Origin of the sequence: Nonlabens agnitus (genome assembly GCF_002994045.1) — a bacterium.
Classification (GTDB): Bacteria; Bacteroidota; Bacteroidia; order Flavobacteriales; family Flavobacteriaceae; genus Nonlabens; species Nonlabens agnitus.
This window is the reverse complement of record NZ_MQUC01000003.1, coordinates 587,844-703,186: the sequence shown is the minus strand read 5'-3', so window position 1 is coordinate 703,186 and position 115,343 is coordinate 587,844. Positions and strand designations below refer to the sequence as shown.

General features: G+C 40.5%; 105 protein-coding genes and 1 other RNA gene (2 of these 106 cut by a window edge). 54 read left to right on the top strand and 52 right to left on the bottom strand.

Annotated elements, in window-relative coordinates:
* The 3 genes from gltB to nhaD form a co-directional block, all read left to right on the top strand.
* Positions 1-3,577 carry the 3' portion of a glutamate synthase large subunit gene (gene gltB / locus BST86_RS03435; protein WP_105982037.1) on the top strand. Its footprint begins 926 nt before the window's first position, so 3,577 of the gene's 4,503 nt are visible here — the last part of the coding sequence; the start codon falls outside the window, past its left edge; its stop codon occupies positions 3,575-3,577.
* A gap of 9 nt (positions 3,578-3,586) precedes the next feature.
* Positions 3,587-5,053, top strand: a complete 1,467-nt coding sequence (locus tag BST86_RS03430; protein ID WP_055412465.1) for a glutamate synthase subunit beta — start codon at positions 3,587-3,589, stop codon at positions 5,051-5,053.
* 102 nt (positions 5,054-5,155) lie between these two features.
* Complete coding sequence (gene nhaD / locus BST86_RS03425) at positions 5,156-6,451, top strand: sodium:proton antiporter NhaD (protein WP_105982036.1); 1,296 nt, start codon at positions 5,156-5,158, stop codon at positions 6,449-6,451.
* Positions 6,452-6,519: 68 nt separating this feature from the next.
* Here nhaD and BST86_RS03420 read toward each other — a convergent pair whose 3' ends face one another.
* Both BST86_RS03420 and BST86_RS03415 read right to left on the bottom strand, forming a co-directional pair.
* Positions 6,520-7,476 carry a YihY/virulence factor BrkB family protein gene (locus tag BST86_RS03420; RefSeq protein WP_105982035.1) on the bottom strand — a complete coding sequence of 319 codons (957 nt, stop codon included), beginning with the start codon at positions 7,474-7,476 and terminating at the stop codon, positions 6,520-6,522.
* Between the two features lie 93 nt (positions 7,477-7,569).
* The gene (locus tag BST86_RS03415; RefSeq protein ID WP_105982034.1) at positions 7,570-7,998 is read right to left on the bottom strand and encodes a hypothetical protein; all 429 of its coding nucleotides are present in this window, start codon (positions 7,996-7,998) and stop codon (positions 7,570-7,572) included.
* Positions 7,999-8,170: 172 nt separating this feature from the next.
* Between BST86_RS03415 and BST86_RS03410 the strand changes: the two genes are divergently transcribed.
* The 6 genes from BST86_RS03410 (at position 8,171) to BST86_RS03385 (ending at position 16,318) form a co-directional block, all read left to right on the top strand.
* Positions 8,171-9,733 carry a protein adenylyltransferase SelO gene (locus tag BST86_RS03410; RefSeq protein ID WP_105982033.1) on the top strand — a complete coding sequence of 521 codons (1,563 nt, stop codon included), beginning with the start codon at positions 8,171-8,173 and terminating at the stop codon, positions 9,731-9,733.
* A 122-nt stretch (positions 9,734-9,855) separates the two neighbouring features.
* Positions 9,856-12,180, top strand: a complete 2,325-nt coding sequence (locus BST86_RS03405) for a polysaccharide lyase 6 family protein (RefSeq protein WP_105982032.1) — start codon at positions 9,856-9,858, stop codon at positions 12,178-12,180.
* Positions 12,181-12,259: 79 nt separating this feature from the next.
* Complete coding sequence (locus tag BST86_RS03400; RefSeq protein WP_105982031.1) at positions 12,260-14,461, top strand: alginate lyase family protein; 2,202 nt, start codon at positions 12,260-12,262, stop codon at positions 14,459-14,461.
* Positions 14,462-14,468: 7 nt separating this feature from the next.
* Complete coding sequence (locus BST86_RS03395; protein ID WP_105982030.1) at positions 14,469-14,816, top strand: cupin domain-containing protein; 348 nt, start codon at positions 14,469-14,471, stop codon at positions 14,814-14,816.
* Between the two features lie 10 nt (positions 14,817-14,826).
* Entirely contained in the window at positions 14,827-15,543 is a 717-nt protein-coding gene (locus BST86_RS03390) for a FadR/GntR family transcriptional regulator (RefSeq protein ID WP_242446449.1), read from the top strand.
* A 10-nt stretch (positions 15,544-15,553) separates the two neighbouring features.
* Positions 15,554-16,318, top strand: coding sequence for an SDR family NAD(P)-dependent oxidoreductase (locus tag BST86_RS03385; RefSeq protein WP_105982028.1), 765 nt, complete (start codon positions 15,554-15,556; stop codon positions 16,316-16,318).
* 91 nt (positions 16,319-16,409) lie between these two features.
* Here the strand turns inward: BST86_RS03385 and BST86_RS03380 are convergent, their stop codons facing one another.
* The 3 genes from BST86_RS03380 to BST86_RS03370 form a co-directional block, all read right to left on the bottom strand.
* The gene (locus BST86_RS03380; RefSeq protein WP_105982027.1) at positions 16,410-16,748 is read right to left on the bottom strand and encodes a DUF3140 domain-containing protein; all 339 of its coding nucleotides are present in this window, start codon (positions 16,746-16,748) and stop codon (positions 16,410-16,412) included.
* 61 nt (positions 16,749-16,809) lie between these two features.
* Entirely contained in the window at positions 16,810-17,313 is a 504-nt protein-coding gene (locus BST86_RS03375) for a pyridoxamine 5'-phosphate oxidase family protein (protein WP_105982026.1), read from the bottom strand.
* A gap of 150 nt (positions 17,314-17,463) precedes the next feature.
* Positions 17,464-19,134, bottom strand: coding sequence for an alpha-amylase family glycosyl hydrolase (locus BST86_RS03370; RefSeq protein ID WP_105982025.1), 1,671 nt, complete (start codon positions 19,132-19,134; stop codon positions 17,464-17,466).
* 96 nt (positions 19,135-19,230) lie between these two features.
* On the opposite strand from BST86_RS03370, the gene BST86_RS03365 reads away from it, so the two are divergent.
* Positions 19,231-20,103 (top strand): sterol desaturase family protein, encoded by an 873-nt coding sequence (locus tag BST86_RS03365; RefSeq protein WP_105982024.1) that lies wholly within the window; start codon positions 19,231-19,233, stop codon positions 20,101-20,103.
* Between the two features lie 248 nt (positions 20,104-20,351).
* Here BST86_RS03365 and BST86_RS03360 read toward each other — a convergent pair whose 3' ends face one another.
* The 3 genes from BST86_RS03360 to ffs form a co-directional block, all read right to left on the bottom strand.
* Positions 20,352-21,662 (bottom strand): LuxR C-terminal-related transcriptional regulator, encoded by a 1,311-nt coding sequence (locus tag BST86_RS03360; RefSeq protein ID WP_105982023.1) that lies wholly within the window; start codon positions 21,660-21,662, stop codon positions 20,352-20,354.
* A gap of 66 nt (positions 21,663-21,728) precedes the next feature.
* The gene (locus tag BST86_RS03355) at positions 21,729-22,532 is read right to left on the bottom strand and encodes an SDR family oxidoreductase (RefSeq protein WP_105982022.1); all 804 of its coding nucleotides are present in this window, start codon (positions 22,530-22,532) and stop codon (positions 21,729-21,731) included.
* Between the two features lie 45 nt (positions 22,533-22,577).
* Positions 22,578-22,677, bottom strand: an RNA gene (gene ffs, locus BST86_RS03350) — signal recognition particle sRNA small type.
* 85 nt (positions 22,678-22,762) lie between these two features.
* Here ffs and BST86_RS03345 point away from each other — a divergent pair.
* The 3 genes from BST86_RS03345 to BST86_RS03335 are packed head-to-tail and all read left to right on the top strand — an operon-like array spanning position 22,763 to position 25,756.
* Entirely contained in the window at positions 22,763-23,815 is a 1,053-nt protein-coding gene (locus BST86_RS03345; RefSeq protein ID WP_242446448.1) for a glutaminyl-peptide cyclotransferase, read from the top strand.
* A gap of 1 nt (position 23,816) precedes the next feature.
* A complete protein-coding gene (locus BST86_RS03340) occupies positions 23,817-24,224 on the top strand; it encodes an acyl-CoA thioesterase (protein WP_105982021.1) in 408 nt (135 codons plus the stop codon).
* A complete protein-coding gene (locus tag BST86_RS03335; protein ID WP_105982020.1) occupies positions 24,221-25,756 on the top strand; it encodes a right-handed parallel beta-helix repeat-containing protein in 1,536 nt (511 codons plus the stop codon). Before BST86_RS03340 ends, BST86_RS03335 begins: the two co-directional genes overlap by 4 nt.
* A 388-nt stretch (positions 25,757-26,144) precedes the next feature.
* Here the strand turns inward: BST86_RS03335 and BST86_RS03330 are convergent, their stop codons facing one another.
* From BST86_RS03330 to BST86_RS03280, 11 genes are all read right to left on the bottom strand, one after another.
* Positions 26,145-27,626, bottom strand: a complete 1,482-nt coding sequence (locus BST86_RS03330) for a carboxypeptidase-like regulatory domain-containing protein (protein WP_105982019.1) — start codon at positions 27,624-27,626, stop codon at positions 26,145-26,147.
* Complete coding sequence (locus tag BST86_RS03325) at positions 27,623-29,137, bottom strand: CsgG/HfaB family protein (RefSeq protein ID WP_105982018.1); 1,515 nt, start codon at positions 29,135-29,137, stop codon at positions 27,623-27,625. Before BST86_RS03325 ends, BST86_RS03330 begins: the two co-directional genes overlap by 4 nt.
* Positions 29,138-29,147: 10 nt before the next feature.
* Entirely contained in the window at positions 29,148-29,573 is a 426-nt protein-coding gene (locus BST86_RS03320; RefSeq protein WP_105982017.1) for a curli assembly protein CsgF, read from the bottom strand.
* Between the two features lie 2 nt (positions 29,574-29,575).
* Positions 29,576-30,301 carry a CsgE family curli-type amyloid fiber assembly protein gene (locus BST86_RS03315; RefSeq protein ID WP_105982016.1) on the bottom strand — a complete coding sequence of 242 codons (726 nt, stop codon included), beginning with the start codon at positions 30,299-30,301 and terminating at the stop codon, positions 29,576-29,578.
* Positions 30,302-30,817, bottom strand: coding sequence for a hypothetical protein (locus tag BST86_RS03310; protein WP_105982015.1), 516 nt, complete (start codon positions 30,815-30,817; stop codon positions 30,302-30,304).
* A 152-nt stretch (positions 30,818-30,969) separates the two neighbouring features.
* Entirely contained in the window at positions 30,970-32,160 is a 1,191-nt protein-coding gene (locus tag BST86_RS03305) for a hypothetical protein (protein WP_105982014.1), read from the bottom strand.
* 727 nt (positions 32,161-32,887) lie between these two features.
* Complete coding sequence (locus BST86_RS03300) at positions 32,888-34,030, bottom strand: hypothetical protein (RefSeq protein ID WP_105982013.1); 1,143 nt, start codon at positions 34,028-34,030, stop codon at positions 32,888-32,890.
* Positions 34,031-35,253: 1,223 nt separating this feature from the next.
* Entirely contained in the window at positions 35,254-36,336 is a 1,083-nt protein-coding gene (locus tag BST86_RS03295; RefSeq protein ID WP_105982012.1) for a hypothetical protein, read from the bottom strand.
* A 9-nt stretch (positions 36,337-36,345) separates the two neighbouring features.
* Positions 36,346-37,383, bottom strand: coding sequence for a hypothetical protein (locus tag BST86_RS03290; RefSeq protein WP_105982011.1), 1,038 nt, complete (start codon positions 37,381-37,383; stop codon positions 36,346-36,348).
* Positions 37,384-37,856: 473 nt separating this feature from the next.
* Positions 37,857-39,746: a molecular chaperone HtpG gene (gene htpG / locus BST86_RS03285; protein WP_105982010.1), complete on the bottom strand. Its 1,890-nt coding sequence runs from the start codon at positions 39,744-39,746 to the stop codon at positions 37,857-37,859.
* A 152-nt stretch (positions 39,747-39,898) separates the two neighbouring features.
* Positions 39,899-40,543, bottom strand: coding sequence for a DNA-3-methyladenine glycosylase (locus BST86_RS03280; RefSeq protein ID WP_105982009.1), 645 nt, complete (start codon positions 40,541-40,543; stop codon positions 39,899-39,901).
* A gap of 103 nt (positions 40,544-40,646) precedes the next feature.
* On the opposite strand from BST86_RS03280, the gene BST86_RS03275 reads away from it, so the two are divergent.
* Positions 40,647-41,783, top strand: coding sequence for a DEAD/DEAH box helicase (locus BST86_RS03275; RefSeq protein ID WP_105982008.1), 1,137 nt, complete (start codon positions 40,647-40,649; stop codon positions 41,781-41,783).
* A gap of 174 nt (positions 41,784-41,957) precedes the next feature.
* Entirely contained in the window at positions 41,958-42,467 is a 510-nt protein-coding gene (locus BST86_RS03270) for a hypothetical protein (protein WP_105982007.1), read from the top strand.
* A 222-nt stretch (positions 42,468-42,689) separates the two neighbouring features.
* On the opposite strand, the gene msrB (BST86_RS03265) is transcribed toward BST86_RS03270, so the two are convergent.
* Both msrB (BST86_RS03265) and msrB (BST86_RS03260) read right to left on the bottom strand, forming a co-directional pair.
* On the bottom strand, positions 42,690-43,064 hold the full coding sequence (msrB, locus tag BST86_RS03265) for a peptide-methionine (R)-S-oxide reductase MsrB (protein ID WP_105982006.1): 375 nt from the start codon (positions 43,062-43,064) through the stop codon (positions 42,690-42,692).
* Positions 43,065-43,073: 9 nt separating this feature from the next.
* Positions 43,074-43,604 (bottom strand): peptide-methionine (R)-S-oxide reductase MsrB, encoded by a 531-nt coding sequence (gene msrB, locus BST86_RS03260; RefSeq protein WP_105982005.1) that lies wholly within the window; start codon positions 43,602-43,604, stop codon positions 43,074-43,076.
* A 128-nt stretch (positions 43,605-43,732) separates the two neighbouring features.
* On the opposite strand from msrB (BST86_RS03260), the gene purE reads away from it, so the two are divergent.
* The 4 genes from purE to BST86_RS03240 all read left to right on the top strand — a co-directional run bounded on the left by purE (position 43,733) and on the right by BST86_RS03240 (position 47,336).
* Positions 43,733-44,227: a 5-(carboxyamino)imidazole ribonucleotide mutase gene (gene purE / locus BST86_RS03255; RefSeq protein ID WP_105982004.1), complete on the top strand. Its 495-nt coding sequence runs from the start codon at positions 43,733-43,735 to the stop codon at positions 44,225-44,227.
* Positions 44,220-44,459: a hypothetical protein gene (locus tag BST86_RS03250; RefSeq protein WP_146126700.1), complete on the top strand. Its 240-nt coding sequence runs from the start codon at positions 44,220-44,222 to the stop codon at positions 44,457-44,459. Before purE ends, BST86_RS03250 begins: the two co-directional genes overlap by 8 nt.
* A gap of 74 nt (positions 44,460-44,533) precedes the next feature.
* On the top strand, positions 44,534-46,591 hold the full coding sequence (locus BST86_RS03245) for a M3 family metallopeptidase (RefSeq protein WP_105982002.1): 2,058 nt from the start codon (positions 44,534-44,536) through the stop codon (positions 46,589-46,591).
* 178 nt (positions 46,592-46,769) lie between these two features.
* On the top strand, positions 46,770-47,336 hold the full coding sequence (locus tag BST86_RS03240) for a sigma-70 family RNA polymerase sigma factor (RefSeq protein WP_055412435.1): 567 nt from the start codon (positions 46,770-46,772) through the stop codon (positions 47,334-47,336).
* A gap of 245 nt (positions 47,337-47,581) precedes the next feature.
* On the opposite strand, the gene BST86_RS03230 is transcribed toward BST86_RS03240, so the two are convergent.
* Positions 47,582-48,409 (bottom strand): UbiA prenyltransferase family protein, encoded by an 828-nt coding sequence (locus BST86_RS03230; protein ID WP_105982000.1) that lies wholly within the window; start codon positions 48,407-48,409, stop codon positions 47,582-47,584.
* Positions 48,410-48,548: 139 nt separating this feature from the next.
* On the opposite strand from BST86_RS03230, the gene gcvP reads away from it, so the two are divergent.
* Complete coding sequence (gene gcvP / locus BST86_RS03225) at positions 48,549-51,386, top strand: aminomethyl-transferring glycine dehydrogenase (protein ID WP_105981999.1); 2,838 nt, start codon at positions 48,549-48,551, stop codon at positions 51,384-51,386.
* Between the two features lie 121 nt (positions 51,387-51,507).
* Complete coding sequence (locus BST86_RS03220; RefSeq protein WP_105981998.1) at positions 51,508-52,566, top strand: 3-oxoacyl-ACP synthase III family protein; 1,059 nt, start codon at positions 51,508-51,510, stop codon at positions 52,564-52,566.
* 57 nt (positions 52,567-52,623) lie between these two features.
* Here BST86_RS03220 and BST86_RS03215 read toward each other — a convergent pair whose 3' ends face one another.
* The gene (locus tag BST86_RS03215; RefSeq protein WP_105981997.1) at positions 52,624-53,346 is read right to left on the bottom strand and encodes a peptidylprolyl isomerase; all 723 of its coding nucleotides are present in this window, start codon (positions 53,344-53,346) and stop codon (positions 52,624-52,626) included.
* A 38-nt stretch (positions 53,347-53,384) separates the two neighbouring features.
* On the opposite strand from BST86_RS03215, the gene BST86_RS03210 reads away from it, so the two are divergent.
* The 6 genes from BST86_RS03210 (at position 53,385) to BST86_RS03185 (ending at position 58,744) form a co-directional block, all read left to right on the top strand.
* Complete coding sequence (locus BST86_RS03210) at positions 53,385-53,984, top strand: NUDIX hydrolase (protein WP_105981996.1); 600 nt, start codon at positions 53,385-53,387, stop codon at positions 53,982-53,984.
* 86 nt (positions 53,985-54,070) lie between these two features.
* On the top strand, positions 54,071-54,874 hold the full coding sequence (locus tag BST86_RS03205; protein ID WP_055412429.1) for a lysophospholipid acyltransferase family protein: 804 nt from the start codon (positions 54,071-54,073) through the stop codon (positions 54,872-54,874).
* Positions 54,875-54,987: 113 nt separating this feature from the next.
* Positions 54,988-57,411: a phenylalanine--tRNA ligase subunit beta gene (gene pheT, locus BST86_RS03200; RefSeq protein ID WP_105981995.1), complete on the top strand. Its 2,424-nt coding sequence runs from the start codon at positions 54,988-54,990 to the stop codon at positions 57,409-57,411.
* A 121-nt stretch (positions 57,412-57,532) separates the two neighbouring features.
* A complete protein-coding gene (locus BST86_RS03195; protein WP_105981994.1) occupies positions 57,533-58,252 on the top strand; it encodes a hypothetical protein in 720 nt (239 codons plus the stop codon).
* An 85-nt stretch (positions 58,253-58,337) separates the two neighbouring features.
* Positions 58,338-58,544 (top strand): hypothetical protein, encoded by a 207-nt coding sequence (locus tag BST86_RS03190; RefSeq protein ID WP_105981993.1) that lies wholly within the window; start codon positions 58,338-58,340, stop codon positions 58,542-58,544.
* Positions 58,544-58,744, top strand: coding sequence for a hypothetical protein (locus BST86_RS03185; protein ID WP_105981992.1), 201 nt, complete (start codon positions 58,544-58,546; stop codon positions 58,742-58,744). Before BST86_RS03190 ends, BST86_RS03185 begins: the two co-directional genes overlap by 1 nt.
* Positions 58,745-58,768: 24 nt before the next feature.
* On the opposite strand, the gene ribH is transcribed toward BST86_RS03185, so the two are convergent.
* Positions 58,769-59,287, bottom strand: a complete 519-nt coding sequence (gene ribH, locus BST86_RS03180; protein ID WP_105981991.1) for a 6,7-dimethyl-8-ribityllumazine synthase — start codon at positions 59,285-59,287, stop codon at positions 58,769-58,771.
* A gap of 3 nt (positions 59,288-59,290) precedes the next feature.
* On the bottom strand, positions 59,291-60,070 hold the full coding sequence (locus BST86_RS03175) for a tetratricopeptide repeat protein (protein WP_105981990.1): 780 nt from the start codon (positions 60,068-60,070) through the stop codon (positions 59,291-59,293).
* Positions 60,071-60,255: 185 nt separating this feature from the next.
* On the opposite strand from BST86_RS03175, the gene recF reads away from it, so the two are divergent.
* From recF to BST86_RS03160, 3 genes are read left to right on the top strand one after another with little or no spacing between them, the layout of a single operon-like run.
* Positions 60,256-61,338 carry a DNA replication/repair protein RecF gene (gene recF / locus BST86_RS03170; protein ID WP_105981989.1) on the top strand — a complete coding sequence of 361 codons (1,083 nt, stop codon included), beginning with the start codon at positions 60,256-60,258 and terminating at the stop codon, positions 61,336-61,338.
* Positions 61,335-61,751: a lipocalin-like domain-containing protein gene (locus BST86_RS03165; protein WP_105981988.1), complete on the top strand. Its 417-nt coding sequence runs from the start codon at positions 61,335-61,337 to the stop codon at positions 61,749-61,751. The genes recF and BST86_RS03165 overlap by 4 nt, the downstream gene beginning before the upstream one ends.
* Entirely contained in the window at positions 61,738-62,037 is a 300-nt protein-coding gene (locus BST86_RS03160; protein ID WP_105981987.1) for a DciA family protein, read from the top strand. Before BST86_RS03165 ends, BST86_RS03160 begins: the two co-directional genes overlap by 14 nt.
* A 6-nt stretch (positions 62,038-62,043) precedes the next feature.
* Here BST86_RS03160 and BST86_RS03155 read toward each other — a convergent pair whose 3' ends face one another.
* Entirely contained in the window at positions 62,044-66,426 is a 4,383-nt protein-coding gene (locus BST86_RS03155; protein WP_242446447.1) for a translocation/assembly module TamB domain-containing protein, read from the bottom strand.
* A 103-nt stretch (positions 66,427-66,529) separates the two neighbouring features.
* Here BST86_RS03155 and tsaD point away from each other — a divergent pair, with 103 nt between their 5' ends.
* Both tsaD and BST86_RS03145 read left to right on the top strand, forming a co-directional pair.
* Positions 66,530-67,561, top strand: coding sequence for a tRNA (adenosine(37)-N6)-threonylcarbamoyltransferase complex transferase subunit TsaD (tsaD, locus tag BST86_RS03150; protein ID WP_105981985.1), 1,032 nt, complete (start codon positions 66,530-66,532; stop codon positions 67,559-67,561).
* Between the two features lie 2 nt (positions 67,562-67,563).
* Positions 67,564-68,268, top strand: coding sequence for a 16S rRNA (uracil(1498)-N(3))-methyltransferase (locus tag BST86_RS03145; protein WP_105981984.1), 705 nt, complete (start codon positions 67,564-67,566; stop codon positions 68,266-68,268).
* On the opposite strand, the gene BST86_RS03140 is transcribed toward BST86_RS03145, so the two are convergent.
* Positions 68,258-68,950 (bottom strand): DUF1223 domain-containing protein, encoded by a 693-nt coding sequence (locus tag BST86_RS03140; RefSeq protein ID WP_172443305.1) that lies wholly within the window; start codon positions 68,948-68,950, stop codon positions 68,258-68,260. The genes BST86_RS03145 and BST86_RS03140 overlap by 11 nt on opposite strands.
* A 164-nt stretch (positions 68,951-69,114) precedes the next feature.
* Between BST86_RS03140 and BST86_RS03135 the strand changes: the two genes are divergently transcribed.
* From BST86_RS03135 to BST86_RS03105, 7 genes are all read left to right on the top strand, one after another.
* Positions 69,115-69,762 (top strand): DUF4159 domain-containing protein, encoded by a 648-nt coding sequence (locus tag BST86_RS03135; protein WP_105981982.1) that lies wholly within the window; start codon positions 69,115-69,117, stop codon positions 69,760-69,762.
* Positions 69,763-69,768: 6 nt separating this feature from the next.
* Positions 69,769-70,872 carry an AI-2E family transporter gene (locus tag BST86_RS03130; protein ID WP_105981981.1) on the top strand — a complete coding sequence of 368 codons (1,104 nt, stop codon included), beginning with the start codon at positions 69,769-69,771 and terminating at the stop codon, positions 70,870-70,872.
* Positions 70,873-70,878: 6 nt separating this feature from the next.
* Positions 70,879-72,042 carry a THUMP-like domain-containing protein gene (locus BST86_RS03125; RefSeq protein ID WP_105981980.1) on the top strand — a complete coding sequence of 388 codons (1,164 nt, stop codon included), beginning with the start codon at positions 70,879-70,881 and terminating at the stop codon, positions 72,040-72,042.
* A 2-nt stretch (positions 72,043-72,044) separates the two neighbouring features.
* On the top strand, positions 72,045-72,737 hold the full coding sequence (locus BST86_RS03120) for an SIR2 family NAD-dependent protein deacylase (protein ID WP_105981979.1): 693 nt from the start codon (positions 72,045-72,047) through the stop codon (positions 72,735-72,737).
* Positions 72,734-73,318, top strand: coding sequence for an adenylosuccinate lyase (locus BST86_RS03115; RefSeq protein WP_105981978.1), 585 nt, complete (start codon positions 72,734-72,736; stop codon positions 73,316-73,318). Before BST86_RS03120 ends, BST86_RS03115 begins: the two co-directional genes overlap by 4 nt.
* Before the next feature lie 64 nt (positions 73,319-73,382).
* Positions 73,383-74,723 (top strand): adenylosuccinate lyase, encoded by a 1,341-nt coding sequence (purB, locus tag BST86_RS03110; protein WP_105981977.1) that lies wholly within the window; start codon positions 73,383-73,385, stop codon positions 74,721-74,723.
* 92 nt (positions 74,724-74,815) lie between these two features.
* Positions 74,816-74,971 (top strand): YqaE/Pmp3 family membrane protein, encoded by a 156-nt coding sequence (locus tag BST86_RS03105; protein WP_055412409.1) that lies wholly within the window; start codon positions 74,816-74,818, stop codon positions 74,969-74,971.
* Positions 74,972-75,025: 54 nt separating this feature from the next.
* Here BST86_RS03105 and mazG read toward each other — a convergent pair whose 3' ends face one another.
* On the bottom strand, positions 75,026-75,802 hold the full coding sequence (gene mazG / locus BST86_RS03100) for a nucleoside triphosphate pyrophosphohydrolase (RefSeq protein WP_105981976.1): 777 nt from the start codon (positions 75,800-75,802) through the stop codon (positions 75,026-75,028).
* A gap of 136 nt (positions 75,803-75,938) precedes the next feature.
* Here mazG and BST86_RS03095 point away from each other — a divergent pair, with 136 nt between their 5' ends.
* Positions 75,939-76,688 (top strand): thioredoxin family protein, encoded by a 750-nt coding sequence (locus BST86_RS03095; protein ID WP_105981975.1) that lies wholly within the window; start codon positions 75,939-75,941, stop codon positions 76,686-76,688.
* Here BST86_RS03095 and BST86_RS03090 read toward each other — a convergent pair.
* The 3 genes from BST86_RS03090 to BST86_RS03080 form a co-directional block, all read right to left on the bottom strand.
* Positions 76,685-77,566 (bottom strand): hypothetical protein, encoded by an 882-nt coding sequence (locus tag BST86_RS03090; RefSeq protein ID WP_146126699.1) that lies wholly within the window; start codon positions 77,564-77,566, stop codon positions 76,685-76,687. The genes BST86_RS03095 and BST86_RS03090 overlap by 4 nt on opposite strands.
* Before the next feature lie 65 nt (positions 77,567-77,631).
* Positions 77,632-79,095: a magnesium chelatase gene (locus BST86_RS03085; RefSeq protein ID WP_105981973.1), complete on the bottom strand. Its 1,464-nt coding sequence runs from the start codon at positions 79,093-79,095 to the stop codon at positions 77,632-77,634.
* A gap of 122 nt (positions 79,096-79,217) precedes the next feature.
* On the bottom strand, positions 79,218-80,372 hold the full coding sequence (locus tag BST86_RS03080; RefSeq protein WP_105981972.1) for a vWA domain-containing protein: 1,155 nt from the start codon (positions 80,370-80,372) through the stop codon (positions 79,218-79,220).
* Between the two features lie 185 nt (positions 80,373-80,557).
* Between BST86_RS03080 and BST86_RS03075 the strand changes: the two genes are divergently transcribed.
* Together BST86_RS03075 and BST86_RS03070 are read left to right on the top strand one after the other, a co-directional pair.
* Positions 80,558-81,094 (top strand): inorganic diphosphatase, encoded by a 537-nt coding sequence (locus BST86_RS03075; RefSeq protein WP_197275400.1) that lies wholly within the window; start codon positions 80,558-80,560, stop codon positions 81,092-81,094.
* An 86-nt stretch (positions 81,095-81,180) separates the two neighbouring features.
* Positions 81,181-81,885, top strand: coding sequence for a hypothetical protein (locus tag BST86_RS03070; protein ID WP_172443304.1), 705 nt, complete (start codon positions 81,181-81,183; stop codon positions 81,883-81,885).
* Here BST86_RS03070 and BST86_RS03065 read toward each other — a convergent pair.
* Positions 81,863-82,318, bottom strand: coding sequence for a hypothetical protein (locus BST86_RS03065; protein WP_105981971.1), 456 nt, complete (start codon positions 82,316-82,318; stop codon positions 81,863-81,865). The genes BST86_RS03070 and BST86_RS03065 overlap by 23 nt on opposite strands.
* Before the next feature lie 240 nt (positions 82,319-82,558).
* Between BST86_RS03065 and uvrA the strand changes: the two genes are divergently transcribed.
* The 6 genes from uvrA (at position 82,559) to miaA (ending at position 93,250) form a co-directional block, all read left to right on the top strand.
* A complete protein-coding gene (uvrA, locus tag BST86_RS03060) occupies positions 82,559-85,390 on the top strand; it encodes an excinuclease ABC subunit UvrA (protein WP_105983927.1) in 2,832 nt (943 codons plus the stop codon).
* Positions 85,391-85,394: 4 nt separating this feature from the next.
* Positions 85,395-86,084, top strand: a complete 690-nt coding sequence (locus BST86_RS03055; RefSeq protein WP_105981970.1) for an LOG family protein — start codon at positions 85,395-85,397, stop codon at positions 86,082-86,084.
* A gap of 105 nt (positions 86,085-86,189) precedes the next feature.
* Positions 86,190-88,997, top strand: a complete 2,808-nt coding sequence (locus tag BST86_RS03050; protein ID WP_242446446.1) for a gluzincin family metallopeptidase — start codon at positions 86,190-86,192, stop codon at positions 88,995-88,997.
* A 57-nt stretch (positions 88,998-89,054) separates the two neighbouring features.
* On the top strand, positions 89,055-91,466 hold the full coding sequence (locus BST86_RS03045) for an alpha-ketoacid dehydrogenase subunit alpha/beta (protein ID WP_105981968.1): 2,412 nt from the start codon (positions 89,055-89,057) through the stop codon (positions 91,464-91,466).
* A 2-nt stretch (positions 91,467-91,468) separates the two neighbouring features.
* Entirely contained in the window at positions 91,469-92,332 is an 864-nt protein-coding gene (locus BST86_RS03040; RefSeq protein ID WP_105981967.1) for an ion transporter, read from the top strand.
* Positions 92,333-93,250 (top strand): tRNA (adenosine(37)-N6)-dimethylallyltransferase MiaA, encoded by a 918-nt coding sequence (gene miaA, locus BST86_RS03035; protein ID WP_105981966.1) that lies wholly within the window; start codon positions 92,333-92,335, stop codon positions 93,248-93,250.
* A gap of 5 nt (positions 93,251-93,255) precedes the next feature.
* On the opposite strand, the gene BST86_RS03030 is transcribed toward miaA, so the two are convergent.
* From BST86_RS03030 to BST86_RS02970, 13 genes are all read right to left on the bottom strand, one after another.
* Positions 93,256-93,972, bottom strand: a complete 717-nt coding sequence (locus BST86_RS03030) for a response regulator transcription factor (RefSeq protein ID WP_041496414.1) — start codon at positions 93,970-93,972, stop codon at positions 93,256-93,258.
* 22 nt (positions 93,973-93,994) lie between these two features.
* A complete protein-coding gene (locus tag BST86_RS03025; RefSeq protein ID WP_105981965.1) occupies positions 93,995-95,521 on the bottom strand; it encodes a sensor histidine kinase in 1,527 nt (508 codons plus the stop codon).
* A 116-nt stretch (positions 95,522-95,637) separates the two neighbouring features.
* A complete protein-coding gene (coaE, locus tag BST86_RS03020; RefSeq protein WP_105981964.1) occupies positions 95,638-96,231 on the bottom strand; it encodes a dephospho-CoA kinase in 594 nt (197 codons plus the stop codon).
* Positions 96,228-97,163, bottom strand: a complete 936-nt coding sequence (locus BST86_RS03015) for a YbbR-like domain-containing protein (RefSeq protein WP_105981963.1) — start codon at positions 97,161-97,163, stop codon at positions 96,228-96,230. Before BST86_RS03015 ends, coaE begins: the two co-directional genes overlap by 4 nt.
* Positions 97,163-98,164 carry a glycosyltransferase family 2 protein gene (locus tag BST86_RS03010; RefSeq protein ID WP_105981962.1) on the bottom strand — a complete coding sequence of 334 codons (1,002 nt, stop codon included), beginning with the start codon at positions 98,162-98,164 and terminating at the stop codon, positions 97,163-97,165. Before BST86_RS03010 ends, BST86_RS03015 begins: the two co-directional genes overlap by 1 nt.
* Positions 98,165-98,220: 56 nt before the next feature.
* Positions 98,221-99,027 carry an enoyl-ACP reductase FabI gene (locus tag BST86_RS03005; protein ID WP_055412389.1) on the bottom strand — a complete coding sequence of 269 codons (807 nt, stop codon included), beginning with the start codon at positions 99,025-99,027 and terminating at the stop codon, positions 98,221-98,223.
* 32 nt (positions 99,028-99,059) lie between these two features.
* Positions 99,060-100,739 (bottom strand): DNA repair protein RecN, encoded by a 1,680-nt coding sequence (recN, locus tag BST86_RS03000; RefSeq protein WP_105981961.1) that lies wholly within the window; start codon positions 100,737-100,739, stop codon positions 99,060-99,062.
* A gap of 85 nt (positions 100,740-100,824) precedes the next feature.
* On the bottom strand, positions 100,825-101,736 hold the full coding sequence (porD, locus tag BST86_RS02995) for a type IX secretion system protein PorD (RefSeq protein ID WP_105981960.1): 912 nt from the start codon (positions 101,734-101,736) through the stop codon (positions 100,825-100,827).
* On the bottom strand, positions 101,711-102,919 hold the full coding sequence (gene coaBC, locus BST86_RS02990; protein ID WP_105981959.1) for a bifunctional phosphopantothenoylcysteine decarboxylase/phosphopantothenate--cysteine ligase CoaBC: 1,209 nt from the start codon (positions 102,917-102,919) through the stop codon (positions 101,711-101,713). The genes porD and coaBC overlap by 26 nt, the downstream gene beginning before the upstream one ends.
* Positions 102,920-102,924: 5 nt before the next feature.
* Positions 102,925-103,248: a DNA-directed RNA polymerase subunit omega gene (locus tag BST86_RS02985; RefSeq protein WP_055412385.1), complete on the bottom strand. Its 324-nt coding sequence runs from the start codon at positions 103,246-103,248 to the stop codon at positions 102,925-102,927.
* Positions 103,249-103,262: 14 nt separating this feature from the next.
* Positions 103,263-104,060, bottom strand: coding sequence for an outer membrane protein assembly factor BamD (locus BST86_RS02980; RefSeq protein WP_105981958.1), 798 nt, complete (start codon positions 104,058-104,060; stop codon positions 103,263-103,265).
* A gap of 64 nt (positions 104,061-104,124) precedes the next feature.
* On the bottom strand, positions 104,125-105,009 hold the full coding sequence (gene dapA, locus BST86_RS02975; protein WP_105981957.1) for a 4-hydroxy-tetrahydrodipicolinate synthase: 885 nt from the start codon (positions 105,007-105,009) through the stop codon (positions 104,125-104,127).
* Position 105,010: 1 nt separating this feature from the next.
* Positions 105,011-105,517, bottom strand: a complete 507-nt coding sequence (locus BST86_RS02970; protein ID WP_105981956.1) for a DUF6913 domain-containing protein — start codon at positions 105,515-105,517, stop codon at positions 105,011-105,013.
* Between the two features lie 37 nt (positions 105,518-105,554).
* Between BST86_RS02970 and BST86_RS02965 the strand changes: the two genes are divergently transcribed.
* The 3 genes from BST86_RS02965 to BST86_RS02955 are packed head-to-tail and all read left to right on the top strand — an operon-like array spanning position 105,555 to position 107,706.
* The gene (locus BST86_RS02965) at positions 105,555-106,337 is read left to right on the top strand and encodes a 5'-nucleotidase C-terminal domain-containing protein (protein WP_105981955.1); all 783 of its coding nucleotides are present in this window, start codon (positions 105,555-105,557) and stop codon (positions 106,335-106,337) included.
* A 2-nt stretch (positions 106,338-106,339) separates the two neighbouring features.
* The gene (locus BST86_RS02960) at positions 106,340-107,269 is read left to right on the top strand and encodes a bifunctional metallophosphatase/5'-nucleotidase (RefSeq protein WP_105981954.1); all 930 of its coding nucleotides are present in this window, start codon (positions 106,340-106,342) and stop codon (positions 107,267-107,269) included.
* Positions 107,270-107,292: 23 nt separating this feature from the next.
* Positions 107,293-107,706: a hypothetical protein gene (locus BST86_RS02955; RefSeq protein WP_105981953.1), complete on the top strand. Its 414-nt coding sequence runs from the start codon at positions 107,293-107,295 to the stop codon at positions 107,704-107,706.
* Here the strand turns inward: BST86_RS02955 and ligA are convergent.
* From ligA to BST86_RS02935, 5 genes are read right to left on the bottom strand one after another with little or no spacing between them, the layout of a single operon-like run.
* Entirely contained in the window at positions 107,675-109,786 is a 2,112-nt protein-coding gene (gene ligA / locus BST86_RS02950; protein ID WP_105981952.1) for an NAD-dependent DNA ligase LigA, read from the bottom strand. The genes BST86_RS02955 and ligA overlap by 32 nt on opposite strands.
* The gene (locus BST86_RS02945) at positions 109,787-110,203 is read right to left on the bottom strand and encodes a PIN domain-containing protein (RefSeq protein ID WP_242446553.1); all 417 of its coding nucleotides are present in this window, start codon (positions 110,201-110,203) and stop codon (positions 109,787-109,789) included.
* The gene (locus BST86_RS14735) at positions 110,193-110,432 is read right to left on the bottom strand and encodes a DUF6364 family protein (RefSeq protein WP_146126698.1); all 240 of its coding nucleotides are present in this window, start codon (positions 110,430-110,432) and stop codon (positions 110,193-110,195) included. Before BST86_RS14735 ends, BST86_RS02945 begins: the two co-directional genes overlap by 11 nt.
* Positions 110,433-110,487: 55 nt before the next feature.
* Entirely contained in the window at positions 110,488-111,348 is an 861-nt protein-coding gene (gene prmC / locus BST86_RS02940) for a peptide chain release factor N(5)-glutamine methyltransferase (RefSeq protein ID WP_105981950.1), read from the bottom strand.
* A gap of 1 nt (position 111,349) precedes the next feature.
* Complete coding sequence (locus BST86_RS02935; RefSeq protein WP_105981949.1) at positions 111,350-111,829, bottom strand: GNAT family N-acetyltransferase; 480 nt, start codon at positions 111,827-111,829, stop codon at positions 111,350-111,352.
* A gap of 101 nt (positions 111,830-111,930) precedes the next feature.
* Here BST86_RS02935 and ribD point away from each other — a divergent pair, with 101 nt between their 5' ends.
* From ribD to BST86_RS02920, 3 genes are read left to right on the top strand one after another with little or no spacing between them, the layout of a single operon-like run.
* Positions 111,931-112,944 (top strand): bifunctional diaminohydroxyphosphoribosylaminopyrimidine deaminase/5-amino-6-(5-phosphoribosylamino)uracil reductase RibD, encoded by a 1,014-nt coding sequence (gene ribD, locus BST86_RS02930; RefSeq protein ID WP_105981948.1) that lies wholly within the window; start codon positions 111,931-111,933, stop codon positions 112,942-112,944.
* A complete protein-coding gene (locus BST86_RS02925; RefSeq protein ID WP_105981947.1) occupies positions 112,941-113,807 on the top strand; it encodes an EamA family transporter in 867 nt (288 codons plus the stop codon). The genes ribD and BST86_RS02925 overlap by 4 nt, the downstream gene beginning before the upstream one ends.
* 5 nt (positions 113,808-113,812) lie before the next feature.
* On the top strand, positions 113,813-114,412 hold the full coding sequence (locus BST86_RS02920) for an IMPACT family protein (RefSeq protein WP_105981946.1): 600 nt from the start codon (positions 113,813-113,815) through the stop codon (positions 114,410-114,412).
* Here the strand turns inward: BST86_RS02920 and BST86_RS02915 are convergent.
* Together BST86_RS02915 and BST86_RS02910 are read right to left on the bottom strand one after the other, a co-directional pair.
* A complete protein-coding gene (locus BST86_RS02915) occupies positions 114,409-114,957 on the bottom strand; it encodes a pyridoxamine 5'-phosphate oxidase family protein (RefSeq protein WP_105981945.1) in 549 nt (182 codons plus the stop codon). The genes BST86_RS02920 and BST86_RS02915 overlap by 4 nt on opposite strands.
* Before the next feature lie 29 nt (positions 114,958-114,986).
* On the bottom strand, positions 114,987-115,343 hold the 3' portion of the coding sequence (locus tag BST86_RS02910; protein WP_105981944.1) for an acyl-CoA thioesterase. The gene runs 48 nt beyond the window's last position; the window shows 357 of its 405 coding nt (coding positions 49-405); its start codon lies off the right edge, out of view — the gene reads right to left on this strand; its stop codon occupies positions 114,987-114,989.

Genomic DNA, 115,343 nt, shown 5'->3' with positions numbered 1-115,343 from the left:
TGAAGTAATGATGATGCTGGTTCCAGAAGCTTGGGAGAAAAACCCATATATGCCAGATGAGAAACGAGCATTCTATGAATTCAATTCTTGTTTGATGGAGCCTTGGGATGGTCCAGCCTCCATTCCATTTACTGATGGGACTTACATAGGCGCCGTACTTGATAGAAATGGTTTACGCCCATCTAGATATAGCGTGACTAAAGATGGTTATGTGATAATGTCCTCAGAAACTGGCGTGGTAGAAATCGAGCCTAGCAACCTACAGTTTCACGGTAGATTGGAACCTGGGAAAATGTTCTTGGTAAACATGAAAGAAGGTCGCATCGTCAACGATGACGAAATCAAAAATGCCGTAGCAGCTAAACATCCGTACCGCAAATGGCTCAATGAGAACCTCGTTCATTTAAAGGATATACCTTATAACGATTGCCCGGTTTTTCTTAATGAGGAGACCTTAGAAAAACGCAAAGTAGTTTTTGGTTACACACAGGAAGATGTGGACACCATCATATTGCCTATGGCCAAAAACAGCAAGGAGCCCATCGGTTCCATGGGAAGCGACACACCAATTGCCGTGCTTTCACAGCGATCACAACTCATCTATAATTATTTCAAGCAGCTGTTCGCACAGGTGACAAATCCGCCATTGGATGGTATTAGAGAGCAACTCATTACAGATATAAGTTTGACTCTAGGTAAGGACGCCAATATTTTTGAAGTTAGCGATGCACACTGTAAAAAATTAAAGATCCAGAATCCCGTAATTTCTAAGCAGGATCTGGACAAAATAAAAAGTTACCAAAATCCAGATATCAAGATCACAGAGATCCCAATGTTGTACGACATCAAGCGTGGCCACAATGGATTAGAAGATGCTCTTGAAGAGATGTTGCAGACCGCTTCCGCGAAAGCGAAAAAAGGATACAACATTATCATTTTATCAGACCGTAATACGAGCAAAGAACTTGCGCCTATTCCTGCTTTACTTGCTTGTTCCCATATTAACAGTGGATTACAACGATTGGGTCTTAGGTCAAAGATCAGCATCATCATCGAATCTGCAGAACCTCGAGAAGTACACCATTTTGCTCTATTGTTTGGCTACGGTGCCAGCGCTGTCAATCCTTATATGGTCAATGAAATTATTGAAGAGCAGCTTGAGGAACTAAATGACACTTCCATCACACCTCTTGAGGCGATAGAAAATTACAATAAAGCCGTTGGTAAAGGAATCTTGAAGGTGATGAACAAGATTGGGATTTCCACACTTAATTCTTATCGTGGTGCGCAATTGTTTGAATGTATAGGTATTAACACTGAAGTTGTGAATGCTTATTTCCCTAAAACGACCACTAGAATTCAAGGTGTAGGACTGCACCAGCTGGAAAAGGAGATCAACAAACGCTATAAACAAGCTTATGAGCGTCAAGAAATCGATGGCAGCCTAGACCTTGAAATGGGCGGCGAGTATCGCTGGAGACGCAATGGCGAGCACCACATGTTCAATCCATTGTCTGTAGCTAAACTGCAGGAAGCCGTTCGTACGAACAAGGCAACTACCTACAAGGAATATTCTGAAATTATCAATGACCAATCCAGACGGTTGATGACGATACGTGGTCTTTTTGAATTTACAAATTATGATCCCATACCATTAGAAGAAGTAGAGCCTTGGACCAATATTGTAAAGCGATTCAAAACAGGCGCAATGTCTTATGGATCTATTAGTGCAGAGGCTCATGAAAATCTAGCCGTAGCCATGAACCGTATAGGTGGTAAAAGTAATAGCGGTGAAGGTGGTGAAGATGAATCACGCTTCTATAAAGATGCTACTGGTGACTGGAAAAACAGTGCGATCAAGCAAGTGGCTTCTGGTAGATTTGGAGTAACCTCTAACTACTTGACCAATGCCTCAGAGATTCAAATCAAAATGGCGCAAGGTGCAAAACCTGGAGAAGGTGGCCAGTTGCCTGGACCTAAAGTAAATCCACAAATTGCCAAAACTAGGAATTCAACACCATACGTTGGCTTGATATCTCCACCACCACACCACGATATTTACTCGATTGAAGATTTATCGCAATTGATTTACGATTTGAAATCGGCTAACCGTGAAGCTCGTATTAATGTGAAGTTGGTAAGCGAGGTTGGTGTAGGAACTGTTGCAGCTGGTGTGGCAAAAGCTAAGGCCGATGTGGTTTTGATCTCTGGTTTTGATGGTGGTACCGGTGCATCGCCGCTTACGTCACTCAAACACTGTGGTCTGCCTTGGGAACTAGGACTAGCTGAAGCTCAACAGACCCTAGTCATGAACGACTTACGCAACCGCATCGTTGTAGAATGCGATGGTCAAATGAAAACTGGACGTGATGTTGCTGTCGCTTGTTTACTGGGCGCCGAAGAGTTTGGGTTTGCTACCGCACCGCTGGTAGCTTCGGGCTGTATCATGATGCGTGTTTGTCACTTAAATACTTGTCCTGTTGGTATCGCCACACAGAATCCAGAATTGCGTAAAAAATTCAAAGGAAAACCAGAGCACGTGGTGAACTACATGTATTTCATCGCACAGGAATTGCGTGAGATCATGGCGCAACTAGGATTTAGAACAGTAGATGAAATGGTGGGTCAGGTAGGAAAACTAGATCGAAACAAAGCCATAGATTTTTATAAAACTCGAGGTATTGACCTCTCGCCTATTCTACACAAAATTGATGTTCCAGCTGGAACCAAACTTTACAATACAGAAAAGCAAGATCACCAGATGGAGGATGCGTTGGATTTAGAAATCATAAGTAAAGCGCACCCAGCATTGTTTAGAAAAGAGAAAACCATTTTAGATTTTAAGATAACGAACGAAGACCGTGCAGTTGGAGCAATCCTTAGCAACGAGATCTCTAAGATCTACGGCTCTCAAGGATTACCAGAAAACACCTTGAAAATCAATTTTTCAGGATCTGCAGGACAAAGTTTTGGAGCATTTGCGACGCATGGCCTTACCTTATCAGTTACTGGAAACACAAATGATTATATAGGTAAAGGATTGTCAGGTGCAAAACTGATTGTGAAGGTACATGAGGAAGCCACCATCAAGCCAGAAGAAAATGTCATTATTGGAAATGTGGCATTATATGGCGCGACAGCTGGTGAAGCCTACATCAATGGTAAGGCCGGCGAGCGATTCTGTGTACGTAATTCAGGTGCTACAGCGGTTGTAGAAGGAATAGGTGATCATGGTTGTGAATACATGACTGGTGGAGTCGCCGTTGTTTTGGGACCTGTAGATAGAAACTTTGGAGCAGGAATGAGCGGCGGTATTGCTTTCATATACGACAAGGAGAAAACCTTTGAGCGTCAAGTGAATGCCGAAGGATTAAATATCGATCCAGTAACTGATGCTGAAGATATCAATAAGTTAAGGGACTTGATAGAACAGCATTACAATGCTACATTCAGTCCGCTAGCTCAACGATTACTTGAAAACTGGAAGCAGGAACTACCACATTTCCTTAAAGTATTGCCAGAAGAATATCGACAAGCCTTGCTAAGGTTGGAAGAAGAAAATTTAATAACTACGTAGAAGGAGAACATGGGAAAGATCACAGGATTTTTAGAGTACGAACGTATTGATGAGCCAGCGGTGCAACCGGATGAGCGTGTCAAAAATTATAAGGAATTTAAAATACCACTTGAAGAAGAAAAATTAAAGAGCCAAGGAGCTCGCTGTATGGATTGTGGGATACCATTTTGCCATAGTGGTTGCCCCTTAGGAAACCTCATTCCAGATTTTAACGATGCCGTATATAAGGGTAAATGGAAAGAGGCATCGCGCATATTACATTCCACAAACAATTTTCCAGAATTTACGGGACGACTTTGCCCTGCACCTTGTGAGGAAGCTTGCGTATTAGGTATCAATGAAGACCCTGTAAGTATTGAAAATATTGAGAAAAATATTGTTGAAACAGCCTTTAAGGAAGGTTGGATTGAAGCCCATCCACCAAAAAACAGAACCGACAAAAAAGTGGCTGTCATAGGTTCTGGTCCTGCAGGACTTGCTGCTGCACAGCAATTAAATCGTGCTGGTCATGATGTCACCGTTTATGAGCGTGATGCTAAAGTAGGTGGTCTATTGAGGTACGGTATTCCAGATTTTAAAATGGAAAAGCACGTGATCGACAGACGTATTGCGGTGATGAAGGATGAAGGCATCAAATTTAAAGTCAATGCGCATGTTGGTGACAACGTTAGTGTAGAAACTTTAAAAGCAGATTACGACTCCATCGTTCTTTGTGGTGGGGCCACAGTAAGAAGAAATATTCCCATTCCCGGTAGCCACCTTAAAGGTGTGGTACAGGCTATGGACTTCTTAAAAGCTAATAATCAATATGTGGACAACTTGTGCGACTTTGAAGGCATCATTCAAGCGACAGGTAAAAATGTCATCGTTATAGGTGGTGGTGATACAGGATCTGATTGTATAGGTACCAGTAACCGCCATGGTGCTAAAAGCGTGACCAACTTTGAAATTCTAGACAAGCCTACTGAAGGTCGTCCTGCAAACCAACCGTGGCCCTATTGGCCCATGCGCCTGCGCACTTCATCTTCTCATAAAGAAGGTGTAGAACGTGTTTTTAGTGTTTCTACAAAAGAATTTATAGGTAACAAGGATGGAGAGCTTACGGGATTAAAAACGGTTGAGGTCGAATGGATTTTCAAAGATGGTGAACGACCTGAATTGAAAGAATTGCCAGGAACCGAAAAACTATGGGATTGTGATCTTGCTTTATTGGCTTTAGGTTTCACAGGCTCAGAAAAAACACTGGCAGATCAATTTGGTCTAGAGATGGATTTTAGAACCAACATCAAGGCTACCGTCAAAGATTATGCGACTAATGTTCCTGGGATATTTACCGCTGGAGATATGCGTAGAGGTCAATCATTGATTGTATGGGCCATCTCTGAAGGCCGTCAGGCGGCACATCACGTAGATAAGTATTTGATGGGAAGTTCTAGCTTACCGCTTAAAGATGACAACGACTTACCACGGGTTTAGACGAGACCAAAAACGTAAGTTTTGATCTCTTAGAATTTTTATAACGGCGATCACACGTATTTAAATTTGATGCATATTTGATTCTTAATTCAACAGGTTTCGATGTACATCGCAATTATTATCGTTTTTGTTTTAGGCTATTTGGGAATTGCCATGGAGCATTCCCTTAAAATTGATAAAGCCGCCATTGCACTGCTTACAGGCACCCTTTGTTGGGTGCTTTTCGTTTATGGGTCAGATTCCCTAATTCCTCAAATAGAAGCTTCAGAATCTACCAGCTGGATCGATGAGCAACTAAAAGAGCATCTGGGAGAAATAGGTGAAATACTCTTCTTCCTGATGGGTGCGATGACTATTGTAGAGATCATCGATGCTCATGAAGGTTTCTCCATTATCACAGATAGAATCACAACCACGCACAGGGTGAAGCTATTGTGGATATTGGGAATACTCACATTTTTCCTTTCGGCAGCATTGGACAATTTGACAACAGCCATTGTCATGGCCGCCTTACTGCGCAAAATGATCAAAGACAAAAAAGATCTTTGGATGTTTGCTGGAATACTCATCATCGCCGCTAATGCTGGTGGCGCCTGGTCACCTATTGGTGATGTCACCACGATCATGTTATGGATAGGTGGTCAAGTAACAGCTTCTAACATCATAACCCAAATCTTTATACCTAGTCTGGTTTGTTTACTGGTTCCATTATTGATCATGTCCTTTAGATTTAAAGGGAACATTGAATCTGCTCACAAAACCTCCCATGAGGTCGTGCCAGTGACCAATTATGAAAAGAAAGTGGTTTTCTTCGTTGGAATAGGTGTTCTCTTATTTGTTCCCGTTTTTAAAAGTCTAACAGGACTTCCACCGTTTTTGGGAATATTATTCGGTTTAGGGATTGTGTGGATTCTAACGGAGCTTATTCATAAATCCAAAGCAGCAAAACACAAACATTCTTTAACCATTGCTGGCGTCTTGCGCAGAATCGATACGCCTAGCATCCTGTTTTTCCTAGGGATTTTGATCGCGGTAGGCAGTTTACAGTCTGCTGGACATCTGGTAGATCTGGCTACGGTTCTGGATGAGAATTTCAACAATATTTTTGCGGTGAACGCATCTATAGGTGTGCTGTCCTCCATTGTCGACAACGTCCCATTAGTTGCGGCAGCCATGGGAATGTATTCTCTAGAGACCTATCCTGTGGACAACACCTTCTGGGAACTTCTTGCCTATTGTGCCGGTACCGGTGGCAGTATTTTGATCATAGGGTCTGCGGCTGGCGTGGCGATTATGGGAATTCTCAAGATCGATTTTATGTGGTATCTCAAGAATATCAGCTTATTGGCTTTGGTTGGTTATATTGCTGGTATCCTTGCTTTTATGCTTTTGAATTAGAGAGAAGCTGGAAGAGGTTTCGCTTTCGCGAAAGCGAACTCCCAACAACATTCAAGATCTACATCGATCTAAGTCGTCTCAGAATTTTTGGGCTGATGAACCTCGATCTCGACCACTTCCTCGCGATATTTTAGGGCTTTGCTGTTCGGAAAAATGCCCTGATCGTAGCGCTGTGCGTAGATTTTGACAAACTCTGCGCCAAAGAAAAGTATAAGCGCACTATAGGAAACCCAAAGCAATAGTAGAACAATAATACCTGCGGCTCCATATACACTAGCTGGTGAAGAATTGGTGAAATACAATTCTAACATGAATTTACCCAACTCAAAAAGCAAACCTGTGATAATGGCTCCAGGCCAGATCATCTTCCACTTGACATTGGCATCTGGCAGGTATCTAAACATCAACCCAAAGAGTACAGAAATGATACCCAGCGCAATAAAAAAGTTAAGTATGTAAGCGACATACAAGAGGTAATCTGCAAAGTTATCTTGGATCACATCCTGCAGCACTCCTATCATCGCAGAAAGTATGAAGCTTATCAAAATAAGGAATCCCACGACGAGTATGAATCCAAAACTTTTGGCACGGTCTGTCAAGATCTTCCACCATGGCGTTTTGGGATTGATCTTAAGTCTCCAGATCTTGTTGAGTGACATTTGCAATTGATAAAAAAGACCTGTGGCACCAAAAAGTAAGGTCGCTAGACCAACAAGTGACGCGACCAGTCCATTATCTTTTTCCGTTGCCTTGAGCATCTCGTTGATATACTCGGCAGCATCCCAACCTATAAGTGCAGAAAGGTCACTGGTCAATCTACCGGTAGCTATATCTTGATCCCAGATCAAACCAACCAGACTGATCAATATGATAAGCAATCCCGGCAAGGAAAGAATGGCATAATAAGCAATACTGGCAGAAAGTTGCCACACATCATCTTGATTCCATTGTTTGGCACTTTCCCAAAGCAATTTAGGCAAATGCTTAAAGGAGAATTTTTCTTTTGAAACGGTCTCGGTCTTCATGTGGGCTAAGAAAATGAAAACCTAAAGATTGACCACCACAATTGAATCAATATTAACGATAGAAGGTCGTTTGCTAGTTGTCTAACTCGCGTGCTACTCTTGGTCACGAAATAATTCAGGCTTGATGCCGTCCTTTATTTTTGCAGCAAGAATGGCTTCTTCTAGGTTTTGATATTTGATAATAGGCTTATTGAGAAACATGCGTTCAAAATCAAGATTTGTTTTACCGCTCTGTCCATAAAGAATTACAGAGTAACTTTTGAATAGATCAATGCGCGGTTTCAATTCTTTGAGCTCAACGGGTTTCAAAGAGTAAGCTTCCGTACGATTGGAGACATAATGAATGTTGCTTAGGTCTTTGTATTGGTCTTCAATAGCATCCAAAATGGGCGACATCACCGTTTTTCCCAAAATCGTATGCTGCATAATTTCTACAATAGCAATATTGTCAATGAAGTAAATACTAGCAGAATCAGTGTGGCGTTCGTTTGCTATCTTTAGACCTGACTGTGGTGTTTTCATAGGGCAATTTGTGCGAAATAATATCACTTGAAACCATGGCCTTACGGCACAGATTTCAACAATACAATTTCAAATTTTAGGGCGCACAAATATATAATTAATTAACAAATGTGAAGGTTTAAGTGTGCTAAATTTTAGACTTTAAACCTTTAATGGAAAAAGAAGTTCTTTTATGAAGTCATTACAGCCATCATCCTTTTCAAACGAACTCACTGCAGACCCGTCTAGAGTTTTAGAACCTAGAAAAGTTTCCCAATCGCACTATAGCCTTGTCGATTGCCAGCAATTCAAAAATGCTGAATTGATTCATGTGAGTAAAGAATTATCCCAAAAATTAGGTTTCAATAACAATGATCTGGAAACCGAAAAGTTTGAGGATTTGGTGGTTGGTAAAGGCGACTACCATGACAAGTCCTTTGCCATGAATTATGGTGGTCATCAATTTGGGAATTGGGCTGGACAATTGGGTGACGGTAGAGCCATCAACATAGGCGAGATAGAAAACGACCAAAAAATATGGCAATTGCAGCTCAAAGGCGCTGGACCTACACCTTATTCCAGGCGTGGTGATGGTTATGCCGTTCTTAGATCCAGCATACGTGAGCATTTGTGTAGCGAGGCCATGCACCATCTAGGTATTCCTACCACGAGATCTCTTTCTCTTGCCGTTACCGGCGAGCAGGTATATAGAGACATGTTTTATGATGGCAATGCCGCCTATGAGAAAGGTGCTGTAGTCTGTCGTGTGGCTCCATCATTTATACGTTTTGGAAATTTTCAGATTTTTGCTGCAAATGGTGAGATCAAAGAACTGCAGCAGCTGGTGGATTATACGATCCGTCAACATTTCCCTCATATTGATGCTAACGATCCCGATAAATACATCACATTTTTTCAGGAAGTTGCTACATCCACATTGACCACCATCATGCACTGGCAACGCGCAGGTTTTGTGCATGGAGTAATGAATACGGACAATCTATCCATTCTGGGATTGACGATTGATTATGGACCATACGGCTGGCTGGATGATTATGATCCCAACTGGACGCCCAACACTACAGACAATCAGCATAAACGGTATCGATATGGCGCACAGCCAGAAATCGGTTTATGGAATCTATGGCAGTTGGCTAATGCTTTATTTCCGCTTATTGAAGATGCAAAAGCGCTGGAGCGTGTGCTGGATTCCTATAAAGTGTCATATCCCATTCAACGCAGGCAAATGATGCAGGCAAAACTTGGTTTGCAAACCTATGAGCCACAAGATGAGAGCCTTTTTGAGGATTTACTGGAACTGCTCGTGGCATACGAGACTGACATGACCCTTTTCTATAGAGAACTCATCACAGTAAATCATACCACAAACGCTGAAGACGCGTGGCAAACCATTTCCAAAAGCTATTACGACGTTGAGGATATGCCTGCACCTATCCAAAACCGTTGGATGGAATGGTTGACTTTGTATGTAAAACGTCTTGAAAAAGAGTCCGCTTTCGCGAAAGCGAGAACAAAACAAATGCAGCAAACGAATCCCAAGTATGTGCTGCGCAACTACATCGCGCAAATGGTCATCGATCAAGCCGAAGCTGGGAATTACAAAATGTTGAAAGAAGTTCATGAGATGCTCAAAAACCCATATGACGACCAGCCTTCAATGGATCACTGGTATGTGAAACGACCCGATTGGGCAAGAAACAAACCAGGATCATCGCAATTGAGTTGCAGTAGTTAGCAGACTGCAACAGTTCTTTTCATAGAAATTTTAAAAGTAATGAAGACCATTTTTTATTACCATGATTAATGCATACATTTGGTTTTGCAGATTGGTTAACCAGTTTGTCATGACCAAAATTTATGAGATCCTACTTTGCTCCTAGCCTTATTCTATTTCTAATCCTTTGTTTTCCATCCTGCGAATCTGTTACAGATTCACCAGTGGTGTATACTATGGAAGAATTTGAAAAAAGGCTGTCTATCGTCAAGCCTGGCGATTCCATTATACTTGCTAATGGTGAATGGAACAATACGGAATTACTTTTCAAAGCCTATGGAACTGCTGATAAGCCCATAAAACTCGTAGCAGAAACTATGGGTAAAGTCATCTTCACAGGCTCGTCCAATTTGAGGATTGCTGGAGAGTTTCTAGAAGTGCGAGGTTTAGTCTTCAAAAACGGATTTACAGAAACTGGCGAGGTAATTAGTTTTAGGGAAAATGGTGAGAATCTGGCCTACAATTCTCGTGTAACGCAGTGCGTGATTGACAACTTTAGCAATCCAGAACGTCAGGAGCCTGACAACTGGGTCGTATTGTATGGAAAAAATAACCGCGTGGACCATTCCCATTTTGCGAATAAGAAAAATAAAGGCGTCACGCTGGTCGTGCGTCTTAACTCTGAAGAGAGTCAGGAAAACAACCACCAGATCGATCACAATTATTTTGGTAAACGACAAACATTGGGCTCTAACGGTGGCGAAAGCATGCGCATAGGTACAAGTCATTACAGTTTAACCAGTAGCAATAGCGTCGTTTCTCATAACTATTTTGACCACTGCTCAGGTGAACTTGAAATCGTTTCCAATAAATCAGGTAGCAATACTTATAAAAACAATGTCTTTGATGAATGTCAAGGCACACTAACCATGCGTCATGGTAATGGTACTTTGGTTGAAAATAATGTATTTCTTGGGAACAACAAACCCAGTACTGGCGGTATTAGAGTCATCAATGGCGACCAGACGGTGCGTCACAATTATATGAGTGGTTTGAAAGGATACCGCTTTAGAGGTGCGCTAGTGGTGATGAACGGTATCTATAATGCACCCATCAATAGATACGGTCAAGTTGTAAATGCCAACATCACTAAAAATCTACTAATCGATTCTGATCACGTGCAGTTGGGTGCTGGTAGCGATGAGGAGCGTACCGCACCACCAGTAGATAGCAAAATGACCCACAATATTTTTTACAATACAAAGGTTGATTCACTGTTCACGGTTTGGGATGATATTTCCGGGATCACTTTTAAAAATAATATTATTAGTCCTAATGTTATTCCTATAGTAGAAACAGGTTTAGTGAGTCAAAAAATAGAATTCGCAAAAAATGATCGCGGATGGTTGATTCCTACCACAGATGAATTGGACATAAATTTCAAGTATGGCGTTCCTACAAAAGAAGAAACTGGAGTAAGCTGGTATCCTAAAAGCTCCAAAGAAAATGCATTCAAAGTAGGGAAAACACATCAAGTTTCCAATGCGCTCAACAGCTTATACGATGCTGCGATGGCTAGTGAAACTGGAGATATTATCGAACTTGTGGATGAAGGACCTTATGAGTTGAGCAAAAAAATCCCAGTAAATCATGCGCTCACTTTTACTTCCAATTTATCAGAAAAGCCATTAATCACCTACCAACAAACAGCTCTTTTTGAGATCAACAATGGCGGTTCTCTAGAATTGAATAACCTTAAGATAAGCGGTGCAGAAACTTCAGATAACTCTGGCAATGCAGTAATCTCCACCAGTAAATATTCAATGAATAACAACTACAAGCTCTTTATTGAGAACTGTGATTTTATGGACTTGGACATCAATCACAGCTTTGATGTATTGAGAGTCGCCAAAAATACTTTTGCAGATTCTGTTAGTATTACCAACTCTCGCTTTGAAAAGGTTACCGGTCATATCATGGCGATGGATAAAGAAACAGATGACGCTGGAATATATAATGGTGAATATATTATTATTAAAAACAACATTTTTAAGGATGTTGAAGGCAGCATCGCAACTCTCTATAGAGGTGGAAACGATGAAAGCACCTTTGGTCCATTTCTGGAAATGAATAATAATGTTCTTAATCATGTGGGCTATGGTAAGCGCAATAAGTCTAACGGCAGTATTAGTTTACATGGTGTTCAGGTTCAGGATATTCATTCCAACTTATGGATTCAAAGTGCATCTATTGCAACACATTTGGTGGTTGGAGATCCTATTGTTAATATCACCAACAATAATTTTTATCAAACACCAACACCGGTAATCACAGGTGATCAACGCTTCGTTCTAAAAAACAATACGAGTATCGATCCGCAATTAAATGCAAACTATCAACTTCCTGATACTTCTCCATTGAGAACCACCGGAAAAAACGGATCTATCATAGGCCTTCAAGAAAATTAAATCTGTGCAGAAATCCATTCTACTTTTTTTAATTATTCATATCATCTGCACTTCTTGTGATGAGAAAACGTCCGTGATAATGGCGGACGCTGCTTACAACGATAAGTATCCATCCTTGATGATTGCTCATGACGCGTTAGAAGGCCTTCAAAATAGCATGGATAAATATCCACTATGGGATGCAACGGTAAAAGCGAACATTAAAGAAATCAGCGATGTAATTAAAGATAGCATAGAAGTACCTATTCCCAAGGATATGGCTGGTGGCTATACGCATACACGCCACAAGAACAATTATTTGAATGCTCAAAAAGCAGCGGTGTTGTATCAAATTACTCAAGAAGAACCGTACGCGATCTATGTAAGAGATATGCTGCTGGAATATGCCAAAATCTATAAAGACCTGCCCCTACATCCTGAACCTAGATCCTATGCTAGAGGGAAACTATTCTGGCAATGCCTCAATGATGCTAATTGGTTGGTCTACATGAGTCAAGCATATGATGCTATCCATTCATATTTGACTCCGCAAGAAATAAGCATATTGGAAAAACATCTTTTTGTTCCCATGGCAGATTTTCTTTCGCTGGAAACGCCACAATTTTTCAATCGCATTCACAATCATAGCACTTGGGGCAATGTAGCTGTAGGCATGATAGGGTTAGCTATGGATAATCAAGAATTGATTGATAGAGCTTTGTACGGTATGGAAATCGATAGCACTACCATAGGGCAAAAAGATAATGATGGCGGCTTTATTCGCACGGCAGATCAAAAAGCTGGTTTTTTGGCAAATCTGGAAGAGCCTTTTTCACCTGACGGTTATTATACAGAAGGTCCATATTATCAACGCTATGCCATGTATCCATTTTTAGTATTTGCCCAAGGCCTGCAAAACAAACGACCAGATCTCAAGATTTTTGAATACAAAGACAGTGTGTTGCTTAAAGCGGTAGATGCCTTACTCCAACTCACAGATTCTGACGGTGATTTCTTTCCCATCAACGATGGTCAAAAAGGGATGTCCTACTATTCCCGCGAGTTGGTAAGCGCTGTAAATATTGCGTATTACTACGGTTCCAGAAATCCTTCTTTAGTAGATCTAGCCATAAAACAAGGCCAGGTGCAGCTGGATCAAACAGGACTTGCCGTGGCACAGGCAGCTGCAAATGGGAACGTAAAGCCATTTGAGAAAAGGTCCTTAATGTTGCGTGATGGTTCTCAAGGCGATGAAGGTGGCCTAGCAGTCATACGCAGCGATAGACAGGATCTTGAACTGCTGTTTAAATTCACTGGCCAAGGACTAAGTCACGGTCATTACGACAAGCTTTCCTACTCGCTATATCAGGATGGTCATGAAGTAATTCCAGATTATGGACTGGCTCGTTTTGTGAACGTAGAACAAAAAAATGGTGGTGGCTATCTCAAGGAAAACAAGACCTGGGCAAAACAAACCGTTGCTCACAATACGTTGGTACAGGATGAGAAGTCCCATTTTGATGGTGATTATGAAACCGGCGCAGCACATCACTCGCAATTGGAGTTTTATGATTTCGCTTTCGCGAAAGCGAAAATAGTTCAAGCCACAGAACAAAATGCCTATCCTGGAACCTCCATGAATCGCACGATAGCGATGCTGCAGGTGCCTGGCGTGGACCACGATGTAGTTGTTGATATTTTAAAAATCAATTCCAACGAGTCCCATCAATATGATTTACCCTTATACTATCAAGGCCAGATTTTGCAAGTCAATCAGAAAGTAAAGAAAGGCAATGAGCTAAAACCATTAGGCACTCAAAACGGATATCAACATCTATGGAAAAGTGGTGTTGCGACGGCAAATTCCGACAATACCACATTGAACTGGCTGGATGCCTATAAACGTTTTTATACGGCGACCATGGCTACAAGTCAAGGAGACCAGTTGATATTTGTGGATTTGGGAGCAAACGATCCTTTCAACAATCTAAAAACACAGCCAGGTGTTATACAGCGTAAATCAACTACCAAAGAAGCCGTTTTTGCCATGGCGATTGAAGCTCACGGCAGTTATGATCCCGTATCAGAATTGAGCAGTGGTGCTTATGGTAGTTTAAGTAACTTAGAGATCGTGTCCAGCAATGAGGATTATATTGGTTTGGTGTTAACCACTAAAAAAGGTATCATGCAAATGCTCATCGTGACATTGAGAGATCACGAAAAGGACACCGATCACGATATGACAATCAATAACAAAAATTATAAATGGACCGGACCCTATTGGTACGGTCAAATCAATTAATAAACAGATGAAATCATTCGGAACAAGTAAAGAGTTTCTTTTTGACGCAGATCAAGAATGGGAAACCGTAGGCGAAGGCGTGAAACGTAAAATAATGGGTTATGACGACAAGATCATGCTTGTCAAAGTGCACTTTGAAAAAGGCGGTGTAGGTGCGATGCACCAGCATCATCATTCTCAAGTGACCTATGTCGAGAGTGGCGCATTTGAAATGACCATAGATGGCGAGACTAAAACATTGAAAACTGGCGACAGTTTTTACATTCCTACTAACGTCATGCATGGCGCTTTATGCCTTGAGGCCGGTATGTTGATCGATGTATTCTCGCCCATACGAGAAGATTTTATGGAATAAAACCAATATTGTGAGAGTAGACAAATTCATTATCAATGAGAAGGCCAGCATCCAGAAGTTGATCATTGCAGATATCAAGCAATTGATCAACAATAAAAATCTAGAGCCTGGAGATAAATTGCCGTCTGAAAGAGTACTTGCAGACAAGTTTCGAGTACCCAGAAATATTGTTAGGGAAGCCATTCAAAAATTGGAATTCTATGGACTTGTCTATAGCGTCCCTCAAAGCGGAACCTTTGTAGCAAACATAGGCGTGACCGCGATGAATGGAATGATCGATGATATCATGGATCTGGAAACACCTGATTTCAAATCGCTGGTGGAAACGAGAATTCTGTTGGAGCTTAAAACGGTCTGTCTTGCAGCTAAAAATAGATCACAAGAAGAATTGAAGAACATCAAAGCAGCGATGGAAGCCTATCAAGAAAAGGTACTCAACGGTGAGAGCGCCGTACAAGAAGACCTGCTTTTCCATTTGGCGATTGCGAGAGCTAGTGGCAACACGACCTTGAGAACCTTGATGTTAATCATAACTCCAGGAATCATCACAAACTTTGAGAAACACCACGTTTGTGGCAAAGACCTAGCGATCAAAGGTATAAGCCAGCATGAAGCGATTTATAAGACCATCAAAGAAAAAGATGAGGTTGCGGCAAAAGCAATGATGAAAACACACTTTTCAGAACTTTATAAATACTGCAACCAGAACGAAAATAACCAAAACTAAAAACGAGAACATGAAAGAATCAAACGGAAAAATAGCCGTCATAACCGGAGCTACTGGCGGTATAGGATTTGCCGTAGCAAAAAGGTTAGGTAATGATGGTTATACTGTAGTATTGAACGGTATCGATGATCAAGCTGGAGCAGATCGCGTGGCCGAATTAAAAGCTGAAGGAATTACAGCAGAGTATGTAGGCTTTGACGTTACTAAAGATGAACTGGTAACGGCCCACATTAAAAAAATAGGTGAGAAATACGGTAAGATAGATGTGCTGGTCAACAATGCTGGTGGTCTAGGTGGCCGTTCAAGATTTGAAGAAATGACAACGGAATTCTATCGGTCTGTGATGGCTTTGAATCTGGACTCTGTGTTTTTTGCCTCTAGAGCTGCGATTCCGTTTCTAAAAAAAGGTGAAGATCCTACTATTATCAACTATACCTCTAATGCTGGATGGAATGCCGGTGGACCTGGAGCTGGTATTTATGGAACTTCTAAGGCTGGAGTTCACGCGATTACCAGAGCTCTAGCAAAAGATCTTGCAGAATATGGCATACGCGTCAATGCGGTATCGCCGGGAACCATAGACACGCCTTTCCACGCGCAGATAAAATCAACTAAACCTGAAGTCTTTGCATCCTGGGCCAATAACATCATGCTAGGTAGGCTTGGTCAACCTGAAGATGTGGCTGGAGTGGTGTCGTTTCTAGCCAGCAAAGATGCCGCTTTCCTCACTGCAGAGACCATTCAAGTAGGTGGTGGTCAAGCCTTAGGGATCTAATGAAAGCTTGATAAGGCATCTTAGCCTTGGAAAAGCATTGGATAAAAAAAGCCCGATCTTTCGATCGGGCTTTTCTAATTCTTTTTTTCAATTATTTTAAAGCGTCATGTCCCCAATTTTTAAGGGCATAGTACCATGGGCTGGTTTCCACATCACTGCTTGGCTTTTGGGATTCATGCAGGTTTTGATGATAGTAACCTACAGTTTCATTGATCTTATCCCAGTTCGCCTTAGTCAGGTCAGATTTGTTTTTACTCTTAATTTTCAAGATACTACGACCACTGGAGTGACCTATGGTCTCGCCATTGTCCATTTCCTTTCCAGCGTTTTTAGACTCGTCAGTTTCTAACCAGTCTTCCAACTCTTTACTCGTCATATTTTGTTTGGTTTGAAATTCTTCCCAGACTTCTTCTTTATCGTAATCTGCCATTTGTACTCGTTACTCTTTATTAGCAATTGAAAACACTTAATATTTTAGGTCACTTGATCTACTAGATGTTATCTAGACTACCAGATTCACCTACATCCATTTTTTCACCAGTGATGGCGCCATAGCCCATTTTAAACAAGCTCACCAATGCATTGGATTTAGAATCCCAGTAGTGTCCTTCTTCTGGGTGGAACGTAATCACCGTAATATTAGGATCATCCTTACCATCAAACCAGTTGTCATCACTTGAAGAATATAAATCATGAATCAACGCCTTATCACGTGTTATCACGGCCTTTCCATAGACACTTAAAAATTCCATGGAGTGCTTTTCAGAATACAACAATTGACATCTGGAATCGCTTTCAATATTAGCATTGTGTTCGCTGTCGGCATTACTAAGGAAATATGTAGTTCCATTGTCATCCACTCGTTTTGTACTCATAGGTATCGCGTGCAGTGGTGTCTGGTCTAAATGTGTTAGCATCATGGCAAAATCGATACTTTCTACCATTGTTTTATATTTCTGTTGTGCCTCGTCGTTGGATAAATTTTTTGTGCTCATATCTTTTTATTTTAAAGATATTGAGGTTTACAACGCACGATAGCCAACTAAATATCAATTTTATCTGGATACTGCCAAATTATGTTAACGAGCGACGATATTTATGAAGAGCTCGCTTTCGCGAAAGCGAACTCTTAAGACAACAGGGATCTATTTAAGAGCTTCCAGGAGCACGACACCATTTTGGGCCATTACTTCTATTCTACCATTTTTGATTTCGAGGGTTTGATCCGTATAAGCATTATGGAGCTGTTTTTGATCTTTGAAAACTTTGGAAACATCTACCGTTGTGTTACCATCAGGCAATCCAACACCTATGATGACATCGTCTTTGTAGTCCTTTTTTTCATAAAGCCTAGCGGTCACGTATCCAGGTCCATCATAAACTAAATCGTAGGCCTTACCAGCACCAACCGCTGGATGCTTACTGCGGAAGGTTCCCAGTTTTTGCCAATGCTTTAAAGTATTTTGATCAATGCCATCCCAGTTCATATTGGTACGCAAATTAGCGTCACCTTGTGCGTTTTCTGCAATGAGAACTCTTGCGGTTTCGTCACCATAATAGACCTGTGACATTCCAGTGGTTAGCAAAAGTTTAGTGCCAGTTTCCATTGAATTTTCTCTCATGGGATCCAATGGCTGGCCATCATCATGGGAACTGATGTAGTTCATAAATGCAACATCACCAGTGGTAGTTGAGGCATTGAGACTGTCATTGATGGACTGATATTGGGTGAACAGTGATTTATAATCTTTTTTGGCATCTTCTTTAAAGCCAAAATTGATCATCGCATCATATCCAGAATCGAAATAATTGACTGGATCGCCATTAAAATAATATTCCCGACCACCTGCAGCATAGTAGCCATAGAGTTCGCCTAGAATAAAGAACTCATCATCATGAATCATCTCATCAGGATGAAGGTCTTTCCACTCTTCATAGGCTATCCTGGATTGCTCTATAAAAGTGGTCCATACTTCTTCTTCTACATGTTTAACGGTATCAATTCTAAAACCATCCACACCGGTCTCGCGAGCATAGTCAGTGACCCATTTGATAATGTAATTTACCGGTGTTCTTGCCAGTCCAGAGTTTTTGAAGAACGTGTCCAATTCTTCCATCTCTTGATCATAACGGCCTTCCTGCTTCCATTTTTCGGCTAGTAGTTGTGGTAGCTCAACTTCGGTAGTACTATCTGTTCTTATGTCTGGTAGATTATTGGTTAGCGTACAGCTTACCGCAGTTTCTTGATCTTGATAGGTACAGGTAGGTCCAGTGCGTACCCAATCGTCAGGCCACTGTGGATCTTGCGCCGTTACAGGTCCTGTGTGATTGATTACCACGTCGAGTAAGATTCTGATGTTCTTACCATGAGCAGCTTTCACAAGTTCCTTAAATTCTTCCATGGTGCCATAGGAAGGCTCTACTGCCGTCCAGTCTTTAGCCCAATATCCATGATACGCATATGTAAAGCCCGTGCCTTCATCAACGCCACCTTTTACTTGTTCAAAAATGGGCGTGAGCCAGATGGCATTCACACCTAGATCTGTAAAGTAATCTTCTTCTATTTTTTGTTGTATTCCCGCAAAATCGCCGCCTTCAAAGCCTCTTAACACCGCAGTTTCTTCATCTCTTTTGACTATTGTATCGTTTGCAGTGTCCCCATTGTTAAATCGATCTGTCAAGAGAAAATATACATTTGCTGCATCCCAATCAAAGTAAGTCTCAGCTTGCACCGTTGGAACAGTATCTGGGTTTTTGTTAGAGTTGCAACTTGCACATAAAGCCATAAGGCATATGGATAATAAGAAGTTCTTCATTTTGTACTTTTAGATCTTCTCAAAAATAGGAAAATATAGCTTCTATACTAAGTCCCAATGGGTAAGAAATACCGTTAAAAACCGACTTAACCGTTCATGGAGATCTATCTGGATATACTGCTCAACTCATTTACTGATTATGGTAATTACCTGTGGAGCGAGATAACACAGCCCGCTTGGGATAACTATTTCTATTGGTTGGTAGGTTTGTCGCTTTTAGTGTTTGGGCTTGAAATCTGGTTGCCGTGGAGAAAAGACCAGAAGATTTTCCGAAAAGATTTTTGGTTGGATCTATTCTACCTTTTCTTCAATTTTTTTCTGTTTTCGTTAATTGGTTACAATGCTCTATCAAACGTAGGTGTTCAATTGTTCAACGACTTGCTGAATTTCGTTGGGTTGGAAAATGTGGTCGCGTTTGAAGTACGCAGCTGGCCAGCCTGGTCACAACTGCTTCTTATGTTTATAGTCGCAGATTTTATCCAGTGGAATATCCACAGATTATTACATAGAGTGCCGTGGTTGTGGGAATTTCATAAGGTGCACCACAGCGTCAAAGAGATGGGTTTTGCGGCACAATTTAGATTCCATTTTATGGAAACCATCATTTATAAGACCTTACAATACGTGCCACTGGCAATGATAGGTTTTGGGATCCAACAGTTCTTTGTGGTCCACATGTTGGGCGTATTCATTGGTCACCTAAATCACGCAAACCTCAACTGGGATTATGGACCATTCAAATACATTTTGAACAATCCCAAAATGCACCTGTGGCACCACGCCAAAGAACTACCTGAAAACCATAAATACGGGATGAATTATGGTTTGTCGCTCAGCATTTGGGACTACCTTTTTGGAACGGCGCATGTTCCCTATCACGACCCCAATCTAGAATTGGGATTTGCGGGAGACGAAGATTTTCCTGAGGATTTAGGTGGGCAAATGACCCGACCTTTTAAGAGTAAGTAAGACTGTCGTGATATCGCTTTCGCGAAAGCGAACTCAATCAAAAAAGTGGAACGATTCTCAACGTACCCTACGTTTGTTGATCATCGGTTCCACTTCGAAATAAATCCTTTTTCCTTGACTATTACTTTATAATGTAAATTTATCTTGCTAAGGGAATTTATGGAAAAAATAATAGGGTAGTAAACGGGTAGTGTGCCGCTATTACTTGATAATCATCTCATTTTCAATATCAAAAAAACATCTATTCGCTACAAGATTTCTCCATTTGAGGACTTTACGATTTGATAAGCTTCTTTGCGGTTGGAAACTTCCAGCTTTTCATAAACCTTTTTGACATGGAATTTTACCGTGTTGATGGAAATGTAAAGTTCATCTGCGATTTCCTTATTGGTTTTTCCAGCGGCAATTAGATCCAGGACTTCGCTCTCTCGCGAGGTTAGGTCAAATTTTGTGAAGATGTTGTCCTGACCCAATTGATTTTTCTCAAGCTCTTCATTCAAAAAAGATATTTGTGAGAGATAAAATTTCATTTCTTCACGCATCTGGTTTTGATTGCGTTCCATCACTCTAAGTCTATAAAGAATGGCTAGCGTGATAATGACCATTTCTACTAGAGCGCCCACTTTAAGGTAGCTTTTCTTCATCTCAAAAAACTGCAGATCAAACGCTGGACCTAAATAGAATAAGATCGCAAGGATCATCATGAAAAAATAGGCCACACAAAACACGATGGCAAAACTTTGAACCCGAATAAGTAAAAGAGATGAGATCCAAGAGCTTAAAAAAATGTACAAACACACAAAATAGATCCCAACCAAAAAGAGATAGTCCTGGGTCGAGAAATACAGAGCCAACAAAATCATGCTTAAAACGGCTAGTACCCAATAACTGTAAACCAAGAATGGGAAATAATTCTTGATCTTGACACTCTCGTTTGCAAAAACAGCGCACATCAAACCACCTATAGAAATGGAAAGTGGTTCCGTTATTTCCTTCATGGAATCTGACAAACCCAAAATTTCTACCAGACCATCCCGATGCGCAATGACTGATAGAATCAAAAACAAGAAAATGGAATAAAATAGAAATGAGAAATCCTTTGAATTATAGAACAAACCCATATTCAAAAGAAAGCAAACGGTTGCAAAACCATAAAAAAGACCCATTCCTATATGGTTGATGACCGTTGCTCGCCTAAAGTCCTCTCTACTCTTAATGGTATAAGGGAAATAGGCCTCTTTATCGATAAGCATTTTAATATAGGTAGGCGCTTCCTGATTTAAATAAAAGCTTGTAAAACCAGTAAACCTATCCAGCTTTATCGGGTTTGAATTGGAAAAGCCCTCTATCTTTTTAATGTGATTGTTTTCAAGCTGGAAAATGGTTTCCCTTGAAGGTGAGATTTTCAACCAGTAGATTCCTTGTTGCAAACCATTGGAATAACCGCTAGATATTGGCTTAAAATCTTGAACCTCCATTTGAGGTAGTGTAAGATCGCCGGTCTGATCGTAATATATACCTACCTCTTGAGCCTTGACGGTCCAAGTAAAGAGTATCAAAAAACACAGATAGAAGAAACGGAACAATCTTGAAAATTTTGAACCCAACAAATTAAGGTAAAATTCCTACAATCCGTAATGCTTTTTAAGCATGCGTTCATATCGTTTTTCTGGAAGTATCTTTTTAAGCACGATAGAAAACTTTTGTAAAAAGCTACCTACTTTATAATGAATGCCTGGATTCTTCATTTCGATGATCTCCTTGATTTTTTTGGCCACCTCAATAGGATCGCTACCATCGTCTACATGATCGTCGATCAATTTTAAGGTATGGGAATAGCCAGCAGCGTAGTCACTTCCTTCCTTAAACGGTGAATGAAACCTACCGGCAGCAATATTTGTGGCAAAATCACCTGGAGCAACGTTGCTAAAGTGAATATTAAGATGCGCACATTCCATACGGTAAGCCTCTGTAGCGATTCCCAGCGCTCCTTTACTGGCACTATAAATACCGCGATATGGTAATCCCATATAACCTGCGATACTGGTAATATTAATGACACGACCACTGCGTTGCTGACGCATGATGGGCAAGACGGCCTGTAGCACTCTTAAGGGACCGTAAAAGTTGGTTTCCATGGCATTCTTGACCTCTTCTATAGGCGTCTCTTCCATAGGTCCAGTGATTCCAACGCCAGCATTGTTGATTAGAATATCAATGGTTTTTTCTTTCTCGATTATGGTAGAAACGGCTGTAGAGATAGATGCTTCATCCTGCACATCCATGGCAACTAACGGGACTGGAGAATCTGGATATCGATCGGGATTGCGACTGGTGCCGTAGACAGTGTATCCGGCTTGTTGTAAATAAATAGCGATGGCCTTTCCTATTCCAGACGAGCCGCCGGTAATCAAAACTACTTTTTTCATAAACACTTAATATTCAGATGTTTATATTTCGGTATAAAGCACAAAAAAAGGCAAGCTACCTACATCACACCGCTACGACCGCTTACCTTTGCTGCGTTCCCGCCCTGGAGGAGTTCAGCAGGAGCTGGTTGTGTAGGACTTGCCCGGTGCAAATATAAGGTCTCCTTTGAGCTGTGCAAAGGTTTTTAAGCATCATTTTTCTCACTATATTTCGGCAACATAACAAGTCCATGATGAACTGGAAATATTGCGTTTTAGTTGCCTTTGTAGCACTCTCATTATCAAGTTGTAAAACAGAGTTGGACCGATTCAAGTCCAACTATTCTCTGGAAATAACCAATGAAAAAAATAATTGGAGTGATGATGATACCGTGCAAATTTCTTTGGTGGACGACGCTTCCATGGGTGCAGACAGTATCGTATGGTATCAAAATGCCCGTAAATTAGAGGATGCTGAGGGTAATACGCTTTCGCGAAAGCTAACTAACCAACCTCTAGGTACACTTACCTACAAGGCTGTGGTCTACCGCAATAATATGGTGGCCACCGCTGCAACGAGCATAAACCGAATGAATCCTGCAGCACCAAAGATTTATAATTACAATATTGTAAACACTTACCCTCATGATGAGTCGGCTTATACGCAAGGGCTTGAGTTCCACAATGGGAAATTATACGAAAGTACTGGGCAATATGGGGAATCTGATGTACGTATCACACAAGTGGAAACTGGAGAGGTACTGGAGAAAAAAGAACTGGGCAAAGACATATTTGCAGAAGGCCTTACCATTCTAGATGACAAGGTGTATCAATTGACCTGGAGAAGTCGTTTTGGGTATGTTTATGACCTTAACCTTAATGAAACTGATACATTTAAATACAATCAAAGTAAGGAAGGTTGGGGCTTGTGCAACGACGGTGAGTTTCTGTATAAAAGCGATGGTAGCGACAAGATCTGGAAACTGGATCCTGATACCTATGAAGAGCTGGAGTATATCCAGATAGTTTCCAATAAAAAGACGTTTGAAAAAATCAATGAACTGGAATATGTTGACGGTAAAATCTATGCAAACATCTATCAGGAAAACGCTGTTTTTATTTTAGACCCCAAAACAGGTGCGCTGGAAGGTGTCCTAAACATGACTACTTTAAAAGATCAAATCCCTAACTGGGACAAAGAAGATAATGTCCTTAATGGTATTGCTTATGACAAGTCTACCAACCGTTTATTTGTGACTGGAAAACGCTGGCATAAAATGTTTGAAATAGAAATCACAGAATAGATTGGACCACAGCCTTCCCATTTTTGAAGATCAACGCACGGTTTCTCGTGATGAAATCGATGACCTAGACCATGTCAATAATGTCGTTTATGTCCAATGGGCTAATGATATTGCCATGAAACACTGGTTGACGGTGGCACCTCAAGAAATTCTTGACAAATATGATTGGGTCATGATCAAACATTGTATCGAGTATAAAAGATCTGCAGTATTAAACGATCTTATCAAGATCAAGACTCAAGTAGGACGAGCAACAAATGTTAGGTACGAGCGTTTTATAGAGATCTACCATGCAGCGACCAATAAATTACTGGCCAAAACGGTATCTGACTGGTGCGCTATAGACAAAGAAGGAAAACCGGTGCGCATCTCTCAAGAATTGCGAGACCTTTTTGAAATAAAGGAATGAAAAAACAGCTACTTACCGGATTGATCTTGATCCTCATTATAGGACTATCGTCTTGTCGTAATGATTTTGAATTTGCCCAAAGCTCTGGTAATCTAGGATTCTCCCAAGACACTATTTTTCTGGATACTATTTTTAGCAACATAGGCAGTAGCACCAGGACTTTTAAAGTGTACAATCGTAGCGATGATGATATCGTAATTCCAAGAGTAGCGTTATCAAGAGGTAATGATTCCAGATACCGACTGGCAGTAGATGGTGTCCCTGGACAGATATTTGAAAACGTAGAATTGTTAGCTAACGATTCTCTTTATGTTTTTGTAGAAACAACGGTGGACATTGATGACTTTTCTAGTGGTAATGAATTCCTATATGAGGACGTCATTGAATTTGATATTGGTGCAAATCAGCAGAATGTTCAACTCATAACACTGGTAAAGGATGCCATATTTTTATTTCCAGAACGTGATGCGACTGGGATAGAAGAAACCCTATTGTTAGGAACAGATGATGAGAACAATGAGATTAGGATTTCAGGATTTTTCCTGGATGACGATCAACTCAACTTCACCAATGAAAAACCTTATGTAATCTATGGGTTTGCCGCTGTGCCGCCAGACAAGACGATGACCGTAGAAGCTGGAGCACGTTTATTTTTTCATAATCAAAGTGGCATTATTGCCGCAAATGAATCCAGTGTAAAAATCAATGGCGCCCTTTCCACCACAGAGGCCATGGAAAATGAAGTCATTTTTGAAGGTGATCGATTGGAGCCTTCTTTTGAAAATGTCACTGGGCAGTGGTTTGGAATCTGGTTGACGGATGGTAGCAAAAATCACGAGATATCTTATACTACCATCAAAAATGCAAGCATCGGTATTATCATGGACAACCAGAACCAGGTAGCTGACGGAGCTACTTTAAAAATTGATAATTCCAAAATTTTTAACTCTTCTAATGTTGGTTTATTGGCTACTACTGCAAACATAACGGCCGAAAATCTAATCATTCACAATGCTGGGCAATCAGCTCTTGTAGCTAGATTAGGTGGTACCTATGCGTTCAATAATTGCACGATCTCAAACTACTGGAATAAAGGTTTTAGACAAGACCCAGCACTCTTTGTTTCCAACACTATCCCAAACACTGAACTCACTGAGCCTTTGACACAATTCAGTTTTACAAACGGTATCGTTTATGGCGATCGTAATATTGAATTCATCTTAGGTGCCTTTGATGGTGTGGACTTCAATTATTCCTTTGAGAACAGCCTATTGCGTTTCAATGATTTATTTGATGACTTTGCCCAAAATGCGCTATACGATTTTAATAATCCAGCCATTTTCTCTCAAGTCATTCTAAATCAAGAGCCTCTTTTTGAAGATGTTGCTCGTAATCTACTACGAATAGACGATGAGAGCGGCGCAAATGCCATCGCAAACTCCAGTACTGCTACCACGATAGACATTAGTGGTGCTTTGCGTGGCGATGAACCAGATGCCGGTGCGTTTGAAAGTGTGGATTTAGAGTTATAAGGCTCACGATAATTTTGGCTGTAGACGTAGGAAATCTACTAATAGCTCAAAATATCAAGTTAAAATCACTCTACTTTTACCCAATTGTCGATCGATTAACTGTTTATCGACTTAATTAAACGTTATTTGAAAGAATAATTCGTTGATTAAACTTTATAGTTCTTATATTGAACGCATATTTAGAATAAATAAAAAGCCAAGTAAAAGATTCCCTAAATCTTGAACTTGGCTTTCTTTTTGTACTCATATTTGTACCAGTAAAGGAATAGCAACATAAATATTGATGCGCGTAAGTATCATATTCGGTTATCTGAAATTTATTGAATCTTGCTCAGAGATTCATACTTCTTAAGAAGAGATTACGCATCTCTTCATAGATAAAAGGATGCTATTCCCAGTCTGGCATAAAGGCATTATTAAATAAGTCGTTTCTAGGATTCACAATATTTGAGTTGATATCAATTACTTGAATGGTACCACCAGAATTACTATCGTTAGACCTATTATTCACAATGATTTGAGCATCTGTTGGTGAGAATCTTGCGTCTAAGTCATTCGTCCCAGCTATCTTGTCATCTGACTCATCAGTGGCAGTCGATGTGCTAAAGGTGTGTACAAAAACCCTCGAATTAATTTGACGATAATTAGAACTTTCAAATTCAGAAACATCATAGGTATATAATAATTTGCTATTATCAATACTTAATTCTAAACCACCAGCGGCACCCTTTACACCACTTAATACAGTGTTTAAAACCTGTCCTGCTTCTGAAATCGTAAAGATCTCGACATTGTAACCACTAAAGTTATTGGTTTTAAGGGCTATTACACCATCATTATAGTCAACCTCTGTAATCAGATTTCCATTGCTTAATTGAAATACTAACGATAAACCACTACCATCTGCGTTTATCCTATACAATTTGTCTAGCGATGGATAATAGATAACTGATCCATTATTATTCCATGAAATATCTACTTCATCCATGTTAAATCCTGCTACAGGAACCGTATTAGTCACCTGGCGCTTATTTCTTCCATCTTGATCCATCACGAATACATGCGTATTAGCACCAACGCTGCGCAAAAAGGCGATCTTTGAAACCACTCTATTAGTCCGCGGGCGGTAACTGTTATTTGAAGAAGCCGTTAGTTGGATTTCGTTCCCATCAGCATCTGCACTATAAATAATATTATTCCCAGATACTTTGCGCACATAATGAAATCTATTTGCTGGAAACGGAGCCGTCGTAAAACTATTTACTGTGCTATTCACGGATTCGTTAACACCATCATTCACTGTAACCTGCCAAAAATATGAGGTCCCAAACTCTAAAGTCACTTCCTGTTCACTCGTCTCAAGATCAGTAAATCGTTGGACAGCATCAGTCGTCGCATTACGAATTTCAAGAGTATAAGTCAAAGCATCCTCATCTGGATCTGTTGCATCCCAATTAAAAGTGACTTCAGAATTGATGTTAGTTGCATTGTCTTCAGGAAAAATGAGGTCTGGAGCCACTGGCGGCCTATTATTAGCAGTTGATAATTGAAGCTCAAAAACAACTTGTGTATCCTCATCAGTCGCCACTTCGGCAGACTCAAACTCAACTAAAAAGCCCTCTTTCTCTGCCTTCACTGCATAAGTTCCCTGTTCAGCCTCGATAGAAAATTTCCCTGAAGCATCTGTAAAGACCGTATTGGAATTAGGATTAGTTGAAATTTTCACATTGACTAGCGGTTCGAATGTGATGTCTTGGACAACCGTTCCAGTTATAGTCCCTCTACCACCATCTATAGAAAGTGTTTCTTCCGTACATCCTGCTACTAAAATCGCCAGGACAGCGATGATCAAATATTGTAACTTTCTCATTGTCCTTGATTTGAATTTTGATTAGTTCGCTTTCGCGAAAGCGAATCCACAATAATGCCTGTGCTATCATTTTCATTTTGCCGTTTGCTTAATCTTTTAAGCTCTCTGGCTTCACGACGTTGTATGTAATTAGGTGAGTTTTCTTTTGCCTGATTATTACCCAAATAAATATTGATTCCTGCGCCAAACTTATAGTACTGGTCATCACGTACTCCAGCAACCTCGTAATCCATTTGATCGCTAAACACAACGTTGTAATCACCATAAACCTTTATTCCAATGCTAGGAGAAATCAAGTACTCAAACCCTAAGCCTGCTTGCGCCTTAAAGTCGCTAATTTTAAAACTATTAGCAAAATTAATTCCTGGACCTGCATATATAAAAGGGGAGAATTTCTCATAAGGTAAAACGGTGAATTCTAAATTCAGGTCTGTACTTACAAATTGCCTATTAAGCAATCCCGTATTTTTAATACGGTAGCCGTTACCCTGGGCATTGATGCCTAAGAATGGTGAGAGGTTGTACTTTAGACCTGCAGTCAGAGAGTATTCATAGTAGGGATTTCCTAAATCGTTATTTGCGTAAGTACCACCCGCACCTGCTTCAAAGCGCCATTTACTGCGACGGTCTAGAAGCTCGCGTTGATATACGTCTGTACGTTCTGCAACTTCTTTTTCGCTTCTATAATCGGTTATCAACTTTTGCGCTACTGTATCACCTCCTTCAGGGTACCACAAGCCCACTTCGATTCCTTCTATTATCAATGCTTCAACAGCCTTTTCGATAGCTTCCTTAACAGCTAATTGGCCCGGTTCATTTCTTGTGAATCCAGTTTCGGCTTCTAGTAAGCGCCTAAAGTTTACATATCTAAACAGACTTGCGTCGACAGCCTGTGAGTAAATTGATTTAGAAACATAAACCGTTTTTGCAATTTTACCAGTTTGTGTATTCACGGCTCTCAAATAAATGGTGACACGATCTTGACGGTATTTACTGGATCCTCCCGCGCCAAAATATCGTGCGCCCACTCCACCAGTTAATACGTTAGTGTCATATGAAACAATACCACCTTCTATTAATACACCTGCATATAATAATGCTGGTAAAGGTTGTTGTTGAGTACCTGTTTGAAGAGCATAATCTTTACGTGTCGTATTAATAATCTGACGTTCATTAAGCAAATTGTCTAGATTTTCTCTTTCTATAGGTGTAAACCATCGAGAATCTTCAAGTGCCTTAATTAGAATTGTTGTTCCACCTTGAGTAACCGCATTACTAAAGGTAGAACCATTTTCGGTTTGCTTAAATTGACCTGTTTGATCTTCAAATCGATAAACTCCAACTACAGCGGGTGCTGTTGGTGGTGGCAGGTTCCTTAAGGTGTAGGTCGCATCTGTAGTTTCACCTATTCTCGCGTTCTGTATGTCTAATGGCTGGCTAAAGTAAGAACCACAGCTGGTGACTATCAACAAAAGCAATATAAGCCCAAGCGGCCTTTTGAAGTAATTCATGGACGCTCTTTTAGTTATTTGGTATAACTACCTGGGTGGTATCTCCAGTACTCGTGTCCAATATATTGACCACTAAACCGTCTAGGGATTGTAGAACCTCTACCTCTAGATTACCAAAAGAAAAAGTACCTGGCTGCAAACCCTCGTTAAAATCAAATTGAGACTGTAAAAGGGATCTCGACAACTGACTTAGAAGCTGCCTGTTGAGCCCGTCAGCGAAAGAGTCAAGATCTGATTGATCTTCTCGACCGCGACTCGCATTGGGATCAGTAAATTTATTTTGAGCCTCTGCACTTTGAAGCATCCACTGGTAGTTGAAGGTATCACCTCCAAAAGCAGGATTAATAGGTTTATAGGTGAATTGCTGTGCGCTGAGATCTGTACAAAAGCAAAACGCAAATAACAACGGGAGCAGTGTTGTAATTTTCTTGAGCATATTTAGTTATTTAATTGAGCTTGAATTAATTTATCTTTTTGAAATTTTTGATAGACCAAACGAATACAGTAATCGCCCATTTGTTCAATGAAATCCAGGTTAGGGTTTAGAAAAAATTGGTAGATTACCTCAGTTCCTACAAGCACCTCGATCCTTGTAAAGCGACCTTGACCAAACTGTTCATTTATAGTGACTACTTTACTACCATTTAAACGGTACTTCTTGTATTCCTTATAAAAGTAATCGTAAAATCTACGAGCTGGTGCCGTCCTTATATCTCTAGTGACTAAACCCGTGATTTCAATACCGTCATAAGTAGTGACTGGTTTCTTTTCCAGTTGTATGGTGTTAGGTTCTATCCTTTTTAGATCTTTGCCTATTAACTTATCATCTTCATCATAGATTAATAACATGATTGTCAATAAGTCTGGAATATTCAGGTTTACTTTAGTTGTAGATAATACACCTTGAGTTTTTGATTTTAAGACTCCTCTACCCGTTTGATTGTTTTTAGTGTTGTTATTTGTGGCGGTATCTTTTTTAATTACAGCTAATTCATAATGTATACTTTGGTCCGCATCTGTCAGGTTGGAGGCCATACCCGTAATATTTAAAAAACCTCCTTGATCCTCCATCAAAATTTCGGCTTTGACAGTTTTGTTATAAAGAGATTCTTGGGCTTCTGAAAAGCCGGTAATTAATAAAAGAAGAAATAATGCATATTTCATTTAGTTGTGTATGATGAATGCTGCTTTACCAATTCCTGTTTGTTGTAATTGTAAACGTTCAGAAATACTATTTTTCCCTACACTTATTATGGAGTTATAACTACCATTTTGCTGTACATCAACATTGTGAGTTTCTGCGCCGTGTAGGCTATAATCTAAGAATAAGTTTCTATTCCCTATTTGCTGTATGTTTTCTTGAATGTTGTCAGCCCTCAGCAAAACAAGCGCTTTGTTTTTATAACCTGATTGCAACAGTGTAACCTCGCTATTATTAGAGGTAACATCTATTAATCCAACATTACCAAAACCTACTTGTTGAATAAATACAGTGTTCCCGGTTGGAGCTGTAGTCGAAGGTTGTTGGTTAGAAAAAGATTGTTTTTGAGCAACGTTTAGTTGTTCATTTTGATTGCTTAAAGAGTTGGCGTTAATAATAGGAGCATCATTAACGTATGTCTGTGCCGACGAAACCGTTGCAATCAATAGAAATGCGAATATATTTATAACGTGTTTCATGGTCTTGTATTTTATTATTTCTAAGCGTTATCTATTATGATTTTATTGATAAACTTACTCCTTTACTTTAAGTATAATAAGTAGGATCAAGAAACAATCTTGACCCTACTGTATTAATTAATGGTCCCTAAAACCATTGTATAGGCTTAACCTTAGTTAGATTGTGTAACCGTTGCAGCGTTACCATTTCCTGTTTGAGTTACGGTACTAATCTGACCATTTCCGAACTGGTTGATAGTTCCTCTATTCATGTTACCTAATTGAATAATTGAACTATCTGAATCAAAACTTCTTGCCTGATTACCGATGCTCTGATTACCTTGATTTACAACGTTAATGTTACCATCTCCAGTACTCGTAATCGTAGACTCATTATTTCCACCAAATTGTTCTACATCTGATCTATTACCAATACCATCTTGGGTTAGATTTGATAGGTTATCATCATTTCCGAATTGTCTTACGTCTGCATTATTACCATCACCAGTTTGTGTAATGTAACCTTTATTAAATCTAGATAGTTGTCTAATTCTAGCGCCATTATCATTACCTGATTGAGAAGTCACAGCAATATCAGATTCATTTTGTATAACTGTTGATCTATTATCATTACCATTTTGATCTACGTCTGCATCATTAAAACTACTTCTTTGATCTATACTAGAAGTATTACCATCGCCTACTTGGTCAACATTAGACAAGTTAAGGTCACGATTTTGTTTAATAGTAGATGTATTCAAGCCTCCTGCTTGATTAGTAAAGGCATCGTTATCATCACCAGTCACAGTTACTGTGGAAGTATTACCACCTCCATCACCTCTTGCTGGACCGAATGTTTGAGCAGTTCTAGAAACATTTCCATTTCCATCTTGTGAAATAGTTGAAGTGTTACCGTCGCTAAACGTTACTGTTGATCTAGCCTCATTATCGTCACCTTGTTGATCAATAGTACTTGCATTACGAGATCCAATTTGCTTTACATAAGCATCATTTACAAATCCGACCTGTGTCGTTGTATTGTCATTTTCTTCTCCGTCTTGAGATCGTACAAATGAAACATTGTCATTACCAGTTTGCACAATTGTCGCCAGATTTCGTTGCACTCTATTAGGTTGGGAACCAGCTTGCTCAACCTTTGAATTATTGTTCACACCTGTTTGTGTTACAGTAGCTTCATTTTCTGAACCTCCTTGTTGAAGGACTTTAGAAACATTTATGTTACCTGCTTGAACCACTGTAGCTTCATTTGCTGTTCCAGATTGAACAACATCACTATCATTTGTTTGAGCGAAAGCTATTGTTCCGATCATTAGTGCTGCTGCACTTAAAATTACTCTTTTCATAATTATATATATTTAGAATTAATAAATACGCAACTATGAGCAATTAAATTGAAGACCTTACGCGTCTTTTATTTAATAAGGGGTTTTAAAATTTTTGTTTAGGGGAAACTATTATGGTAAAAAGGGATTTTACCTGTCTCTGAAGCTGAAGGGGAATTGCTTCTTTAAGACATTCAAATATATGTAGGAATATATGTTTTCAGAAACAAATCGATTAAAGTCAGTGTAAGAAACTATCCACATTCTTGCTCGAATACCTTGTCATTATTGACAGTCGGGTATTAGTTAATATATTGTTAATACATAATTACCAGTTGTTTTACATTACTATTGTAGGAATACTTAAACAATTGTGAATTCTATAAATGACTTTGACTACTTTACTATTTGCGATTTGGCTAACCTAATCTAATCTCTTTGTAAAATAGAGATGATTTTATGAATAGATTAGTTGTTAGAGTTTCTATTTTTAATCTCGCTTTCGCGAAAGCGATGATATTTGCATTCTTTTTCCACGATTAACGCTCTGCACTGTTTTAACTAAAATACCTATTTAGGAAGAAATCAGTAGACTGATACCAAACACGGTCTCGTCTAGATAAGGAATGGAGTACTTATTTTACAGTTACAATAACCCAATACTAAAAAATTTTTCAAAAAAAATTGCCGCTCTTTAGTAGCGGCAATTTCCAATCACACCTATTATAGGTAAAATATTAATGATTGCTTAGTTTGACTGACTTACGTTAGCCATATTACCATTACCTGTTTGAGTTATAGCACTGATTTGTGTAGTTCCCGTTTGAAGTACAGTAGCTCTATTCATGTTACCTAACTGTAATAGGTTAGATAATGAATCTAAACTTGTAGTTCCCATTACTCCTTGATCGATATTTGCTGTGTTACTATCTCCAGTTTGAGTTACTGTAGATTCATTCAAATCACCAACTTGGTCAGAAAATGATGTGTTTCCATTACCTGTTTGATAAGTATAAGTTTCGTTATCATCACCAGTAATTCTTGCAAAACCATCATTGTCATCTCCAATTTGCTCTATCATTATAATGTTGTCGCTTCCAATAATATTAGCTCCATCACCAGGTAAAAAATCATCACCAGCGTTGTTACCATTCCCTAATTGAATGACATCTACATCATTGCTTCCACCCTTTACGTCAACAAGCGCACTGTTGTCATCTCCATCTTGATCAACTAAAATATTGTTTAGATCACCGCCAGTAGATTCAATAACACTATTGTTACGATCACCTAATTGGTCAATTTTAGTAGTGTTTTCAGATCCAAAAATTCTAACAACACCTCGGTTATCACTACCTGTTTGATCTAAATCACTGTTATTATCATCTCCATTTTGACCCAATCTACTAAAGTTACGATCTCCTTGTTGTGAAACGTCACTTACATTGCGCACACCGTCCTGACTAACGCCGGAATCATTAAACTCACCGATCAAGACATTAGAATCGCGCTGGAAAACAACTGAAGTGTTACGCTCACCTACTTGGGAAACTGTACTTGTATTATCTCTACCAAGACGCGAAATATTACCGTTACTACTAATTTGACCTTGATTAACGCGTGAAGTTTGATTACTTCCAACCTGGTTTACAGTACTGGTGTTACGTTGATCAACCTGCCCTGTGGTAGAATTGTTATTTCTCCCTACAGAAGTAACATTACTTACGTTAAAATCACCTACCTGTCTTATGGTAGAATTATTTATGGAACCAGTTTGAGACACTGTCGCGCCATTATTGTTTCCTGTTGAACTTACCGAACTGTCGTTCGTTTGAGCAAACCCAATTGCTCCAATTAGTAGCGCTGCTGCGCTTAAAAGTACTCTTTTCATAATTTAAATATTTAGAATTAATAAATACACAACTATGAGCCACTAAATACAGACCTTACGCATCTGATTTAATAAATAGGGAATTTTAAAGAATTACTTAGGGGAAATATAAAAGGTAAAAAGGGACTCTACCTATCTCTGAAACTGAAGGGGAGCTTGTTTTTTGAGATATTCAAATATAAGTAGGAATGAATGTTTTAAACAAGCGATCGATAAATGGTACATAGAAAAAATTGTTTTAAAACCTAACGGATATTAGAGATAAACATAGTTGTTAATTAAAAGTTAATTATAAAATGTCGATGTATGACACTAATGTGATAATAAAAAATAAATAATTGTGAAAGAATAAGATGCTATATATGAGGTAAAAAGTTGTGATTAATCATAGTTCAGGCCAATTGCCTACGGCCGTAGCTCTCCGCTATGAAATTTTAATTTTAAGGCTTGAGCACCGATCAATTCGAATGTAAATATGGCTAAAACCACTAATCAGCCTGAAGCGCTTCAAAATTTCAAGACCTGCCTGCCGGCAGGCAGGCTCCCGATCTACTCAATTGGCCTGAACGGCAAAGGTGTGAAACGCCTTGATCAATAGAGAAGTGTATACTTGGCAAGGCTACGCTTCCTCCACCAATTAGCACGAACATAGCATAAAACGCATAAGGCATTCCAAATGCTCCAAGCGAGGCTACTATTCATCAACAATAACTATCATCCTCCATCAAAACCAATCAATGGCAAGGTAACAGCCAAACGCGAGGGAACGCCTCACACGCATTATACCTTTGCCGTTATACTATGTTCTGAATAAATTTAAGAACAATAGTATTCGTAGAATTGAGGTGCACTCATGCATAATATGCCTCCTACCCATTATATTTAAATCGAACAAAGCCTTGAACTGAGAAAAACGAGTTTTTCATCCTTTACAGTTCTATAATAATAGGCGATGGTTTGAAACGATCAGTTTTGTTTGACAACAGATGGTTAACGTGTTTTTAGAAATAAAGGTTTCTCTTTCGCGAAAGCAAAAGAATTTAAATACACTCGCAGTTGGGACATTACTACGTAGCCTCACTTCACAATGAGAAGTACATAATTCGCCACTAAAATATATCTCCCTATCACACATTCACAGGCTGTCTATATAAACGAAAAAAGCTGCTTTATAAAAAAGCAGCTTTTCGAAATATTGAATAACTTAAAATATTATGATAGCGCTAATTGGATTGTGTTACAGTTGCTATGTTGCTCACACCAGATTGAATGATGTTGCTGAGATGGCCTAAACCACTTTGGGTTGTGTAGCTTTGATTCAAATCGCCTGTTTGGGATGAAAAAGCTTGATTCATATCTCCATCCTGCAAAATATTTGCAATATTATCATTACCAACTATTACAACACCATCTTTAGTAAACCAAGAGGTACCTACTCTGTTGTTTGAACCCATTTGATTGACAATCACTCCATTATTATCTCCAGCAATACTACCAGTAGCATAATTTCTAAATCCATTTTGTGTCAGGTTCACCGTGTTATTATCCGCACTTGGAGGATAACCATCACTTACCACCCAATCAGCTCTATTATTATCTCCATCTTGGTCTGCTGTGATTGTATTTTCATCACCTCTCACGCTAAGTCTAAAGTAATTAGATTCACCATCCTGGGTAGAGGTAATATTATTGTCGTTACCTCCAGAAACTCTTGACTCTAATGTATTCCCATCTCCTGTTTGAAAGGAACTCATGACATTACGGCTAGAGAAAAAGAAAGGATTGCTTAAAGTAGCGTCTATAAGCGCACTGTTTCCGTCACCATTTTGATCGATATCCACATCGTTATCATCTCCTTGCACAAAAGATGTTGCTCCATTGTCATTACCTGATTGTATCACATCACTCATATTTCGAACTCCTAATTGAGAGATGCTTACTATGTTACGATCCCCAACAGAAGATATGTTGGCATTATTGACTTCTCCTCTTTGAAATACACTTCCAGTATTACCGTCACCTATTTGACTAATAACGGCGCCTTGAAAGGCTCCTTGTTGATCCACTGAGGTCCCATTACCGTTCCCTGTTTGAGTGATTGCTGAAGTGTTTTCCAAACCTAATTGTATGACGTTGGCACGATTCCCATCACCCATTTGATCTATATCAGAATCATTTCTGTTTTCCGTTTGTGAAACGGTAGCCGTGTTATTATTTCCTGTAGAAACGACATCACTGTTGTTCGACTGTGCGAAACCAACAGCTCCAATCATTAGTGCTGCTGCACCTACTATTATTTTTTTCATGAGATATTTTTAATTGTTTTGAGTAACTGTAGCAGTATTTCCCGCTCCATTCTGACTTACAGAGCTGATATGATTATTGCCGTATTGTCTAACATCACTTGTATTAAAATCTCCTAATTGAGAAACTGAAGATTCACTACCATCACTAAATCCTAATGGCCCAAAAGTACCTTGTCTCACTAATGAAGTATTGCCTTGACCATCTTGAAAAACTACTGAAGTATTGTCTACTCCTATCTGGTAAGAAAATGATTCATTATTAGCCCCTAACTGATCAATATCAGCAGTGTTACCACTAGCTTCTTGCTGTACAAAGGAATAATGGTCAGCTCCTGATTGATCAACAGTTGATAAATTATCCATTCCACCTATTTGATCCAATTGATATACGTCCGATGTGTTGCCGTCTCCATTTTGATTGACGTAACTTTCATTGTTTTCAACACTTCCACCAAAAAATCTTCCTTGATAAGTCAGAGCAGTGTTCAAAGTACCTACTTGATTGATTCTAGAAATATTGGTTTCACCTTGTTGATAAGTATCTGCATCGTTTGAAGTCCCATCCTGGAAAACATATGCTTCATTATTCGGCTCTATATTTCCAGCACTACCGGACTGAAAAATATAAGAATCATTGCCGGTACCATTCTGGTCTACGTCAGCATAGTTTGAAGATCCATACTGTTCCGTAGCTGACATGTTACCAGTTCCAACCTGAACTATTAACGCGATCTGATCATCACCTCTTTGAAGAACATCAGAGTCGTTACCTGACCCATCTTGGAATACAGAAGCCTCACTATTAGCGTTTTCACCTAAATCGCCATCTGCCTGGTCTACCAATGAAATGTTAGAAGCTCCTAACTGTTCTACCAGCGCTTGGTTTGAAGCACCATTTTGAACTACATCACTATCGTTAGTGGTTCCTGCTTGCGTTACAGTGGCTACATGGTCTGTACCCGTTTGAGTAACATTACTGTCATTGGTTTGACCGAGAGCTACCGCTCCAAACATTAGTGCTGCTGCACTTAGAATTATTCGTTTCATAATTAAAATATTTAGAATTAATAAATACACAACTATGAGCCACTAAATACAGACCTTACGCGTCTGATTTAATCAAGGGGAATTTCAAAAGGTTATTTAGGGGAATAATTCTGGTAAAAAGGGAATTTACCAAGCTCTAAACGAAATGGGAACTTGTTTTGTCGAGTTAGGTAAATATAAATAGGAATAAATGTTTTATAAAAGGAATCGATAAAAAGCAGCGTATGAAAGGTACTACAATTAAAACTTACAAGTACCGTAAAATCAACGCATTGTTAACAGTTGTTAATTTTATGTTAAAGCAAAATAGTCTGATAAACAACGTTGAGGCTATTGAAACTTATAAACAATTGTGAAATGAATCTGTCTTATTCTTAACCTTATAACATCTTTTATACTATATTCAATTTTAAATGAATTTCATAAAAAAGCCCTCAAAATGAGGGCTTTTCAATAAAACAAAATGAGCAGTATTACTTAATCAACTCATAGCTTCTGTTCACAAATTCTGTCAAGGCTTCACCTTTCAGTAATCCTTGGGAAAGCTTTGCAAGATCAACCGATTGTTTGATCAGTCGCTCTTTTTTCTTGGCAGTTTTTGTTGCCATGATCTCTTGAATCAATTCGTGATTTGCATTTACCACAAGATTATACATGTCTGGCATGTTACCAAAGCCCATCATACCGCCACCACCTGTAGCCTGCATCTCTTTCATACGACGCATGAATTCTGGTTGCGTAATCATGAATGGCGCACTATCACTACTCATGGCTTCAACCTGCACGTTATAGCTGGTGTCTGCTATGGTTTCTGTAATGCTCTTCTTCAAAGTTTCTTTCTCGTCGTCAGAAAGCTTAGAGATTTGCTCTTCTTCTTTCTTGATCAGATTATCAACACTATCTGCATCTACTCGGGCAAAAGTGACGTTCTCCTTAGATTGCTCCAGCTTTTGCATCAAGTGTGATACGATAGGAGAATCTAGCAATAGGACTTCATATCCTTTCGCTTTCGCGGAAGCAAGATAACTATGCTGTGCCTCTTTATTAGAAGCATATAGAACAACCGTCTTACCATCCTTGTCCGTCTGGGCTGGCTTGATTTTCTCCATCAACTCATCCCAAGTGCAGAATGAACCATCAACTGTTGGATACAATGCAAAGGCATCAGACTTTTCAAAGAACTTATCCTCGCTCAACATACCGTATTCAATAACGATCTTGATGTCGTTCCATTTCTCCTCAAATGCAGCACGGTCTTCATTAAATAAAGACTTCAACTTATCGGCTACTTTACGGGTGATGTAGCTTGATATCTTTTTCACGGCACCATCTGCCTGTAAATAGGATCTGGAAACGTTCAATGGTATGTCTGGGCTATCAATCACACCGCGCAACATGGTCAGGAATTCTGGTACGATGCCTTCCACATTATCTGTGACAAATACCTGATTTTGATATAACTGGATGCGATCCTTTTGCACGTTAAGATCTGCAGTCATCTTAGGGAAGTACAATATTCCTGTCAGGTTGAATGGATAGTCAACATTCAAGTGAATGTGGAACAACGGCTCTTCAAACTGCATAGGGTATAACTCGCGGTAGAAGTCTTTGTAGTCTTTATCTTCTAGTTCAGTAGGTTGTTTTGTCCAGGCTGGATTTGGATTGTTGATGATGTTGTCCACTTCCTTAGTAGGTGCTGGGTCATCTTTTTTGGCTCCTTCTGGCTTTTCAAGAGTTTCGGTTTTTGTACCAAACTTGATAGGCACTGGCATGAACTTGTTGTACTTGGTCAACAGCTCGCGTATCTTACTCTCCTCAAGAAACTCCTTCTCGTCATCGCTTATATGCAAGATGATCTCTGTACCAAAGTGTTCTTTCTCTGCCGGTTCAATCGTATAGTTAGGAGATCCATCACAGCTCCAGTGTACTGCTGGCTCGTCTTTATAAGACTTCGTGATGATTTCTACTTTATCAGCCACCATAAAAGCAGAATAGAATCCTAGACCAAAATGTCCTATAATCCCACTATCTTTGGCGCTGTCCTTATATTTTTCAAGGAACTCCTCGGCACCAGAGAATGCAATGTCGTTGATATACTTCTGCACCTCATCCTCAGTCATACCTAGACCTTGGTCTATAATATGTAACGTTCCATCTTCTTTGTTGATTTTCACCTCAATCTGTTGGTCGCCCAACTCTACATTAGCCTCGCCTATCATGGCCAGGTGTTTCAATTTAAGGGTCGCATCTGTGGCGTTAGAAACCAGCTCGCGCAGGAAAATCTCGTGATCGCTGTATAAGAATTTTTTGATGAGCGGGAAAATATTCTCCACCGCTACATTAATCTTTCCTTGTTGTGACATATGATGTATTGTGTTTTAAAGTTTGTGTTTAAGTACGCTTTCGCGAAAGCGGGAACGCCTTCATCCTCAATGGTCAAATCGAGTACCAAAGCAATACAAATGACAACCTGACATTTTTTTGCCGAAGATGGCAGAAGCATCCAGTAAAACGACTAGCGTTTGCTCACAAATTTTGAAGTGTTGAGATAGAATCGCCACGGCAAATCCTTGTCTTCCTCGGCATAATCAATCCCTATTCTTTTACTGGTAGTTATCTGCTCACTGCGGTAATTGAGCGGCGTCGAAGCGAGGTCACTGAGCGGAGTCGAAGTGATCGGAGTCGAAGCAATCCACACCGTATCACCGGTCAGATCTGCACCATAATGCGATCGATCCAACCCAAAAGCCTTACTGAAATTTCCAGGTCCTGAGGTCAAAGTCTTGTCCACGGTTGACTTGCCACGACGCGCCAGCATCACATCAATACCATCGACAGGTTCCACAGCGCGAATGAGAATCGCGTCTGCCTGCTCGTTCGTATTTGTAATAATGTTGAAAAGGTTGTGAATGCCATAGCATAGATAGACATATGCTACGCCGCCGGTTTCATACATGATTTTAGTGCGATCTGTAAATCTACCCAGATGGGCATGGCAAGCCTTGTCGCCTACACCTCGATAGGCTTCGGTTTCTGTAATGATGGCGCTGGTACGTTGATCGTCCACCATGGAGACGATGGTTTTGCCTATTAGATCTTTGGCAAGGAATACCACATCGTCGTGCTGGTAATAGCTGGCAGGAAGTTTTGTAGTAGACATGAATCTAAATTACAACGGATCTTCAAGCCGTCTGGCTTGAGGCTACGATCTTAATAAAGGTTTAGCATCTTAAGGCTGTACCTTTGCAGCTTTACCTTATTATATGACTTTTCAAGATCTCAAGCTTTCCAGTGCACTACTTAGCCAACTGGAGAAAAACCAATTTGCCAGTCCAACTCCTATTCAAGAACAGGTCATCGCGCCTATTCTGGAGGGAAAGGACGTTATGGGAATTGCTAAAACGGGTTCTGGAAAGACTCTAGCCTACGTGCTGCCACTACTCGACCGCTTACAGAATAAGCGATCAGAAAATAGAGAGATTCAAGCGCTGGTCATGGTACCTACCCGCGAGCTTGCCGTACAGGTAAGTGAGACAATCATTTTATTCTCAAAAGCTTTGAAAAACCCACTGATCACGATGGCGGTTTATGGTGGTGTGAGCATCAATCCGCAAATGATGAAGATGAACACCGTGGACATTCTAGTAGCTACTCCAGGACGTCTATTGGAATTGATCGAGAAGAATGCGGTAAAGATTGCCAAGACTAAAATCCTGGTATTGGATGAGGCTGATAAAATGCTATCTGCTGGATTTCAAGCAGAAATGGATCTTATTTTTAATAGGCTTCCTACTAAAAAACAAACGCTGTTATTCTCTGCAACGCTTTCTAACCAAGTCACAGAGATAAAGGAAAACTTACTCAAGGACCCAGTGGTCATTGATGTTCAAGTTCCTGAAGAGGATCTTTCCAACATCAAACAATTGGGCTACCGAGTCACCGAAGAAAAGAAAGGAGTTTTATTAAGACATCTTATTGAGAAGCACGAGATGCAGCAAGTGTTGATATTCTGCTCCTCTACCTATCAAGTGGAACATGTCAACGACAAGCTCAACACAAACGGTATTACTTCTAAAGCTATTCACGGTAAAAAAGCTCAAGGAACAAGACAATCACACCTCAACGAATTCAAAGATGCTGATAGCGAGGTGCGCTGCCTAGTCACAACTGATTTGCTTTCTCGTGGTATTGATATAGATTTCTTACGATACGTCATCAATTACGAATTGCCTAGATCACCTAAAGATTACATCCACCGCATTGGAAGAACCGGCCGCGCAGAAAATCCAGGAACGGTCATCTCGCTAGTCACTCCAGACGAAGCACTCCACATGCGAGTCATCCAGAAAAAGACCAAGATGAAAGTCTGGATGGAAGATTTACCAGAGTGGAATTCTTAAACAGTCTGCCGACGGCATCAATATTGATGATTGCTTTTTATGATTAAAACTATACTTTATTCCTTGCTATTTATGCTGTCGTTTTCTAGTTGTATACATGAAGATACTTCTACAGATTCTGGAAAAGATTCTTTTGATTATCAGTCCTATTTGTAGAAGAACCATGATAGCTTAGTGCCAACTTTTGATTTTCCTGCCACGTATAGTATAGATAAAGTATTTGAAATAATAAATGATTACACTCAACAAGACTGTTTTGATGTATTCCATTTTAATTACGACATTGGAAACATAGTAATTCAAAGTGTTGCTCTAGAATTTTGTTATGAATTTCCACCAGCAGCCCATTGGAAAACTTTACGCCTAGAAACTTTTGGCAGCGAAGTTATATTGGATCAAAGGAAAATAGATAAAACCGAAATCTTTTCAAAGAGCAAAGAGTTTTTCGAAGAAAACACAGATGTTAAAGCGCATTTTTTTATTGTCTTTAAATCTCACGATGGTATTACCGCCAATGAATTAAGAGAAATATTGTCAACCATTATTATTTGTTACACTGCATATATAGAAAATGAATTTGAAAGGAAGTTTCAATTAGCTATTTCTAAAGCTAATCAAAGTCAATTAGATGAGTTTAAATCCAATAACTCACTTCGCTTATGTTCAATGAGTTTTCTTTTATAGTTCCGCCACCGCCAGCTCCAGGTTTGAACTAAATCTTATAAACCAGTATCGAGCGGCAGTCGAGATATGGTTTGATTTACAATCATTATTTCGAACAAATTCCTTTTCTCGACTGCAGCTCGAAACAGGAATCATATAATTCGTAACATTCCCAATTGCAACAAAAAAAGCCCCAACGAATTGAGACTTTTAAATTTGATTTCAGCTTAGGCTTTAGTTAGATTACTTCTTCTCAAAGTCCAGACACAAGCTATTCACACAATGTCTGATTCCAGTATTTGTCGGTCCATCGTTAAAAACATGACCCAAATGGCTGCCACAGTTGGCGCATAAGATTTCCGTACGTATCATGCCGTGAGTAGAGTCGCGTTTGCGTTCAATGGCTCCTTCTATCTCATCATCAAATGATGGCCAGCCGCAACCGCTGTCAAACTTAGCTTCAGATTTGTATAATTCATTACCGCACGCGGCGCAACTATAAACACCGTCTTCATAATGAGTATTGTATTCTCCAGTAAAAGGACGCTCAGTACCTTTCTCACGTAAAACATGATATTGCTCTGGCGTCAATTTGCTTTTATATTCTTCTTCAGTCATCGTTATAGATTATTTTCTAAGTTCTGGTAATGGCTGTCCTTCTGGAACAAAATCCAAAGCCACACCATTGATACAATGTCTCTTTCCAGTGGTTTCTTGAGGTCCATCGTTAAAAATATGACCTAAGTGACTACCACAGGTAGCACATTTAGCTTCATCTCTTTTGTACCCTATTTTCATATCGCTGTCTAAAACGATAGCACCGTCCATCGCGCGGTCATAACTAGGCCATCCTGTACCTGATTTGAATTTATGCGCATTATCATATAGTGGAGCATAACATGCTGCGCAAATTAAGGTTCCTGGACTGGTTTCATCATTTAGCGGACTAGTGAATGGTCGTTCGGTTCCTGCTTTGCGCAAGACTTCAAACTCTTCTGGAGTTAATATAGCTTCCCATTGAGCCTCAGTTTTGGAGACTTTATAAGCTTGTTGTTCGTTGGACGCCATCGCGGTTTCTTCCGTTGGCTTGTCTTGTGCATTTGATTTACAGGAAACTGCTGCAACCGCAAGCATTCCTAAAATTACATTCTTGATCATCTTTAATATTTTTTATAAAGTTAATCCACAACTGTTCCATACACTGTTGGTACAATGTTAATCTGCCTTAACTTGGGACGAGCTCAAATCTGCTGTGGTGTAATCCAGCAAAATGCTATTTTTGTCATATGAATAAGAAAGTTGCCATCATCATGGGATCAATGAGCGACCTGCCAGTGATGCAGGACGCCATCGACGTCCTCAAAGAGTTACAGATAGAAACGGTTGTAGATGTGGTTAGTGCCCATCGTACGCCAGAAAAAATGTTTGATTTTGGTAAAAACGCCCACAATCGCGGTATTGCTGTTATCATCGCAGGTGCTGGCGGTGCAGCACACTTGCCTGGAATGGTAGCCAGCCTGTCTCCATTACCAGTTATAGGTGTTCCCGTTAAGTCTAGTAATTCCATAGATGGTTGGGATAGTGTTCTTTCCATTTTGCAAATGCCTGGTGGCGTTCCAGTTGCGACTGTGGCACTTAACGGTGCCAAAAACGCAGGTATTCTAGCTGCCCAAATCTTAGGCGCCACGCAAGAAGATATCCGCGATCGTATCGTGGACTATAAGGAAACGTTGAAGAAAAAGGTGACAGACGCTGCAGCGCATATGCGTTCTCATGAGTAAACCTTTTCTCTACAGCTCGATTATCATGATAAGTTTGACTGTGATCTGGTTGATCTATGAGTTCCAATTACATCATTTTGTAAAGTGGCATTTTTTGACGGTTGGTGCCATTCATATCATCATGTCCATCATTATCAATCGCCAGTTTACCACGAAGGATATCAATTATTTAGGTTGGATTCATGTGGTGTCAGGTGTAGTATTTTTCGCATATGGTCATTTTATCCTTTAAAATTGCCAAAAAATGTGAAAGTATTTAACAAATCCCTATAAAACCTTAGACCTCTGGCTCGTACTTTTACGACCATGAGTAAAGAAAACAATCCCCTATTACAGACGTTTGAAACGCCTTTTCAAACGGCACCGTTTGCCGTGATTGAAGAGGCTCATTTTGAGTCCGCTTTCGCGAAAGCGATCTCATTAGCACAGTCAGAAATTGACACCATCACCAGTAACAGTCAACCGGCCACCTTTGCAAATACCATTGAGGCACTGGACCGAAGCGGCGATCAACTAAGCCGCATCAGTTCTATATTTTTTAACCTCAACAGCGCAGAGACCAATGACGAAATACAGCGAATTGCCCGTGAGGTGAGCCCGCAGCTTTCAAAATTTGGTAACGACGTGACTTTAAATAAAGAATTGTTTGCCAGGGTAAAAGCCGTTTATGATCAACGCGATGAACTAGCGCTGGACCCAGAACAATTGACTTTGCTGGAAAAACAATACAAACGATTTGCTCGTAACGGCGCCAATCTTGCGGAAAACAAAAAAGAGCGGCTGCGTGAAATCGATGCAAAACTGGCGCAACTTTCTCTAGGTTTTGGAGAGAATGTACTCGCAGCAACGCAGGAATTTGAACTACACCTCACCAATAAGGACGACCTTGCAGGTATACCAGAAACAGCACTAGAAGCCGCTGCAGAAGAAGCAAAAAGCCGTGACAAGGAAGGTTATGTATTCACACTGGATTATCCCAGTTATATTCCTTTCATGACTTATGCAGATAACCGTGAACTGCGCGAAACGATGTCCAAAGCTTTTGGAGCTAGGGCTTATCAAGGTAAGCATAGCAATCAGGAGAACGTGTTGGAAATCGCCAACTTGCGATTTGAAAGAGCCAATTTGCTAGGCTATAAAACGCATGCGCACTTTGTATTGGAAGAACGCATGGCGATGACGCCCAAAAAGGTGCGCAAATTCTCAGAGGAATTACTCAAAAAAGCCAAGCCCGCAGCAAGAAAGGAATTTGATGAACTTACTGATTTTGCGGTTGAATACCTGCGTGATAACCATTTGGAACCCATTAAAGAGTTGCAAAAATGGGATGCTGCCTATTTCTCTGAAAAACTGAAGAAATCGCACTTCAATCTTGATGATGAGCTTCTCAAACCGTATTTTAAATTGGAAAATGTCATCGACGGCGCCTTTGAAGTGGCAAATCGTCTGTATGGATTGACATTTCACAAAACTGATAACATAGACACCTATCACAAAGATGTGATGACCTATGAGGTCAAAAATGAAGACGGCTCATTGAATTCTATCTTCTATGCCGATTTTTTCCCGCGTAAGGGAAAAAGAAATGGCGCATGGATGACCTCATTCAAAGATCAATACATTGAAAATGGTGTGAACAGCCGTCCACACATTTCCATCGTTTGTAATTTCACTAAGCCTACTGCTACTAAACCATCGTTACTAACCTTTAATGAGGTGACCACACTTTTTCATGAATTTGGACATGCGCTACACGGCATGCTTGCAAATACTACTTACCGTAGCCTATCAGGCACATCAGTATTTTGGGATTTTGTGGAACTGCCCAGTCAGATTCTTGAGAACTGGTGTTATGAGAAAGAAGCGCTGGAACTTTTTGCCCGTCATTATGAAACGGACGAAGTAATTCCAGCAGAGTACATTGAAAAGATTAAGAACGCGGCTAGTTTCCATCAAGGGTTGCAAACGCTGCGACAGCTATCCTTTGGAATGCTGGACATGAGTTGGCATGGTATCGATCCACGTGAGATTGATGACGTAAAACTTCATGAAATGGAAACTTTTGACCAAACAGATTTATATCCAGATGTGGAAAGTAGCTGTATGAGTACCGCTTTTGCCCATATTTTTCAAGGTGGTTACAGCGCTGGATATTACTCCTATAAATGGGCAGAAGTACTTGATGCAGATGCTTTTGAACTGTTCAAGGAGAAAGGTGTTTTCAACAGAGAAATTGCCTCTAGCTTTAAGGACAACGTTTTATCAAAAGGTGGAACAGAGAACCCAATGTTGTTGTATACCCGCTTTCGCGGAAGCGAACCTAAAATAGACGCTTTGCTTAAAAGAGCAGGATTGGTAGCGTAACGGTTAAAAATAAGTTCGTGTTAACGGCTGGTTTTTGATTTTGTTAAGAGTTCATATAGTGCCTAGAGAGCTTTTGAGGCTTAACTTTGGGAATATACCAAGCGTTTCCCTCCAAAAGGTAGGTTTGACGAATTGAAATAAATCTGAATTCATTATTTTGAATTCTGAATAGATAAAGATGCCAGAAGTAAAATTAGTTCCAGATAAATGGGTAGATCGCTACGCGGACTACTTATTCAATTATACCATTACCAGAGTAAACGATGCTGCTCTTGCCGAAGATCTGGTGTCTGAAACTTTTCTGGCTGGTTTAAAAAGCGCACACCGATTCCAAGGTAACAGTACAGAACGTACCTGGTTGGTTTCCATTCTTAAACGCAAGATTATTGATCAATATAGAAAGCAAAACAGTAAAAAAGGAAAAGCTGAAGTACGAGTGAGCTATCTCGCCACTAGCGATCAAGAAGGCGACTGGCTGGAAGAACGTGTAGGTGATATGCGCAATCCTACTGTAGAAGATGAAATTGAACAACGCGAACTGGGCGAGGCGCTGAATGCGTGCATCGATTCACTACCAGAACGTTATGCCACCATATTTGTCCAGAAATCTATCGATAATCTTGAAACAGAAACGATCTGTAAGGAACATGATATCACGCCGTCAAATTTATGGGTAATATTGCACCGCGCAAGAGTACAATTAATGGATTGTCTCAAGGACAAGTGGTTTAATGATGATAACTAAATGAGTAGCAGGATATTTATAAAATGTGAAGACGCGCACGTGCTTAGTACTCGTGACCAATATAAGGATCTTAATCCTAAGGAAAGATTCCGTCTTAATTTGCATAAAAGTCATTGCCCTGGATGTCGTAAGTTTCATAAAATCAACGATAAGTTTTCCAGTAAAATGAAAAGCTTAAAATGGGTCAAATTATCTGACGAACAAAAAAAATCCATCAAGGAGCGCTTAAAGGAACATATCAGTAACTAATCGCTGGATAATAAAATCAGCACCAGCCACAACGCTGGTATTGCTTCTACAAAAAAGCTGGCGTAATAATCAGATTTTATCTTATCAGAGCCCATAATCGCTAATGCTGTTATGGCTAGAATGATATAAGTTATGATGCCATGGACATTGAATCCTGATGCCATCAAATATTCTAGCAGGGCGCATATGGCAATTAGCACCAGTCCAATAATTTCAGAATTTTGGGTTCCTACTACCTGCGGCAATGTGCGCAGTTTAGGTGGGTCATATTTAAGATCTCTTATCTCAAAAGGTATGCACAGGGCAATCACAAAAAGCGAATACTGGATGAGTCGTCCATAAATTCCCTCGTTGTTGATCACGTTTAATAATTCTTCTATAGAATCGGTTTGAATGGCATAAGGCAAAAGAACCGCTAGAATAGACCATGAAGCACCGATGGTGATCAATTTTAAGATCGGTATCTCTCGGAAGCTTTTTCCCAGTAATTCAGGTAAGGAATAGAGACTGGTGAGTATCGTACAAAAGGCAAAAAGAGCAAAAGCGCGCATTCCCAACTCAATTACTGTGATACTCGCTACCAAAGAGCATAAAAAGGTCAATAATTTTATTGGATAGTGGTATGGAAACTTCTCGTTAAGCAAATGGATGTATTTGGCAACATTGTAACCTACTAAAGTTGCTGTACCTATAGCGGTGAGTTCTATCCATCCTGGCGTAAATCCAGCGTGCGCAGATACTACCGCATAAAAGGCTATATAGCACAAACTTACATGCAAGCTGCTCTTGACATAAAAGTCCAAAAAATGTTTCGCTACCATCATTTAATCAAAGGTAGTTGGGATCGTTAACAACTTGCCATAAACCGTTGAAAAATCATTGATTCAGACCACGTCAAGCTGTTAGTTTCCATGGCTTAATCGACTACTTTTGTATTCTCTTAAAATAGACCACATAAGTACTATGAATACAGACCGCTTTGCACTCAGACACATTGGACCACGCCGCTCAGACCTTCCAGAAATGCTGGAAAAAATAGGTGTAGAAGACATTGATCAGTTAATCCATGAAACCATACCAGCAGGCATCAGGCTCCAGAAGGAATTGCAGCTGGATGACGCGATGAGTGAGTATGAATTTTTGTCCCATATCAACACTTTGGGGAATAAAAACAAACAATATAGATCCTACATAGGTCTAGGTTACAATGCAGGTATAACTCCAGCGGTAATTCAAAGAAATATTCTAGAAAATCCAGGCTGGTATACGGCTTACACGCCTTATCAAGCAGAAATTGCTCAAGGTCGTCTGGAAGCGCTATTGAATTACCAGACCATGGTGACCGATCTTACTGGGATGGAGCTTGCAAATGCCTCACTACTGGATGAATCTACAGCGGCTGCCGAGGCAATGACTCTGTTATTCTCAGTTCGTGATCGCGATCAAAAGAAAAACAATCACGTCAAGTTCTTTGTGGATAACGATGTGATGCCACAAACTAAGGAATTGCTAAAAACTCGTGCTATTCCGCTTGGGATCGAGTTGGTGGAAGGCAATCCTAAGGAAATGGATCTTAACGATTCTTATTACGCAATACTACTTCAGTATCCAGGTGCTAGTGGTAATGTTGTGGATTATACCGCTTTCGCGAAAGAGTGCTCTGATAAAGGCATTCGCATAGCTGTAGCCGCAGATATTCTATCGTTGGTACTGCTGGAAGCTCCGGGAAATTGGGGCGCAGATGTAGTTGTGGGAACCACACAACGTTTTGGTATTCCTTTGGGATACGGCGGTCCACACGCGGCGTTTTTTGCTACCAGAGAAGAATTCAAGAGACAGATTCCAGGACGTATCATTGGTGTGACAAAGGATATGGATGGCAAACGTGCGTTGCGCATGGCATTGCAAACCAGAGAACAGCACATCAAACGCGATAAGGCGACCTCAAATATTTGTACCGCTCAAGTACTACTAGCCGTAATGGCTGGAATGTACGCTGTATATCATGGCCCAAGAGGATTGAAATACATCGCTGGAAAAGTCCACAGACATGCCGCAACTCTAGCAGATGCAGTTGAAAAACTAGGCATCTACCAGACTAACGAGAATTATTTTGACACGCTTTCTTTCAAGACTTCATCGGCTCCAGTACGAGAAGCTGCGTTAGAAAAAGAAATCAACTTCTATTATCCAGATGCAGACACCGTGCAGGTTTCCATCAATGAGACCACATCACTTGCAGATCTGAATGATATAGTTTCTGCTTTCGCGAAAGCGGTAAACAAAACAGCAGAACCGATCACAGAATTGTTGGACGAAACCAACCTAGGAACTGGTCGCCAAACCGACTTCCTTACCTACGAGGTGTTCAATTCCTATCACAGTGAAACGGAATTGATGCGATACATAAAGAGATTGGAACGTAAGGATCTTGCCTTGAACCACTCGATGATCGCATTGGGATCTTGTACCATGAAGCTTAACGCTGCAGCAGAAATGTTGCCATTGTCAGATCCACAATGGGGAAATATTCACCCGTTTGTACCTATCGATCAAGCAGCTGGATATCAGGAAATGCTTAAAAAACTTGAGCTACAATTGAATGAAGCCACCGGTTTTGCAGGTACTTCACTACAACCCAATTCTGGTGCACAAGGTGAGTTTGCAGGACTTATGGCTATACGTGCCTACCACATTTCACGTGGTGATACGCACAGAAATATTTGTTTGATACCATCCAGCGCACATGGAACCAATCCTGCGAGTGCCGTTATGGCTGGTATGAAGGTTGTCGTCACCAAAGCTTTGGAAAACGGTAATATCGATGTGGATGATTTGCGCGAAAAAGCAGAACAATACAAAGACAGTCTTAGTGCCTTGATGGTAACTTATCCATCGACGCATGGTGTTTATGAAAGTGCCATCAAAGAAATTACTGGGTTGATCCATGATAACGGTGGACTGGTATATATGGATGGTGCAAACATGAACGCACAGGTTGGGTTGACTAATCCTGGAAACATTGGTGCAGATGTATGTCACTTGAACCTACATAAAACATTTGCCATTCCACATGGTGGTGGTGGACCTGGCGTTGGACCTATTTGTGTGGCTGAGCGATTGGTTCCATTCCTGCCTACCAATCCAATTATTCCAACTGGTGGCGATCAAGCGATTACTCCTATTAGTGCGGCACCATTTGGTAGTGCTTTGGCTTGTTTGATTTCTTACGGATACATCTGCATGCTAGGTGCCGATGGATTGAAAAGATCTACAGAATATGCCATCGTGAATGCCAACTACATCAAAGAACGTCTTAAAGGAAGTTTTGAATGTTTGTATTCTGGAGAACAAGGACGCGCCGCACACGAGATGATTATTGACTGTCGTCCATTTAAAGACAACGGAATTGAAGTTGTGGATATCGCAAAACGATTAATGGATTATGGATTCCACGCTCCTACAGTTTCTTTCCCAGTTGCAGGAACCATGATGATCGAGCCTACAGAATCAGAAAGCAAAGCAGAAATCGATCGTTTTTGTGATGCTATGATCTCGATAAGAAAAGAGATAGCAGAATGTGATAAGGATGAGCCCAACAACCTTCTTAAGAATGCACCTCATACCATGATGATGCTTACTTCAAATGATTGGGATTTCCCGTACACTAGAGAGCAGGCTGCATATCCATTGGAATGGGTAGCGCTCAACAAATTCTGGCCGTCAGTTCGTCGTGCAGATGACGCCTATGGCGATCGTAATTTGATGTGTACTTGTGCCCCTATGGAAGAATATTTATAGTGAAACCATCACCAGCGACTCATCAGTCGCTGGTGTTTTTTATTATGCACGCATAGAAAAATTGGTCTAGAAATAGGATTATCAATTATTTATCACTTTTTTTACAGATTATATCATCTTTATGAGAGCTAAAATTACTGGTGTAGGAAGTTATATTCCTGATGTGGTGAGAAAGAATGAGGAGTTCATGAACCACGAGTTCCTGAACAATGATGGTACCTCTTTTGGAAGTGATAATGCCACCATTATTGAAAAGTTTGTTGCTATAACTGGTATAGAAGAAAGACGTTACATCAGTAATGAAATGTTCACCAGTGACATTGCTACCAGCGCAGCTCGCAATGCGGTCGCAGATGCAAAAGCAGATCCAGAAACCATAGATTTTATCATTGTAGCTCATAACTATGGTGATGTAAAACCAGATGGCGGCAGTAGTGACATGGTACCAAGTTTAGGTACTAGAGTGAAGCAAAAGTTAGGTATCAAGAATCCTAAATGCGTCGCTTATGATGTCTTGTTTGGTTGTCCTGGATGGATCTTAGGTTTGACTCAAGCCGATTCGTTCATTAAATCTGGACTGGCCAAAAAAGTTTTGGTCATAGGTGCAGAAGCTTTATCAAGAGTCGTCGATCCTCATGACAGAGACAGCATGATCTATTCTGATGGTGCTGGAGCGGTTTTGGTAGAGCCAAGTAATGACGATCACGGAATCATTGGACAAGCCACAGCGACCTATACAGAGGATGAAGCTTATTTCATCTTCAACCAGAAATCTTATAACGTCAATCTGGACAATAAGACTCAATACATTAAAATGTACGGGCGTCGCATATACAATTTTGCACTTTCAAAGGTTCCTGAAGGAATGAAAGCAGCACTGGATCAGTCTGGCGTGGATATTAAAGACTTGAAAAAGATCTTTATCCATCAAGCTAATGAAAAAATGGATGAAGCCATCGTGACTCGATTCTATAAGTTATATGACATGGATATGCCTAAGCATATTATGCCTATGATCATTCATAAACTGGGTAATAGTAGTGTAGCTACCGTTCCTACCGTTATGGATCTGGTAGTAAAAGGTAAAATGAAAGATCACAAAGTTGGAAAAGGTGACGTCGTAATGTTTGCCAGTGTAGGTGCTGGGATGAACATCAACGCCATAGTTTATAGATACTAAAAAGAATCTTTTCCATTTGTAAAAGCGTTCAAACCGATTAGTGGAACACTGTTTCATTTAATACACACTCATATCAAGATACACATCGACGATGGGCCAGTCGCCTTCATCGGTTTCTACTTGTGAAATTTTCTCTGCCACTTCCATTCCAGAAGTCACTCGGCCAAAAATGGTATGCTCGCCATCTAGGTGATCTGTTGCTCTTAAAGAGATAAAAAAGTCAAATGGATTGTGCCACATTTCTGGGTTGTCTTCCCATTCCTTAGCACTACTTACCGTTCCATATGCGTGCTTCACGTTAGGTAGAAAGTGTGGCGCTAACTTATAATTACCGGCACTGCTGCGCATGGTTGCTGTAAAAGGATCATCGCTATCACCCGCTTGAACGATGAATCGCGGCACCACTCTATGCGCTACCGTACCATCATAGTAACCGTTTTTGATGAGGTACACAAAGCTTGCTCTATAGATAGGCGTTTCCTCAAAAAGCTCCATCTCGATCGTGCCAAATTTCGTTTTCATGCGCACTCTAGTCTCTGGATTCTTTTTACCATATCTGGTAAAAAAGGGAATGACACTGTCTTGAGGTATAAAACTGAGTAGTGTGTCACCGTCTGCGGTGATGGGCGGCGCATAAAATTCTGCAAGAGTGATTTCTTCCTTTTCTTCTTTGGAAAGTTCGGGCTGCGGTTCAGGTGTGTCTTGTTTTGATTTGTCCGTAGTATCTTTACAAGAGAAGAAAATGCCTATCAGTAAAAGCAAACACCATTTTGAATTCATTCAGTGATTTTTTAGATCTAGTTCCAAAATTAACCAAAATGCCATTGCCAGGTGCCACGGCACAGATGGAAATGGCTGCCGTGGAGCGACTGGAAGAATTACAAAATGCCCAAATGGCTTCAAAAACTCCCAAAGAGGCAGCGACCATGATGCTGGTGTACCCTAAATATGATGTTCCCTACTTCGTGCTTATCGAGCGTATGATCTCGAAAGGAAAACACAGTGGACAGATCGCGTTCCCTGGTGGCCGGTCAGAAGAAGAAGACGATTCCCATGCCGTCACAGCTCTAAGAGAAACTGAAGAAGAAGTAGGTATATTGATGAGCCATCAGGAAGTCATTACAGCAGGTACTCCAGTTTACATACCGCCCAGTAACTACTTGGTTCGTCCTTTTCTCGCTTTCGCGAAAGCGAACTTATCCTTCACACCGCAACCCAGCGAGGTGAAATCTATCATAGAAGTACCATTGCAAGAATTGCTGGACCCAGCAAATGTTTCTACTCATAACCTGTCGACCAGCTATATGGAAAATGTCGATGTGCCTTGTTTTTTATTGAAGGATCATATCGTTTGGGGCGCTACCGCCATGATGCTCAACGAGTTCAAAAGCTTGTTCACGCTAGCGATGGATCACTAAGATTCTAAATTCCCGCCAGCTGAATTTAACAACTGATAATGGTGTGATTTTGTATCTTGCTCTTTCGTTCAAATTTGAAATACTTCATGGGATTATTTAAAAAAAATCCTTTTGGTCATATACTTTTTTTGAAGCTTTGGTTGATTCGCATTTTAGGCGTTTTATCCCATAGACGCTATCGTGGCTTTAATGAATTGCAGATTGATGGTAGCGAGATCATTAAGGATTTACCACCACAAGGCGTATTATTTGTATCTAATCACCAGACCTATTTTGCAGATGTTGTGAGCATGTTTCATGTTTTCAACGCGTCCCTATCTGGTCGTAATGACAGTATCAAAAATGTAGGCTACCTGTGGAAACCTAAACTCAACGTATACTACGTCGCCGCAAAAGAAACCATGCAAAGCGGTTTGTTGCCCAAGATCCTGGCATATGCCGGTGCCATTACCGTAGAGCGCACCTGGCGTGCCAAAGGTGAGGAAGTATCGAGAGCAGTCAATCCAGACGATACCAAAAACATAGGCGTGGCACTGGATGATGGTTGGGTCATCACATTCCCGCAGGGAACTACAAAACCCTTCAAACCTATACGCAAGGGAACGGCTCACATTATCAAGCAATACAAACCTATTGTCGTGCCTATTGTCATCGATGGTTTCCGTCGCAGTTTTGACAAAAAAGGCCTGCGCATCAAGAAACGTAACATTCTACAATCCATGGAGATCAAGGCGCCGCTAGAGATTGATTATGAAAATGACAGCGTAGAAAAGATTGTCGAGCAATTGGAGTTTGCCATTGAGCAACATCCTTCTTTCCTAAAAGTGATCCCAGAAGAAGCCCTCAAAGACATGGAAGATCTCAATAAGATGAGACGCTGGGAATATTAATTTCACTCTTCTTGAATCCTATACTACACTAACATCATAGCAGGTGGTTTGTAGGATTTCCGCTTTCGCGAAAGCGTTCATACCACTATCTTTGCCCTCTTAATCGACCCTATATGAAAATTTCCTACAACTGGCTCAAACAGTTCATCAATGTAGCAGATGATCTTGAAAAACACACGGCACTGCTCACCTCACTAGGTCTTGAAGTGGAAGGTGTAACGCCATTTGAAAGTGTCAAGGGCGGCCTGAAAGGTATTGTTGTAGGTCACGTTCTGGAATGTGTAAAACATTCCAATGCCGACAAACTTAATCTTACCAAAGTTGACATAGGTAACGAGGTGGTACAGATCGTTTGTGGCGCGTCAAACGTTGCTGCTGGTCAAAAAGTTCCCGTGGCAACTGTGGGAACGACTCTTTATGATGCCAAAGGTGAAGCCTGGAAAATCAAAAAAGGAAAGATACGCGGCGAGGAAAGTCATGGAATGATCTGTGCCGAGGATGAGTTGGGTCTAGGAACATCTCACGCAGGAATCATGGTACTGGATGATGATCTAGAAGTGGGAACACCACTTGCAGATGTTTTTGAAATTGAAAGCGACCATGTCATTGAAATAGGTCTCACACCTAATCGCGCAGATGCGATGTCCCATATGGGCGTCGCCAGAGATTTGAGAGCAGGTCTTGCAGTGCATGAAGATGCACCAGCTTTCATTACACCATCATTAAGCAGTTTTCACGTAGATTCTCGCGCCAATAGATTTGATATTGAAGTGGTCAATAATGAATTGGCTCCTAGATATTGTGGAGTGTCCATCAATGGGTTGAAAATAGAAGCATCACCCAACTGGCTACAAAATCGATTGAAAGCCATAGGCATTGCACCAAAGAACAATGTGGTAGATATCACCAATTATGTGATGCACGAATTGGGACAGCCGCTTCATGCCTTTGATGCGACTAAAATTGAAGGCAACAAAATCATCGTTCAAACCTTACCTGCTGGCACACCGTTCACCACGCTGGATGGTATCGTCCACGAGTTGCACGAGGAAGATCTCATGATTTGTGATACCGAAAAGCCTTTATGTATCGCTGGAGTTTACGGTGGTCAAAACAGCGGAGTCACTGATGGGACCACTAGTATATTTTTGGAAAGTGCTTATTTCAATCCTGTAAGCATCCGCAAAACAGCAAAACGTCATGGATTCAATACAGATGCGTCCTTTAGATTTGAGAGAGGCATCGACCCCAACATTACTGAAGATGCACTGAAACGTGCAGCGATCTTAATTAAAGAAATTGCTGGTGGCGAAATTACCAGCGATATTACAGACCTATATCCCAATAAGATCGAGGACTATGAAGTCTTCTTGCCCTTTGCAAAAATCGACTCGCTTATAGGACAGGAAATTGACCGAGCAGAAATCAAAGAGATTCTGAGAACTCTTGACATCAATGTAAAAAATGTAACGGAAACAGGCCTAGGGCTAAGCATTCCAGTATACCGGAATGATGTAAGCCGTCCTGTAGATGTCATTGAGGAAATCTTACGTGTTTATGGATATGATCGTATTGAAACGTCTTCCAAACTCAATGCTTCCATAGCGCCGAGTTCGAGACTAGACAGTTTTAAGATTGAGAATATTGTAGCCCAACAACTGATAGGGCAAGGCTTTATCGAGATGATGGCGAACAGCTTAACGGCTGCTAAATATCACGAACTTACGGAACAGATTTCGGTGAAGAATGAGGTTAAAATACTGAATCCGTTAAGTAATGACTTGTCGGTAATGCGCCAGAGTTTGCTTTATGGCGGGTTGGAATCTATTGCATATAATCTCAATAGAAAACAAAACAACCTTAAGTTCTTTGAATTTGGTAACAGCTATCATCAGTTCAAGGGACGCAGCTATACAGAGCAAAAACATTTATCAATGCTAACTGTAGGTAATGTACAGCCCAACTCCTGGAACTCCAGCAATGTAAAAGCAGATTTCTTCTTTCTTAAGGGTGCTGTCATTTCCATTTTAAAGAGATTGGGGATTGACACTATTAACGAGAAGGATACTAAGATGGACTTTTTAAGTGAAGGTCTAGCCTTAAGTTCTGGAAGTAAGCTGGTAGATATAGGATTAGTTAAAAAGAAGATCGCTAGAACGTTTGGTATCGACGAGCCTGTATTTTATGCTAATGTGTACTGGAGTGAGGTGTTGAAATTGGTAAGTAAAGATCATAAATCCATTCAGGAAATTGCAAAATCACCTGTAGTCAATCGAGACCTAGCTTTGCTTGTCGACGATAAAACTACCTTCAAAGAACTACAAACAGTCGCATTTCAAGCAGAGCGTAAATTGCTGAAGTCCGTAGACCTATTTGATGTGTATGAAGGCAAAGAATTACCAGAAGGCAAAAAGTCCTATGCATTGAGCTTCAAATTGCAGGACCTTGAGAAGACCTTGACAGATAAGCAAATTGACAAAGTAATGGACAAAGTTCAAAGTCAGCTGGAAAAACAATCGGGTGCCACAGTTCGCTGATACCGTGCGTTTAAAATAATCCTGACGCGGTTGATAGTTTTAAAGGTCCTCTACGACCTAAAGAATGAAGCTAGGATTTTACAAGCTTAATTTCTAACTTTCATACTTAATAAACTTCTATATGCTGCGCAGGACTAACATTGAGCAAAAATTACAGCAATCACGTAATAAAACGATCAAGGAATCAGATATCCTAGATCAAGTGAGGGAAATTCTGAAACAAGATGATCTTGTGGAAGATGCCATCATTGCTAGGATGAAGAGCCCGCAAAAGCCAACACCTCGCAATTCATTTGATTTTGATTTATTAGACAGTGATAAAATTTATCATGTAGATCAGATCCGTGACATATGTGTAAATTACAGATTGCGGTTTCTTGATACTCGATATTTTAAAAACGAGATACCACAGGAAGCGCTCAACAAAATCAAAAGATTAGAAAAAGAGCACGATACAACCTTAAGAGGTTTCAAAATCGTGGCACCGTCTAAGATGTTTAAACTAGAGAATGCAGACGATCCTTTATTGTTTGCCCCTATAGGTAACGGTTACTTTTATTTGATTCACAAATGGGGAAATGATTTAAATGCTTTTAGAAGAGCATGGGCATGGCCTTTCAAATCTTTGGAGAACTTGATTATTTGCACCTTACTGGTTAGTTTGTTAGCCGCTTATGCAGTTCCAAATGGAGTCTTCTCCAAGGACACCAGTGGCGTACAATTTGTGCTCATCTTCTTTTTTACATTCAAGTCCATTGCTAGTATGGTACTGTATTATTCATTTGCCGCAGGTAAGAATTTCAATACAGCCATCTGGAACAGCAAATACTTTAACGCATAATTGCTTTCTTTATAATAGTAGATTAATGTTGGAAACGTCTCTTTACAGAGACGTTTTTTTTATCTTGTCCATCTAATAATAAACTATGGCAGCACGCAGGCGCAACCCATTAATGGGCGGTATTTTCGCATTGATCATGATTGGTTTTGGAAGCTACAGATTGTTCATTCACTTTTCAGGAAGAGCGACTCTGGCCACCTGGCAACTAGTGATCACTGCAGCAGTGATCTTATATGGATTATTTGTTGCATACAGCGTGCTCACTCAAAAGTCAGAAAATCCTGAAGATTAATGGCCGATTCAAAATCAAATTACAACCTATTATTGGCGATCGCTTTTGTAGGGATAGGCTCTTGGAAAACCTATGATTATTTCAACGGTGATGAGAGTATGGCAACCTATCAAGTAGTCCTATCCATTCTTTTGATCGTATTAGGAATCTATCAACTGTGGCGTTGGAATGCCATGCGCCAAAAAAGCAATAATGGATAAAGAAAAGTTGGAGAAATCTAATTTTTAGTTTGCCTTCAAAGCAGCCATCTTGATTGCTGCTATCGCTGCTTCAGAACCTTTATTCCCATGAATACCACCGCTACGAGCTACAGATTGAGCGTGAGTATCATCTGTTAACACACAGAATATCACTGGAATTCTTGTCTTGTTCAAATTCAAGTCTTTGATACCACTGGTAACACCTTGACAAACAAAATCAAAATGAGCCGTTTCACCACGTATCACGCTACCTATCGCAATTACGGCATCTAGAACGCGCTTTTGTCTTTTACCAGGAACGCTAAAAGTGGATTCCTGCATCTTGCGGCAACCGTAAATCAATTCAAAAGATCCTGGAACATCGTACCTATAGATGGCATCTTTATGCATACCACAATCCAGTAGTGTATCCAGAGCGCCTTTGTATAGATTCTCTGTAATGTCGTCGTTCCATTCAGACACAACGATACCTATACGCATTTTTGATGCGTCTGGTAATTTACTCTTATCGTAATGGGATAAATCCTTACCGGCAGTAGCCATGATCTAGTTAGAAGCTGCTTGAGCCTGACCTAAAAGAATTTTGGCAGTTTGTGCTTCTGGAGTAGTTTCATACTCTTCTTCAATACGCTCAAGATTCTTGATAGCCGTGCTGTTATCTCCAGTTAAAAGCGCTGCTTGAGCACCTTTTAAAAGATATTTAGGCGTGGTAAATTCATTAGGAACAATATCTGCTGCCTCATTGTAATATTTGATGGCATCTTCAGCTTGATCAACTTGCATAAGCGCATCACCTATACCAGCTTTTGCGTAGGCTTCCATGATCGATCCATCGCCGTCATATGCAGTTAGGTAATCAATCGCATTTTGATAGTTGGTACCACCTAAATTAAGGTAAGCCATACCTGCTTGATAGTTGGCAATATTTCCAGCATCTGTACCGCTGTAGTTTTCGGCAAGTTTGATAAGTCCATATTTACCTTCACCACCTTCTAAGGCTAGGTTGTAAAGAGAATCTTGCTCCTCGCCTGTTGCGTTAACTGCTTGCTCATAAAAACTGAATGCTTGTGTGGATTCTTCCAGAGCCTCTTCAGCTTTTGGTCCTAGAATGAAAGCCGTGTACGCCCATATGGCCGCAGCGATTACCGCGATGGCGATAACAGTATAAAGAATAACGTTTTGATTCTTGGCAACCCATTCTTCGGTTTTGCCTGCGCCTTCATCAAGTGTTTCAAAAATCTCAGCCGTTGTCGACTCTTGCTCTTCAATTACTTCTTTCTCCTTCTGCGTTTTAGGCTTGTAACCTCTTTTATTGTATGTGGCCATTATCAAATTTATTGAACGCGCAAAAATATAATTTTTATCGGTATTAAAAAACGCGTTGTTACTTATTCTTCTAGAAGGCAATCCTTAAATTTGACGTCGCGTCGAGGTTGGAATCTTTATTTCGCTTTCGCGAAAGCGAACTCATCACAACCTTTTGTTTTTCAAATAATTACAACACAAATCATATGCATCTCAAATCCTTAAGTCTGGTCAACTACAAAAGTTTTGACAGCGCTGATTTTGAGATGGATGAAAAAATCAACTGCTTTGTGGGCAATAATGGCGTAGGAAAAACCAACGTGCTGGACGCAATCTACCATCTTGCCTTTGCCAAAAGTTATTTCAATCCCATTACGATTCAAAACATCAAACATGAAACTGATTTTTTTGTTATTAATGGGAAATTTGAAAAGGATGATCGAGAAGAGAATGTCGTGATAAGCGCCAAACGTGGTAATAAGCGAATTGCAAAGCGTAATGGTAAGGTCTATGAAAAGATTAGTGACCATATAGGCTTGCTGCCACTGGTCATCATATCACCAGCAGATCGCGACCTTATCATAGAAGGCAGTGAGACCAGACGTAAATTTCTAGATGGCGTTCTCTCACTGGACAATCAAAAATATCTGGAGCGACTTATCAACTACAACAAGTTGTTATCACAGCGCAATGCCTTGCTCAAGTACTTTGCGGCAAACCGTAAGTTTGATAGCGATGCGCTTGCCGTTTATGATGAACAAATGGTAGCGCTGGGCGCGTATATTCATAAGTGTAGGGTGGAATTTTTAGAACGCTTCACTCCTATTTTCAAGGATTTTTATGCAAAGATTTCCAGAAAGGCAGATGAAAAGGTGGACATTTATTACAAGTCTGATTTTCTTGATGCCGACCCTGCTACGGTTTTCAAAGATGCCCAGCAAAAGGATTTGCAGATTCAATACAGCACTGTAGGCATTCACAAGGACGATCTGTTGTTTTCTTTAGATGGTTATCCCGTAAAAAAATATGGTAGTCAAGGACAACAAAAGAGCTTTTTGACCGCTTTGAAATTGGCTCAATTTGAGTTCATAAAAAGTGAAAGCGGGACCGTTCCCATATTATTACTGGATGATATTTTTGATAAGCTGGATGAGAGTCGCGTATCGCAATTGATCGAAATGGTCAATGATGAACAATTTGGCCAACTATTCATAAGTGACACGAACAGTGAGCGTACGGAAGCTGTTATCAAGAATGTGAATCAGTCCTATAAAATGTTTGAGTTATGAAGAATCTAATCATTGCAGTTTTTACAGTTTTGCTGGTAAGTTGCGCTAATGATAGCAACAGTGAAAAAATCAAAAACCTTAACGGCTACTGGAATATTGATCTAGTGGAAAAGCCAGATGGCAGCCAGAAGGAATTCCCGTTTACCAATCACATGGATTTTTTTGAAGTGAATGGCAATAGCGGCACCAAGAGTCGTGTAAGCCCTACATATGACGGCACCTTTATTTCTTATGGCGATGCCGTAAAGTTTGAATGGGTGGACGATGAAAATCAAGTAGTCCTCAACTTTGCCAGCGGTGAGCAAGCTTATTCACAAATACTAAGAAAAGCTAACAAAGACGAAATGGAACTGGTTCATGAAGATGGAACCGTATATTACTATAAAGCCTACCAACCCGATGCGGAACAATAAAAAAGAGGAATTTGTGAGTATAAGCGACGTCTTGAAAGACTTCAAGTCGCAAAACAAACTATCCAAAGGTTTTTTAAAAGTGGACGTGGATGCCGCATGGAAGGAAGTTATGGGCCCTGGAGTTATGACCTACACGACGGGCATCAAGCTATCTGGAGAAAAATTATTCATAGACCTATCATCCTCTGTATTGCGACAAGAACTTTCCTATGGTCGCAGCAAGATTATAGCAAACCTCAATGAACATTTAGGGAAAGAGGTCATCAAAACCTTAGTACTTAGATAGTCCTTATTACTCTGGATTGATCCCAGTATTGAATTCTTCCAGAGACTGTGATTTTCTTAAGGCAGGTTTTTTAGAAATGGTTTTAGAGAACACCTTTTCATACAACTCATTCAAGCTGTCAAAATCTATACTATACTCTAGACCTAATCCTTGGTCATAGCCTTCCTGCTGTCCTATTTGCTGCAAGGCATTTTCGCGGTTAAATATTTTTAAGGTAAGCGTACCGGTTTGATTTAATAAAAATTCAATTTCTACATTACCAATCACCGCACGTTCTGTAGCCGTGGTGCTACCTACAGGAACCCCCAATTTACCGTTGATGAAAACCCGATCGCTTATTTGAGTGGTTAATGTAATTCCAAAACGGTCTGATCGCTGGATATCAGAGTTAGGATTACGCTCTGTTGCCTCATAGGTCACACCAAAATCCAAACGACTATCGCCACTGCTCACGATGTCATTCACGATTCCAGATAGACTTTCTATTAAGTTACCGGTAGCAGCATTTTGTGCTATACTATTAGGGTTGTAAAAGGATCCTGTTGCGATTAGCGACAAGGCTTGTCGTTGTCTTTCCGCTTTATCTTCCAGTCGATATTGCAACTCTGATTTTACCACAGAACTCACATTAGGAAAAACAATCTCAAATTCTGGATCAAAGAAGCTTAGGTCTCCTTCAAGGCTGGTGACAACCTTGACTGGTATTTGTGCATTAAGATTTGGGTTGTCCAACAAGACCGATGGGTTTGCTCTTGTGAGGTATGAAGCACTTACATCAATATTGGCATTTGTTGGGTCACCATTCCAGTCGACTGTACCTCCAGGTTCTATGACAAACTCCTTATTTACCAATCCTGCGTATTTGAAGTTATAAATACCTTCAGTAGCGATAAAGTCACCGTTCATGACGAATTTACCATTAGTATTGATTTCCAATAAAAGATTGCCATAACCGCTACCTCGCAAATAACTACCGTTTGTGGGATCTACCGTGATTTCAACTGTCGCAGTAGGCGTTACTTCTAGGTCAAATCGTAACTCCAATCCCGATACTTCTTTAATTTCAGTTTCCTCGCCAGATAATCTAGCTTCCTTCTCTTCAGGACTTAAAAAATAGATCGCAGAGGTATCGCCTAACGATTCACCATCGTCGATAGGTATTTTAAAAATTGTTCCTTCACCTGTGGTGGCAACTACATCAATAAACAATTCATCTGTAGGTCCAGTGATGGTAGCACTACCGTCTATGAAAGCTGTACCGTAATAAAGAGATTCTTCAGTGAGCTCTGTATCGAGTACTAAAAGACGGTCGGATTCTAGCGCTAAATCCAATTCCCAAAAACCAAAATTCTTATGGTTGATCTGTCCTTTTAAAAGTCCAGAGGTGTTGTATTTAGTGTCGGTTAATTGGATTTCTCCAAAATCGAAACTAGTGCTGGTAATATCAACCGTGGCCTTATCCTCAAAATCAAAATCTGTATTGAGGTATGGCACCTGCAATCCTGCATTGTTGAGTACTATTTGTCCAGATATTTCGGGCTCGGTCAATCTGCCTTGTGCCCTGGCCTTTCCTGTGGCCAGACCTCTTATATTATCTATAACGATACCACCTAGCGGACTTAAAGCCACTAAATTAAATTCATTGAAATCGGCACTAAGATCAAGTGTAGAATAATCACCACCAGTATTGATGGAACCGTCCACCGTGAATGTGCGCTGAACATCATCCTTAAGTTGAGCGTTTACATTGTAAACACTTAGATCTTCATTACCCTTAACCAGCATATCAAAATCGCCTAGCGGAGTATTATTTACCTCAAAGTTACTGATGGTAAAATTGCTTGATGGAGCGTAGTTACCATCAATCTGTTCGAGTTTGAGCTCACCGTCAATACGACCTCGCATCTTGAGACTGTCAATGGGTTTAGTTAGACTGGCAATGCGCACGCCATCAAATTTGAGGTTGACGTCCTTAGAATCCTTGCCGTCAATCATACCTGCGACAGTGATTCTCTCGTTAAGGTGTTGTGCTCTAAGTGTATCGAGTTTGAAGGTTTGGAAGTTATTATCAAAAACCAGTTTCACATCTTCTGCGCTGGGATTTATTACCCATTTCTTACCTTGATATCTAAGGTCACTACGGCGTATACCTACGACCGATTTATTCTCGTCGTTTATAGTGTGGTAAAAACTTAGATTGTATTTATCGTCTGACTGCTCTTCACTCGTAAATTCAGTTCTAAAGAGTAAGGTATCCTGACGTGTGACATTGATCAATTGAAAGTCTTTAACGTTATAAAAACCATTATCGATGTCATCAATTTTTATATAGGTGTTAAATAACGGGTTTTGGTTATTCACCTGGACATTAACTTGTTTCAGATCTACATCGAAAGCTTTGATCCTAGGTGTTCTAAAGGTGAGCCTAAATTGGGCCTCGTTACTTGCAACTTGGCCTTTGATGATTGTGTTTTCGCCTAGAGCGATATCAGGAAAAAATAGATCTACAATTTTATCATAGATCTTAAATTCATAATCAAGATATTGATCCTGGGTGATTTTATCAGATTTGTAATTGATGTAAACGTTACCAATCGCATTTTTAAAGAGCTCTGGAATCTCCTCTATCTTGAACTGTCCTCTTACCTCGCCTTCAATAATGTCTGTGCTGTTTATGGTAATCAAGCGTTCTTGTTCTATGAAGGTACTCTCAATAATAAAATCCTCAAAAAAGTAGGTGTCGTTGTCGTTCTGATAGCTGGCATCAGTAAAATTAATGGTTCCAGCGACGTCATTGATATCAGTACCGTTCATGTCAATTACCACATCACCTTTCAATATCGCCATACTATCACGAGTGAAAATGTTGGTGGCTCGCAAATCTGCGTAGGCAATTGAGGCTTTAAAATCGTAGGAATTAATTTCTTCAGTAATATCTACAAGACCGTCAAATTCCAATTGCAGATTGGGATCATTGATTTTGACGGTTCCATTAAATACCGGTTTGCGCAAATCACCATTGACCTTGATGTTGCGGTAATTGTAACCTTTAAAGCTTAGTCTACCTATATTCCCATTTAAACTTAACCTTGCATTATCTGGATCAAAGCCACGACCATCTACATTTAAGTCAAGGCTTATTTTACCTAGGTCTTTTGTTTTTGTAATACTACCTAGATTGAATCCATTGGTTTTTATATTACCGTTGTAGCCTATGCGTTCTGACCGAATTTCAGTCAGTCTCAGGTCTGTGCCAAAATTGCCTAGACGGGTACTTCCTGACAATTTTGAAACGACAGTGTTTTGGTCCACACTAGCATATCCATTGGCATTCACGGTACCTAATTGATTAAGTTCCGCAGGTAGTTGGGTCCCTAAGATATTGGGAAGCAGTTTTTTTAAATCGGTGTTGCTTACCTGTAATTGGTTAAAATCACCTTCAATATAGAATTGATCCACATCCCTAACAAGATTGCGCATAGACATGGTACCGTCAATACTCAAATCGTTTAAGGCGGTCATTTTGAGATCTGTAACCGTGAAGTCATTGAGCGTTCCCAGAATATTTCCCTCTACATCAATGCTTTCATTACTGACGAACTCATCGTAAAAAATATCCAACTCATTAGTTGCTAGACTGGCTTCTTGAATTTTGAAGTCCCAACGTACCTTATCTACAAAATCTGAAAAGTCACCAGGCTCATAATCAAATTGCAAATCGCCCTTTAGATATGAACCTAAGGTTTCAATATAAAGATCCTGCGCTTTGATTTGCGTAGGAGAATAATAGAAATCTGCCACTAGATCTTTAATGGTAAAGCCTTCACCGCCATTCTTTTCACTAACGGCACCGTTATACATTATAAAATTACCCTTTGTGATATCTGCAAAAAGTTCATCGCCGTCTATCCTAAAATTGTCAGCGTTCAAGTTGAGATTATCAGCAAAGAATATCTCTGGGTGATTTGCCTCTTCGTCAGTGATTCTGATGCGTGCATCAGTGAGTTGGATCTCGCCTGTTGATAATGTAAAAGGTTGCGTACTTGCTTGATCGCTGGCAAATTTTTTAAGGAACATATTGAGGTTGTCGCTTTCTTCACCTTCATAGCGCTTCATGTTGAGATACAGCTTATCGATCTTTACGTTACCCAGCACAGGTGCGTTGGATACCAATTCAGAAAAGCTTAGTATGGAACTACTTAGGCTTTGAAATGATATGATGGTATCTTGATGATGGTCTAGCGCGCGTGAACTTCCTAAATTGACATCACCATCGTACGTGATGGCTACCTTTTCAATGGCAATGTCCACATCATAGGTATCATTGAGATAATCCGTCAAGTAATGAGCGGTAGCGGTCTGTACAGATGGAAAAGAAAAAGCAATCACCAAGATGACAAATAGCGCTATCAGTACCAGCAGCGTTCTTCCCAGTATTTTAAAAAGCTTTTTAATAATAGATCAATTACTTTTGCAAAGATTACCAATTTCTATGCCCATACCATCCTCTAAACACGATAATTGTTTCATTCTAGCGATAGAATCATCTTGTGATGATACCTCATGCGCTGTGCTTAAAAACAATCAGGTTTTATCCAACGTTATTGCAGGTCAAAAAATACATGAACAATATGGTGGTGTGGTACCAGAGTTGGCTTCTCGCGCACACCAATCTAACATTATACCCGTCGTCCATGCTGCTCTAGCACAAGCAAATATCGACAAAAAGCAACTGTCAGCCATAGCTTTTACCAGAGGTCCTGGACTAATGGGAAGTCTGCTTGTGGGTGGTAGTTTTGCAAAGAGTCTCTCTCTAGCACTCGACATTCCATTGATTGAAGTTCATCACATGCAGGCGCATATTCTGGCCCATTTTATTGACCATGGTCAGGAAATGCCAGAATTTCCATTTTTGGGATTAACTATTAGTGGTGGTCATACCCAAATCGTGAAGGTGAACGACTATCACGATATGGAAGTCATAGGCAGTACGATGGATGATGCCGTAGGTGAGGCATTTGATAAATCGGGAAAAATTCTTGGGCTGGGTTATCCAGCTGGACCTATAATAGATTCGCTTGCGCGAAAGGGTAATCACGACGCCTTTAAATTCCCTATACCTAAAGCTCCTGACCTGGACTATAGCTTCAGCGGCTTTAAGACCAGTGTGCTCTATTTTGTCCAAAAACAAACACAGAAAGATCCAGATTTTATCCAAAACAATCTGGAAGATATTTGTGCGAGCATACAATACACTATCATTGAGATTCTGTTTCAAAAATTGAATAAAGCGGTCAAACAAACAGGAATCAAGTCTGTTGCCATAGGTGGTGGCGTGAGTGCCAACTCTGGTGTGCGTGAGCGCCTGCTTTCCAAACAAGAAAAAGGATGGAAAGTATTTATACCACCATTTGAATATACCACAGACAATGCAGCCATGATAGGTATTTCTGGATACTACAAATATCTACAAGATGATTTTTCATCGCTGGACATCATTACCCAAGCAAGAATTCCGATGTAACCATGCAATTATTCTACTTTTCACAGCCTGCCGCCACAGATGAGATTCTATCTCTTGAAAAAGAAGATACCCGACACATCACTAAGGTGTTGCGTAAAAAAGTAGGAGACGCCATTCATGTCACTAACGGTGAAGGTGATTTATTTGATGCTACCATTGTTCAACTTACCAGCAATAAGTGTCAGCTCCAGTTAAATCATTTAAGGTTTGAAGCGACCAAAAAACCTCAACTTCATATCGCTATCGCTCCTACAAAGATGAATGACCGTATGGAATGGTTTCTTGAAAAGTCAACCGAATTAGGCATCACGACCATCACACCACTATTGTGCAGCAATAGTGAGCGTAGAAACATTAAGGAAGAACGATTTGAAAAAATCATTATTAGCGCCATGCAACAATCATTACGGTTGCATAAACCAAAGCTAAATCCATTGACGCCTTTGCACGAGTTTCTGGAAACTGCCAGTGAAGACCTCAAACTCATTGCTCACTGTGAGGAAACTAATAAAAGACACATCACAGAGTTATTGGATAAAAAAATGGATACACTGATTCTAATAGGTCCAGAAGGTGATTTCACTCCAGATGAAATAGAAAAAGCCTTGGAACATCAATTTTCCCCAGTACATCTAGGACATACCAGACTAAGAACAGAAACGGCAGGCATTCATGTCGCGAGTTTGTTCAATGCGCTTATCCAGTAACAGAAATGCCAGCTGCTAGAATTTCAAGATCTTTGTCTTGCACGATGATTGCGACTTTGTAATCTGTTTTAGAATTGGTTTGTAATTGGAATGATTGTGTTCCGTTAGGTGTGTTTTTATCAATAGCCATGCGCTGGATCACGACATTTGTATTTCTCAATTGCTTTCTGGCATTTTCACCTTTCGCGACAGCGGTAGTCTCGTCATCAATAAGCAATAAAGCATAAGCTCTATCAAAATCCTTGACTTCATTCAATGCATAGGAAAAATCAACCGAGGTATTCTTTTTAGTGACAACCGGCGCTGGTAGTGCAGTGACGTTTGATTTATTGATCAGCGAGTTTTTGAGTGTTTTTTCTCTTGAACCCACAAACTCCTTATTACCATTAACCACCATTTGTGGCGTATAAACTCCAGAATTAAGCTCTGTGGCATAATCACGCTGGTATGCGGAATACTCCTTTTTAGAATACGGATCTTTCCATCCCAGGTAGTTCCAATAATCCACATGATAAGAAAGAGCAATCACGTTCTCGTCATCCTTAACTTCAGACAGTAATGCATCCGCTGGTGGACAGCTACTGCAACCTTGAGAAGTAAACAATTCCACGACGTTCACGCCGTTTTGGATTTGTTTTTCATTACTTTGTTCTTCTCTCTTGTTATGTTGAAATGCCAACATAGAGAAGGCTATAAATAAACTAAGTATTGGAAAAGTGATTCTTATAATGGGTCTAAATACCATATCGAGAGTTTTCATGCGTTATAATTCTAAAACTAATGAATAAAACGTTTATTATTTATGATTTTGTTAAAAATAATTAACCTTAAATTAACATTGAATCGATGAGAACGTTTTGCTTTACTTTATTAATCTCAACACTAGGGATTAGCACTTTATTTGCTCAAGAAGTCGCGGTGCTTAAATATGATGGTGGTGGTGATTGGTATTCTAATCCTACTGCATTACCTAACCTGGTATCCTATTGTAATAAAAACTTAGGAACTACTTTCTCTAATGATGTTAAAACAGTTGAAGCGCAAAGTATTGATATTTTTCAATATCCTTTTATTCACATGACTGGGCATGGTAATGTGGTCTTCAGTCAAGAGCAGATTGAAAATTTGAGGAATTACCTTTTGAGCGGTGGATTTCTACATATTGATGATAATTATGGGATGAAACCCTATCTTGAAAAGGAGTTAGTTCGATTGTTTCCTGACAAGCAATTGACCGAGCTTTCTGCTAACCATCCAATTTTTAGTAGTTATAAAAATTTCCCACAGGGTTTGCCTAAGATTCATGAACACGATGGAAACCGCCCACAGGCGATGGGAATATTTCATGAAAATAGGTTAGTTCTTTTATTTACTTTTGAGAGCGATTTAGGTGACGGTTGGGAAAGTCCAGAAGTCCACAACGATCCAGAAGAAGTGAGACAAAAAGCGCTCGACATGGGTGCCAACATCATCAAGTACGTATTTACTAACTAATTATTTATGGGTACAAGAGCTACCTCGCGAGCCATCGCTTTTGGATTACTAAGAGCACTACTTATTATTGCTGGTGTATTCCTTCTCGCTTGGTTTCTTTGGGAAATCCAGTCGGTATTGTTCTACATAGGTTTTGCTGCGGTGCTATCTCTAGTTGGACGACCTATTGTTCTATTCTTGAGAGACAGACTCAATTTTCCCAACACTCTGGCCGTTATCGTTACTTTAATTATTTTATTTTCAGTCATCGTCGGTGCGATACTGATGATCATTCCCGTAATCGCAGAGCAAGGCGAGAATATTTCCAAAATTGATATCGAAGAAGTCAAAGACAATCTAGAGATACTCAACACGCAAATCAGCGATTATTTTGGAATCAGTAAGGTGAACGTGCTGGAGCGCATTCAAAACCTTGAATTTGTACGGGAAAACCTGACCATGGACTTGATACCGCAGTTTGTCAATGGTTTGTTTGGTACTTTGGGAAGCTTGTTAATTGGATTATTCTCCATTCTATTTATTTCCTTCTTCCTCTTGAAAGACAGTCGATTACTTCTAGAAGGAGTTTTGGTATTCTCTAAAAAAGGTAATGAAGGCCAGTTTTTAAGAGCTTTTACTAAAATCAAGCAACTGCTCTCTAGGTACTTCATAGGACTAATTTTCCAAATCCTGATCATTTTTGTTCTCTATGGAATTTTGCTCTTGTCATTAGGTACTGAGAATGCGTTGATCATCGCCTTTTTCTGTGCGCTGCTCAATTTGATTCCTTATCTAGGGCCAGCCATAGGCTACTTTTTAATGAGTGCATTTGTCATAAGTGATAACCTTGGGGCCAACTTTACCGAAATCATTCTACCGCAACTTATTGTGGTGAGCATAGGTTACGGTATTATTCAGATGATCGATAATTTCTTGAACCAGCCTTTAATCTTTGGAAAATCTGTGAAATCGCATCCATTAGAAATTTTTATCATCATTTTGATTGCTGGATTACTGTTTGGGATCATAGGACTAGTACTTGCCATACCTACCTACACGGCGATCAAGGTCATTTCCAAGGAGTTTTTGAGCGAGTATAAAATCGTTAAGAAGCTAACGCAAAATCTGTAAAATCTAATGAATCATCAATTGTTGCAACCGCAGGTGAGAGCCTATCTGCTGCAGCATTTGCATGAGAATGCAGCGGTCTTTTTGTTGCGCTCACATCCTTTTCAGATCGATAATAAAGAGTTGGCGCAACAGCTCATCGGCCTTCAAAAAGCCCATTATAAATTCCCGGTTCTTTTTGAAAATGACCAGGTGATTTATCCGCCTAAGGTAAATCTTGAGCAAACCAGTAGTTGGGAAACAGCGGTCTATAAAGGCAGCATTATCAAGGGTGATAGCATGATTGATCTCACTGGCGGCATGGGAATAGATGATATCGCTTTCGCGAAAGCGTACTCCACAACCATCCACATAGAACTCGATCCAACACTTCAACAAATAGCCAACCATAATTTTAAAGCTCTAAATTCAGGAATTGAAAGCCACCAAGGAAATGGGATTTCTTTCCTCACATCTACAGAGGAAACATTTGACCTCATCTACCTGGATCCCAGCAGAAAAACGGCTGCTACCAACAAGGCGGTTTTATTGGCAGACTATGAACCAGATGTTACAAAGTATCAAGATTTGTTGTTTGAAAAAGGAGCCACTATCATGATGAAAACCTCGCCCATGCTGGATATCACTGCTGGGATGAGACAACTTGCACATGTATCTCAGATCCACATTGTAGCGGTAAAAAACGAGGTGAAGGAATTGCTCTGGATCTTGAATAGAAACAGCACGCAGACTCAAGTGACGGCAGTCAACCTAGCGACTGACCAACCTGATTTTAAATACACGCTAGATCAAGATGCACCTATTCAAATGGCAGAATTACAAAAGTATCTGTATGAACCCAATGCTGCGATAATGAAGTCGCAAGCTTTTGGTGAATTGAGCGCTCAATTTCAGGTTTCAAAAATTGATCAGGATGCGCATTTGTTTACGCATGACGAAATAATAAAATTTCCAGGGCGATCTTTTGAAGTTTTGAGCGTGCAGGACTACAAGCCTAAGGCGATCAAACGTCAATTTGGTAAAGGTGCGCATGCTGTTGTGACGAGAAACTTTCGCGAAAGCGTAAAAAAAATACGCACTATATTTAATTTTACAGAACACGAGACCAACTACCTTTTTTTTACCAGTATCGCTGGTCGCGGTCCTGTGGTCATAGAAGCTATTAAGATCTAGTCATGAAGAAAATCATCATCTTATCTGGCGCAGGTGTCAGTGCAGAAAGTGGTATCGCCACCTTTAGGGATGCTGATGGACTGTGGGAAGGACACGACGTGATGGAAGTCGCATCGCCACAAGGTTTTGAGAACAATCCTACCTTAGTCCTGGATTTCTACAACCAGCGTAGAGCCCAACTTCATACGGTCGAGCCTAATGAGGCTCACTATTGCATTGCGGCACTCGAGCGCAATTATGAAGTACACGTAATCACGCAAAATGTGGATGACCTTCATGAACGTGCTGGATCCACCAATGTACTGCATTTGCATGGCGAGCTGCTCAAGGCGCGCAGCACCTCAAATCCCAACTACATTGTGGACTGGACGGACGATATCACCGTGGCAGATTCCTGTCCAGAAGGTTCCCAAATGAGGCCACATATCGTGTGGTTTGGCGAGGAAGTTCCCGCTATGGAAACCGCGATCGAACTCACGGCGCAGGCCGATGCGGTAATCATTGTAGGCACGTCCCTACAGGTATATCCTGCGGCAGGTTTAATGCACTATGCACCACAAGAAACACCTATCTATTTGATAGATCCACGACCTAATCTTAAAAGTAATGGTAACTTAACCGTGATAGAAGAAAATGCAAGCACTGGTGTACGCAAGGCTTGTGACATGATTCACCTATCTCTAACTAACACATGAATACATTGAAAGTACCTATTCTCAAAGAACAATTAGCAGATTTATACCCGTACAAGGAATCACGTGTGCGCCTTGCGACTAAGTTCGTTCAGGAAGGTTCCATTGAGGATCTTATTGCCTATTGTCATCCTTCATCGCCCGTTTCCCACAAGGCGTGCTGGTGTCTGGAACAGGCTTACTATCTTTTTCCTGAAACCTGTTATCCACACATGGAGAAGATATTTAGTCTTTACACCACTCAAGTCAATGTGAGTGGTATGAGATGTTTGCTTAAAATAGGTTTTGAAGTTCTTAAGTCCTATTATGGGCCACGTGATCACGAGGTAAAACAATTGATCACTCAGGAAATGAAAGAACAATTAGTTAGAGCATCTTTTGACGCGTTGATCAATGATAGCGGTAGGTCTGCAAACTTGATGTATGCCACGAGAAGCCTGTATCTCATGCGCAATGAGTTTGATTTAATCCCACATCAACTACCCGTTTTTATTGAGCGGCTCATCATGGATCCAGAAAATAAAGGCTATCGCAGTTGCGGTCGTGAGATCCTTACTAAATTAAGCTGGCAAAAACAGGCTTAAGCGGCACATCTACAGTGCTGGATCGCTCTTAAAATCTTATTTTTGCAAGCTTTAAAGATCTACTATGTCCTTACAAGCTATTTCACCCATTGATGGTCGTTATCATACTAAAGTCGCAGCGCTGTCAGACTACTTTTCAGAAGCGGCACTTATCAAGTATAGAGTGCTTATTGAGGTTGAATATTTTATCGCTTTAAGCGAAAGCGGAATCGCCCAACTGCAACCGTTCAAGGAAGAAACTAAGTCACTACTACGCGATCTTTATCGCAACTTCACGGAAGAGGATGCGCAGGAAATCAAGTTCATAGAAAAGACGACCAACCACGATGTCAAGGCGGTTGAATACTTCTTAAAAAAGAAATTTGACCTCATGGATCTGGTGGCTCACAAGGAGTTTATCCACTTTGGACTTACCTCTCAGGACATCAACAATACCGCTATACCTCTATCTATTAAAGAAGCAGTTCAAGAAGTTTACCTTCCAGAACTGGAAGCTCTTATTTCTCAAATGGAAGTCCTTGTAAATGAATGGAAGGACATACCATTGCTGGCGCGTACTCATGGACAACCTGCATCACCTACACGATTAGGAAAAGAGTTTGACGTATTTGTCGTCAGATTAAAAGAGCAATTATCCACGCTTAAGAATATTCCCAATGCAGCAAAATTTGGTGGCGCTACAGGAAATTACAACGCGCATCATGTAGCTTTTCCTCAAGTGGACTGGAAAGCCTTTGGATCTGATTTTGTAGAAAACAGATTAGGACTTAAACATAGTTTTCCCACCACGCAGATTGAGCACTACGACTTTATGGCTTCGCTTTTTGACGCCATGAAACGTATCAACACCATATTGATAGATTTGGATAGGGATATCTGGACCTATATATCCATGGACTATTTCAAGCAAAAAATTAAAGCTGGTGAAATAGGATCCAGTGCCATGCCTCATAAGGTCAATCCTATCGATTTTGAAAACAGTGAAGGTAATTTAGGTCTTGCAAATGCCATTTTTGAACACCTATCGGCAAAGCTTCCTGTATCTAGGTTACAACGTGATCTTACAGATTCTACGGTGTTGCGTAATGTAGGTGTGCCCATTGCGCATACGATCATTGCTTTCAAGGCGACGGCTAAAGGATTGGATAAATTGCTTTTGAATTCTGATAAGATAGCCCAAGATCTTGATAACAACTGGGCCGTTGTCGCAGAAGCTGTTCAGACAATTTTGAGACGCGAGGCCTATCCTAATCCTTATGAGGCATTGAAGCAATTGACAAGGACTAATGAAAAGATTACAGCCACCAGCATGGCTCAATTTATTGAGGGTCTGGATGTAAGTGAATCCATTAAAGAAGAATTAAGAGTCATCACACCTTCTTCATTTACAGGTATTAAACCCTAATTAATAAGTTAATTCCTACTTAATTGGGGCGAAGTTAACGACCTCAACGAGACTATAGTTCTAGTTTTAAATTACAACCAAAAACTAAAACTATGAGTTTACTAACCATCATCTTGAATATTTTTATTCCGCCCCTAGGTGTAGGCCTAGCTAAAGGATTCGGTAAGGATTTTATTATCAATTTAATCTTGACCCTTATATTCTTTATACCAGGAGTGATCCACGCATTTATCGTGACCTCACGATAAATATTTAAATTGCTAAGAAAAAGAGAAGAATGGCGCCCGTTGGGCGCCATTTTTTTATCCTAGCTTTTTAGCCTCATTCCAGAAAATATCCATTTCGGCAAGAGTCATGTCGCTCAAGTTTTTTCCCAGTTCACCTGCTTTAGACTCCAGATATTGAAAGCGTTTGATAAATTTTTTATTGGTGCGCTCCAGCGCGTCCTCTGGATTGACTCCTAGATGCTTGCCATAATTGACTAAGGAGAATAGCACATCGCCAAATTCTGCTTCAATAGCATCCTTGTTGCCGTTGTCTACCTCTTCTTGAAGTTCTTGCAGTTCCTCTTCCAGCTTTTCCTTGACCTGCTCTGGTCGTTCCCAGTCAAAGCCTACACCAGCAACCTTGTCTTGAATTCGCGAACTTTTTACCAATGCCGGCAAACTTTTAGGCACACCTTCCAACACACTTTTTTTACCTTCTTTAAGCTTGAGCGCTTCCCAGTTTTGCTTGACCTCTTCTTCATTGGCTACCTCAACATCGCCATAGATATGTGGATGCCTTGATACCAGCTTATCGCATATCCCATGAGCCACGGTGGCAATATCAAAATCGTTAGTTTCAGAGCCTATTTTGGAGTAAAAAACAATGTGTAGCAACAAATCACCCAACTCCTTAGGGATCTCTTCTATATCATTATCCAGTATCGCATCGCCCAGCTCATAGGTTTCTTCAATGGTAAGATGTCGAAGGGATTGCAAGGTCTGCTTACGGTCCCATGGACATCCTTCCCGCAACTCATCCATGATAGTAAGCAATCGGTCAAGCGCTTCCAGTTGTTCTTTTCGGTTATTCATGCAATAGGTTTATGATAATGTGGTAAGTTCTTATTTTTGATTGTGGGTGGTTGAATGATATCGCTTTCGCGAAAGCGAACTCAACAACAATCACTTTGGTATAAAATTAGATAGCAAGTTGCCAAACGCAGTACTTATGAAATACTTTCTTATCACTTTTTGTTCACTTTTTATGCTGAATGCGGCTACAGCGCAAGATTTTATTGCAGATGCTGATATGTCAACGACCGTAATGAAAGCCGACGATGAGATGAAAGTACTTTATTTTACGGCAAGCTGGTGCGGTCCTTGCCGCATGATGAAACCTGGCATTGAAAAAATGGCCAGCGATCCCAAAGCTGTGGCTACTATTTATAAAATGGACATTGACCAGAATATTACCGATGATATTCTCAACATCGCTGGCGTGCCTACTTTCGTATTTTTAAAAAACGGTACGGTGCTGGGACAGCACACCGGCGCGATGGCAGATGCAGACCTGAAAACGCTTTTTGCAAAGCACGCCATCATGAAACCTACCAAGGAGCTCCTAGCCTATCAACCGGTACCTAGCGACTTGAAGGTGATCGCTGGTGCTCATCCCAAACTGACCAAGACCAATCTACAAACCTTATGGCATAGCGATGCCAACTTGAATAAAATGGCGTGGTCCATCCACAACAATCTGACAGATATTAAGGATCTTCAAGCAGGATTGGTACTGGTAAATAGATCCTTTGAAATCAAACCATCTAGTAGTACCTTGTTTTTAAAAACAAGCTATCTAAAGAAATTGGGAGCCAAAAAAGAAGCACTCGCCACTGCACAGAAAGCTAGAAAAATGATGGTTGCCAACGGTGAATACACAGGTACTCTCGATAACCTAGTAAAGGAAATTAAAGGTTAGTCTTCTATTCTCTCCAGCAGGATGGCCTGAAACTCTTCCCAACATTGTGTGGCAGTAACCTTAGTTCCAGTAAGGCTTAAGTCAAGACAGTCGTAAAGCTTTCTACTCTGCTCGTTAGGTGTTAGTTCCTTGAGATGCTCTAGCTCTTCCAGATAAATAGAATCATTAACTCTTGAGGCCAGCTTTGTTCTATAAACTGGAAATTGTCCAAAATCCCTAAATACCTTGCTCATGGAATTCATCTGGTCATAAGCCTTTTCATATTCACCAACCTTTTCATAGTACATAGCGCTTTCTGCTGTTTCCATGGAGTTTTTGAGATGTCTCATGATTCGCTCACTTCCAAAATCATATTTCAAAAAGGCTTTAGCCAGTTGGCCGAAGCTTTTACCATCGTAAACGTTGTAAAAATTCACTAAAACAAATTCTCCACCCTTATTCTCTTTGAGATACAGCACTAAGAAGTTCACTAGATCTTGCTGATCCTGAGTAACCACATCCAAGGTGACTACAGATACATTACCATCTTGCCTGGTATCCAGCAATCTGACCACATACTGTTGATTTGCAATGGCTGTGGTCAACGCGGCGATACTTTGACCCAGCGTATTCACTAGCGTACCCATAATTAAGGATTGTTCCTGTGCGCTGAATTGGTAGAAATTTTTACCCAAACGTTTTGAGAACGACTTATGGTCAAATTGATCCATAACCACATGAGGTCTGTTGGTGCCAATGGCATCCATAAGGCTCACTGCTGTCATGTGTAGTTTTTGTTGTTGTTCTTTGTTTAATTGTAGGTCTGGCTCGACTTCAGGTTCTGACTTACAAGATATAAAAGCAATGGTAATGAAAAGAATAAAGTAAAGGGATCGCATAAAAAAAGGTTGATATTCAAAGGTATTACCCATGAACATCAACCTATGAAGAATTGAAGTGTTTTTTAAATGCCTTTTACAAAATCACTATAAAGGTCATTGAATTGATAGCCTTCCGTAAATCGTTTTTTACTGAGCTTGTCAAATTCCACAAGCGCCCAAAGAATAAACTCCTTTAAAAAATAACGATCTTCTTTACTGGTTTCTGGCTGGTGTTTTTGCACCAGATCTTCCAGTGGCGTTACCTGATCAATCAGTGCTCTATAATCAGAATCATTGAGTTCATCCAATAGTTCCAAAGCATCATTATTAAAGAACCATTCTACCAGCTTATCGTATGGTGTTTCTTCATCTGGCTTCTTGAGTTTTTTGAGCTCTGGGAAATAAGATGGGAACAAAGTCTTGATAGCATCACCGATTAATTCGTTTGCGACAAAAGCAGCACCTTCTTGCTCACCTTCATAAACCAGTTCAATCTTTCCAGTGATGGAAGGAATCACTCCAGCAAAATCAGATAGACGTATCACAGTCCTATCATCACCATTCATAAGGGAACGACGCTCTGCAGTACTTAATAGATTTTCATAAGCTGTGATGCTCATACGAGCACTCACGCCGCTCTTTTCATCTACATATTCTGATTCACGTGCGGAAAAACTGATTTGCTCGAGTAGGTCTTTAGCCAGTTCCGGAACATAAACGGTTTCCTTGATGCGATCATCGTTACGGGCTTCCTGTTGGGTAATCGTTTTGGCAATCTCGATGCTCTCTGGATAGTGAGTTAGGATTTGTGAACCTATTCTATCCTTTAATGGCGTCACAATGCTACCGCGGTTAGTATAATCTTCTGGATTGGCAGTAAAAACAAACTGCATATCCAGTGCTAGTCTTAGTTTGAAACCTCTAATTTGGATATCACCTTCCTGTAAAATGTTGAAAAGCGCCACTTGAATTCTGGCCTGTAAATCTGGAAGCTCGTTGATGACAAAAATACAGCGATTCGCTCGCGGAATCATACCGTAGTGAATCACGCGATCATCGGCATAACTCAATTTGAGGTTAGCTGCTTTGATGGGATCAATATCTCCTATCAAGTCTGCTACCGTAACGTCTGGCGTGGCTAGTTTTTCATAAAAACGATCATCGCGATGTAACCAAGATATAGGAGTGTTATCTCCATGTTCCTCAATGATCTGTTGCGCAGTTCTAGACAACGGTGCCAGTGGATCATCGTGAATCTCACTATCAGAAACAAATGGTATATACTCATCCAACAAACCAGTCATCAGTCTTGCAAGTCGTGTTTTTGCCTGTCCACGTAAGCCTAAAAGATTGATGTTGTGTTTAGACAAAATGGCGCGTTCTAATTCTGGTATCACGCTATTCTCATAACCATGAATTCCTGTAAAAGAATCTTTACCGCTTTTGATATTCTCTTTAAGATTATCTCTCAACTCGTCTTTGATGGATTTTGATTTCCATCCAGAGTTTTTGAGTTCGCCTAATGTCTTTATATTTTCTATGTTCATATTTTTATTGTCTTCCCGTTGATTAACGGAATCTATTATTGACTATATCATTTATCGTTCGAGATAACTACACCGTTCTTTGAAGTAGTTTTCAATTGAGCTCGAGCAAGTATTCTAATTTTCTATTTCAATCTCTTTCTCCTATTGGCCTCATAATCATGAAAGATCATTTCTCCTAACCCTTGGAGGCCAGTGAAAAATGCCTTTCCTTGATTAGCCTCAGTGAATTCATCAATGAAACGTTGCAAATAAGGATCATTAGCAATCATAAAAGTGGTAATGGGAATATGCAAACGTCTTGCCTGTGCGGCCATCGTGTAGCATTTTTCCACAATATATTCATCCAACCCATTGGAGTTTTTATAATAACGACCATCTTTCAATCGCAGGCAACTGGGTTTACCATCAGTGATCATAAAGATCTGCTTATTGGTATTTCTCTTGCGGCGCAAAATGTCCATGGCCAGTTGTAAACCAGCTACTGTATTGGTGTGGTAAGGTCCAACTTTTAAATAAGGTAAATCGGCTATTTTGATGGGCCAGGCATCGTTACCAAAAACGATGATATCCAGCGTGTCCTTGGGATAACGTGTGGTAATCAATTCGGCCAGCGCCATGGCTACTTTTTTTGCAGGTGTGATGCGGTCTTCTCCATAAAGAATCATGGAGTGTGAGATATCAATCATCAACACCGTACTCATTTGTGCTTTGAATTGCGTGTCCTCAACAATCAAATCACTTTCTGAAAGATAGAAATCGTCCATCCCATGATTGATCTGCGCGTTGCGCAAACTCTCGGTCATGGAAATGCGATCCAGACCATCGCCAAATCGATATTCTCTAAAATCACCGGTATGTTCATCACCAGATCCTAATTTATCGGTCTTGTGGTTACCAGTATTTCCCTTGCGCATGTTCCCAAAAATCTGATTCAAGGCATGTTTGCGCAGCAGTTGCTCCGTTTTGGCCGTGATCGAGTATTTTCCCGGTCCACTGCCTTCCTCGTCTCCTTCTCCATCGCCACCAGCGTTGGGATCAAATTCTTCTCTTATATAGCCACGTTCTTTAAGATCTTCTATAAAATCGTCGATGGTATATTCTGGCGTAGTGAGCTTGTATTCCTTATCCAGCTCGCGCAACCAGTCAATGGCCTCGTCAAAATCTCCTGAAGTATGCGTGATCAGCTCTTTGAAAATATCAAACAACTTATCAAATGGATCCAACTCTTTGGGATCGTAGAATTCAAACTTAAAGCCGCTGCGTTCCTGTCTCGTCATAGTTTAAAGATAGTCGTCAGACGTGAAGAAAATTTACGCTTTTGGTCTTTTAACACGCCTTTAGCTGCAAGGAGTCATCGGTAAAAATCACTGGAGTTGATGATTGTGATGAGTTTTGTGTGGAGTTCGCTTTCGCGAAAGCGTATAAACCTTAAATTTGCAAGCTTTTATAAAAACCGATGACTATGAAAATGAATCCGTGGCATGATGTAAGTTATGGCGAGAATGCTCCAGAAACGGTAACTGGAATTATTGAAATACCAAAGAATACGAGAGCTAAATACGAGCTGGACAAGGAATCTGGAATGTTGATCCTGGATCGCGTGATCTACTCGTCCATGTATTATCCAACCAATTACGGTTTTATACCACGCACTTATTGTGATGACCAGGATCCACTGGATATCCTGGTGCTATCACAAATTGAGATTGTTCCCATGTGTCTGGTTGAGGCAAAAGTCATAGGCGTTATGCAGATGATGGATGGCGGCGAGATGGATGACAAAATTATAGCCGTTGCAGCTAACGACATGAGTGTCGCGCACTTCAATGACGTGTCAGAACTGCCAGAATACTGGAAAAAGGAAATGCGCAATTTCTTTGAAGACTACAAAAAGCTAGAGAACAAAACGGTGGATGTAGAAGATTTCCAGGGACGCGAGAAGGCCATGAAAATTGTACAACAGGCCATCGTGGATTATGAGAAAAAATTCGGCAAGTAATGTTGCGACTCAATAAATTTTGAAGTCTGTTGGAACATAATTTTCAGCAGACTTTTTTTATGAATACCTTGATCAAAACGCTTACTATGAAAAAGTTTTTTAAAGTAGTTCTCAAGCTCATTCTGGCTATAGTTGCCCTAATAGTAATCGCCGGTTTTACCCTTAAATTTGTTTTTGATGAAGATGTTCCTAGCGGGACGAAGGGCGATAGTGCAGATGCGCTAGCTCTCAAAATGCTGGAAGCGATAGATCACGAGGATTATCTCAAAGCTCAAAAAATCACCTGGACCTTTAGGGATAAAAATCATTATGAATGGTATCCACAACAAGATAGTGTTGTGGTACAATGGAATGAGAACAAATTACATCTTTTGACTAAAGATGTTTCTAAAAGCACTGCTTTCGAAAAAGGTAACATGCTACAAGGTGATTCAAAACAAGATGCGATTGAATATGCCTTGAATAATTTCAATAACGATAGTTTCTGGTTAATCGCTCCGCATAAAATCATGGATCCAGGAACGGAACGTGAAATTATTCAAGAAGATGCACAGGAGAAATTACTCGTGAGATACACCAGCGGTGGATCCACGCCTGGAGATGTTTATGTATGGAAACTTGACAAGAATTATCGCCCACAGAATTTTAAAATGTGGGTAAATATTATTCCGTTAGATGGTATTGAGGCTAAATGGGAAGATTGGCAAATGACTGATGCCGGTTTCCCGCTCGCCATGAAAAAATCAGTATTTGGATTTGAAATCCCTATTACTGATGTCTCTGCTCAATAGAGGCAACTTCTTTGCGCACGTTCCAAAGGTTGTAGTAATCCATTGAAAACTTATTGTAGTAAATCCCTATAATCAAGGTAAGCTTGATCACTACTGTATATGAATGTTCCAATGCGCTGGACAGATCGTCCAAATAATGAAACATGAGCATAAAAAAGATACCTATACCGGTTGCCCATTGCAAGGCAGCCTTTGTATAAATGCCTGTCAAAATCATGACAGCTAGGAAAAATTCCATAAACGGAATTATAGGTGTCAAATAGGCTAAAAATTCTACAGAGGAATCTTCAAGATATCCCAAAGCGGTCAACATAAAGTTGTCCATGTCCATCAAACCTATCACAGCATGGATAAGTAGATACAGACCCAAGCCAACCCTAAGCATGGCATAAAGTAAAGTTCGAATATCACTTTTGGGGTAAAATCTACTCATAGACAAGTTTCTTAAATGATTGGTCAGCATGCAAAACTACAAGGATCTACGTAAATCAGTCACGACAGATTTTGCAAACCCAGCACATTACGATGTATCGTTAGATTAATCGATTAAAAGCGAGTCGCCACCTTCATTTAATCGAACTAACATCTGGAAATGAAACAATTAATTTTTTGATAAAACATTATATGGACAGCAAATTGCAATAAGGTAACTTCGCAGAATTGCATGAAAAATATGTCCCAAAACGAAGATTTTATAGAAGTTCAAGGAGCTCGAGTACATAACCTAAAAAACATAGATGTCAACATTCCCAGAGAAAAGCTAGTAGTCATTACCGGACTTTCTGGTTCTGGAAAAAGTTCGTTGGCCTTCGACACCATTTATGCAGAAGGTCAGCGTCGCTACATTGAGACTTTTTCTGCCTATGCACGTCAGTTTCTGGGTGGCCTTGAACGTCCAGACGTTGACAAAATCGATGGCTTATCGCCAGTTATCGCCATTGAGCAAAAAACCACTTCAAAAAGTCCGCGCAGCACCGTTGGTACCATTACAGAAATCTATGATTTCTTGAGACTGTTGTTCGCTCGCGCCAGTGATGCCTATTCGTACAATACGGGTGAGAAAATGGTGAGCTATAGTGACGAGCAAATCAGACAGTTGATTATAGATGATTACACAGGCGACCGCATCAACTTGTTGGCACCGGTGATACGTTCCCGTAAAGGACATTACCGGGAACTGTTTGAACAGATTGCAAAGCAAGGTTTTGTAAAGGTGCGAGTCGACGGTGTGATCGTCGATATAACAAAAGGCATGAAGCTGGATCGATACAAAACGCATGACATAGAAATTGTCATTGACCGCATCCAGGTAGGCACGACAGATGAAGATATCAAACGATTGGATGAATCCATAAAAACCGCCATGTATCATGGGAACGACATTGCGATGGTCGTACCTCAAGGCAGCAAGGATGGACGCTATTTCTCTCGTAATTTGATGTGCCCCACAACTGGGATTTCTTATCCAGAGCCAGAGCCCAACAATTTCTCGTTCAATTCACCTAAAGGCGCCTGCCAAACCTGTAATGGTATAGGAACCTTGTATCAAGTCAATCCTGACAAAATCATACCAGATACCAGTTTGAGTATCAAAAAAGGTGGCCTGGCTCCTTATCCAGACAACAAGAAAAACTGGATCTTCAAGCAACTGGAGCTTATCGCCACAAAATTCGGTTTTAAGCTGACAGATCCTTTGAGTGATGTGCCAGATGAGGCCATCCAGATGATTCTTTACGGCGGCAAAGAGTCGCTCAAGGTAGATTCTAAGGAAATAGGTGTCAAGCGCAGCTACAATATTGATTTTGAAGGCATCGCAAACTTTATAGATCAAACCTATCAAAATAACGATAGCACGAGTCTTGTGCGATGGGCCAAAGAATTTATGGATCGTGTTACCTGTCCTACTTGTGATGGTTCTAGGCTGAGAAAGGAATCTTTGTATTTCAAGGTGAATGAGAAAAACATTGCAGACCTAGCCATGATGGATATCGTGCAGCTGGTCGCGTGGTTTGATGATTTGGAGAGTTCGCTTTCGCGAAAGCAGAAACAAATAGCCACAGAATTATTAAAAGAAATACGGGAACGCCTTCAGTTTTTGCTGGACGTAGGTCTTGATTACTTATCACTTAATAGAAGTGCGAAATCACTTTCTGGTGGTGAAGCGCAACGCATACGACTGGCGACCCAAATAGGTTCGCAGCTCGTGGGCGTGCTTTACATTTTAGATGAGCCTAGTATAGGACTGCACCAGCGTGACAATGAAAAATTGATCAATTCATTGGAATCCCTGCGTGATGTGGGCAATTCGGTCATTGTAGTAGAACACGATAAGGATATGATCGAGCGCGCAGACCACGTGATTGATATTGGACCACGAGCTGGAAAATATGGTGGCGAGGTCATTAGCCAAGGTTCTCCTGCAGAGATCTTGAAACATGATACGGTGACCGCTCAATACCTTAACGGTAAAATGAAAATCGAGATCCCTGAAGAACGTCGCAAAGGCAACGGCAAGAAAATATCCTTAAAGGGCTGTACTGGTAATAATTTAAAGAATGTATCGGTTGATTTTCCTTTGGGAAAAATGATTGTGGTGAGCGGTGTTTCAGGTAGCGGTAAATCCACATTAATTAACGAGACGCTCTACCCTATCATGAACGCGCATTTTTTCAATGGCGTGAAAAAGCCCATGCCTTACAAGTCTATCAAAGGTCTGGACCATTGTGACAAGGTGATTGATATTAACCAAAGCCCTATAGGTAGAACGCCAAGATCAAATCCTGCTACTTACACAAAAACTTTTGACGAGGTTCGATCCCTATTTGCAAAAACTCCAGAGGCGCTCATACGAGGTTACAAACCAGGTCGTTTTAGTTTTAATGTGGTTGGTGGCCGTTGTGAGACCTGTAAAGGTGGTGGCTTGCGTGTGATAGAAATGAATTTCTTACCAGATGTCTATGTGACTTGTGAAACGTGTCAAGGCAAGCGATTCAATAGGGAAACCTTAGAAATTAGATACAAAGGCAAATCGATAAGTGACGTTTTGGAAATGACCATTAATGAAGCGACAGATTTCTTTGAACCTATACCTAAAATCCATCGTAAACTTAAAACTATTAAAGATGTAGGCCTGGGCTACATTACTCTAGGACAACAATCTACCACATTATCTGGTGGAGAGGCACAACGTATCAAGCTGGCAACAGAATTATCAAAGCGTGATACTGGAAATACCTTTTATATCCTAGATGAACCAACGACGGGCTTGCATTTTGAAGATATTAGAGTATTATTACAAGTCCTGAATAAATTAGTAGATAAAGGAAATACCGTTCTGGTCATCGAACATAATATGGATGTTATTAAAATTGCAGACCATATCATTGATATAGGACTAGAAGGTGGTCGCGGTGGTGGCGAGGTGATCGCCACAGGAACACCAGAACAAGTGGCTAAAAACAAAACCAGCCATACCGCTAGATTTTTAAAGAAAGAATTGAAGTAAGCATATGAGAAAAGAGATAAGAGAAAAAGGATGGAATGATTTGAAGACCAACGACAGTTGGGCCACCTTTAAAATACTTTCTGAATTTGTAATGGGATTTGAACGCATGAGCCGCATAGGTCCATGTGTATCCATATTTGGAAGTGCTCGATTAAAACCAGATAATAAATATTACCAACTCGCTACAGAGGTGGCAGAAAAGATTGTAGAAAATGGGTACGGTGTCATCACTGGTGGTGGCCCTGGAATCATGGAAGCTGGTAACAAGGGCGCTCATCTGGCTGGTGGTACATCAGTAGGATTGAACATTGCTTTGCCCTTTGAGCAGCATGACAATCCTTATATTGACAGTGATAAGAGTCTTGATTTTGATTATTTCTTTGCACGCAAGGTCATGTTTGTCAAGTATTCTCAAGGTTTTGTAGTGATGCCTGGAGGTTTTGGTACACTCGACGAACTTTTTGAGGCGATTACTTTGATACAGACTAAAAAGATAGGTCGTTTTCCTATCATCTTGATGGGTTCTGAGTTTTGGGAAGGCCTTATGGACTGGATCAAAGGCACGCTGGATAAAAAGTTCTTTACCGTAAGCCCTGAAGATATTGATCTCTTGCATGTGGTTGACACCAGCGAGGAAGCTGTAGAAATCATCAATAATTTCTACAAGAAATATTCTTTGAGTCCTAACTTTTAATTTTGGATCAGTAATTGATCAACCATTAGCACCCTATATTTCTCAAACGACCTATTGCCCTAACTATCTTAATCGTTTTGCCCTAAATATTTGTATTTGAAACCTTTGAGATTTCTATTTTTATTGATTCCAGTGATTTCGTTTGCTCAAAATCAAACGAAAATCATTGCATTTCTTGATCCAGATAATGACTTATTGGAAATCGAGCAAACGCTAACGGTCACCAATGATTCCAATGAAGATTGGGATCGCGTTGTATTGCTGGATTGGGCCAACTCTTTTAGCTCTAAAGAAACGGCTTTAGCGAATAGGTTTGCAGAAGATTTCAAAAACCGATTCCAATTTGCCAACGATGAGGATCGAGGTAAAACCGTTATTTCAACTGATAATGGTTCAAAGGATTATACCATTCACAGGCTTGATGATCAACAAGACATTGTTGAATTATTACTGGACACACCACTTAAGCCAAAAGAATCCAAAACCTTCGAACTCAAATACAGCGTACAAATTCCCGAAGATGACTTTACCAACTACGGGAAAACCAGTAAAGGTGAGTACAACTTAAAATATTGGTATTTGCATCCAGCAAATTTCGTGGATGGATCTTGGGAATACTATTCTCATAAAGATTTGGATGACTTTTATGGAAAAACGATTGATTTCACGATTTCCTTGCACACGCCTACCAATCTTTTTGCCACCAGCAATGTTCCCTTGACTCTGTATGCACCTACTGGTGTTAGAAACAGCTACTTGTTTGAGGGGAAAAGCTATTCTCAAGCAGATCTGTATTTGAGAAATACCAACGATCAGTTCAAAACTTTTAAGACCAACGATCTTCTGGTTACCACAGATATTAAGGAGGATGATCTAGCTCCAGAAATGAAGCAATTGCTGCTCAACAAAATCACTGGCTTTCTCACTGATAAGCTAGGACCATATCCTCATGATAACCTAGTCGTATCTGATCGCTTTTATCGCGAAAGTCCAGTTTTTGGTCTTAGTTCGCTCCCAGAATTTATAAATCCCTTTCCAGCTGGATTTACCTATGAAGTAAGAATGTTGAAAGCCCTGACGCGCAAATGGCTGGACGAAGGTTTGAAAACAAACCCTCGTGAAGATTATTGGATCGCGAGTTCCATCGCGGTATTTGCTATGATGGATTATCAACAGATCCATTATCCAGACCTTAAAATTGCTGGAAAGTTCAGTAAAGTTTGGGGATTGCGCAGTTTTAATGCTGCAAAATTAGGCTTTAACGATAGGTACGCATTGCTCTTTTTGAACACCTCACGTCTCAACCTCGATCAAGCGATCACAACGCCAGCAGATAGCCTGGTCAAATACAACCAAGAATTAGGTATTCCCTACAAAGCTGGTGTCGGCCTTTTATATCTGGACAATTATTTGCAAGATGACGCATTGGACAAGACGATCAAGGAACTATACGCCGCAAGTTCTTCCAAAACCATTTCTACAGCAGACTTTAGAGGTGTTTTGGACGCATATACAGATCAAGACATCAACTGGTTTTTTGAGGACTATATACGATCACACGTGCGCATGGATTGGAAAATTAGATCCATAAAAAAAGAGGACGATTCCGTTACCGTGAAGCTTAAGAATAAATCGGGTCGAATGTTACCTGTTCCCATCTACACGCTGGACAACGATAGCATCGTGAGTACAAGATGGTTGCCGGCGTTTGCTAGAGATACCGTGGTGACGCTTTCGCGAAAGCGTGCTAATCGTATAGCTCTCAACTACAAACAGCTCATTCCTGAATTTTCGCAACGGGATAATTATAGAACGCTCAAAAGTCTACCAAGTCTAAGTAGACCCTTAAGTTTGAAGTTGTTCAAGGATGTGGAAGACCCTACCAAAACTGAGGTTTTTTTGATACCCGATCTGGGTTACAATCTGTACGACGGTGTGAGCATAGGCGCGCGTTTCTATAACGGTAACTTGTTGCCCAAGCCTTTTAGATACGGTATCAACCCTACTTATGGAACTAACTCTGGAAAGCTGATCGGATCCTTCGGTTTTGCTTATTCCAAACCTATTGAGGACAGATCAGAGCGTTTGTACCAAGTGCGCTATGGCGCTGGCGCAAACACCTATTCCTATGCAGATGACCTGTTATATAGAAGGGTTTCTACGTTCCTAAATCTATCTTACAGACCTGAAGACTTGAGAAGCAACAAGAGGCAAACACTTAGTTTTAGAAATATCTTGGTAAATCGTGATAGAGACGAAAGCAATCCCGTCAATGAACCAGACTACAACGTTTTTAGTATCAACTGGAACCACAGCGACCCTAATCTCAAGAGGTTCTTCTCCTATCGTGTGGGCGCAGAGATTTCTGGGAAATTTGGAAAACTTAATGGTAGTGCAGAATGGCGCAAGCTCTTCAAGGACAATCGCCAGTTGAACTTTAGATTCTACGCCGGCACCTTTTTATATAACGACACTGGAGATTCTGATTTTTTCTCTTTTGCACTAGATCGCCCAACAGATTACCTTTTTGATTACAACTATTACGGTAGATCTGAGGATTCTGGGCTTTTCTCTCAGCAACTCATCGTTGCAGAAGGCGGATTCAAATCCCAGCTAGAGCCTGCTTTTGCAAATCGCTGGATCACGACACTCAATTCATCATACAGCATCTGGAAATACATTTATGCCTATGGTGATGTAGGCTTAGTCAAGAACACTACGGTCGCACCAAAGTTTGTTTACGATAGCGGTATACGTGTGAATTTGCTACAAGATTATTTTGAGCTTTATTTCCCTGTTTATAGCAATAATCGATGGGAAATTGCCCAGCAAGATTATGACCAGAAAATCCGTTTTATCGTGACTTTGGACATCAATACTTTTGTGAATCTTTTCAATCGTCGCTGGTACTAGTTTTATTGTAACTGGAAGAGGGTTTCATTATCTTTGTGGATAAACCATTTTCCACACATGCAAATTGAAGAATCTACGGAACAAGCGCTCCTAAAGGACGATTTTAATAATGAAATTCTAAAAGACTATCGCATAGCGGTTACCAGTCGTGAGTGCAGTCTTTTGGGCCGTCGCGAGGTACTTACCGGTAAGGCCAAGTTTGGGATTTTTGGAGATGGTAAGGAATTACCACAACTCGCCTGGGCGAGAGCCTTTAAAAAAGGTGACTGGCGCAGTGGTTATTATCGTGATCAAACCTTTATGATGGCGATAGGTGAATTAAGCATCGAACAGTTTTTTGCGGGTCTGTATGCTAATACAGACATCAACCAGGAACCTATGAGTGCTGGAAGACAAATGGGTGGCCACTTTACCACGCATAGTTTGAATGAAGACGGTTCATGGAAATCCCTTAAAAATCAGAAAAACTCTAGTCCTGACATTTCTCCTACTGCAGCGCAAATGCCGAGGCTATTAGGGCTTGCACAAGCTTCTAAGGTATTTAGAAACAGTACGGTAATCGCAGAAGACAACCCATTTTCAGATCAGGGAAATGAGGTCGCTTGGGGAACCATAGGTAATGCAAGTACAAGCGAAGGACATTTTTGGGAAACATTCAATGCCGCTGGTGTTTTACAGGTTCCCATGGTGATAAGTGTCTGGGATGATGATTATGGTATTAGTGTTCACGCAAGACATCAAACTACCAAAGAGAATATAAGCAAGATACAAGCTGGATTCCAACGTGATGAAAATGATCCTGGCTATGAGCTTTTTGAAGTAGAAGGATGGAACTATCCAGAATTGGTCGCTACGTATGAGAAAGCTGGTGCCATCGCAAGAGAAGAGCACGTTCCTATCATGATCCATGTGCATGAATTGACGCAACCACAAGGGCATTCTACCAGTGGTTCCCATGAGCGTTACAAGGATGAAGAGCGTCTCAATTGGGAACGTGAACATGATTGTAACAAACAATTCAGAAACTGGATCATAGAAAACGGAATTGCAACTGATGAAGATCTTACAGCTCTAGAAAAAGAGATCAAAAAAGAAGTGCGTGAAGGTAAAAAAGCCGCTTGGGACTCTTATTTAAGACCTATGGTAGGCAAACGTAACGAGGTCATGCCCATACTGGAAGCTATTGCAAACGCTTCTCCAAATAAAAATTTTATTGAGCCTATCATTGCTGACTTAAAAAGTCAGAAAGATTTGATGAGCAAAGAACTTCTGGAAGGTGTGCGCAGTATTTTGAGAATGACGCTTAAAGAGAGCAACGCCCATCTGGACCAAGCTAAACAATGGCTTAAAGATTACATTGAAGAACAACATCATAATTACGGTAGCAAATTATACAGTGACTCAAAATGGTCTGTGTTTAATATTGATCCTGTGACACCTACATATGCAGATGATGCAGAAATGGTAGATGCTCGATTGATCATGCGTGATAATTTTGATGCCTTATTTTCTAAATATCCAGAGATGCTCATCTTTGGTGAAGATGCCGGAACCATAGGTGATGTCAATCAAGGACTGGAAGGCATGCAGGAAAAATATGGTGAGCTTAGAGTATCAGACACGGGTATACGTGAAGCCACGATTTTAGGTCAAGGAATAGGTATGGCCATGCGTGGATTACGCCCTATTGCAGAAATACAGTATCTAGACTACCTACTCTATTGCCTACAGTTGATGAGTGATGACCTCGCTACTGTGCAGTATCGCACCGCTGGTAAACAAAAAGCACCAGTGATCATCCGTACGCGTGGTCACCGATTAGAAGGTATATGGCATAGTGGATCGCCTATGGGCGGCATTATTAATCTAGTTCGTGGTATTCATGTCTTGGTTCCTAGAAACATGACGCAGGCAGCTGGATTCTACAACACCTTAATGGAAGCCGATGAACCTGCTCTTGTTGTAGAGTGCTTAAACGGCTACCGCCTTAAGGAAAAGATGCCAGAAAATCTTGGCGCATTTAAAACACCTATCGGTAAGGTTGAATTGATGAAAGAAGGAACAGATCTCACGATTGTTTCCTACGGATCCACTCTTAGATTAGTGATGGATGCCGCAGAACTTCTACAAACAGTAGAAATTGATGTAGAAGTTATCGACGCACAATCCCTTTTACCATTTGACGTGAGCAATGATATTGTAAAGAGTGTGGAGAAAACCAACAGACTTTTAGTTGTTGATGAAGATGTTCCTGGTGGTGCAAGTGCATATATTCTCAATGAGATCATCAGCAAACAAAATGCGTGGAGATATCTAGACAGCAAGCCGCAATGCCTTACCGCAAAAGAACATCGACCAGCTTATGGAACTGATGGAGATTATTTCTCTAAGCCTAGCGTCGACGACATCTTTGATAGAGTTTATGACATCATGCATGAAGCACGTCCTGATAAATACGTCAAAAACTAGACATGCCTAAAAGTAACGTCCAACCTACCAGCGAGTGGAGAAGAAAACTTCATGAAGTCATTTATGAAGCCGACACGCCTTCTGGTAAGTTGTTTGACGTTATATTATTAATAGTCATCATATTTAGTGTCATACTGGTGTTGCTGGAAAGCGTACCAGCATTGGGCTCTAAGTACTCTGAAGAATTCATTTTTGCAGAATGGATCATCACCATTTTCTTCACGATTGAATACTTTCTGAGGATCATATCTATCAATAAGCCCACAAAATACATTTTCAGTTTTTATGGGATTATTGACTTTCTTTCTACCGTACCGCTATACTTAACCTTCTTACTTCCTGGCGGTTATAATGCACTGTTAGCCGTGCGTTCCTTGCGATTGCTGCGCGTCTTTAGAATATTAAAAATCACCAGATTTATAGGTGAAGCAGACAAGTTGTCCAAAGCGATAAAGTCCAGCCTACCTAAAATTCTTGTCTTTCTATTTGCCGTACTTGTCATTTCCATCATCATGGGAACCCTTATGTATCTGGTAGAAGGTGCAGAAAGCGGTTTCGTAAGCATACCCGTTTCCATTTACTGGTGTATCGTGACCTTGACGACCGTTGGTTTTGGCGATATCGCACCGGTGACGCCCATGGGTCAGTTTCTCGCTACCATCATCATGATTATGGGTTATGGAATTATTGCGGTACCTACCGGTATTGTAAGTGCAGAATATACAACAGGTGTAAAGAGCCAAGCCCCAACGCCAGGTAAAAACCCCAACTACAGACACGTCAACACACAGGTTTGCCAGAACTGCCACGCAAAGAAACATCAAGACGGTGCGAGCTACTGTCATGAATGTGGTTATTCCTTATAGATGTCCACTAAGAAACTCATTACCATCATAGGTCCTACCGCTGTGGGAAAGACTGCTTTGAGTATCGCTTTTGCGAAAGCGTACAAAACACACATCATTTCCTGCGACTCAAGACAGTTCTTCAAGGAAATGACCATAGGCACGGCCGTTCCAGAACCTGAAGAACTAGCTGCGGCACCTCACCACTTCATTCAGAATTTGAGCATTCATGATTCCTATTCCGTTGGTGATTTTGAAAGAGATGCGTTATCTACCCTAGCAGGTTTATTCGCTACCAATGATGTCGTGATCATGGTAGGCGGCAGTGCACTATATGAGAAAGCGGTAACTCATGGACTGGATGAATTCCCAGATGTTCCTGATGAAGTCATTGACACGCTCAATAATGAGCTGGAGCAAGATGGACTTGATAAATTAGTGACAGAATTAAAGGAAATTGACCCAGAATATGCGCTTACGGCAGATCTGGAGAATCCGCGGCGCGTAATAAGGGCTTTAAGTGTTTACCGCGCAAGTGGTAAAACTTACTCCAGTTTTTTGGGTAGAAAAAAGACTGAACGAGATTTTGAAGTAATTAAAGTCGGGCTAGAAGCGCCAAGACCTACTTTGTATGACAGGATCAACCAACGTGTTGATGTCATGCTTGAAAATGGATTACTCGAAGAAGCTAGAGAATTGCTTCCTTACAAAAATTTGACACCTCTTAAAACAGTAGGCTATCAGGAGCTTTTTCCCTATTTTGAAGGTGACTATGGTCTCGATGAAGCGATCAGACTTATCAAAAGAAATTCGAGAAGGTTTGCCAAGCGGCAAATGACATGGTATCGCAAGGATCCAGAGGTAAATTGGTTCTCCTACAACACAAGCCACACAGAGATTGTGCGGCGTGTTGAAGAATTATTTATGGAACCTAAATAAAGTTACTAGTAATCTACTTGATCCTTAACCAATAGACGGAAACCTTCACCGTGTATGTTCACGATTTCAACATTGTCATCTGGCTTAAGATACTTACGCAATTTTGCAATATAAACGTCCATTGATCTTGAAGTGAAGTAGTTATCATCTCTCCAGATCTTAGTCAGCGCAAGCTCACGCGGCATAAGGTCGTTTAAGTGTAAAGCTAGTAATCTAAGAAGTTCATTTTCCTTAGGAGATAGTTTTATAGGCTCTTGATCATTGTAGGATAAAAATCTAAGCTTTGAATTCAAGTGGAAGTTTCCAATCTGGAATTCAAATTCTTTAGAATCAGCAATACTGTCTTGTCCTTTACGTTGAATGATGGCCTTTACTTTCATTAAAAGTACCTCACTATCAAAAGGCTTATTCAGGTAATCGTCTGCTCCTACCTTATAACCTCTCAATACATCTTCTTTCATGGCTTTGGCAGTCAAGAAAACGATCGGCACATCTTCATTCTTTTCACGTATTTCCTTTGCAAGAGTAAACCCATCCTTATAAGGCATCATTACATCTAGAATACAAAGGTCATAGTTGTCCTTTTTAAATTTTTCAAAACCTTCCATACCGTTTTTTGCGTGAACCACGTCAAAATCGTTCATGATAAGGTAGTCTTTCAATACTGTTCCAAAGTTGGGATCGTCCTCGACGAGTAGTATTTTTTTGTTTTCAGTTTCCATAAATATTAATTTAATTGATTGTTCAAACTATAAGCGGCAAGTGTATGGAGAACGTACTTCCCTTTCCTTTTACACTTTGCACAAAAATATCACCATTGTGATCTTCCAAAATTCTTTTAGAATACGCAAGACCTAAACCATGACCTTTGACATTGTGAATGTCTCCAGTGTGCTCCCTAAAAAATTTCTGAAACACCTTACGTTGCGCTGACTTTGCCATCCCAATACCTTGATCTCGTATTTTGATGACAATTTTATTTTTTACGTTTTCAGTATACACGTCGATTACCGGTGCTTCTTCTGTGTATTTTATGGCATTCTCTAAGATGTTTACCAACACATTTGTCATGTGGCTTTCATTACCTAGAACAACCGTTCTAAGAGCTCCTAAATGTGTTTTAATAGTACCATTCTTCTCTTCCAGTAATAATTGTACATGTGAAATACCTTCATCGATAAGATGATTCATGTCAATTCGTTCCTTCTCGATATTCAAGTTATTCTTATCGAGTTTGGAAATTTGTAGAACATTCTCTACCTGACCGTGCATACGTTTATTTTCCTCACGTATCATTCTCAAATAGTTCTTAACCTTTTCGGGATCTGCGGCTATTTTGGGATGTTTCAGAGAATCCAGCGCCAAATTGATCGTCGCAATAGGCGTTTTAAATTCATGGGTCATATTATTGATAAAGTCTGTCTTTATCTGGGAAATCTGACGTTGCTTGAATATTTGACTTACGGCACTTGAATAAGCTACTACAATCACGGTAGTAAAAATTAATGATAACAATGCCATGCCCATTATAGAAGACAAAATGAACTTTTTACGACCTGGTAAACTCAAGTACAAGTAGTAAGGCTCTACGGACTCATTAGAAGTCCTGAAAATGGGATAAACCCAAGTTCCTTCAGGCAAGTATTCGAAATTGTCGGACTGTACTCTCGTCGCAAATCCGTCCTGATAAATAGCAAACTCGAATTTAGCATCTATAGGACTTTTATTTAATTCTTTCGATATCAATTCAGCAATCTCTTCCGCAGAGACCCGTTGCGGTATAGGAAGTATACTGTAATATTCACTCGCTCTTGCTGCTGTAACCTTACGAGCATAATTATCAAATTCAGGATAATTTAAAAAATTATCCTGCAAAGTAGTTGATCCTTTATTGGGCTCAATATCTCCATGTTTAGTGTCAAACAATCTTTTGAAAGTAATACTATCAAGATCGATGTCGGTTAATTGAGGATCTAACTTATAATCATCGTTGAGCGGATTATTGTTTAATCTAGAGTTTTCAAGAAGATTTCTGTTTTGTTGTGCCAGCATTATCTGCCGAAGTTGGGCATCGTTAACATCACCACCTAAAGTGTCTTTCAATGCTTGCTTAGCCATCTGATAATTGGCTATTTCACGGTTTTCCAGATCAGTAGCTACGGCTACCATGGTTTGCTTTACCGCAAATGAAAATTGTTCATCATTATACTGGATACTGTTGGTGATCCAATAAATTTGAACGACTATAATCCCTATTAAGGACAGACTCATTAAGCTAATGAGAATGTAAAGTAACTTCTTTTGCACTCTGCAAATTTAACATTTAGAAAAACTGTTAATTAGGCTTTAACCCAACATTAACTTAGCTTAAAATGAGATTATCCGTTTTATTTTAACATAATATCTTGTATATTTTTTACAAATTGATCAATTAGTTGAATTTCTTCATTTATTACTATAAAATCAGCCTTCTCTAAACGTTGTTGATCACTCCATTGATTTTGTAGCCGTTGCCTTACATCTCCTAGAGTACTGCCATCTCTTTTCATGACTCTAGCGATGCGATCCTCTTCCTTGGACCATACCACGATTACCTCATCACAAAGCGCGTCACCACCACTTTCAAAAAGTATGGCTGCTTCGTACACAATATATTCCGTATTTTGTTTTGATAGCCATTCCTGAAAATCCTGACGCACCAAAGGATGTAAAATATTATTCAATTGCTCCAGAAGCGTTTTGTCACTAAATACCTGCGATGCAATCCATTTTTTGTTGGCAACGTATTGATTGTCTTGGTCCTTCGAATAGGCCGCTTCTCCTAATAACGAGGTTACTTGTACAATAGCTTTAGGATGCTGCGAGAGGATTCGCTTGGAAGCATCGTCTGCAATATAGACAGGCACACCCAACTTTTGAAAAGATCGGGCAACCGTGCTTTTACCGCTTCCTATGCCACCTGTGAGCCCGACGATTTTCATTGAATCACCAGAATTTGAACAAATTGTGGCTGGACTCGAGCCGTATTTATTTTTTCATTGTCGTAAGTCAGTACCGGCACTACAGTAGCTTCATCATTTTGCAAATCATCAATATCAACGGTAACCTTAAAATCGGTCTTATCAATACTATCGTAATCCACTAGCTTGCTTATGAATATTACTGTAACCATGTCTGGAATCACTTTAACCGTGCCGTCTACTGGCCTGTTATTGACCGTTACAGGTATCTTGAAACTTCCTTCTGTCATCTCTGCAGCTCTAACCGTATAAGTAACTTCAGCAGGATCGATTTTTAAATCAGGATACAATGCGTTGAGAATAATAGTTTTGGAAACCAAACTATCACCAACGGTGAAGTCGTCAATCTTGACCTTAAGCACCTTCAATTCTTTAATCAACTCATCATTTCCCGTGATTTTGACCTGCTCTACATCAAAACTACTGGCGCCATATTCCTTATAGCTTCCTTCAAAATTAATCTTGAAATCTTTTTCAAGAGGAAGTTCTTTGGATGCAAATTGCTGATAAGCCATGGTAATTGGGTTTGCCTCAACTTCCAGAATATCAACACCATCACCCAGTGCTCTATCTATTGCTGTACGTGCAAGTTCTGGATTGAAAACTAGGTTGCCTTTATTGGTTTTGACCATGGCTTTAAAATCAAGCGGTACCATCATATCTTCATAGTGCAGCCACAACAATCTAAAGCCACTGGATTTAATCTTGATGGGAACTTTCACGTTTCTGGCAGAGTCTGACAGCTCTACATCCACAGGTACGTTATTCCACTCGATGGCAACTTCTACGTATTCTTCATAGGTATTGTTGTATCTAAACAAAAACCATAACACTGCAGCAGCGATGGTAAATGCTATGAAGAGGAAAAACGTACGGTAATTTGATCTAGACATTATTCAAAAAATAAGTAGGGAAAGGCATCACGTTCCTCGTTTTTTAGAATACCAATTTGAATATAACTATTTAAAAATCCTAAACCATATCCAGCAAACTGAATCAAGACCGCGATGATACTCATGACACCTACGACAAATCCATTATCAAGGCTGGAACCCACTAAAATTAGTGACCCATAAAGAGCCAGTGGCAACAGTAAAAGCGGTACACCTAAAATCGCAAACACTACAGCCACGCACACATAGATCAAAAATAAGGTAGGGAACCAATAGGTAATTTTCCTGCTGCCAGGATGCCATTTGTTGAGTATGACTCGTACTTTCCCAAATTTGTTGACTTGCTTATAAAAAAGCTTCCAAGAAATTCGGCGCTCATGATACACAAAGGCGTCTGCAAAAAGTGCGGTTTCAAAACCTAAATTCCATAACCTCATGGTTAGATCTGGATCCTCACCAGGATGAATGGTCCTAAATCCACCCGAAGCTTCAAATGCCTTACGGCTCAATCCCATATTGAAACTGCGCGGCTGGAACTTTCCCGTGGTCTCGTTCCCACCACGTATGCCGCCAGTGGTCAAGGTAGACGTCATGGAGTAATTGATCGCCTTTTGCAGGTTTGTAAAACTCTCATGAGCCGCGTCGGGACCACCGTAACATTCCACAAACTCGCGTTCTAGGTGAGCGTGAACTTTTTGAAGGTAATCTTTAGGAACAATGCAGTCACTATCCAGTATGATAAAATAGTTTCCGCCGGCACGCTGCATACCGTAATTGCGACTATCGCCTGGCCCTGTATTTTGCTTGCTTAGGTAGTTGATGTTTACGCTTTCGCGAAAGCGAGAACACACCACATCACTCGCCACCGTTGATCCGTCTTCTATGACAACGACTTCAAAACCATTTTTATATTGGACAAGACTCAAACTCTCCAGCAGTTTTTCAAGCTCTGCCGGCCGGTTGAAAACGGGAACGATAAATGAGAATTTTAAGTCTTTCATGTAATTAAAAAAGGCTGTCTAAAACAGCCTTTTGATGGTATTAAATCGTCGTTGGACTAGAATTTTTCTATAACCTCTTGACTCACGCCGGTGTTGGAGAAACCACCATCGTGAAATAGGTTTTGCATGGTTACCTTCTTGGTATAATCAGAGAATAGGGTCACCGTATATTCTGCACAATCTTGAGCAGTTGCGTTTCCTAATGGGCTCATTTTTTCTGCATAACTCAAGAATCCTTCAAATCCTTTCACGCCGCTTCCTGCGGTAGTAGGTGTAGGTGATTGAGAGATTGTATTGACACGAACTTTTTTGTCCTTGCCAAAGAAGTAGCCAAAACTGCGCGCGATGCTTTCCAGATAAGCCTTATTGTCTGCCATATCATTATAGTCAGGAAAGGTGCGCTGTGCCGCCATATAGGTCAACGCGACAATGCTACCCCATTCATTCATCGCATCATTCTTGTGAAGCGTTTGCATCACTTTATGGAAGGATACGGCGCTGACGTCCCAACCTTTTTCAGTCCAGGCATAGTTCTGGTCTGTGTAGTGTTTTCCCTTACGTACATTGACTGACATACCTATGGAGTGCAATACAAAATCCAACTTGCCGCCTAAAATCTCTACAGATTTATTCACGAGGTTTTCAAGATCCTCGACACTTGTAGCATCTGCAGGGATGATCTCGCTGCCTGTTTCTTCTGCCAATTTATTGATCTCGCCCATGCGCATAGCGACTGGAGCATTAGTTAAAACAAAAGTAGCACCTTCTTCATGAGCCAGCTTTGCTGTTTTCCATGCTATGGAGTTTTCATCAAGCGCGCCAAAAATAATTCCGCGTTTTCCTTTAAGTAAGTTGTAAGACATAAGTTCGTTATATGTGACAAATATAAAATTATCTATTGAAGTAGAATGCGTGCATTTTCCCTTGCCGCATCAGAAATGCTGCCACCACTGAGCATCTGTGCAATCTCCTCTACTCTAGCACTTTCTGACAATCGTTCTATGACAGAGACGGTTCTATCGCCTTCATTTCTCTTGCGAACGATAAGGTGGTCGTCACCAGCACTGGCGATTTGTGGTAAGTGTGTAATGGTAATCACCTGCATCGCAGTTGCCATTTGCTTCATGATGATGGCCATTTTTTCTGCGATGGAACCGCTTACACCTGTATCAATTTCATCAAAAATGATGGTAGGCATTTGTTTACATCTGGAAAGCAAGGCTTTTATGGAAAGCATCAATCTGGAAAGTTCACCACCAGAAGCTGCTTTATCCAGCGCCAGTAATGGTGTACCTCTATTTGCAGTAAAGGCAAACTCAACGATATCCTTTCCGTTGGCAGTAAAGGTATCTACTTGTAATAAACGTACTTCAAACTGGGCGTCTTTCATGCCCAGTGAGCGAACAGTTTCCGCTATTTGGGCTTCCAGATCGGTTTTGTGTTTGGTTCTCAATTCATGTAATTCAGTCGCTAATTGATCCAGAGCTTTAGTTTTGGAGGCGACTAGAGTTTCCATGTTTTTGATCTTGCCATCAATGTTTTGGGAAGAAAGCACCTTGTCCGCGAGGTCGTCCCTCAATTTTATGAGATCTTCCACATTGTCTAGTTGATGTTTGCGATATAAGTTATCCAGCAAGGCCAGTTTGACATTTATAAATTCCAAACGCTCTGGATCAACATCTACTTGATCTTTCAAAGCTTCTGCCTCAGTGGCAATATCTTCCAACTCTACAAGTACCGAAGTCAATCGTTCGTTTAATTCAAGATATTTAGGCGAGAACCCTTTAATGGCTTTAAGGTGTGTATTGACCTCACGCAATTCATCAAGCATACCACTATCTTCTGTAGTGATTTTGTGTTCCAGCATGCCTAAGGCTTCTGTAATCTGCTCTACATTGCTCAACTGCTCATTTTCTTGCTCGAGTTCTTCTTGATTCAAACCGTCAATTTGGGCTTCTTCAAGTTCGTTCAATAAAAAGGTATTATAATCCAGTTCTCTAGATAAGGCTGCCTGATTTTCTTTTAAGGAACCCAGTTGCTTGATCAGGCTTTTGTATTCTTTCAATTCTGATCTATAGGATTTTAGGACCTCATCACCAGATCGTTTCTCGTTCTTTGTCTGCTCGTTCACAAAGGCGTTCATAGTCTCCATCTGGAATTGATCAGTAGCCAACTGCAGTGTTTGATGTTGGGAATGGATATCAATTAATTGAGCGCCTATACTGCTCACAACATTTAAGGTAACTGGTGTGTCATTGATGAACGACCTGCTTTTTCCCGAAGGTAAAATTTCACGCCTTATGATGGTGACTTCTTGATAATCTAGATCTTCAGTTTCGAAAAACGACTTCAGATTTAATCTTGAAATATCAAAATGAGCCTCGACCACGCATTTTGCAGAGGTATCTCTAATCGCAGACAAATCTGCACGCTTACCGGTAACTAAACCCAGAGCACCCAGAATAATAGATTTACCAGCACCAGTCTCACCTGTAATCATGGTAAGACCGTTACTTATATCAAGATCCAATTGATCTATGAGCGCGTAATTTTGTATGTGTATTTCTTTAAGCAATTAAGAAACAGTTGTTTAAATAATTAAAAAGGCAACCATAATGGTTGCCTAAATCTAGTGAAAATGAGTTCCTTGAACAAAGTGATTACACTTTAATCGCACGCCATTTTGTATTCTGATTAGGTGCTAATTTTTGCAGGGATTCTTTGAGCTCTGCGATGTTTACCGTTGGTCCATCACTATAAATATCCTTGATCTCGTCAGACTTTGCATCAAAGAAAGTACGTTGCAATAAACTGTTGGGCCTACGTTGATTCATCGCTTCAAACTTCAAAATATAAGTTTGAAGATTTTGCTTTGTCTCTTTTGCATTAAGCGCAAATTGATCCAACCCGTTCAAATGGTAGTCGTACATCACCTCACGATACTCTTTGAAGGTATCAGATAACAAATCGCTATTCAAACGATATCTGGAAACACGACCATTTCCATCACCAGGGTTCCAACCTATGTTGCGGGACGATTGGGCAAGATTGACGATATCCTGTGCCTGTTCATGAAATTGCTGGCCACCTTTGAGCTCAAACGTATCTGCATGAATTCCCAAAATTGTGTACACGTAAAAAGTAATTAAGCTATTCAGGTTGCTCTCAAACTGATTTGCATTATAGAATAACGGCGCGTTCTCGATGTATTCAAAGCTTATGTCGTTGTCCTTATAATTAAAAATGGTAGATGTATAGGTAGAATTATAAACCGGTCTAGACACTGACAACTGGAAATTGCCTTGGAACCTATTGTTGTCAAAATTACTCACCACAAAAATAAGAGCACCATCGATGCGCTCTTCATCTGCCACCTCACGGTCGGTCCATTTGGTATTATTTATAAATTCCTGCAGGGAATTTTCTAAGGTTCTAAAAATCGTTCGGTCTGGCTGCGCAATGTTTTGAGCATTCACCTGGACCGTCATATTAAATTCTTGGGCACTTGCGGCAAAGCCAGCAATGAGCACCAAAAAAGTAAATGTTCTATGAAGTACGTTTGACAATTTCATCGACAATATCTTTAGCTACCAATTGTTTCGATTTCACTGGAAATTTCTCTGAATTTCCGTTCTTATCGATCATGGTTATTTTATTCGTATCCGTCCCAAATCCAGCACCTTCATCATTCATGGAGTTTAATATGAGCAAATCGGTGTTTTTCTTTTTCGCTTTCGCGAAAGCGTGCTCTATTTCATTCTCTGTCTCCAGAGCAAACCCTACCAAAAACGGACGATTCTCCATTACTCCTACACTCGCTAAAATATCGGGATTTTTGACCAGTTCTAAAGTTAACGTATCAGAACTCTTTTTTATTTTCTGACCTGCTGGAATGGCTGGTTTATAATCTGCAACAGCAGCACTAAAAACCGCATAATCCTTACCTGAAATATGTTTATGCACGGCATCATACATTTCCTGTGCGCTGGTCACATCGATGCGCTGGATCAAATCATGTTCACCGGTTAGCGAGGTTGGACCTATAATTAAAGTTACTTCTGCACCACGGTTAGCTAAATCCATAGCGATGGCCATGCCCATTTTACCGGTACTGTGATTGCCTATGTATCTTACGGGATCAATCGCTTCATGGGTAGGTCCAGCGGTGATGAGGCAGGTTTTACAACGCAACGGCTGTTCCTTGAGTAATTGCTGTTCTACAAAGTGCACTATTTCTTCTGGTTCTGCCATACGCCCTTTGCCAGATAGTCCACTCGCCAACTCACCATCGCCAGCAGGAATCATGTGGTTGCCATAACTAGCCAGTTTCTCAAAATTTTGTGTGGTTGAAGGATGTTTGTACATATCCAGATCCATTGCCGGAGCAAAGTATACGGGACATTTAGCACTGGTATAAACTGCTAGCAAGAGATTGTCCACGGTGCCATTGACCATCTTGCTCATTGTATTTGCCGTACATGGTGCGATGATCATCAAGTCTGCCCAGAGACCTAGTTCCACATGGTTGTTCCACAAGTCATTCTCATCATCTTCATTAGTAAATGAGGACAACACTGGATTTTTTGAAAGCGTACTTAAGGACAGTGGCGTGACAAAATCCCTGGCAGATGGTGTCATTACCACTTTAACAGAAACGCCTGCTTTTACAAGCAGGCGCGTCAAATAAGTTGTTTTGTAAGCAGCGATACCACCAGTTACTCCTAGCAATACCTTTTTACCACTCAATATACTCATAGAATCTATTCTGAAACTCCAGTATCTCTGTGGTAGATCTTACCATCCATCCATTCCTGTACTGCAATGGAATGTGGTTTAGGCAAACGCTCATAGAATTTAGAAACCTCAATTTGCTCTTTGTTCTCAAAAATTTCTTCTAGAGAATCGTTGTAGGTAGCAAACTCTTCCAGCTTCTCAATCAATTCTTCCTTGATGTCAGTATTGATTTGCTCTGCGCGTTTTGCAATGATAGAAATCGCTTCATACATATTACCTGTAGGAGCCGTCAATAGGTCTCTATCATAGGTAATGCTCGTATTGGGTGCTTTAAGATTTTTAGTATCCATAGTAAATAGTGTTCTTAATTATTGTAACTGTTGATTTTCTCCAACAATTCGTCTGCCTGTTCCTTGTATTCACTGTTAGGGAAACGGGCTGCAAAGGTATCATAATATTCTTTAGCAACCTCAAGTCTTTCAGGAATTAAGACTGCAAAACTTTTGATGGCATAGGAATATTGTGAGTCCAAAAGATAAAATGCTGCATCATCCTGAAATTCAGATCCTGGATGGTCGATGATGAAGTTCTCAAAAGAGGCAATTGCAGCGGTATAACCACCACGTGAAAACGGCGCTCTTTTATGATAATTCTTTGCAATTTCGTACGCCTTTTTATCCAGCTTGAATTGCATCTCATCTACCAGTTTGTTAGCCTCTGGCAGATATTCTCCATTAGGATACACATTGATGTAATCTTGGAATTTTGCAAGCGCCCTTTGGGTGGGCTCTTGATCCTTAGAATAGATCGGTGCCATTTCATAGAGGCTTTTCCCTATCATGAATGTCGCATATTCTCTATAAGGATCTGACACATAACTTTTTCTATAGGTTTCAAATTGATAACCGCTTTCTGGATAACGTCGATCTTCATATAATGCATTGGCATATTTAAGAGCCACTGGCGCTGCACTGTCTGTACCTCTGTAAGCAGGAACTGCTTGCTCCAGTAAGTTGATGGCCTTAGAATATTTTTCGGCAGCGATTAGAGAATCTGCTACTCGCACCTTGAGCTGATTATCTGTCGACTTTAATGCCTTTTGATAATTAGAGCAACCTATTAGAGAAAGGACGATTAATAATAGCACCGTTGTTTGTTTCATTGTTGTTGTTTAAACTGCAAGTAAGCCATTCCGTTGATTGGCTTTTGCATTTACATGTTACTTTTTAATTCTGTTCATAGGATTCTAGAAAGGCTTTCAACCTATCCTTTAGATCCTGATCTGCATCTATTAAAGGTAATCGCACTTGTGAGGAGCCTATTCCTAGTTGTTCCAATAACGCTTTAATACCTACAGGATTGCCTTGTTCAAAAATCAAATCGATGCTGGGCGCTACCTTGTAATGTAATTCATATGCTTCCTGAACATCGCCATTCAAGGCATATCTGATCATATCGCTAAAATCCTGAGCCATCGCCTGACCAATAACCGATATCACTCCTGCACCACCAGCAAGCGTCATAGGCAGCGCAATCATGTCATCACCAGAAATCACCAAAAACTCCTTAGGCGTGTACTGGATCATTTTCATGGCCTGCACAATATCACCAGCAGCTTCTTTAATGGCTACAATATTTTCGAAATCATGCGCCAATCGTACGATCGTATTGACTGATATATTTGAACCGGTTCTACCAGGCACGTTATACACGATGATAGGTTTGTCCGTAGCCTGCGCAACAGCCTTGAAATGCTGATAAATACCTTCTTGACTAGGCTTGTTATATGCTGGAGAAACGGATAGTACCGCAGCAAAGTCAGATAAATCAGTATTTTTGATTTGATCAACAACTACTTTGGTATCGTTACCTCCTATACCAATCACTAGTGGCAAACGTTTATTGTTGGCCTTTTTAACAGTAGCAATGACGGCCTGTTTATCCTCTACAGTTAGAGTCACATTCTCGCCCGTGGTTCCCATGACGACTAGATAATCAATTCCATTTTCTATTTGAAAATCCACTAGTTTTTCAAGTGCGGTATGATCTACCGTTCCATCTGTGTGAAATGGAGTGATTAAGGCCACTCCTGTTCCTATCAATTCTTGCATGCTACTTTGTTATGATATTTAGGTATTTGTTCAATTCTTTAATAAATAACTCTTTTTGGTTAAGTTTTACATCAATAGCGAGATCATAATGATCCTCTGGTAATGATGCTAATCCTGCCGTAATTCCAGAATCCAGAGCCATCGCAACGTATGATTTCAAATCATCCCTCTTTTCAAACAGATTGATCTGGAGATCAAAATAATGATCCAGCAATTCTTTCAGCGCAGGATCTGCAAGGCCTCCAGACCATTTGATACTTTTCATACTCACCAGCAGCTGGTCCTGCACCGGTTGTTTTTTGGTATCTACAGTCACACCTACCATCTGGTAATCCCGTATCTCCAACTCACGCGACCATTGCTCCATAAACAATGTAGATTTCTCCACATCTGCATCATAAAGCACCACCATAGAAAAAGGTTTTGACGTGATGCTACTCCTGCGCTGTCCAGATAATTTTTCCTGCTGTTTGCGCAGCCATCGCCTCTTAAAAACGTCAAAAATCATTTACTTTTACTAAGCCACAAAGGTATAACAATCGCCTATGAAAATTAGTATGACCCTAGGTTGTAGGAAAGGTTTAATGGTTTTCGCTTTCGCGAAAGCGATATTATTGACAACATCCTGCAAGACAGAAAACTACACCGTTCAAAAGCTTAACGCAAGTCAGACCCAAATTGACTCTACCATCCAAGGCGTAGCCAGTATAGAGACTTTTATCGCTCCCTACAAGCAAAGCCTGGACCAACAAATGAGTACCCCTTTGAGTTATAACCCGGCAGATATGACCAAAACCGATACGCCGCTCAACACGCGTATAGGAAACATGATGGCCGCGATCGCTCGCACCCAAGGCGCACCTATTTTCAAATCTCGAACCGGTAAGGAAATTGACATGGTACTGCTCAATCATGGTGGTATACGAGCTGGTATTCCCGCAGGAAACGTCACCACTAGAACCGCTTATGAAGTGATGCCTTTTGAAAACGAAATGGTGGTCGCAGAGCTGGCTCCACAACAAATGAAGGAACTAGTTGACTATCTGGTAGAAAAGGAACGTGCACATCCTTTTGATGCGCTCAAAATCACAACAGATGATGCCAGTGTAGAATTATCGCTTGCCGGCCAGCCTATTACTTTTGACCGCAACTACTACGTGCTTACCAACGATTACCTCATGACTGGTGGCGATAACATGGAGTTTTTTACCAAAGCTATTTCCAGCACCAAATTAGATTACAAGATCAGAAACGCGATGATCGACTATTTTTCCAAAACAGATACACTGGGCTTTAAAGCAGATGATCGATTTACCAAAACCAACTAATCATGGAACGTAGAAAATTTATCCAAAACACCGCCACAGCAAGTCTTATCGCAGGTACTGGTCTATGGAGCAATACGGCGCTGGCTTCAGGGTTGTTTCAAACCGCTGCTGAAGACGAAGAGCTCAAGAAAATCACCATTCTACATACCAACGATACGCACTCGCACATTGAGCCTATCAATGGCGGCAGAAACGATGGCCGTGGCGGCGTGGCGCGACGTGCGGCACTTATCAATAAGGTACGCAAGGAAAACCCGAATACCTTATTATTGGATTGCGGTGATATTTTCCAGGGAACGCCTTATTTCAACTTTTATGGAGGTGAGCTGGAAATCAAACTGATGAGCATGATGGGCTACGACGCAGCCACCATTGGGAATCACGATTTTGATAACGGTATCGATGGGTTATATGCACAACTTCCCAATGCCGATTTTGATTTCGTCATTTCCAACTATGATTTTTCCAATACAATCCTAGACGGTAAGACCAAACCCTATAAAGTCATGGTCAAGGATGGCGTGCGCATAGGATTGTTTGGGTTGGGTATTCAGTTGGAAGGCCTTGTTTCACCGCTCATGTATAAGGAAACTAAATATCAAGATCCATTAACCGTGTCGCATGATATGGTGATCGCTTTACGCGAAAGGGAACACTGCGATATCGTGATCTGCATGTCGCATTTGGGATATCAATATGAAGGCAGCAAGATTAGCGATGTATCACTGGCCCAACAAACTAGTGGTATCGATCTCATTATTGGTGGACACACGCATACCTTCTTAGAAAAACCTGAACTGGTTACCAATGCCGCAGGCGATACCGTCATGGTCAATCAGGTAGGTTGTTACGGTATCAATGTAGGCCGCATAGATTTCTATTTGCACAAAGGAAAACTAGCTGGCGGTAGCGAGGTGGTTTATGAGGTGTAGCCTCTTAATTTAATACACTCAAAATGACCCAATCCACCATCTCCAAAGGCTTCATTGCTGCTGGCTTAATGAACACCGTTGGGCTGCTGATTTTTTCAAAAGGATTTACCAATGAGGTGATCCCACAAACAGATCCTGCGGTCATGTCTTATTTTGGGTTGCTCATGATCATGGTTTGGGGTCTAGCGTATATCGCGGTTTCCAAAACCTATATGAATGTGAAATGGCTTATTGGAGTTTTTGTCCTTGAAAAGTTAGCTTACGTTATTGCTTACCTCGTCTGGTTTTCAAACAACAGCCTAGAAAACGTCTACGATCAAAATCTTCTTGCTGGTATTTTCTACACCCTTTACGGATTAAATGATTTTACCTTTATGATCTTCTTCGCTTACGTGTTTTTTAAAATCACACCATCGCGAGAAACTCCTGCTCACTAATCATCTTGATATTTAGCTTTTCAGCCTTTTCCAGTTTTGAAGGTCCCATATTTTCACCACGAATAAGGTAATCAGTTTTTGAGGATAGCGAGCTGCTTACCTTACCACCATTGTTTTCAATCATCTTTTTTAAATCATTTCTGGACATTTCAAAAACACCAGAAATCACAAAGCTTTTTCCTGCCAGCGCATCTGACCTGCTGGATAGTTCTTCTTCACTCAATGAGAATTTCAAACCAGCATTGCGTAACCGCTGTACTACCGCCATACTTGCAGGATCTGTAATAAATTCTACCACAGACTCTGCGATGCGCTCGCCTATCTCTGGTATGTTGCTTAGTTCTTGAAGTTTTTCTGCTTTCCCGCTTCGACTACGCTCAGTGTGAACCTCATCGTCGCCTTGCTCCTCGATAGCGGAATCATCCACAGCATCACTAAACAAATCGGTTTCATCGGTTTTAGAAATCTCTGGTATCGCGACCAATTGGTCCATGGATTTATAATGTCTGGCTAACTTTTTAGCAACGGTCTCGCCTACATATCGTATTCCCAAAGCAAACAGCACGCGCTCAAAAGGAATCTCTTTACTGGCCTCGATACCGGCAATCATATTGGTCGCGCTCTTTTCTGCCATGCGCTCTAATGGGATGATTTGCTCGTATTTCAGATCGTACAAATCAGCATAATTATGTAGCAATCCAGCCTCTACCAATTGGTCCACCGTTTCAGAACCTATGCCATCTATATCCATGGCTTTGCGAGATATAAAATGTTGAATGCGACCCTTGACTTGCGGCGGGCAGCTTTGATCGTTAGGGCAATAGTGCTGTGCCTCGCCTTCTTTACGTACCAATTGGGTACCACATTCTGGGCAGTTGGTCGCATAAACCGTTGGCTCGGAATCTTCTGGCCTTTTAAGTAGATCTACCGCGACAATCTTAGGGATGATTTCACCACCTTTTTCCACAAATACTTCATCACCTACCCGTATATCCAGTTTTTCTATTTGGTCTGCATTGTGAAGACTCGCGCGTTTGACCGTAGTTCCAGAAATTTCCACTGGTTCTAGGTTGGCCACTGGCGTGATAGCACCGGTACGTCCTACTTGATATGTAATTTCTTGAAGTCTGGTCGAGACCTGTTCTGCACTGAACTTGTACGCCATTGCCCAGCGCGGTGCTTTTGCCGTGAAGCCTAGTTCTTCCTGATGCTGCAATTTATTGACCTTGATGACCACGCCATCTGTTTCATAAGGCAAGTCCTTTCTGGCCGTATCCCAATGATTGACAAATTCCAATACCCCGTCGATGCCATTAACCAGTGTAGATTGTGGCGGCACTTTAAAACCCCATTTTCTGGCAGCTTCCAGTGCTTCAAATTGAGTTTCAAAAGGCAAGTTATCACCGGCCAATTGATACAACAAACATTCCAATGGTCGTGTCGCGACCACAGCACTATCTTGTAATTTCAAGCTGCCGCTAGCGGTGTTGCGTGGGTTGCGGTATAATTCCAGTCCTTGTTCCTCACGTTCTTTATTCATTTTGTGAAAACCATCCCATGGCAGCACGATCTCTCCACGTATTTCAAACTTTTTCGGAATATCATCGCCTTTCAATTGCAACGGTACCGATTTGATTGTACGAACGTTAGTGGTAACGTCATCGCCTTGTGTACCGTCACCACGAGTCACGGCCTGGACAAATTTGCCGTTCTCATAGTGCAAACTAATACTGGCACCATCATATTTAAGCTCACAAACGTACTGTATATCGCCATCTACAATCTTGTGCAGACGCGTTTCCCAATCCTGTAAATCTTCCAGACTGTAGGAATTGTCCAGAGAGTACATTCGGTTGATGTGTTTGACGGTCTTGAAATTCTTGGTGACCTCGCCACCAACTCTTACCGTCGGGCTTGATGCATCAAAAAATTCGGGATGGCTGGCCTCTAAAGTTTTGAGTTGTTCCAATTTCTTATCAAACTCAAAGTCTGTAATGGATGGATCGTCCTTCACATAATAGTTGTAGTTATGCTCACGCAGTTCCTTTCTTAGGGATTCTATTTGGGTTTTGGGATCCATTTATTTTTGGAATGGGTTAATGATTTGAAGGCCAGCAATAGATTCTCCATGATTCATGTCTTCTGAGAAAAACACCTTACAATTACTTTCCAATGCCGAAGAAATAATTAGTGAGTCGTAAAATGATAGACTATAGGTATCGTAAAGCTCTAGGCCTTTCTTGACGGTATCGATGGATACATTCAAGACGGTATGTTTACTAAGTAAGTCAATAATCCGATTTACTTGATTAACAGAGTAGTTTAACTTTCGCAGACAAATATTACTTACTTCTTTAATGATTTGAATGGAAATGAACGTTTCATAATTCTTAGTCCGTTTTTGAAGTAAATCAATAGCAGCTTGTCGTTTTATTTCGTCTTCAATACTCAACGCATAAATAAAGATGTTTGAGTCCACAAAGCATTTATCTTTCATTGGCCTCATCTCTATCAAATTTGTAACCCTTATTATAAGGAGCAGGGTTTTCTCTAGCAAAATTGATCCATTCATCCATAGGGGTTTCCTGCTCTGAAGATTTTTTCACGTTACGTTCCAAAAACTCGCGAATCATTTCATTCAATGACTTGCCCTGCTTTTTTGCATACTCTTTACTGGCTTCAATCAATTGGTCAGACAGCCTAATAGTTAAATTCTTTGTTGCCATAATTCTTTCATTTGCACAGATGCTGTGCAAGTTACAAATTTAATTCCAAACTCGTTCACTTCCAGCACTTCATCATGCGCCAGTTGCCATTTAAGTCTTTGCGTAATTCGTGCTTATAATCCAACTGGATCGCAAGCTGTTTCATCTCTTTTGACAAATATTGGTTGATCTCAAAATACACTAACGGATTGTTATGATCCTTGGCCAACTCAAGAATCTTTCTATAAAACACCAGCGGATCTTCATTCTCAACGAACAATGCCATCTCTGGATCAAAATCTAAAACGTTTTTATGTAATTCTGGCTTTTCCAACTCTCGCACATACGGTGGATTACTAACGATAATATCAAAAGGTTCCAGCTTTTCTGTGGCTAAAATGTCTTGATGTATGAGTTCAAAATTTACCTCTGGCGAAATAGCTTCTGCGTTTGAGGCTGCCACTTGTAAGGCATTTTTGGACAGGTCCAAAAGTATGATTTTAGTAGAAGATTTTAGGGAGTTCGCTTTCGCGAAAGCGTTACCCAAACTAACCCCTATACAACCGCTACCTGTACCTATATCCAAAATGGAATTAATTTGTTTTCCCTTGTGGTCGTCAAGGATCCACTGGACGAGTTCTTCCGTTTCCTGGCGTGGTATCAAGGTATGTTCGTTGACCTTGAATTCATGATCATAAAAATGACCAATTCCCGTGATATGCTGTACTGGCGTGCCGGCAAGTAAGGTTTCCAGAGACCTGAGCAAGATTTCTTCCTTCAAATGTGACAATGGCTCTTCACCTCTTATCATAATGTCTGACTTGCTCATGTACAGCAAATCCTCACAAACGATCTTGAAGATCGAAACGATCTCATTTTCTGGATAAAGATCTACCAGTCTACTCACGTAAATATCCCGTAATTGTCGTAGCGTCATCTTAATCCAGATTTTTGATCATTTGCACCGGACAGCTGTAATGACCCGTATTTCCCAGCGGTTGGGTCAACAGTTCAAAGCCTACTCGTTTATACAATCCTTGAGCATCGTACATATTGTCCATGGTTTCCAGATAGACTTTTGAAAATTTAAAAGCTTTTGCAGCTTCCAAGCACTTATTCATCAACTGCTTACCATATCCTTTACCACGAACCTCAGGTAAAAAGTACATTTTTTGCAACTCGCAAATACCATCTGGATAATTGGCTAATGGCGCAATTCCAGCACCACCGCATATTTTACCATCTATTTCTACCACAAAATACACGTGTCTTGGTTTTTGGTACTCCAGATACATGGATTGGGTTGCCGCGTCGCTGTATGCGGTTCCTTCTTTAGGAGCGTTGTGCTCAAGAATGGTTTGCTGGATAATATCGCGTACCGCAGGATTATCCTTAGGCTGTATTTTTCTAATGTTCATATCTCAAAGATACTATGGTGATGTGATGCCCAATATTTATGTGCTCTTAAAGTTATCGATGGATAGTCAACAAAGCGTTCTATAATCTTAAATTTGTTTCCTTGACTAGAGACGAGGTTTACATACAACGATGCTTACAACTAGCCGTGAATGGTTTGGGAACCACTTATCCCAATCCGCTGGTTGGGTCTGTAATTGTGAGTGATGAAGGAATAGTTTTAGGCGAAGGTTTTCATTTAAAATCTGGAGAGCCACATGCCGAAGTCAACGCCATTGCAGCGGCAGAACGCAACGGCTATTCAACCTCTGATTTTGAAAAAGCCACCATCTATGTCAATCTAGAGCCTTGTTCCCATCACGGTAAGACGCCACCTTGCGCGTCTTTGATTATTGAAAAGAAGTTTAAAAAAGTGGTCATCGGCACTTTGGACCCGCATGAAAAAGTGGCCGGCAAAGGCGCAGAACTATTACGCGCAGCAGGTATTGAAGTCATTACAGGAATTCTTGAAGAGAAATGCAACGATCTGAACAAAAGATTCTTTAGCTACCACAAAAAACAGCGACCCTACATCATTCTGAAATGGGCCGAAACCGCAGATGGCTTCATTGCACCAGCCACTAAAAAAGAACAGAAACCTGTATGGATTACCAATCCATATTCCAGGCAACACACACACCAATCAAGAGCACAAGAAAATAGTATCCTCATAGGTGCGCAAACCGCACTGGATGATAATCCTAGCCTAACGGTACGTGAATGGTATGGGAACAACCTCATAAGAATCGTTTTGGACTCACGAAATGACTTACCCGAAAATCTAAATGTTTTTAACGAGGATGCGATGACCCAAATCCTGCGCAGAGACTCAAGTGAACCCGAAAACATCATTCAAGACCTGTATCACCTCAACATACAAAGCGTCATTGTTGAAGGTGGCGCCAAAACTTTGCAGCAGTTTATAGAAAAAGAACTTTGGGATGAGATCCATCAATATATGGGTACGACTGTTTACTTCAAAAATGGACTCAAAGCACCATCGATACCCAATAACGCTAGTCTGCAGGAACGCATGATGATCAAAGACGACGTCCTTAAAATTTTCAAGCAACCATGATCTGGCTCGTTCTAAGTGTTCTCACTTCCAGTTTGTTGTACGTGATCTTCAAATACTTTAAAGTATTTGAAGTCAATACTTTGCACGCTATTGTCATCAATTATATGGTTGCTGCCGTCACCGGATTACTGGTTTTTCAAGGTGAAATATCAGTGACCAAAATTGTCAACGGCAACTGGTTTTGGTTCTCCATTATTTTAGGCGCTCTATTCATTACCGTATTCAACATACTGGCATTAACCAGTCAAAAAAACGGATTGTCTGTCGCAGCAGTGGCTAGTAAAATGTCACTCATCATACCGGTAGTTTTTGGAATTTGGGCTTACAGCGAGAGCTTGGGATGGCTCAAGATTGCTGGAATAGTGATTGCCCTGGCGTCAGTATATCTGGCTTCGTTAAAATCTAAGAACGGCCTCACCATTCATAAAAAAGAATTGCTGCTACCAGCGCTGCTTTTTCTGAGCAGCGGCACGATCGACACCATCATCAAATATGCCGAAAAGAATTTCGTTCCAGATGGTGATGAACCTATTTTTAGTGCGGTTTGCTTTGTGGCTGCCTTCGGTTTAGGGTTGTTGATTTTGGTCTACGAGGCCTTAAATGGCAGGCGTTTGCAATTGAAATCCGTTGTGGCGGGAATAGCCTTGGGCATACCCAATTATTTCTCGATTCATTTTTTGATCAAGGCGCTGAAAAACGGCATGGAAAGCAGCGTTTTCTTTCCCATTAACCACGTGGGAACGGTTCTGTTCACCACGCTTTTGGGCTACCTGTTGTTCAAGGAACGTTTGCTGGTCAAGAATTACTGGGGCATTGCTCTTGCAGTGGTGGCTATAATTTGTATCGCTTTCGCGAAAGCGTAACTCACATGAAAGATCGTTACAAAACCATAACTTCAGCTACCGAGGAGATTCTTTACAAGGAACGTGGCAGTAAATTTTATGCTACCGCTTTTCCCTTTACCCATGAAGATCAGCTGAATGATATCCTACCATCGCTGCGCAACAAACACCCAAAAGCTGGACACCATTGCTATGCCTGGAAATTAGGCCCTACCAATGATGTATACCGCTCCAACGATGATGGCGAGCCCAACCATAGCGCTGGCGACCCTATCCTATCGCAAATCAATGCTTTTGAAATGAGTGATGTGCTGGTGGTGGTGAGTAGGATTTTTGGCGGGACGAAGCTTGGTGTAGGTGGTTTGATTCAAGCCTATCGCGAGGCCGCTAGATTGGCACTGGATCAGACACAGATCGTGGAACGTGTCATTACTAAAGACATTATCATCTCTTTTGAATATCCACAAATGAGCCAGGTCATGAGGTTTGTGGATGAGCATTCCTTTAATGTCAAAAATCAGGATCTTACCGAAACCTGTAAAATGACCATAGGTGTACCTCTCAATGCCGTGGAGCGAACTCTTGAGCAATTAAATGCTATGTATCCTATTACTGCTAGTGTTTAAGGCACCAGCCATTGACCTTGCCATTCATTATTGTCAATTGTATACAGCGCTCTCAAGTGATTGGGTCGTTTGAGTTGTAGCAACTCAATGGATGTAGGCGTGAGTTGTAATGGCAGGAAATAATTCTCTGATCGCTCTACATATTCCACATGATCAGGATTTTTTATGGGTGATCCTGGCGGCAATTGGGTCGTGTAATCTTTAATGGATTTAGAAGATACTTTTTGGAAAAGGCGTTTTACTTCTTGTGCATCTGTAATAGGTTCCAGAATTCCATCTACCCTAATTTGACGTAAACCTTTACCGTGGTAAAACAATAGACTTGCTCTAGGGTTTTGCTGCAATTGATGCACCTTAGTAGTTCTCGAATCAGTAAAAATGGTGAAGTTTATGGCTTCACTCACTTCTCTAATCACGATAGTTCTTGCTCGAGGTTGTAGATTCTCATCGACGGTGGATAAGTAGGCGTATTTGAAAGGATGATTGCGCTTACTCATCGCACCTCGCAATTCGTGTTTTAAGTCTTGGAAATAGTCGTCTAGCATTCTATGATTTTATGATAAAGTAGTCGTAGTTAAAACAGGGTTTTACACTTTTCCAAAAATTCGGGAATTGGTTTACGAGGTCTAAAGGTTTTGGCATCTGTGAACACTAAAGTAAGCTCTGCCGTGGCACATAAGGAACCGTCCTTTTTTGTGATTTCATACTCAAAAACGACCCTTGTTGTAGGAAGATTCTTAAGGGTAGTTTTGACAGAAATTTCGTCCCCAAACTTGATCGGATTTTTATACTTTATATCTATTTGATAAACAGGTAAAAGCACTCCAGAATCTTCCATTTTTTGATAAGAAAAGCCTAAAGCATCCAACCAGTCAAGTCTAGCTTGCTCCATGTAAATCAAATAGTTAGAATGATGAACGATTCCCATCTG

Excerpts from the sequence above, each read along its gene's own strand:
- BST86_RS03430 (WP_055412465.1), top strand. The coding sequence starts at position 3,587 with ATGGGAAAGATCACAGGATTTTTAGAGTACGAACGTATTGATGAGCCA.
- nhaD (WP_105982036.1), top strand. The coding sequence starts at position 5,156 with ATGTACATCGCAATTATTATCGTTTTTGTTTTAGGCTATTTGGGAATT.
- BST86_RS03420 (WP_105982035.1), bottom strand. The coding sequence starts at position 7,476 with ATGAAGACCGAGACCGTTTCAAAAGAAAAATTCTCCTTTAAGCATTTG.
- BST86_RS03415 (WP_105982034.1), bottom strand. The coding sequence starts at position 7,998 with ATGAAAACACCACAGTCAGGTCTAAAGATAGCAAACGAACGCCACACT.
- BST86_RS03410 (WP_105982033.1), top strand. The coding sequence starts at position 8,171 with ATGAAGTCATTACAGCCATCATCCTTTTCAAACGAACTCACTGCAGAC.
- BST86_RS03405 (WP_105982032.1), top strand. The coding sequence starts at position 9,856 with ATGAGATCCTACTTTGCTCCTAGCCTTATTCTATTTCTAATCCTTTGT.
- BST86_RS03400 (WP_105982031.1), top strand. The coding sequence starts at position 12,260 with ATGGCGGACGCTGCTTACAACGATAAGTATCCATCCTTGATGATTGCT.
- BST86_RS03395 (WP_105982030.1), top strand. The coding sequence starts at position 14,469 with ATGAAATCATTCGGAACAAGTAAAGAGTTTCTTTTTGACGCAGATCAA.
- BST86_RS03385 (WP_105982028.1), top strand. The coding sequence starts at position 15,554 with ATGAAAGAATCAAACGGAAAAATAGCCGTCATAACCGGAGCTACTGGC.
- BST86_RS03380 (WP_105982027.1), bottom strand. The coding sequence starts at position 16,748 with ATGGCAGATTACGATAAAGAAGAAGTCTGGGAAGAATTTCAAACCAAA.
- BST86_RS03375 (WP_105982026.1), bottom strand. The coding sequence starts at position 17,313 with ATGAGCACAAAAAATTTATCCAACGACGAGGCACAACAGAAATATAAA.
- BST86_RS03370 (WP_105982025.1), bottom strand. The coding sequence starts at position 19,134 with ATGAAGAACTTCTTATTATCCATATGCCTTATGGCTTTATGTGCAAGT.
- BST86_RS03365 (WP_105982024.1), top strand. The coding sequence starts at position 19,231 with ATGGAGATCTATCTGGATATACTGCTCAACTCATTTACTGATTATGGT.
- BST86_RS03355 (WP_105982022.1), bottom strand. The coding sequence starts at position 22,532 with ATGAAAAAAGTAGTTTTGATTACCGGCGGCTCGTCTGGAATAGGAAAG.
- BST86_RS03345 (WP_242446448.1), top strand. The coding sequence starts at position 22,763 with ATGATGAACTGGAAATATTGCGTTTTAGTTGCCTTTGTAGCACTCTCA.
- BST86_RS03335 (WP_105982020.1), top strand. The coding sequence starts at position 24,221 with ATGAAAAAACAGCTACTTACCGGATTGATCTTGATCCTCATTATAGGA.
- BST86_RS03330 (WP_105982019.1), bottom strand. The coding sequence starts at position 27,626 with ATGAGAAAGTTACAATATTTGATCATCGCTGTCCTGGCGATTTTAGTA.
- BST86_RS03325 (WP_105982018.1), bottom strand. The coding sequence starts at position 29,137 with ATGAATTACTTCAAAAGGCCGCTTGGGCTTATATTGCTTTTGTTGATA.
- BST86_RS03320 (WP_105982017.1), bottom strand. The coding sequence starts at position 29,573 with ATGCTCAAGAAAATTACAACACTGCTCCCGTTGTTATTTGCGTTTTGC.
- BST86_RS03315 (WP_105982016.1), bottom strand. The coding sequence starts at position 30,301 with ATGAAATATGCATTATTTCTTCTTTTATTAATTACCGGCTTTTCAGAA.
- BST86_RS03310 (WP_105982015.1), bottom strand. The coding sequence starts at position 30,817 with ATGAAACACGTTATAAATATATTCGCATTTCTATTGATTGCAACGGTT.
- BST86_RS03305 (WP_105982014.1), bottom strand. The coding sequence starts at position 32,160 with ATGAAAAGAGTAATTTTAAGTGCAGCAGCACTAATGATCGGAACAATA.
- BST86_RS03300 (WP_105982013.1), bottom strand. The coding sequence starts at position 34,030 with ATGAAAAGAGTACTTTTAAGCGCAGCAGCGCTACTAATTGGAGCAATT.
- BST86_RS03295 (WP_105982012.1), bottom strand. The coding sequence starts at position 36,336 with ATGAAAAAAATAATAGTAGGTGCAGCAGCACTAATGATTGGAGCTGTT.
- BST86_RS03290 (WP_105982011.1), bottom strand. The coding sequence starts at position 37,383 with ATGAAACGAATAATTCTAAGTGCAGCAGCACTAATGTTTGGAGCGGTA.
- htpG (WP_105982010.1), bottom strand. The coding sequence starts at position 39,746 with ATGTCACAACAAGGAAAGATTAATGTAGCGGTGGAGAATATTTTCCCG.
- BST86_RS03280 (WP_105982009.1), bottom strand. The coding sequence starts at position 40,543 with ATGTCTACTACAAAACTTCCTGCCAGCTATTACCAGCACGACGATGTG.
- BST86_RS03275 (WP_105982008.1), top strand. The coding sequence starts at position 40,647 with ATGACTTTTCAAGATCTCAAGCTTTCCAGTGCACTACTTAGCCAACTG.
- msrB (WP_105982006.1), bottom strand. The coding sequence starts at position 43,064 with ATGACTGAAGAAGAATATAAAAGCAAATTGACGCCAGAGCAATATCAT.
- msrB (WP_105982005.1), bottom strand. The coding sequence starts at position 43,604 with ATGATCAAGAATGTAATTTTAGGAATGCTTGCGGTTGCAGCAGTTTCC.
- purE (WP_105982004.1), top strand. The coding sequence starts at position 43,733 with ATGAATAAGAAAGTTGCCATCATCATGGGATCAATGAGCGACCTGCCA.
- BST86_RS03250 (WP_146126700.1), top strand. The coding sequence starts at position 44,220 with ATGAGTAAACCTTTTCTCTACAGCTCGATTATCATGATAAGTTTGACT.
- BST86_RS03245 (WP_105982002.1), top strand. The coding sequence starts at position 44,534 with ATGAGTAAAGAAAACAATCCCCTATTACAGACGTTTGAAACGCCTTTT.
- BST86_RS03240 (WP_055412435.1), top strand. The coding sequence starts at position 46,770 with ATGCCAGAAGTAAAATTAGTTCCAGATAAATGGGTAGATCGCTACGCG.
- BST86_RS03230 (WP_105982000.1), bottom strand. The coding sequence starts at position 48,409 with ATGATGGTAGCGAAACATTTTTTGGACTTTTATGTCAAGAGCAGCTTG.
- gcvP (WP_105981999.1), top strand. The coding sequence starts at position 48,549 with ATGAATACAGACCGCTTTGCACTCAGACACATTGGACCACGCCGCTCA.
- BST86_RS03220 (WP_105981998.1), top strand. The coding sequence starts at position 51,508 with ATGAGAGCTAAAATTACTGGTGTAGGAAGTTATATTCCTGATGTGGTG.
- BST86_RS03215 (WP_105981997.1), bottom strand. The coding sequence starts at position 53,346 with ATGAATTCAAAATGGTGTTTGCTTTTACTGATAGGCATTTTCTTCTCT.
- BST86_RS03210 (WP_105981996.1), top strand. The coding sequence starts at position 53,385 with ATGCCATTGCCAGGTGCCACGGCACAGATGGAAATGGCTGCCGTGGAG.
- BST86_RS03205 (WP_055412429.1), top strand. The coding sequence starts at position 54,071 with ATGGGATTATTTAAAAAAAATCCTTTTGGTCATATACTTTTTTTGAAG.
- pheT (WP_105981995.1), top strand. The coding sequence starts at position 54,988 with ATGAAAATTTCCTACAACTGGCTCAAACAGTTCATCAATGTAGCAGAT.
- BST86_RS03195 (WP_105981994.1), top strand. The coding sequence starts at position 57,533 with ATGCTGCGCAGGACTAACATTGAGCAAAAATTACAGCAATCACGTAAT.
- BST86_RS03190 (WP_105981993.1), top strand. The coding sequence starts at position 58,338 with ATGGCAGCACGCAGGCGCAACCCATTAATGGGCGGTATTTTCGCATTG.
- BST86_RS03185 (WP_105981992.1), top strand. The coding sequence starts at position 58,544 with ATGGCCGATTCAAAATCAAATTACAACCTATTATTGGCGATCGCTTTT.
- ribH (WP_105981991.1), bottom strand. The coding sequence starts at position 59,287 with ATGGCTACTGCCGGTAAGGATTTATCCCATTACGATAAGAGTAAATTA.
- BST86_RS03175 (WP_105981990.1), bottom strand. The coding sequence starts at position 60,070 with ATGGCCACATACAATAAAAGAGGTTACAAGCCTAAAACGCAGAAGGAG.
- recF (WP_105981989.1), top strand. The coding sequence starts at position 60,256 with ATGCATCTCAAATCCTTAAGTCTGGTCAACTACAAAAGTTTTGACAGC.
- BST86_RS03165 (WP_105981988.1), top strand. The coding sequence starts at position 61,335 with ATGAAGAATCTAATCATTGCAGTTTTTACAGTTTTGCTGGTAAGTTGC.
- BST86_RS03160 (WP_105981987.1), top strand. The coding sequence starts at position 61,738 with ATGCGGAACAATAAAAAAGAGGAATTTGTGAGTATAAGCGACGTCTTG.
- tsaD (WP_105981985.1), top strand. The coding sequence starts at position 66,530 with ATGCCCATACCATCCTCTAAACACGATAATTGTTTCATTCTAGCGATA.
- BST86_RS03145 (WP_105981984.1), top strand. The coding sequence starts at position 67,564 with ATGCAATTATTCTACTTTTCACAGCCTGCCGCCACAGATGAGATTCTA.
- BST86_RS03140 (WP_172443305.1), bottom strand. The coding sequence starts at position 68,950 with ATGTTGGCATTTCAACATAACAAGAGAGAAGAACAAAGTAATGAAAAA.
- BST86_RS03135 (WP_105981982.1), top strand. The coding sequence starts at position 69,115 with ATGAGAACGTTTTGCTTTACTTTATTAATCTCAACACTAGGGATTAGC.
- BST86_RS03130 (WP_105981981.1), top strand. The coding sequence starts at position 69,769 with ATGGGTACAAGAGCTACCTCGCGAGCCATCGCTTTTGGATTACTAAGA.
- BST86_RS03125 (WP_105981980.1), top strand. The coding sequence starts at position 70,879 with ATGAATCATCAATTGTTGCAACCGCAGGTGAGAGCCTATCTGCTGCAG.
- BST86_RS03120 (WP_105981979.1), top strand. The coding sequence starts at position 72,045 with ATGAAGAAAATCATCATCTTATCTGGCGCAGGTGTCAGTGCAGAAAGT.
- BST86_RS03115 (WP_105981978.1), top strand. The coding sequence starts at position 72,734 with ATGAATACATTGAAAGTACCTATTCTCAAAGAACAATTAGCAGATTTA.
- purB (WP_105981977.1), top strand. The coding sequence starts at position 73,383 with ATGTCCTTACAAGCTATTTCACCCATTGATGGTCGTTATCATACTAAA.
- BST86_RS03105 (WP_055412409.1), top strand. The coding sequence starts at position 74,816 with ATGAGTTTACTAACCATCATCTTGAATATTTTTATTCCGCCCCTAGGT.
- mazG (WP_105981976.1), bottom strand. The coding sequence starts at position 75,802 with ATGAATAACCGAAAAGAACAACTGGAAGCGCTTGACCGATTGCTTACT.
- BST86_RS03095 (WP_105981975.1), top strand. The coding sequence starts at position 75,939 with ATGAAATACTTTCTTATCACTTTTTGTTCACTTTTTATGCTGAATGCG.
- BST86_RS03090 (WP_146126699.1), bottom strand. The coding sequence starts at position 77,566 with ATGCGATCCCTTTACTTTATTCTTTTCATTACCATTGCTTTTATATCT.
- BST86_RS03085 (WP_105981973.1), bottom strand. The coding sequence starts at position 79,095 with ATGAACATAGAAAATATAAAGACATTAGGCGAACTCAAAAACTCTGGA.
- BST86_RS03080 (WP_105981972.1), bottom strand. The coding sequence starts at position 80,372 with ATGACGAGACAGGAACGCAGCGGCTTTAAGTTTGAATTCTACGATCCC.
- BST86_RS03075 (WP_197275400.1), top strand. The coding sequence starts at position 80,558 with ATGAAAATGAATCCGTGGCATGATGTAAGTTATGGCGAGAATGCTCCA.
- BST86_RS03070 (WP_172443304.1), top strand. The coding sequence starts at position 81,181 with ATGAAAAAGTTTTTTAAAGTAGTTCTCAAGCTCATTCTGGCTATAGTT.
- BST86_RS03065 (WP_105981971.1), bottom strand. The coding sequence starts at position 82,318 with ATGAGTAGATTTTACCCCAAAAGTGATATTCGAACTTTACTTTATGCC.
- uvrA (WP_105983927.1), top strand. The coding sequence starts at position 82,559 with ATGTCCCAAAACGAAGATTTTATAGAAGTTCAAGGAGCTCGAGTACAT.
- BST86_RS03055 (WP_105981970.1), top strand. The coding sequence starts at position 85,395 with ATGAGAAAAGAGATAAGAGAAAAAGGATGGAATGATTTGAAGACCAAC.
- BST86_RS03045 (WP_105981968.1), top strand. The coding sequence starts at position 89,055 with ATGCAAATTGAAGAATCTACGGAACAAGCGCTCCTAAAGGACGATTTT.
- BST86_RS03040 (WP_105981967.1), top strand. The coding sequence starts at position 91,469 with ATGCCTAAAAGTAACGTCCAACCTACCAGCGAGTGGAGAAGAAAACTT.
- miaA (WP_105981966.1), top strand. The coding sequence starts at position 92,333 with ATGTCCACTAAGAAACTCATTACCATCATAGGTCCTACCGCTGTGGGA.
- BST86_RS03030 (WP_041496414.1), bottom strand. The coding sequence starts at position 93,972 with ATGGAAACTGAAAACAAAAAAATACTACTCGTCGAGGACGATCCCAAC.
- BST86_RS03025 (WP_105981965.1), bottom strand. The coding sequence starts at position 95,521 with ATGAGTCTGTCCTTAATAGGGATTATAGTCGTTCAAATTTATTGGATC.
- coaE (WP_105981964.1), bottom strand. The coding sequence starts at position 96,231 with ATGAAAATCGTCGGGCTCACAGGTGGCATAGGAAGCGGTAAAAGCACG.
- BST86_RS03015 (WP_105981963.1), bottom strand. The coding sequence starts at position 97,163 with ATGTCTAGATCAAATTACCGTACGTTTTTCCTCTTCATAGCATTTACC.
- BST86_RS03010 (WP_105981962.1), bottom strand. The coding sequence starts at position 98,164 with ATGAAAGACTTAAAATTCTCATTTATCGTTCCCGTTTTCAACCGGCCG.
- BST86_RS03005 (WP_055412389.1), bottom strand. The coding sequence starts at position 99,027 with ATGTCTTACAACTTACTTAAAGGAAAACGCGGAATTATTTTTGGCGCG.
- porD (WP_105981960.1), bottom strand. The coding sequence starts at position 101,736 with ATGAAATTGTCAAACGTACTTCATAGAACATTTACTTTTTTGGTGCTC.
- coaBC (WP_105981959.1), bottom strand. The coding sequence starts at position 102,919 with ATGAGTATATTGAGTGGTAAAAAGGTATTGCTAGGAGTAACTGGTGGT.
- BST86_RS02985 (WP_055412385.1), bottom strand. The coding sequence starts at position 103,248 with ATGGATACTAAAAATCTTAAAGCACCCAATACGAGCATTACCTATGAT.
- BST86_RS02980 (WP_105981958.1), bottom strand. The coding sequence starts at position 104,060 with ATGAAACAAACAACGGTGCTATTATTAATCGTCCTTTCTCTAATAGGT.
- dapA (WP_105981957.1), bottom strand. The coding sequence starts at position 105,009 with ATGCAAGAATTGATAGGAACAGGAGTGGCCTTAATCACTCCATTTCAC.
- BST86_RS02970 (WP_105981956.1), bottom strand. The coding sequence starts at position 105,517 with ATGATTTTTGACGTTTTTAAGAGGCGATGGCTGCGCAAACAGCAGGAA.
- BST86_RS02965 (WP_105981955.1), top strand. The coding sequence starts at position 105,555 with ATGAAAATTAGTATGACCCTAGGTTGTAGGAAAGGTTTAATGGTTTTC.
- BST86_RS02960 (WP_105981954.1), top strand. The coding sequence starts at position 106,340 with ATGGAACGTAGAAAATTTATCCAAAACACCGCCACAGCAAGTCTTATC.
- BST86_RS02955 (WP_105981953.1), top strand. The coding sequence starts at position 107,293 with ATGACCCAATCCACCATCTCCAAAGGCTTCATTGCTGCTGGCTTAATG.
- ligA (WP_105981952.1), bottom strand. The coding sequence starts at position 109,786 with ATGGATCCCAAAACCCAAATAGAATCCCTAAGAAAGGAACTGCGTGAG.
- BST86_RS02945 (WP_242446553.1), bottom strand. The coding sequence starts at position 110,203 with ATGAAAGATAAATGCTTTGTGGACTCAAACATCTTTATTTATGCGTTG.
- BST86_RS14735 (WP_146126698.1), bottom strand. The coding sequence starts at position 110,432 with ATGGCAACAAAGAATTTAACTATTAGGCTGTCTGACCAATTGATTGAA.
- prmC (WP_105981950.1), bottom strand. The coding sequence starts at position 111,348 with ATGACGCTACGACAATTACGGGATATTTACGTGAGTAGACTGGTAGAT.
- BST86_RS02935 (WP_105981949.1), bottom strand. The coding sequence starts at position 111,829 with ATGAACATTAGAAAAATACAGCCTAAGGATAATCCTGCGGTACGCGAT.
- BST86_RS02925 (WP_105981947.1), top strand. The coding sequence starts at position 112,941 with ATGATCTGGCTCGTTCTAAGTGTTCTCACTTCCAGTTTGTTGTACGTG.
- BST86_RS02920 (WP_105981946.1), top strand. The coding sequence starts at position 113,813 with ATGAAAGATCGTTACAAAACCATAACTTCAGCTACCGAGGAGATTCTT.
- BST86_RS02915 (WP_105981945.1), bottom strand. The coding sequence starts at position 114,957 with ATGCTAGACGACTATTTCCAAGACTTAAAACACGAATTGCGAGGTGCG.